This window comes from Micromonospora sp. DT43 (assembly GCF_049841645.1).
Lineage (GTDB): Bacteria > Actinomycetota > Actinomycetes > Mycobacteriales > Micromonosporaceae > Micromonospora.
In genome coordinates this window covers 112632-227974 of record NZ_JBNCKR010000012.1, presented here as the reverse complement: position 1 = coordinate 227974, position 115343 = coordinate 112632, and the positions used below count along the sequence as shown (strand labels likewise).

Sequence of the window (115343 nt, the reverse complement as noted above, 5' to 3'; positions counted from 1 at the left end):
ACGCCCTCCCCGGACGACATGACCGGCAGGGACTGCGACGCGCCGAGGTCCGGGTGGGTGAGTCGGCGTCGAGACGTCACCAGCACGACGGCGGTGGGCTCGATCGGCAGAAGCGGCAGGATCTGGTCGCTGCTGGCGGCGTTGTCCAGAATGATCACCGACCTCCGGCGGGCCAGTTCGCGTCGCCAGAGTTCCGTCCTGTCGTCGAGGTCAACCGGCACCCGCTCAGGCGGCACCCCAAGCTGGCGAAGCAGGACGACAAGAGCCGACGCCGGTCCAATCAGGTCCTTCTCGCCATGCCCCCGCAGGTCGACGTACAAACGGGCATCCGGGTACCGGTCGCTCAGCCGGCGGGCCAGGTGCACGGCAAGTGTTGTCTTGCCGCTGCCGGCCATTCCGTCGATGACGTGCACGGCCGGTACGCGATCCTCGACACGCCGCGTCTCCGCCAACAGCCTGGCCACGACGGCCTCCCGACCAACGAAGTCGGTGACCGAACGAGGCAGATGATCCACCGCTGCGACTGTGGGCATCTGCTTCGTCGTCGGGTCACCCGCCGGTCCTGGTGGGGACCCAGCAAGGCGCCCAGCCCTGCCTTTGCTCAGGCCGGTGACGACGGGTTTCCGGCTCGGCGCCTCGGTGAGGATCCTGCGCCGCAACTTCTCGAGGTTGGCCCCCGGGCGCACCCCCAGCTCCGTCATCAGATGCCTGCGAATCTCGTCGTACGCGACAAGCGCCTCCGCGTTGTCACCGCGCTCGTGCAGGGCCCGCATGAGAAGGAGGTATGTCGGCTCTCGGAGCGGATGAAGGGCAGTCACCGCGCGCAGTGACGGAATTGCGAGATCATCCCGCCCGGATCGCAGATGAACCTCGGCGAGGAGTTCCACGGCCAGAAGACGCTCCTCCTCCGCAGCGACGGTTCGAGCCGTCAGGACGGGCCCAAGCGGGATGCCGGCGAGCATGGGACCCTGCCACCGCACCAAAGCGCGGCCCAGCAGTTCCGACGCACGCGACAGGTCGCCAGCGCCCAGAGCATCCCGGCCAGCGTAAAGCTCGTCCTGGAAGCGGAAGACGTCGATCACATCCGGCCGCAAGGCGAGGCGATAGCCGTTCCCCTGCCGCACGAGAGTCGCGTCCGCGAGCGCTAACGTCTCGAACTCCCGGCGAAGATTGGCCGCATAGGTCCGCACATTCGCCACAGCGGAACGCGGAGGACGGTCGGCCCACAGCTCGTCTATGAGGCCGGACAACGTCACCAACTGGCCTGGCTGGACCGCGAGCATCGCGAAGATTACCCGTTGTTTGGGCGTACCCAGGTGCAACTTGTGGTCGGCAAGCAGCACCTCCAGGCCACCCAGCAGGTTGATCTCCACCGGCCCTCCGAATTCGCGTCTATCGGTGTCTAGCTGATCACACTGGGGAAGGTTAACGGTGGTCAGAATGCAGGCCAACCCCCCAACGAGACACCCCAAATCCACACGGACCAGGCGACGGAGAGCAGATTCTGTCCGACCGGATTGACCCTGAGCCCAAACTGACGGATGAGGCCAGGCGCACATCCTGGCCACACTAGGGAGGAGGCGACAACGCCGATAGCCTCTCCGCAGCGCGCAAGCTGCGGATCGCCAGTGCAGCACGACCGCGCTCCGCTCAGGTGGCATGGACAGACCGTCACAAAGGCCGCTGGCTTGGCTAATGTTGCGTATACCGACATTTATCGCTACTAAAACTGCCTAACTCCTCTTAGGCTCCCATCACGAGAACGGATCCGGAATACGGAAACGGCCGGACGAGTGGAGGGAGCATGCAATGCGCGGCAGCGACTGGTTCTGACATCGAAGTAGCACTGAGCGGTAAGCTCCTGTCGTCAACAGGTAACTGTGGGCGACGACAGGAGCTTCATGAGCCAGGTGTCACCGCAGAGTCCCCGGGCAGATCGGTCGCTTCTGCTGCTCGTCGGTCTCATCGTCGTCATGGCAATTGTTCCCACAGTCATCGCTGGGGCCAACGTGTTGACCCGTCGCCCCGTCTCGGTAGGCGACGGTGCGACATTCGTAGCGCTGACCTTCATGACTGCGCTTGGCACGATCGTCATGGCACCTATCCGAATTCGCTCGACCACACACGGCATCACCTGGGTCGAGACGGCGATCGTGATAGGGCTTGCCGTGGCACCACCCGCCTGGGTGGTACTGGCGACCGGGGCTGGCGTCGGTATCGCATCAGCCATCATGAAGCTGCCGATGATCAAGGCGGCCTTCGGAGTCAGCAAGAACATTCTGGTGGCCGGCGGGGCGGGCCTCACCACGTTGGCCATCCCCTGGCAGTGGCCGTTTACCGGCGTGCTCGAGCTGGCCACTCTGCTCGGGGCGATCTACCTGGTCGCGGCACTGCTCGACGATCTGCTGGCCATCCCGGTGATCGCTCTCGCCACCGGCACGCGGGTGTCCCGTCAATTCCTGAACAACCTTGACCTGCGGATCGCCGGCTTCGGCGTGCGATTCGTCGTTGCTGTCTGCACGCTGCTCATCCTCCGCGAAGATCCCCGACTGCTGCTTGCCGTCCCGCCACTGATGTTGAGCCTGCACCTGGCCTACTCCGCACGGATCCGGGGCCGCACCGAGCAGCAGGCGTGGCAGCGGCTCGCCCGCACCACCGACGCGCTCAACGTGGTCGACCTGGACAACGTGCTGACCACCGCCGTCACCCAGGCCGCCGAGCTGTTCTCCGCCGACGAGGTCGAGATCGAGCTGCGCGACGGCGGGCGCACCGTTCGCGGCGGGACCGCCGGCATCACCTTCGATGGACCGAGCGGCACGTCCACCGAGGTAGACGGCACCGTCGTGCCCACCCCGCTGGAAGGCCACGACCGCTCCGTCGACATCGGCATCCTGCGATTGCGCTTCCGCGGGCCGGTGCAGCTCTCCGAGCGGGAGCAGTACACGCTGCGCACCTTCGCCTCGGCGCTCTGCACGGCCGTTCGCAACGCCCAGGCGTACGCCGAACTTGCCCGCGTGGCCGACGAGCACGCGTACGCCGCCACGCACGACGCGCTCACCGACCTCGCGAACCGACGGCAGCTGCTCGACCAGGGCACCGAGCAGCTGAGTGCCCGGCACGCGGACGGGGTGACCGCACTGGTGTTGATCGACCTCAACCACTTCAAGGAGGTCAACGACACCCTCGGCCACGCCGCTGGCGACCAGGTGCTGGTCCAGGTCGCCGATCGGCTGCGAGACGCCGCCCAGCCCAGCGATCTGGTGGCGCGCCTCGGCGGTGACGAGTTCGCCGTACTCCTGCGCGGTCTACCGGCCCCCGCGGTGGCCGCGCACCGGGCCGAGACGCTGCTCGCCGCCCTGCACGAGCCGTTCGAGCTGGACGGCATGCGTATCAGCGTCGAGGCCAGCGGCGGGATCTCCGTCGCGCCGGCGAGCGGCGGCATGGCCGAGCTGCTGCGTCGCGCGGACGTGGCCATGTACCAGGCGAAGCGGGCCGGGCAGCGGATCTCCACGTACGCCCCGACCCGGGACACTGCAGACCTGGGTCGTCTCACCCTCGGCGGTGACCTGCCGCGTGCCGTGGCCGACCACGAGTTCATCGTCAACTTCCAACCGATCGTCGACCTGGGCACCGGCGAGGTGACAAGCGCGGAGGCACTGGCCCGTTGGCACCACCCCACGCACGGGCTGATCGATCCGCTGCGCTTCCTGGAGGCGGTGGAGCGTTCGGGAATGCTGCCGGCCTTCGCCGAGGCGATCCTCGACCAGGCGCTGATCGCCGCGGTCAACTGGCGCGAGGCCGGCTTCGACGTACCGGTCGCGGTAAACGTGTCGCCACGCAGTCTGCTCGACGCACGCTTCCCGGGCTCGGTGCTGGCCCGGCTGCGCGCCCACGACCTACCGCCGGACCGGCTGGTGCTGGAGCTGACCGAGACGTTGACGCTCAGCCAACTCGACGTGGTCGACCGGGTACTCAGCCGGCTGCGCGACGAGGGTGTCCGGTTGGCGCTGGACGACTTCGGCACCGGCTACTCATCCCTCTCCCTGCTCTCCCGGATCCCCGTGCACGAACTGAAGATCGACCGCAGTTTCGTGACGACCATGGGAAGCTCCGCCGAGGCCGCGGCAGTCATCCGCTCCACCCTCGACCTGGGCCGCAGCCTCAACCTGACGGTGGTCGCCGAGGGCGTGGAGAGCGAGCCGCAGCGACGCGCCCTCTGGGAGCTGGGCTGCGTTGCCGGCCAGGGCCACCTGTTCGCCCGGCCGATGCCCGCCGGCACCCTGCTCGCCACGTTGCAGCGCGGGTCGGGCGGCCACCCCGGCACCCTGGCACCGCCGCTGCACGACACCGGCGCGGTGATCCGATTGAGCCAGACCCGCCGCCAGGCCGGCCGCTCCCGCCCCGACCGCCTTCCCCACCTCCCCGCCTGACCGCGCACGCCGCCCGGGCCGGCACCGCCGCCGCTCACACGAACACCGACACGGCAAGCAGTCACCGCCGGTGTGACCGAGGCCGACCGGAGTCCCGCGGACAACCGGGTGAGCAGCGACGTCTGCCAGACTGACGCCCGTGATCGCCGACGCCCCGACCGCCCGCCGCCGCTGGCGGACGCTCGACACCGCCGCCGGCGGCCTCGCCCTCGACCTGGGCCTCTACGCCGTCTCGACCCTCTTCGCGGCGATCACCGCGATCACGTCGACCCTGCTGCCACACCGCGCCTGGGGTACGGTCGCAGCCGCCGGCTACCTGGCCGCCACGCTGGCGGTGATCGTCCAACTCCTCCTGCGTCGGCGCAGCCCGGCGTCCCGACTGGCCGGCCTACCGGCACGCTGGGCGGTGACCGGTTTCGCGTGGGCGAGCACCGCGCTGCTCCCCGTGCTCTGGCAGAGCGTCGAGCGGGCCACCGGACGCACCGACCGCGCACAGGAGGAGGTACTGGTCGTCGAGCAGGCCGGCATCCGCCTGCTGGAGCACGGCACGCCGTACCTCGGCCGAGACGCGATCGCCGCCCTTCCCGCCGGGGAACAACTTCTCGGATACACGCCGTACCAACCGGGCATGGCGCTGTTCGGCCTGCCCAGGGCACTCGCCGACACCTGGTGGACCGACGCACGGGTGTGGTTCGCGGTAGGCACCGCGCTGGCGCTCGCCCTGGCCGTGTCCGCCCTGCGCACGCTCGGCACCATCGGCGGGCGTCCGCTGGGGGAACACCGGTTCGACCCAGCGCTACTGCGGGGCGTGCAGGCCGCCACCGTCCTGCCGATCTGCGCCCTCACCCTCGCCACCGGCGGCGACGACATGCCCGTACTCGCGCTCTGCCTGCTGGCTCTCGCACTCGCCGCCGCCGGCCGGCCCGGCCGGGCCGGCCTCGCGGTCGGGCTGGCCGGCGCGCTGAAGCTGTTCGCCTGGCCGGTCGCCCTGGTCCTGATCGTGTGGGGTCTGACCCGGCGAGCCGGCACCCGGGTCGCGGCCGGCGCTATCGGGTTGCCCATCGCCGCCCTACTTCCGGCCCTGCTCGTCGACCGCGACGCGCTGACCGAGAACGTGCTGCGCTTCCCGCTCGGCCACGGCCTGGTCACCAGCCCCGCGCAGTCCCCGTTCCCCGGTCACCTGATCGCCACCATGCTGCCCGGTGGCCGGCTGATCGCCGCCACCCTCCTGGTCGCGGCCGGAGCGGCAATCGCCGTCCGACTCGCCCTCCGCCCGCCGGGCACCGCCGCCGCCATCGCGCTGATCAGCGGGTACGGGCTACTCGCCGCGATCGCCCTGATGCCGTCCACCCGATTCGGGTACCTGCTGTACCCGCTGGCCCTGCTCGTCTGGGCACCCGCCCTGCACCGCCCGGACACCGCACCGACCACCCCGACGCCCGACCATCTGCCCGGTCGGGCCACATCGGTCTAACCGACGGGCGGAACGCCGCCGCACGGCGTACACCTGAGGGCATGACCACGTACCGCGATCGTGCCGAGGCGGGCCGGGTGCTCGCCGAGCGGCTCACCGCCCTCGTCGGCGAACCGGACGCCGTCGTCCTCGGCCTCGTCCGCGGCGGCGTACCGGTGGCCCGGGTCGTCGCCGAACGGCTCGGCGCCCCACTCGACGTGCTTGTCGTCCGCAAGCTCGGCATGCCCTGGGCCCGGGAGGTCGCCTTCGGCGCACTCGGCCCGGGCGGTGTGCAGGTGCTCAACGACGCGATCGCCAGCCGTCTCAGCAGCGACGACATCGCAGCGGTCAGCCATCGCGAACAGGTCGAGTTGGAGCGGCGCGAGCGGCTCTACCGGGGCGGTCGCCCACCGCTGGACCTCACCGGGCGCGTCGCCGTGATCGTCGACGACGGTCTGGCCACCGGCGCCACCGCCCGCGCCGCCGTCGAAGTCGTCCGCAGGCTCGGCGCCCGCCGGGTGGTGGTGGCCGTGCCGGTCGGCGCCCAGGAGGCGTACGAGCTGCTGGCGGCCGAGGCCGACCAGGTCATCTGCGCCCAGCGCCCACCCGATTTCGGCGCGGTCAGCGTCTACTACGACGACTTCCACGAGGTCTCCGACGACGAGGTCGTCGACGCGCTCACAGCAACCGCTTAGCTCGACCAGGTACCGTCAGGTGATGACTAGCCTCACCTGTCCCAAGTGTCACGGCGAAATGCGACAGTACGAGCGCAGCAACGTCCTCATCGACCAGTGCGGGGAGTGCCGGGGCATCTTCCTCGACCGCGGCGAGCTGGAGAAGCTGTTCGAGGCAGAGGCCAACTGGAGCCGCCAGCAGCCCGGCGGCCCGCCGCAGCAGCCGGGTGGCTACCCCCCGCAGCCCGTCCAGCAGCCGGGTGGCTACCCGCCGCCGCACGCCCCGGCGCAGCACCAGCCCGGCTACGGCGCGGTCCCCCCACCGCCGCCCCCGCCGCCCGTCCACGGTTACCCGCCGGCGCCTGCTTACGGCCACCAGCAGCAGCACCAGGGCTACCACGGCCACTACCGGCAGAAGAAGCGCAAGGGCTTCCTCGACGAGATGTTCGGCTGAGCCCTCGCAGCGGAGTCATCCCCAGGCGGCATGCCTCTGAGTCAGGGCTCTGACTCAGAGGCGTGTTCCAGCGGCGGTCCAGCGTCCCGATCCGCGGCACGCACCCACCCGGGTCGATGGTTGGCGGCCGGGGCGCGTCATGCGAGGCTGCATCGCATGACCGGGATCCAGCAGGACCAGGCTCTCGCCGAGGCGTACGACGGCATCACCGCCGTGGTCGACGACCTGGACGACGCGCACCTGCAACGAGCCACCCGCTGCCAGGGCTGGCTCGTCGCGGACCTGCTGCTGCATGTGCTCGGCGACGCCCAACGGGCACTCGTGGCCCTGGCCAGCCCCATTGGCGGCCCCGCCGATTCCGACGACGTGTCCTACTGGCGCGGCTTCCCGGGCGGCGATGACGGGGCCGCAAGGCACGCCTGGTGGGTTCGCCGATCGGCGTCCGCCTTCGACCGGCCGACAGGCATCGTCCGAGTCTGGAAGGAGACCGCCCCGGCGGCGGTCCGTGCCGCCGCGGCGGCAGACCCCGAGGGGTACGTCACCACGCAGGGGCACGTGCTCCGCGTACCGGATCTCCTGGCCACCCTGACCACCGAGGCCGTGGTGCACCACCTGGACCTGACGCCCGAGCTGCCGGACGCGCCGCCACCCGGCCCACTGGCGGTACGGGTCGCGGTTTCCACCATGGACGGCCTGCTGAGCGACGACACGGTCCGCCCCGCCGGATGGGACGACACCGAATTCCTCCTGAAGGCCACCGGCAGGATCCCGCTTACCGACCGGGACCGACTGGAGTTGGGCGAGGCGGCAGGCTGGTTCCCTCTGCTGGGGTGACCCGATCGGCTACGCCTCAGCCGATGGCCATGTCGACGAAGCGGGACAGGTGCAGTTGGGCGGCAACCGTCACCGTGTCCGTCGGCCCATTCCGATGCTTGGCAACAATGAAATCCGCCTCGCCCGCCCGCGGCGACTCCTTGTCGTAGTAGTCGTCGCGGTGCAACAGGATGACCACGTCGGCATCTTGCTCGATCGAGTTGTGGGTGGCGATGCCGTTGGCAATGAAGTTGTGCTTCTCAAGCACGGTCGCATCGAACACCTCCTGCTCACCGATCGGCTCGATGGACACGATCGAGTCCCAGAAGATGTCGTTGGTCGCGTGCAGGTCCAGGTCGGCAGCGTCGAGAACGCGGGCGATCGCCGCCAGTCGGGAGCGGCTGGGCGCACGCTTCCAGAGGGTGCTGCCGCAGAACTGGGTACCGATTGCCTTCGCAAACTCGCGATGGGTCATCCCTTGCTCGACCAGGATCTCCTTGACCCTGGCCCACACCTCGCGCGGCACTGTGTCGACGTTCGTGTTGCTCTCCGTCGACTCCAACGAGGCAAGGAGAGCAGCACAACCCTCCGACCGCTGCCCGTGGACGCCGATCTCACGCAAGAACCTCAACTGGTCGTCGCGGCCGGAGACGTCGAGTGTGTACTGCGGACGATGACCCACCACCGGTACGACCTTCAGCCGGGCCGTGATGCCATACCTCAGGAGCAGTCGAGAGATGTCCTCAAGCAATCGTCGGCTCGTGGACGCGAAGTAGACGCGTCCGCCGCGACCTGACTTGTTGACAGTCACCGACCCGTCCGTCGACCACAGGTGGCGCAGGAATGTGGTGACCTGCTCCTTCGGCAGGCTGAAGAGAGGCTGGGGGAGGAATTTCTCGTGTGATCTGAGGCCGAAGAGCCCCAAGCTGTCCAGCCACTCCGCGATCGGGTTACGCCGACCACGCGCCAGTTGGTACGGAGCGGGCAGGCGGAGCGTGGTCACTCTCGCCGCCGGATGGTCGTCACGCACGGCACTGATCCCGAATTGCTTCGCCGCGTCCGTCACCGCCTGGAGGTTCAGCTCATCGCAACTGGCGTATCGGATCGGCTGACGCCGCACGAAGGAACCATCGCCGAGGAGATGCGCCAACATGACGACCTCGGCGTCAGCCCACGGCCGGACGGCCATTGGGGGCGGCAGGTGTCGCGGCGTGGCGATGCGATCTCCTGGTGAGAGTTCACCCAGGGGCACCCATCCGGTGAACGCGAGGAACGGGTGGTTGGCTGTGGCGTCGATTTGCTTGCCCGAAGCGAGGGTCAGACGAAAGACCTCGCGGGTGCCACTAGGAAAGACGTGAGTCATGGTGCGTGGGGTGTAGCGAAGGCCCTCATCCAGTGCCCAGACCGGGATGCCCTTCGCGCTGTTGGCTAGCAGTTCACCGAGCGTGATCTCACTATTGTCATCTGCTCGTATCAGTCGGGTGTCAGCCGTAAGGCACCCAGATTCCCGCAGGTCGGACAGCTGGGGGCGCTTGTCGGTGCGCTGCTCGGGACCACGGTTCAGCTGACTGACCGCGATGACCGGGCACTCGACCTCCTTGGCGAGCAGCTTCAGACCACGCGAGAGGTCCGCGACCTCCTGCTGCCGGCTCTCGGTGCGCTTGGGCGAGGTCATCAGCTGGAGATAGTCGACCACGATCATCTTGAGGTCGTGCCGCTGCTTGAGCCGGCGGGCCTTCGCCCGGATCTCCATCAGGTTCATGCTCGGGGTGTCGTCGACGAAGAGCGGCGCCTCGCTGATCTCACCCATGCACCGGGCCAGCTTGGTCCAGTCGTCGTCGGAGAGCTGCCCGCTGCGCAGCACGTGCAGCGGCACCCGCGCCTCGGCCGAGAGCAGTCGCATGACGATCTCGACCTTGCTCATTTCCAGCGAGAAGATGGCGGCAGCCTGATTGGCACGGATCGCGGCGTTCCGGGCGAAGTCCATACTCGCCGTGCTGTTGTGGGTTGGGATCATCGCCCGACTGGCCAGATAGAGATGCTCGGAGTTGTCCACCGTGACGCAGCGGACCGGCACGCTCGGCACCGGGCGCACGTCGACGATGAAGCGCGAGGTCGTCCGGACGTCGGAGGCGGTGCGGCGGCGTTCCGCGTGCGCGACCCGCTTTCGTTCGAGTCGGAAGATGACGTCCGGCGTGGAGAAGTTCACGGTGTACGCGATGGACGACTCGGGGGTGCGTCCGGGTACCGACTTCGCGTTCACCGTGCAGCGATAGCCGAGGCTGACGACGAGTTCGCGAACGTCGTCCGCCAGTCGCTTCGAGGTCGACGTGTATTGCAGGTTTCCCATGGGGGCGACGGTGCCATCGGTGTCCATCAGCCCCGCCAGCAACGCCCGGCGCTGGACCTCCGAGGCGCGCAGGTAGGTGTCAGGGATGTGCTTGGCCGCCGCCACTCCGACCTGACGGAGCAACCCGACGAAGGAACCGTTCCGGTTGTGGCAGTCGGCACACCTCCTGGTTGCCCGGTTCTCGCGCAACGCCCTGGTACGGACGCCGCAGTCCACGCAGACGCCGTTCCCCGCTGCGACAGGCGTGGGCGGGAGCAAGATGGTGTAGACCATTGGCCCGCTGGGTCGAACGACGAAGCCGTCCGCCTCGACGTGGTTGATCATCTCTGGGTCTGCGGTGGTGAATCGGCTGGCACCCGTGTGGCCGTCGCCGAGCCACGCCCCCAACGTGTAGGGCGGGACCACCAGTTCCCGATCAGGAAGGCGCAGGGGAGCGCTGTTCCGTACGGCGTGGTTGAGCCGGCGGTCAGCGGTGTCCGTACGCAGGGTTGCTGCGATCTCAGCAGTGGTGACGACACCGTCGTGGTCGACCCGGCTAGCGGCGTTGACCTCCCGCTCCGCGCGTTCGAGCAGCGCGCTCAGAAGGGGGCCGGCCGGATACCCGGGGGCGCTCCAGTTCCGCGCCCTGCCGTTACGGACGATGGGACGGCTGATCCGGCCGACCGACCCGACCTGACGGGCGACGGTGTGCAGGACATGTCGGAACTCCGGCCCGACCTGCTCGATGGTGTCGAAGAGCGTGATCGGCTGGTTCCGCGAGGCGCCGAATCTCTCGTGTGCCGCACGTACGTTCGCCAGCGACGACTCGGACCAGTGCCGCCTCTGCCGTGCCGGAGGCTGCCGTCGACTCGCGCGGCTTGTCGTCTGCCACAGGTGCTCCGCATCCGCCACGATGACCGTGCCGTCGGAGAATTCAACCTCGTAACAGGGTCGGTCGTACATCACGTCGAAGGCGTGGGTGACCCTGGTGGGAGTGCCGTCCGCCGCCAGTAGTTGGTCGCCCACCCGGACCTCGCCCATGGTGGTCCAGCCATCCGGCGTCGGCAGCGGAGTGTCCAGGGCCAGCGCCTTGCCCAAACCAGGCCTGCCGGCCACGATGATCAGCTGTCCGGCGTGCAGGCCGTTGAGCAGCCGATCCAGGTCGGTGAAGCCGGTCGGCACACCGGTCATCATCCCGCCCTGCGCACCCACCGCCTCGATCTCGTCGAGTGTCGGCTGGAGCATGTCGGCCAGGATCGCGAAGTCCTCGCTGACCCGCCGTTCGGTGACGTCGTAGACGGCCTGCTGCGCGAGGTCCACGATGTCGTCGACATCGCGGCTGCCGCCGTTGGCGGTGCCGTAGCCCAGTTGCACGATCTTGGTGCCGGCCTCGACCAGCCGCCGCAGCACCGCCCGCTCGCTGACGATCCGTGCGTAGTACGCGGCGTTCGCGGCGGTGGGCACGCTGGCGATGAGGGTGTGCAGGTAGGGGGCGCCACCGATGCGGGCCAGATCGCCCGAGTCGGTGAGGGCGGCGGCCACGGTGATCGGGTCGGCCGGCTCACCCCGGCCGTAGATGTCCAGGATGACGTCGAAGATGGTGGCGTGCACCGGGCGGTAGAAGTCGTTGGTCTTGAGGATCTCGACGACGTCGGCGATGGCGTCCTTGGAGAGCAGCATGCCGCCGAGGACGCACTGCTCGGCCGCGACATCCTGCGGTGGGGTCTTGTCGAACTGGCCGTCGCGTTGCACGGGCGGCTGGCCGCCGCCGGGCCGTGACTCCGCGCGCCTGTCGTCGGTGACCGACACGGGTCCCCCCTCCACTGCGTCGGATCCGGTCTCAGCTCTACCGCCGAGGTACGACAGTTCTCCTCGACCAGGCCGGTCGATCGGGGGCCATCGCGCCGGCGGTCGAGGGCCAACCATACGGACCCCGAGGTCAGCGACTCAACAAGCCCGGTGGACGAGCCTCGGGACAACCTGTGGACACCGGTGGACGAGCATGTGCGCAGGGTGTGCACAGGCTGTGGACAACGGTTGGGGAATTCTCGGCCACAAGCCTCTGAGCTGCTAAAACGTGGTCCCCAGCCTGTGGAGGAGAATATTTCGGTCGGTTCTGTGACACGATCTTCCCGTACTATCTCCAGCGAACGGCTACACCTGGACAGCGGATTACGCTTTCGGTTCAGAAGGGTCACACTCCGGCCGTGAGTTACCGGGACTGGGGACGCGGGGAGGGCAGCCCGCGCGAGCGCCCGCCGACCGCATCGTGGGGTGAGCCCATGCTGCCCTCGCCGGTCGACCCGTACGACGAGGACGCGCGCTATCGCACCTCCAGCCGGCGGCGCGCACTGGACCGTGGGCAGGACGAACCGGTCGACGCCTACCTGCCGCGATGGGCGCTGGAGTCGGGAGTTCGGCACGCCGACGGCGGTGGCCGGCACGCCGCGCCCGACGAGGACGAGCCCGAGGTCGAGGTCGAACCGGAGCGCCCGAGTTCCGGGGGCGGCTGGCGAAGCGCCGAGACGAGGGGTCCCCGACGGCGTGCCATCGAGACGGGTAGGCGCGAGCAGCCGGCGATCGGTGCGGGCCCCGAGTCGGACCACACCCGGGAGTGGACACTCGATCGACCGCAGGAGCGGGGGTACGCGGGCCGTCGGCGTGCCGACGCGTCGGAGGAGGAGCCGGTCTCTGGCGCGGCCCCGGATCGTCGTCCCCGCCGTGCGCCGGCCGGCCGTCCGCAGGTGATCTGGTCCGGTGGGGACCTGGAGGCCGACCCGGCCGACGTGACGGCTCGTCCGGAGCCGAGCCGGCCGACGCGGCGCAGCCGGCGGGCGGCGGAGGAGTCCTGGACGCGTCCGGCGGTGGATCCGTGGGAACGTGGGTCGGAGCGGGCCGCGGAGCCGGAGCCGTCGTACGTGCCCGCGGTGGATCCGTGGGACGCCTCGGGTGTGCACGCGTGGCCGCCGGCTGGCCCGGACGGCACCGACCTGAGCGAGCAGTGGTCGCAGGCGGAGAGCGTCGGTGGCTGGGAGCGATCCGACCGCACCGGCCAGTGGGAACGCTCGGCTGTCGAGGACGACCAGTGGGACCGCACGCTCCCACCCCGCTCCGATCGGTTCACGGCGGCCGAGGGGTGGCCGAGTCGGGACAACGGTTTCTGGCCCGGGACGCGGTTGTCGGGTGACGATCCGCGCTGGATGGATACCACGACGTCAGCGCCCCGGTCGCCGGTGGCGGGTTACACGGCCCCACGACCGCGCAGCGCTCCCGTACCCCCGGATGGCGCGCGGCGTCGGGCGGACCGTTCGCCTGTCGGCACGGCGTCGGTGCGGCGTCGGGTCGAGTCGGTGGCGACGGGCGCGTGGGCGCGCCGTCTGGAGGACGACCTGCTCGACCCGGATCCCGGTGGGTCGATCCGGCCGCTGCTCTACACCGCCGCCTGCTACCTGGTGCCGTCGGTGTTGATCTTCCTGTGGTTGCTGACGTTGGACGGGCAGGCGCCCGCCGGTTGTGTCACCGATATCAGCGGGGGTGGCTGCGACTCCGCACGGTCGCGCGCGTTGGAGTCGCTGTTGGCTGGCTCGCCGCGTTTCGGGTTGGCGTTGGTGAGCAGTCTGGTGGTGGCGGCGCTGCTACGGCGGGTCGGTACGACGTGGCGGTCGGCGACCATCGCGCTGGCCGCCGCGGTGGTCGGTGGCGGCCTCTCCACGGTGCTGATCAGCGCGGTGACCGGTCAACCGATCGGCTGACGGCGACCCGGTCGGCGCGGGGCGTACGCGCGAGGGCCCGCACCGATCGCTCGGTGCGGGCCCTCGTCGTGGTGCGGCTGGTCGTCAGCCCTGAACGACGTTCAGGTTGAACGACGCAGTGACCTCGGGGTGCAGCTTGATCTTCACCGGGTAGGTGCCCGTCGACTTGATGTGACCGGGCACCTCCAGCCGGCGACGGTCGAGGACCGGACCGCCGGCGCCCTTGACGGCGTCCACGATCTCGGCCGAGGTGACCGAGCCGAAGAGCCGACCGCCGTCGCCGGCGCGGGCCTTCAGGTTGACCTTGAGACCCTCGAGCTGACCCTTGACCTCGTTCGCGTGGTCGAGGTCGCGGATCTCGCGGGCCGAACGGGCCCGCTTGATGACCGTGACCTGCTTTTCCGCGCCCTTGGTCCAGGCGATCGCGAAGCCCTGCGGCAGCAGGTAGTTACGGCCGAAGCCGTCCTTGACCTCGACGATGTCGCCCGGGGCACCGAGGCCGGACACTTCCTGAGTCAGGATGATCTTCATATCGGTGCCTCCTCTCAGCGGGCCGTGGCGGTGTACGGCAGGAGCGCCATCTCGCGGGCGTTCTTGACCGCGCGGGCAATCTGCCGCTGCTGCTGCGAGGTCACGCCGGTGACCCGCCGAGCGCGGATCTTGCCGCGGTCGGAGATGAACTTGCGCAGCAGCGCCGTGTCCTTGTAATCGATATAGGTGATCCCGTCCTTGTCGAGCGGGTTCACCTTCTTCTTAGGCTTGCGAAGTGCCGCAGCCTTGGCCATTGACCTTGCTCCTGGTTTGCGATCGCGGGCGCTCGGCGCCATTAGAACGGAGGCTCCTCGTCGAAGTTGCCGCCCGAACCGGCACGCGCGGGAGAGGGTGCAGCCGAAGCCCAGGGGTCGTCGAAGTTGCCTCCGCCGCCACCCTGGCCACCACCACCGCCGCCACCACCGAAGCCGCCGCCACCGCCACCGGAGCGGGACATCTTCTGCACCTTCGCCGTGGCGTAGCGCAGCGACGGGCCGATCTCGTCGACCTCAAGCTCGATGACGGTGCGCTTCTCACCCTCGCGGGTCTCGTACGACCGCTGACGCAGCCGACCCGAGACGATCACGCGGGCGCCCCGCTGCAGCGACTCGGCGACGTGCTCCGCCGCCTGACGCCACACGGTGCAAGCCAGGAAGAGCGGCTCGCCGTCCTTCCACTCATTGGTGGTCTTGTCCATGAAACGGGGCGTCGAAGCGACCCGGAACTTGGCGACCGCCGCACCGGACGGGGTGAACCGCAACTCGGGATCATCGGTCAGATTGCCGATGACCGTGATGGTGGTGTCTCCTGCCATGACCATCTCCTCGCGCACTCAGCGTCTCGCCGTACAGGCTCGCAGAGCCGTACGACAGAGTCGCGGAGGCTGATCCGGGCGAACCGGGTTGAATGCCGGACTGAATGCTTAGCGCATCTCCGGCCGGATGACCTTGGTGCGCAGCACGGACTCGTTCAGCCGGAGCTGACGGTCCAGCTCGGCCACGGCAGCAGGCGTGGCCTGCAGGTCGACGACGGCGTAGATGCCCTCGGCCTTTTTGTTGATCTCGAACGCGAGGCGCCTGCGGCCCCACACGTCCGTCTTCTCAACCGAGCCACCCGCGGTCCGAATCACGTTCAGGTACGTGTCGAGCGACGGGGCGACGGTGCGTTCCTCGAGGCTGGGGTCGAGGATCACCATGATCTCGTAATGACGCAAGACGTGCTCACCTCCTGTGGGCTAAGCGGCCACGGTCCTTCCGTGGCAGGAGGTCGTGCGTCGCTGCCCGCACGTGCCGGGGGAACCCGGCCGGACGCGGACAACCTGACCAGGATACCCGGTCCGGACGATCATGCCCGGGGCGGTCGGGCCGGCGCGCCGCGCACGGCGACGGGGGCCCGCCACCCGACCGTTTACTGGTCGGTGGCGAGCCCCCGTCAACGAGGCCGCGGAGCGTCCCGTCCGCATTCCTTGGGTGGGACCTGGGGAGGAACGACCACACCGATGAGGTTGGACCGGAGACGCCCCGCGGAGCTTTATCGTGTTGTTATCTGACGATACAACGGCTCTCGTGCCTTCTTGGGGCAAAAGGCAGAATTTTCCGAGATTCTGCAACGGCGAAGATCTGCCACGTCGAGGGGTCGCCCCCGCGGCGCCGGGCCGCGCCGCGGGGGTGACCTCGTCGGTGGGCCGACGAGCGCCGACTGCCATGCGCGGCATGCCCGCCACACGCAGCCCCGGGCTCCGCTCGCCGGGTTCCATCCCATCAACGATCGTCGAGCAGCCGTGGTGACGCGACGGTGACGACACCGCGCCGGCCGTCACCGCAGCCGTCGGGGCCGCGACGTAGGCTCGCTGCCATGCGTATCGGAGCCCACGTCGATTCGACCGACCCGCTGGCGGAGGCGGCCGCCCGGTCCGCCGACACCGTGCAGTTCTTCCTCTCCGACCCGCAGGGGTGGAAGGCTCCCAAGCCGCGGGAGGACGCCGAACAGCTGCGGGCGGCCGAGGTCGACCTCTACGTGCACGCGCCGTACGTCATCAACGTGGCGACCCTGAACAACCGCATCCGGATCCCCAGCCGCAAGCTGCTGCTGGGCCACGCGACCGCGGCGGCGGCGATCGGCGCCCGGGGCCTGATCGTCCACGGCGGACACGTCAACGCCGGCGACGACCTGGCGGTCGGCTTCGACAACTGGCGCAAGACCTTCGCGTACGCGGCCGACTCCGGCGGCTTCGGCGTCCCGGTCCTCATCGAGAACACCGCCGGCGGCGACAATGCCTGCGCCCGCCGGCTGGACGCGCTGGCCCGTCTCTGGGACGCCATCGGCGACCACGAGGTCGGATTCTGCCTCGACACGTGTCACGCGTACGCCGGTGGCGAGGAGTTGCTCGGCCTGGTCGACCGGGTGAAGGCGATCACCGGTCGGATCGATCTGGTGCACGCCAACAACTCCAAGGGCGCGTTCAACTCCGGCCAGGACCGGCACGACAACCTGGACGGCGGGACGATCGACCCGGAGCTGGTGGTGGCCGTGATCCGGGCCGCCGGGGCACCGGTGGTCGTCGAGACCCCGGGCGGTGTCCCCGGCCAGGCGGCCGACATCGACTTCCTCCGCCAGCAGCTCGGGACGGAGCGCACGGCCGCATGACCACCGGACAGCCCGGGAACGCCCGGCCCACGCCGACCGACGACGCCCCGAGCCGACCGGCGCCGACGCGCGCCGGGGACGACATCGCCAAGGCCAGCGGCCCGAAGCGCGCCGCGAAGGCCGGCGACACGAAGGACGCCGCGAAGACCGACGGCACGAAACCCGACACCGCGAAGACCGACGCCACGACGACCGACGCCACGACGACCGACGCCACGAAAGCCGACGCCACGACGACCGACGCCACGACGACTGACGCCACGAAAGCCGACGCCACGAAGGACGTTGCCAAGGGTGGCGCGGTCAGGGACGCCGACGAGGTCGAGGGTACGAAGGCGAAGGACGCCGACGGTCCGCAGAAGGCCGACGGGGACCCGAAGCCGGTCGAGGCCGAACGCTGGGAGGCGTTCGCGTCGGCGCCGGAGCCGCGACCCAGCCGACTCAGCCGAGCTGTCCGCGCCGTCGGCCGGTTCCTCGCCCACGAGTGGACCCTGGCCGCCCTCGCCTCGCTGGCGCTGGCCGTGCTGATGACCTGGCCGACGTTGCGCTACCCGCGGTACACGCTTCCACAGGACTCCTGGGACCCGAGCCTGCAGTCCTGGCAGATGGCGTGGTCCGGGCACATCCTGCTGGCCGACCCGGCGCGACTGTGGCAGTCCAACACGTTCTTCCCGGAGCTGTGGAGCTTCGCGTTCTCCGACACGCTGCTCGGCTACGCCCCAGCCGGGATGCTCGGCAGCGGCCCCCAGGACGCGGTGCTGCGCTACAACATCATGTTCGTGCTGGCGCACGCGCTCGCCACACTCGGGGCGTACGCGCTGGCCCGCCAGCTCGGCGCCGGTCGGATCGGCGCCGCCGTGGCCGGTGTCGGCTACACCTACGCGCCGTGGCTGCTGGCCCAGGCCGGGCACCTGCACGTGCTCTCCAACGGTGGCATCCCGCTGGCTCTCGCGATGCTCGCGCGGGGGCACGGCTGGTCGCTGCGGTACGGCTACCGGCCGGAGCGGCGGCACGACGGCTGGGTGTACGCCGGCTGGCTGGTGGCGGCCTGGCAGGTCAGCCTCGGATTCGGCATCGGCCTGCCGTTCGCGTACTTCCTGGCCGGCGTGGTGCTCGTCGTAGCGGTGCTGTTCGGAGTCCGCCGGCTGAGGTCGGGCCGGGCGCTGCCCTTCGGGCGCCGGCTCCTCGTGGCCGACGTGCTCGGCGGGGTGCTCTTCGCCGGGGTGGGCCTGCTTATGGCGTTCCCGTACTTCAAGGTGACCGAGCTGCACCCGTACGCCGAGCGGACGATCCGCGACGTCGGCATGTTCTCGCCGCCGGCGTCCGGCTTCGTGACCGCGCCCGCCGAATCCCGCATCTGGGGCGGGTTGCACGAGGGCGCCCGCGCGGCGCTGCCGTGGCATGCGGAGATGACGTTGCTGCCGGGCTTCGTGCTCTACGCGCTGGCCGCCGGTGGCTTGTTCTTCTCGGTCTGGCGGCTGCGGCACCGGTTGCTGCTGCTCGTCGGGGTGCTGGTGACGATGGCCTTCGCGATGGGCACCCGCTTCTTCGACGGCACGTTCACCTACGTGCCGCTCTTCGAACACGCGCCGGGCTGGAACGCGCTGCGTACCCCGGGCCGGTTGATGCTCTGGACGACGTTGCTGCTCGCGTTGCTAGCGGCGGGCGCGATCACCACCCTCACCGACCGGGTCCGTGAGCTGGCCGCCCAGCGGATCCCGTCCTGGCCGGGGCCGTGGCTGCGGATGGCCACCCTGCTGCCGCTTCTGCTGGTCACCCTTGAGGGCCTGAACGCCACCCCGCATCCGGTGGTGCCGGCCCAGCCGGCGGCGATGCGCTCGGCGGAGGGACCGCTGCTGGTGCTGCCCAGCGACCAGAACATCGACCAGCACGTGATGCTCTGGTCGACGAGTGGATTCCCGGACGTGGTGAACGGCGGCAGTGGCTTCACGCCTCGGCAGCTCGACGACGTCCGCCGGGTCAGCCAGTCGTTCCCCGACCAGACGAGCGTCGACTACCTGCGGACGCTCGGCGTCCGCACGGTGGTGCTGCTGCGCGGCCAGGTGCCCGGTACGCCGTGGGAGATCACCATCGACGCACCTGTCGAGTCGCTCGGCATCACACGCCAGGACGTCGGCGACGCCGTCGTCTATCGACTCTGACGCTTCGCCTCACGTGGTGGTGATCGCGGGCTCGGGTTCGGGCTCGCTTGTCGATGCTCGACGGCGCCAGCGATCCAGCCAGGGCGCGTCGGGTGCGCCGTCGAGCACGCCGCCGTCCGGGTCGTCGGCGTAGGTGGCCCGTACGGCGTCCTGCTCGGGGTGCAGGATCTCCTTGACGACGAACACGCAGAGCACCACCACGGTGGCCAGCCGCAACGTCGAGGCCAGCACGAACACCCCCTCCGGGAAGACTGGCTTGCTGGTCGCCGCGCCGAGCAGTTCACCGTAGAAGGCGACGAAGTAGCAGACCTCGGCGAGCTGCCAGGCCAGGAAGGCGCCCCACTTGGGGCGGGCCAGCACCACAAGCGGCAGCATCCAGAGCACGAACTGCTGAGACCAGACCTTGCTGAAGATGAGGAACGCGGCGACGACCAGGAAGGCGAGCTGGGCGAGCCGAGGCCGGCGCGGCGCCCGCAGCGCCAGCACGGCCACGCCGAGGCAGGCCAGCCCGAACAGGGCGTACGAGAGGGTGTTGAGGGCCGGGATGTTGGCGTTCAACCAGTCGAACGGGCCCTGCTGGCCGGGGTCGTTGCCGACCTTGCCGTCGAGGTAGCGCCCGATGTACCAGAGCGTGCCCCAGTCGATCGGCCGAGTGGTGTTCAGCTCGAAGAACCGGCCCCAGTTGTCCGGGTTGGCGCGGTAAGCCGGCAGGTTCACCAGAACCACTGCCACCGCGGCCGCGCCGAGGGCGGTGAGCGCGGCGCGGAGCCGGTTGGCCCGCAGCGCCAGGACGAGGATCGGCCCCAGCACGAACAGCGGCCAGAGTTTCGCCGCGCCGGCCAAGCCGAGCAGCACACCTGCCACCGCTGGTCGTCGTCGCGCCCAGGCCAGCAGACCGAATGCCGCCAACCCGATGGCGAGCAGGTCCCAGTTGACGGTGGCGGTGAGCACCAACGCCGGGGCGAGCGCGAACAACGCGGCGTCCCAGGGTCGTCGGCGGCGCAACGCCAGGATCACCGCCACGGTCGCCACGGCGAGGGCACCCAGCACGAGCGCGTTGAGGTTGTAGAACCACTGGCCCTGGTTGATGCTCGGGTCGCCGTCGCCGATGGCGTGCACCGGCAGACCCAGCGCCCCCATGAAGTAGCCGGTCAGCACCGGGTATTCCACCGGGTGGTCCCGGTAGGGCACCTTGCCCTCGTTGAGGCCCTCGGCGTAGTAGAGGGCCAGCACATCGGTGTAGCAGAACCGGGTGTACTGGACGTTCTTCTGCCAGGCGCCGTCCTGGCACGGGGATTTCTGCACCCAGTGCAGCGCGAGCGTGAGGCAGACGAGCGCCAGCACGATCCGGACGACGGTCCAGAATCGGCGCTCGTGGCCGGCCGGCCGGTCCAGTGCGGTCGCGTGGTCGCCCAGCGGCCCGCCGATGGCACCGGACAGGCCGCGGACGAACCCATCGGAGCGGGACGGGTGGTCGGTGGTGCCGGCGTCGTCGATGCCGGGCGTCGACTGGGTGCTCATGAAAAGGCATCCTGCCGTACGACGGGGGTTCTCGTCCTGTCCCGACGCCGAGATCGGGGGTACGGAAACGCCGCCGCCGGCCGGACCTGTCGTCCAGCCGGCGGCGGCGTACTGCGCGGTGCGGGTCAGTCCCGAGTGGCCGGTGGCAGGCCGGGCAGCAGCCCACCACCGTTTCCGCCGTTTCCTGGGCCGCCGGGGCCACCCGGACCGCCGGGGTTGTTGCCGCCGGGGTTGCCGTCGGTGCGCGGGCAGAACGGATTGGTGAGCGGGTCACAGGGCTGGCCACCCGGCCCACCCGGTCCACCCGGCCCGCCCGGCTGACCGGCCGGCGGCGTGGGCGGAGGCGCGGCGTCACCGTTACCGGCGGTCGGGTCGCCCATGTTCGCCGCGGGCGGGAAGTCGAGCTTCTCCTTACCCTTCAGCGCCTCGTTCATGAACCGCTCCCAGATGTCACCGGGGAGGTTGCCACCGCTGACCTTGCGGCCGTCCTTGAGGATGAGTGGCTTCCGGTCCTTCACGTTGCCCACCCAGACCGCGGTGGCCAACTGTGGCGTGTAGCCGATCATCCAGGCGTCACCGTTGTCGGAGCTGTCGCCCTTGAGCTCCCAGGTGCCGGTCTTGGAGGCCGCCTTGCGACCGTCGTCGAGCCGGTGGTTGACCGCGGCCGGGTAGTCCTTCAGCACCGACGTCACGTCGGCGACCACGTTCTTGTCGATCCGCTGCTTCGAGTCGAGCTTCTCGCTGGAGACCTTGTCCCACTTGCCGGTGTTCAGGTTCTGCTTCTCCACTGAGTAGAGGAAGTGCGCCTTGTTGTAGACACCCCCGTTGGCGAAGGTAGCCACACCGTTGGCGTGGTCCAGCACAGTGATCGGGTACTGGCCGTAGCCGACCACGTTGAAGAACGGCTCCGGCGTGATGTCCTTCGGGTCCGTCTTGGTCAGGTCGTACGCCTGCGCCGGAATCTTGTCGGTGCGCCACATGGTGGTGACACCTGCCTGCTTGGCCATGTCGATGACCTTGTCCGCGCCGATGTCCTGGGTGACGTAGTAGAACGGCACGTTCAGCGACTTGAGCGTGGACACCCGCAGCGTGCAGGAGTTGTGGCAGTCCGGGTCGTCATCACCGGCGTTGCTGACCTTGAACCCGGTGCCCTCCGGCTTGAAGGCCTTGCCCTTCCACCGGGACTCGAGCGCCTTCTGGGCCTTGAGCGCGGCGGCCAGGGTGTAGATCTTGAAGCTCGAGCCGGGTGAGTGGCCACCGCTGATCGCCCCGCTGGAGTCGGTGTTCTTGCCGGCGTAGTCGGTGCCGGTGCCGTTGTCGCCACCGTAGTAGGCGACCACCCGGCCGTTCGCGGGATTGATGGCGACCACCGCGGCCATGAGGTTCGACTTTTGGCCGGCCAGCTCGGAGCCCTTGGACTTGCGCTGGGCCGTCTCGACGGCGGCCGCCTGCATCTTGGTGTCGATAGTGGTGCGGATGCGGTAACCGCCGGCCATCAGCGCCTGGGAACACAGGGGCTTGGCATCCGTGACCTGCTCGTCCTTGTCGACGCAGATGCCCTTGTCCCGCATCTCCTCGCGGACGTAGTTGATGACGTTGCCGTACGGCGTGTCGACGCCGTAGTCGAGCCCGACGCCGCCCTTCTTCGGGCTCTTGAGGGTCTTCGTCGGATATTCGGTGGGCCGCTCAGCCGCAGGCAGCCAGCCCTCCTTGACCATGCCCTCGATCACGTAGTTCCAGCGGTCCTGTGCGGCCGTCGGGTTGATCGCCGGGTCGAACCCCTGGTGGGTCGCGCTGGGCTCGGGCTGCTTGATCAGGGCAGCGAGCACCGCGCCCTCGGCCGGGGTCAGCTTCGACACCGACTTGCCGAAGTAGGTCTGCGCCGCCGCCTCGATGCCGTAGGCACCTCGCCCGAAGTAGATCACGTTGAGGTAGTGCTGCATGATCTCCGGCTTGGTGTACTCGTCGTTCAGCTTGGAGGCGAAGATCGCCTCCTTCACCTTGCGCCCGTAGGTGTCGTCCTTGAGGTTCTCGATGGCGTTGCGGGCGTACTGCTGGGTGATCGTCGAGGCGCCCTGCTTGTCACCGCCGGAGACGTTGTTCCACGCGGCCCGGACGATGCCCTTGTAGTCCACACCGGAGTGCCGGTAGAAGTTGCGGTCCTCGGCAGCGGCCACCGCGTGCTGCACGTACTCGGGAATCTGCTCGATGCTGACGAGCGTGCGGTTCTGCGAGCCGACCTTGGCGATGATCGTCTTGTTGTCGAACGCGTACAGGGTGGTCGCCTGCGGCGGGGTGATCTCGTCCGGCATGACGACGTTCGTCGAGTAGTAGGTGAACCCGACCACGCCAAGACCGGCGAGCATGATGAAGATGGCGAACCCGGCGATCACCAGGTTCATCCGTTTGCGCTTCTTGGCCCGGGCCGCCCCGGCTGGGTCACCCGCGCCGCGGCCACCTCGGCCACCGCGACCCGGCCCGTTCGGCCCAGCTGGCCCTCCGGGACCACCCGGCCCGCCGGAGACCGGGGAGACGCTCGCCCGCGCGACCGCGGCACGGCCTCCCACGGACGCGGAGCCGACGCTGGCCCGGCCGGCCGAGGCCGCGCCGACGGCAGCGGCGCCGACACGTGCCCGGCCCGCGGGCGCGCCAGGCGCCGGCGACACCGGGACGGAGGCCCGGCCCGCACCGGCGCGTCCCGCGGCCACACCGGGCGCCGGCGACACGGGCACCGAGGCCCGCCCGCTCCGGCCCGGGGTGGCCGAACCCACCGACGCGGAACCGGCGGCGGCACCGCCGCGAGGCGGCACGGACGCCGAACCACCCACCGACGCACGACCGCCGGCGGCCGGCGGTGTCACCGAAGCTCGGCCGGGGGGCGCCGCGGGCTGCTCCGCGGCGGACCAGCCGCCGGCACGAGAGTCACCACCTGGTCGGCGGTACGCGTCGTCCGCACCCGGTCCGGGGTCGCCGTTCGGGCCCGGATACTGAGCCCGCCCACGCGCAGAACTGGGATCGCCGTACGAGTTCATTCCTCACACCCTGCCGGTCGCGGTGGGGCGCGACTGCGCCGCCACCGGGTTGCCGTGAGTTGCTTCACCCGGGACGCCGGCACGAGGGTGCCGGATCGCCAAGGTCATTGCTGTATCAATCGGGCCAATCGGACCAACGAGTGGCAGGCCGTCCCGGGTCATGTGCACGGCCCCGGAGCCGGTCGAACCACTTGAGATCACCGTTGCGCCTCTCGCCTCCGCCGACCCGCGCCCGCCGCGTCCTGCTCACTGCCGGCGACACCGTCGCCGTCGCCCGTGAGACCGTCCCGGCCGAGCAGGTACTGCTCGACGAGATGGTTCCAGTCACAGCCGAGGCACACCTCCACCACGAAGACCTGGAACTCACGTAGCGTCATCGCCAGCACGGGCAGCTCGGCCAGCGTCCGGGCCTGTCCGGCGGACTGCTTGAGTTCGTCCCCGTAAATGTAGTGGACGAGAGTCAGATTCTCGCTGCGACAGATGGGGCAGCGGCGGTCGGTCGGTTCGCCGTGGAACCGGGCAGCGTTCTTCAGGTACGGCGATGCGTCGCACACGTCGTACGTGCCGACCCGGCCGGCCAGGAGCTCACGCAGCACTGCTCGCTTCTGAAGCGAGTAGTCGACGACCTGGCGCTGCGTACGCATGCGGAGAAGGGTACGCGGTCCGGCTCGACGAGGCGACCACGGTCACGATCCGTGACGGCAGCACCCCGGAACGGGGGTTTGCCCTGGCCCACGCGACCCGCTAACGTGCGATGTATCGGTCCGATACATCGCGGCGGTTACCGCTCCGCGCCGGAGGGTAAGAGAGGGTGGCTCGTGCTTGAGTTCGCCATCCTCGGCCTCCTGCAGGAGTCTCCGATGCACGGCTATGAGCTGCGCAAGGAGTTGACCGCCAAACTCGGCGCGATCCGGGCGGCGATCAGCTACGGCTCGCTCTATCCCACGCTACGCAGGCTGCAGGCGGCGGGATGGATCACCGAAGCTGCTGAGACACCCGCCACCGCCGAGGAGGTTCCCGCGCTGACCAGCCGACGAGGTCGGGTGGTCTACAAAATCACCGCGGACGGCAAGGAACGCTTCGCCCAGCTGATCGCGCAGGCCGGGCCCGAGACCTACGACGACACGGGTTTCGGTGTGCACTTCGCGTTCTTCGCCCGGACCGACCAGGCGACCCGCCTGCGCATTCTGGAGGGTCGCCGCCGCAAGATCGAGGAACGTCGCGAAGGGCTTCGTGACGTGCTGGGCCGGGCGGCCGAGCGCCTCGACGCTTACACCCTGGAACTGCAGCGCCACGGCCTGGACGCCTGTGAGCGTGAGGTCCGCTGGCTGGAGGAGCTCATCGCCAACGAGCGCTCCGGCCGAGCCCCGACGGTCCCGCACATGGGGACGGCCGGTGGCCGACGAGAAGACAACAGCCCGCCTCCACCTGGAGAGACCAGGAAAGAGCGGCCGTGACAGAAAAGAAGGAGGCAGACGCTATGGGCTCCGTCCGCGTCGCCATCGTCGGTGTGGGTAACTGCGCCTCGTCCCTGGTTCAGGGCGTCGAGTACTACCGCAACGCCGACCCGAACGACCGCGTCCCGGGTCTCATGCACGTCACCTTCGGCGACTACCACGTCTCTGACGTTCAGTTCGTCGCGGCGTTCGACGTCGACGCCAAGAAGGTGGGCATGGACCTCGCGGAGGCGATCGTCGCCAGCGAGAACAACACCATCAAGCTCTGCGACGTGCCGCCGACCGGCGTGTCCGTGCAGCGCGGCCCGACCTTCGATGGTCTGGGCCAGTACTACCGCGAGATCATCGAGGAGTCCGACGCCGCTGCCGTCGACGTGACGCAGGCGCTGCGCGACGCGCAGGTCGACGTCGTCGTCTGCTACCTGCCGGTCGGCTCCGAGCAGGCGGCCAAGTTCTACGCCCAGGCCGCGATCGACGCCGGCTGCGCGTTCGTCAACGCCCTGCCGGTCTTCATCGCCTCCGACCCGGAGTGGGCCCAGAAGTTCACCGACGCTGGCCTGCCGATCGTCGGTGACGACATCAAGAGCCAGGTCGGCGCCACGATCGTGCACCGCGCCCTCGCGAAGCTCTTCGAGGACCGCGGCGTCGAGCTGCTGCGCACGTACCAGCTCAACTTCGGCGGCAACATGGACTTCATGAACATGCTGGAGCGCACCCGCCTGGTCTCGAAGAAGATCTCGAAGACCCAGTCGGTGACCTCGCAGATCCCGCACGAGATGAGCAAGAGCGACGTGCACATCGGCCCGTCGGACCACGTGCCGTGGCTGGACGACCGCAAGTGGGCGTACATCCGCCTGGAGGGCCGCTCGTTCGGCGACACCCCGCTCAACGCCGAGCTCAAGCTCGAGGTGTGGGACTCGCCGAACTCGGCCGGCGTCATCATCGACGCGGTCCGCGCCGCGAAGATCGCGCTGGACCGGAAGATCGGCGGCCCGATCCTGTCGGCCTCGTCGTACTTCATGAAGTCCCCGCCGGTGCAGTACGCCGACCACGACGCCCACCAGGCCGTGGAGGAGTTCATCGCCGGCGAGGTCGAGCGCTGACCCGCTGAACACCAGCAGCACCGCCGAGGGCCGGGTCCGAAAGGACCCGGCCCTCGCCGCGTTCAGCCCGCCATCTCCAGGTACGGCGACAGCCGCAGCGCCAACTCGTCGACCGAGTCGACCTCACCGCTGACCAGCGCATCGGTCAACGCCATCCGCTCCTTGGCCGGCATGGTCAGCGTCACGCCGGAGCGGACGAGGAAGATCCGCATCGCCGCCCAGGCGAGCCCTGCGTTCCACATGTCGAGCGGGCGCCACACCATCAACCCGTGCAGCAGTGCCGCCGACCTGTCCAGCACGGTGGGGTAGACGGCACGCCCCAGGACCCGGGCGTGCGGACGAGTCGCCGCAGCGACGAGGATGCCGCCGTCCCGCACGCGACTCTGCGGGCCGGTGTGCTCGGACAGGAGGATCAACAGGTCTTCCGGCTCGGGCCAGGGCTGGATCATCGGTCCCCCAACATCTCGAAGAACTCCGCGTCCTCCTCGAAGATCCGCCGGGCGGCCTGGCGGGTCCACTCGTTGCGCTCCTGACGCTCGAGGTACTCCTGGATCGCCACCTCGACGGTCTTGTGCATCGAGCGGTGCTCGGCCTCGGCAAGCTCCTTGAGGCGCTGTTCGACTTCGGGCTTGAGCGTCAGGGTGAAGGCCATACCACTTTTGTATAGCTCCTCCGGTGGCACGTCAACCAAGCTTGGCACTGCCTCTACCTCCTCATTCGTTGATCTCGGCTGCCACTGGCAAGCCGCGCACCGATCAACGGCAGGATGTGAAAGTGAGATGTGGAGGACGGCGTATCGAAATGTGTAACAGCCGTCACATGCCCGGGCTCAGGACCAGGCGTGTCGCAGCGCGACCCCGGCCTCCAGCTCCAGCAGCTTGACCTTGCGGGGCAGCCCTCCACCGAACCCGATCAGCTTGCCGCCCGCGCCGACGATCCGGTGACACGGCACGAGCACCGGAATCGGGTTGCGGTTGCAGGCCACGCCCACCGCCCGTGCCGCACCGGGATCACCGACCAGGCGCGCGACCTCGCCGTACGTGAGCGTCTCGCCGTACGGGATGCCTGTCATCTCCCGCCACACCGCCCGTTCGAATTCGGAGCCACCCGGAGCCGACACCGGCACGGTGAACGCGGTCAGCTCACCGGCGAAGTACGCCCGCAGCTCGGCTACGGCCTGCCGGGCGGCGGCGTCGCGGGGCTCGTCGGTCGCCGACTCCACCCGGCCGAAGTGCGCCGCCCGGACGCCCTCCGCCTCGGTGCCGACGGAGAACTCTCCGATCGGCGAGTCGAGAACAGTCCACCTCATCCCGACATTGTCCCGCGCGACGAGGCAAACTTTGCCCTCCGCCGGGCGTCTGAGCTACGGAGGTGGACGGTGGCGGAGGTCGACGGGGAGTTCACCGCGTTCGTGCAGGAACGGGGGGCGGCTCTGCTGCGCGTCGCGTACGCGCTGGCCGGAAATCAGCACGCGGCGGAGGACCTGCTGCAGAACGCGCTGGCCAAGGCGTACGCCCGCTGGCCACGGATCAGGGGAGACGCCGAGCCGTACGTGAAACGCATCCTCTACCACGATCAGGTCTCCGGCTGGCGTCGACGGGCGCGGCGCGCGGAGGTGCCCGTGGCCGAGTTGCCGGAGCGACCGGCAGACCGCGACGGCGGTCATGAGGCCGACCTGCGGTTGCTGCTGATGGAGGCGCTGCGGGCGCTGCCGCCCCGGCAGCGCGCCGTGCTGACGCTGCGCTACCTGGAGGACCTGAGCGTCGAGCAGACCGCCAGGCTGCTCGGCTGCCGCGCCGGCACGGTGGCCAGCCAGAGCGCCCGGGCACTGGCACGGCTCCGGCACCTGGTGCCGGGTCTGGACGAGCTGACCAACCGCCCGGAGGTGACGCGATGACCACACACCTGGACGAGACGCTGCGCCGGGCGGTACGCGACCTCGCCGACGGTGCCGCGCCCGCTCCGGACCTCGCCGTCTCCGCGATCGGCCGGGGTCGCCGGCTGCGCCGCCGGCGGCGGATGACCGTCGGCGCGGCCACTCTGGTCGCGGTCGTCGCGACGGCCGTGCCGTTCGTGCTGCTCCGGCCCCGGTCGGCCCCGATCCCCGCGACGCCACAGGTGACCGTCAGCCCATCGCCGTCGCTCCGGCCCGCCCCCGCTGCGAACTGGACCGCCGCGCCGCTGGTGCTGCCCGGCGACTGGGTGGTGACCCGTGCACAGGTCAGTGGCGGGTCGGGCAACGGCTTTCTGCTGGACCGGAGCCGTGGCCGCTACGTTCCCACCGACCGCTACGACGGGATCTACCCCGCGCCGACCGGCTCGCTGGTCGCCGTCGTCGACGAGAACCGTCCACGCGAGGTCGGCCTGGTCGACATGTTCACCGGCAAGACCCGCTGGCACCAGGTCGGCCGTGCCCTGACCCGCCCGGCCTGGTCACCGGACGGTCGGCGCCTGCTGTTCACCACCGACCAGGTGGATCACTTCGGCTTCATCGTGCTCAAGCCGGACGGCACGAAGCGCACGTACCCGGTGTCCCGGCAGCGCTTCTTCTGCACCGACTACTGCTTCTTCGTCTGGACGCGGGACGGCCGGGATGTGGCACTGCAGCAGACGGCCGACGGCAAACCACGGTCCGAGTCGGTCCGCCACCCCCGCAGGGGCGTGCAGATGTTCTCCGCCGACGACGGACGACCGACCCGGTTCGAGCCGATCCCCGGTGACCCGGCCGGGCCGTGGGCCTGGTCACCGGACGGCAACCTGGTGGTCGTCCAGGGCCAGCAGGAGCCGCTGCTGGTGGAGACGGCTACCGGACGGGTCGTCAACCCGCTGCCAAGCGCCGACGTCAGCTGGGTCGGCGACGACCGGCTGCTGTACCGGCGGCCGTACGGGTCCGGCGACTTCGTGCTCACCGACACGGCGGGTCGCGAGCTGGTCCGCCAGCCACTGCCCGAACAGTTGGTCGAGTTGGAGGTGAGCGTGGCACCACGCTGAGCCGTTCGGCCGGTCGTCGCCTTTGCGCGACGTCGATACCGTGCGGGTCGTGGCCACGGGGACGCTCATCTTTCTGATCATCGGCGGGGCGGGTGTCGTGGTGCTGGCACTCGCCCTGCTCGGCAGCGAGCTGCTGCACTTCGGGCACGCCGATGTGGACGGGCCGATCTCCACCGAGACGGTCGCGGGGTTCGCCGGTGCGTTCGGCTTCGGCGGGGCGATCGTCAACGAGCTGCTCGGTGCGCGTACACCGGGCATGATCGCGGGCGCGGCGGCTGGTGGGCTGCTCGCGGCCGTACCCACGGCGTGGTTGGCGTCGCGGCTCAGTCGGGCGGCGCGCAACATGCGGACGGACCCCACCCCCACGCGGGACGACCTGGTCGGCGCGCTCGGCCTGGTGGTGACCCCGGTGCCGGTGAACGGGTACGGCGAGGTGCGCGTACGCGTGGCCGGCCAGCCGGTCAAGCTCAATGCCCGCGCCGACCAGCCGATCCCTGTCGGCGCCCAGATATTCGTCGTACAGGCGCTCAGCGAGACCAGCGTGCACGTCGAAACCTACTGATTACCTCCTCGCAGACGGGACTCCCCTCAATGCCCCTGTTGATAGCTGTCGGCGGCGCGGTTCTCCTCGCGCTCGTCCTGGTGCTCTTCATCCTCTCCCGGATCAAGGTGGCCGGGCCGAACGAGGCGTTCATCGTCACCGGCCGAAAGGGCCGCACCACGCACACCGCCGACGGTGGCAGGTCGACCGACAACTCCGGCCAGAAGGTGGTGCTGGGCGCCTCGGTCTTCGTGCTCCCGGTGGTGCAGAAACTCCAGTCGCTCGACCTGTCCAGCCGGCGGATCGACGTCGGCATCCGGGGAGCGGTCAGCAAGCAGGGCATCCGCGCCGACCTGCACGGCGTGGCGATCGTCAAGGTCGGCGGGACCGAGGACGCGATCCGGGCGGCGGCCCAGCGGTTCCTGCACCAGCAGGACGAGATCGACAACTTCACCCGGGAGGTGCTGGCCGGTGCCCTGCGCTCGATCGTGGGCCGGCTCACCGTCGAGGAGGTCATCCGGGACCGGGCGGCGTTCGCCAACGCGGTCGCCGAGGAGGCCGAGCACTCGATGACCAACCAGGGTCTGGTGCTTGACACCTTCCAGCTCCAGGACATCCTCGCCGAGGGCTCGTACCTGCAGGACCTGGGTCGCCCCGAGGCGGCCCGGGTGCTCAAGGACGCGGCCATCGCCGAGGCGCGGGCGCGGCAGCAGGCCGAGCAGGAGCGCCTGCTCGCCGAGGAGGCCATCGCGGAGGCGAACCGGAATCTGGCCCTCAAGCAGGCAGGCATCCAGGCGGAGATCGACGCGGCCAAGGCCAAGTCAGCCGCGGCCGGGCCGCTCGCCCAGGCGGAGCGGGACCAGGCGATCCTCTCCGAGCAGCAGAAGGTGGCCGAGCGCAACGCCGAGCTCAAGCAGCGTCAGCTCGACACAGAGGTGCGCAAGCCGGCCGACGCCGCCCGGTACAAGGTGGAGCAGGAGGCCGAGGCGGCCCGCAACGCGGCGGTGCTGAACGCCGACGCGCGGCGGCAGGCCACCATCGCCGCCGCCCAGGCCGAAGCCGAGCAGGCACGGCTCACCGGTGAGGGCGAGCGGGCCCGACGCGCGGCGCTCGCCGAGGCGAACGCGATCGAGGGCGCCAAGGAGGGTGAGGCCGAGCAGCGGCGGCGCTCCGCGATCGCCGAGGCGGTCGAGCGCGAGGGTGCGGCCGAGGCGGCAGCGATCCTGGCCAAGGGCGAGGCCGAGGCCGACGCGATGGCCCGCAAGGCCGAGGCGTTCGCGGCGTACGGAGAGGCGGCGGTGCTGGACCTGCTGGTCAAGGTGCTGCCGCAGGTGGTCGAGGCGGCGAGCGCTCCGATCGGGGCGATCGACAAGATGACAGTCATCTCCACCGACGGCGCGTCGTCGCTGACGAAGTCGGTGGCCGGCAACGTGGCCCAGGGGCTTCAGCTCGGCAGCGACCTGACCGGGATCGACCTGGCCGGTCTGCTGGGCCGGCTCGGCGCCGGTGCCGACGACAGCGCCGCTCGCGCCGCCGATTCGGCGACGCGGGGCGGAACGCCGACGGCGGGTAACGCGGTCGTCCCGAGCACCCGCTGATCGGACTCCGTCGTCCGGTAAGCAGTGACGCCGCCGAGCCGAACGGTTCGGCGGCGTCAGGCAGGCCACAGCTGGGCCAGCCAAACGCCGGTCGGTCCGCTGGATTCAGCGGGCCGACCGGCGTCGGTAGAGAGGGATGTTGGTCAGGCGAGCCCGATGGTGAACTTCTCCCAGGGCCCGAGCCCATAGGTGGGGCTGGACCAGTCGACGTACCGGTTCGCGATGAGCGGCTTGCCACCGGCGCTTTCGGCCGTCACGGCCAGGTCATTGACGTACGCACCGAAATGGACCGTGCCATCGGCGTTGTGGTCGATGACGTAGAAGACGGTCGAGTCGGTGATCGCCGTGCCACTCGCGAGCAACGGGTTGGCCCCGGCGGCCACATACTTGTTGTTGACCAGCGCCCGCAGCGCGTAGTACTGGTATCCGAGGTCGACCAGCTCGTACTTCTCCCAGGCACCCGGCGCGGTGGCGCGGGCGATGAGGGGCTTGGTCCCGCCGTTATCCGCGGTGACGAACATGCCGTTCGCTGACGCCTTGAGGCTGATCACCGGGTTCGGCGACTCCAGGTCGAACTTCTCCCAGGCACCGACCGTCGTGCCACGGGCGATCAGCGGCTTGGCGCCAGCGGAATCCGCGGTAACGAACTTGCCGTTTACCTGCGCCTTGAGGCTGACGCTGCCGTCGGTGTTGTCGAGTAGCTGGAACTTCTCCCAGGCACCGATGGTCGTGCCACGGGCGATCAGCGGCTTGGCGCCAGCGGAATCCGCGGTAACGAACTTGCCGTTGATCTTCGCCTTCAGGGCGACCAGCCCACTGCCGGCAGCGACGATGTCGAACTTCTCCCACGCCCCGAGGACGGCGCCGCGTGCGACAAGCGGATTGGTGCCAGCGGACTCCGCCGACACCAGGCTGTCGTTGATCCGGGCCCGCAGGCCGACGTCGCTGCGGGTCGTCACCGCCGGTCCGACGTAGAGCAGCCGGTCCACCGAACCCGTCGTGCCGAGCACGGCCCCCGAGATACCGCTGGTGACGATGTAGTCCCGTACCTGGGCCGGGGTCGAGGTGGGGCTGACGGCCAGCCGCAGTGCCGCGGCGCCGGCCACATGTGGCGACGCCATGGAGGTGCCGTCGCCGACCAGGGATGCGGTAGGGCTGGCGATACCCGCCGAGGTGATGCCCACGCCAGGGGCGAACGTGTCAAGGCACGGACCCCAGTTCGAGAAGGTCGCGCGCATGTCGACCCGGTCCGTCGCGCCTACAGTGATCGCCGCAGGCAACGCGCTCGGTGAGTAGCCGCAGGCATCGTCGTAGCTGTTGCCGGCGGCGACCGCGTAGGTGATCCCCGAGGCGATGGAGGTGGCCACCGCCTGCTCGATGGCCGGGTCACGGCCGTTGACGGTCCCGAGGCTCATGTTGGCGACTGCCGGCTTGACGGCGTTGGCCGTCACCCAGTCGATCCCGGCCAGGATCGTCTCGGTGTCACCCCCACCCGAGCAGTTGAGCACCCGTACCGCCACCAGCTTGACATCCTTGGCGACGCCGTAGGTGCTGCCGCCGAGGGTGCCGGCGACGTGTGTGCCGTGACCCTCGCAGTCCTCGGCGACCGTGTCGTTGTCGACGGCGTCGTAGCCGTACGAGGCCCGGGTCCCGAAATCCTGGTGGTCGATCTTGATGCCCGTGTCGATCACGTACGCGGTGACGCCGCTCGCCGACGCGGAAGGGTAGGTGTACGTCTTGTCCAGTGCCGGCGTGACCTGGTCGATCCGGTCCAGACCCCACGACGGCGGGTTGGTCTGCGTACCACTCGCCCGGTAACGCCGCACCGGCTGGACCGACGCCACGTCCTCGTGTGCCGCCAACCGCTTCGCCTGCGTCGCGCTCAGCTGGGCGGAGTAACCCCGCAGAGTGCGGGTGAAGACCTGCCGGACCGTCCCGCCGTTGTTTCGCGACAGTGCGGTCGCCGCCGCGCGGGTCTCCGCAGGGGTCGCCTTGGTGTCCTTCAACGCGACTATGTAGCGACCGGGCACGACCGCGTCCGCCTGGTCCTTCGGCGAATCGGCCGGGGTACGCGGAGCGGAGGGAAGCTGCGCCCCACCCGGCTCGGCCATCGCCGGGACGGTGGTGAGGACGGACGTCAAAGTTGTCACTGAGGCGAGCACCAGGCCCGCCGCCGCCGTTCGGTATGTCACGCCACGGCTGAATCTCACATGTACTCCCCGTAAGCAGATCAGCGCCCATCCACGATGGATCACCGATGAGGCCCGCAGTCCTGCGGCGCCTGGCGGGCGCTGGCGATGTCGCACCATCGTCTATGAGCGCCAATGTTCGCGCTTCATCCGTTCGGTGAGCAACTGTGGATATTCACCCGGCCCGCCGTCTCCGGAGTCCTTAGCGGACTACCGAAGACCCTGTTCGTCGGCCCATCGGAGCAGCTCCGCCTCGGCGGCGTCGCGGTCCAGCGGGCCGTGCTCCAGGCGCTGTTCCTTGAGGTGCTTCCAGGCCCGCCCCACCACCGGTCCCGGCGGTACGCCGAGCAGCTCCATGATCGCGTTGCCGTCCAGGTCGGGGCGGACCCGGGCCAGGTCCTCCTCGGCCTCGATCCGGGCGATCCGGTCCTCCAGCGCGTCGTAGTCCGCGGCGAGCTGGGCGGCCTTGCGACGGTTGCGTGTGGTGCAGTCCGAGCGGGTCAGCTTGTGCAGCCGAGGCAGCAGGTCACCGGCGTCGGCGACGTAGCGGCGCACCGCCGAGTCGGTCCACTCGCCCCGCCCGTACCCGTAGAAGCGCAGGTGCAGGGCGACCAGGGCGGTCACCTTCGCGGTGATCTCCTTGGGGTAGCGCATCGCCTTCATCCGGGCCTTGGTCAGCCGGGCACCGACCACCTCGTGGTGGTGGAAGCTGACCCGGCCGTCGGACCCGACCGCCTTCGTCCCGGGCTTGCCCACGTCGTGCATGAGGGCGGCCATCCGCAGGATGAAGTCGCAGCCGTCCTCCTCGAACGAGACCGCGTTCTCGACGACCGTCAGCGTGTGCTCGTAGACGTCCTTGTGCTGGGCGTGCTCGTCGATCTCCAGCTTCAGACCGGTCAGCTCCGGCAGGAACCGCTCGGCCAGCCCGGTGTCGACAAGCAGCCGCAGACCCGTGATCGGGTCGGCGCCGCAGAGCAGCTTGGTGAACTCGTCCCGGACCCGCTCGGCGGTGATCCGGTCCAGGTCGGCAGCCATGTCGGTCATCGCCCTGTGCACGTCCGGGTGCACGGCGAAGCGGAGCTGGGCCGCGAACCGGGCGGCCCGCAGCATCCGCAGCGGATCGTCGCCGAACGACTCGCGCGGGGTGCTCGGCGTACGGATGACCTTGGCGGAGAGGTCGTCCAGCCCACCGTGCGGATCGGTGAACCGGTGCTCCGGCAGGCTGACGGCCATCGCGTTGATGGTGAAGTCCCGCCGCTTCAGGTCCTCGTCGAGGCTGGTGCCGTACACCACCACCGGGTTGCGGCTGACCTGGTCGTACGACTCGGCGCGGAAAGTGGTGATCTCCAGCCGGAGGCCGTCGCGCTGGAGGCCGATGGTGCCGAACTCCCGGCCGGTCTCCCAGATCGACTCGGCCCAGCCCTTGACGATCCGCAGGGTCTCGTCGGGGTGGGCGTCGGTGCAGAAGTCCAGGTCGTCGCCGAGTCGGCCGAGCAGCGCGTCGCGCACCGAACCGCCCACCAGGTGCAGCTCGTGACCGGCGCGGACGAAGCGGCGGCCCAACTCGTCGGCGACCGGGGAGACCCGGAGCAGTTCGGCGACGGCGTTGCGCTGCGCGGCGGTGAGTTCGCGGCGGTCGGCGGCGTGAGGAGCGGAGGCTTCGGACATGGGATCGCCAGCTTATCGGTCCGGGGTGTGATCCGATCCGCCGGGCGTGGGTAACGGGCAGGGGTTGACTATGGTCTGTGACGTGCGGGTCGGCGCCGGCTCGACGTACCCCTGGGAGGCTGGAGATGAGCGGCGGGCTCTACCGCAGCGCGAACGCCGCGCGGGACGGCGGTGCGGGAGCCAACGTCCGCCCCTCCGACGGCGCCACCTTCATCTCCGCCGAGCCGCTGAACCAGCCGGCCATGGAGTCGACCGCCCCGCCGCAGGAGCAGGTGGGCGAGGCGAGCGCCGCCGCCAACAGCGCGGTGATGGCGATCGGCAGTCTGGTCAGCCGGGGTACGGGCTTCCTGCGCACGTTGGCGTTGACCGCCGCGCTCGGTGGCGCGCTGGTCGGTGACGCGTACACCACGGCGCAGATCCTGCCCGGGATGGTCTACGAATTCCTCCTCGGCGGCATCCTCACCAGCGTGCTCATCCCGGTGCTGGTCCGCCGGCGGCGCGCCGACGCCGACGGTGGCCAGGCGTACGCCCAGCGGCTGTTGACCCTCGCGGTGCTGGCCCTCGCGGTGGCGGCGCTGGTGGCGGTGGCCTTCGCCTCCGTGTTGACCTCGCTCTACGCCAGCAAGAAGACGGGGGCCGACTTCCGGGACCTCGTCACGGCGCTGTCGTACCTGATGCTGCCGATGATCTTCTTCACCGGCCTCAGCGCGTTGATCTCCGCGGTGCTCAACACCCGGGGGCACTTCGCGGCCCCGATGTGGGCGCCGATCCTGAACAACATCGTGGTGATCGCCACGGCGGGTCTGTACATCGCGATCTTCGGCGCGACGATCGTCAAGCCGGAGGAGATGACCTCCGGCCGGATCCTGCTGATCGGCGGTGGCACGCTGCTCGGTGTCGCCATCCAGGCCGCAGGGCTGCTGCCTGCACTGCGCAAGGTCGGCTTCCGCTGGAAGCTACGGTTCGACTTCCGCACCCTCGGGCTGCGCGAGCTGGGTCGTCTGGGCGGCTGGATGTTCTGCTACGTCGCCGTGAGCCAGGTCGGGCTGATCGTGCTGTTCAACCTGCTGAACCGGGCCGGCAAGGAGAACGCCGCCGGCCCACTGATCTACAACAACGTGTTCCTGCTGCTGATGATGGCGCACGGCATCATCGCCGTCTCGATCATCACGGCGCTGATGCCCCGGATGAGCGCCGCCGCGGCCGACGGTCGGTTCGGCGACGTCGCCGCGGACCTGTCCCGGGGCACCCGCACCGTCTCGGCGGTGCTCGCCCCGATCGCGGTCTGCTACGCGGTGCTGGCCACCCCGCTGGCCGTGGCGCTGTTCCGTTACGGCGCGTTCAGCGACGAGAACGCCGCGGACACCTCACTGGTGCTGCTGCTGGCGGCGCTGGCGCTCGTGCCGTTCGCCATCAGCCAGCTCTTCACCTTCGCCTTCTACGCGCTTCCGGACACCCGCACCCCGGCACTGATCAACATTCCGGTGGTGGCGCTGCGGATCGGCGTGCAGGTGGTGCTCTACGTCGCGTTCGCCGCACATTTCGCCGCGGCCGGGATGATGATCGGCAACGCGGTGTCGTACCTGGCCGCGGCGTTCGCCTCCGCCTGGCTGCTGCGGCCCCGGGTCGGCCGGATCGGGATGGGTGCCATCCTGCGCACCCTCGGCCGGGTGGCGGTCGCCGCGCTGGGCGCCGCCCTGGTCGGCGTGCTCGTGGTGAGCGTGCTGCCCGGCGGCGACACGCCGAGTTGGATGCAGGCCGTGGTGCAGCTCGTGATCGGTGGCGCGGTGATCGGCGGAACGTACCTGGGTCTCGCCACGCTGCTGCGGATCGGGGAGATCACCGAGGTGGTCGGCATGGTCCGTCGCCGTCTCGGTCGCTGAGGGCGAGCACCCGGGCACCAGAAGTTATCGCCACACGGAACGTGATCGCGGATCACCAGGCTGGGGATGCACCTGTGGATAACTCCGCGATTCGCCGGTCAGCTACCGGATCAGCCTGTGGATAACCAACCGTACGGATGAGCGTGCCTGTCCGATCGGGGGGAACGCGGCCGGTGGCGGGGGCGCCACTCGGGCTCGGCCCCAACGTCGGTCACTTGCAGTGAAGCCGTAGATTGAGCTAGTACATGTGCCAGCAACGTGGCTGACAACGGTCGTAACCGGACGACTTCCCCGACTCCCGGCACCCCGCCGGGTACGGCAAGAAGATGACATGTCGGGGAGACGGGCAAGCCGGGTAAGGTCGCTCTCGACGGGTACGGCAGGCGCCGACGCTGCGCGTCGACACCGGTTGGCCGGTTCCTTCGACGGCAGAGCGGGAAGCCACATGCCCAGCAGTGCGGGTCCATCGATCGACACGATCACCGAGGGAGGACGGGTGACCCAGGTCGGCGAGGGTCAGGAGGCGGACGAGAGCGCTCCGCCTGTCATGACCTTCGGTGCTCCCACGGCCGGTGAAGTCCTCGCCGAGCGTTACGAGCTGGTCGAGCACATCAACAACGACAGCGCGGGTCGGCTGGTCTGGCGCGGGGTCGACGTCATCCTGCGCCGCCCCGTCGCGGTGGTGCTGCGCTACCCGGGTGGCGATCCCGCCACCGAGATGCTTCAGGCCGCCGTCGCGGCCAGCCGGGTCATCCATCCCAACCTGGTCGGCGTCTACGACGCTATCGACGAGGCCGAGCGGGCGTACGTGGTCCGGGAGTGGGTGGACGGGCAGTCGTTGCGTGACCTGGCCGCCGAGGGCCCACTGGATCCCGCGCGGGCCACCGCGATCGGCAACGCCGTCGCCAGCGCGCTCGCCGCGGTGCACGCGACCGGAATGGTGCACGGCAACGTCCACCCCGGCACCGTGATGATCAGCGACGAGGGTCGCGTGGTCCTGGCCGACGCGCGCACCGACGGCGACGACAGCCAGGAGAGCGACATCCGGGCGGTCGGCGGCGTTCTCTACTTCGCGCTGACCGGTCACTGGCCGCACACCGAGGCACCCCTGCGCGGCGCCACCGCCGGCCATGGTCGGGCGGCCATCCCGGACGCGGTCCGCGACGCCGCAGGCACCCTCGCGGCGCCCCGCCAGGTTCGAGCCGGGGTTCCGGCGTACCTGGACGACCTCACCATGGACCTGCTCGACGCCGAGATCGCGCCGCCGTCGTCCGATGTGCTGGCAGCCGAGTTGGCCCGGCTGGACGTGCCCGCCGAGGAGGAGCACTACCTCGACAACGGTGGGCCGCTGCGGTTCGCCGCCGACACCGAGGAAGAGCCGTCGCCGCTGGCCGCGGCCGGTGGTCGCAAGGTCGCCATCGGCATCGCCGGCCTGCTGGCGGTCGCACTGGTCGGTCTGCTCATCGGTATCAGCGCGCTCGGCGGCGACGACAAGGACCCGCAGGACACCGCCGGGGCCACGCCCTCCGCCAGCGCTCCGGCCGGCGAGGCCACCCAGGCCGCCGCCCAGGTGCGCAAGTTGACGGTGAAGGACGTCCGGATCATCGACCCGGACAGCACGGAGCGCAACGAGCTCAAGGACGCCGACAAGATCATCGACGGCGACGACGACAAGGGTTGGGAAACCGACACCTACGAGAAGCGCCCCAACTTCGGCAACATCAAGAAGGGCATGGGCGTCTGGCTCGACCTCGGCGGCCCGCACTCCGTCAAGTCGGTACAGGTGGTGCTCTCCGCCACCGGGGCGACCGCCCAACTCCTCGGCGGCACCACCAACCCGGCGTCGACGTCCGATGGCGACAACCAGTTGGTGACGGACTACAAGAAGGACCCCATCGGGCGGCCCTTCGAGGATCACGACGGCACCACAATGGTCTTCAACGGATTCGACGCCGACAAGAAATACCAGTACCTGCTGTTCTGGATCACCGAACTGCCCCCGTCCGAGGGTGGCTACAAGCTGGGGGTACAGGAGATTACGGTCCAGGGGTCGTGAGCCGGGCACCGCGAAGTAGGCGCCGCATCCGCTGGACGTGGTGATGGACGGGCGCGACGCGGGAACGGACCTCGAGTTTCTGCGCGCCCACGTCGCCGGCGATCGGGACGCCTTCGCGGTCCTGTTCCACCGACACCGCGACCGGCTCTGGGCGGTGGCCCTGCGAACGCTCGGCGACCGCGAGGAGGCCGCCGACGCCCTGCAGGACGCCCTGCTGTCGGCGCATCGGGCGGCCGGCCGGTTTCGTGGTGACTCCGCTGTCACCACCTGGCTGCACCGCATCGTGGTGAACGCGTGCCTGGACCGGATCCGACGTCGGCAGGCGCACCCCACCGTGCCACTGCCCGACGGCAACCGGTCCGCCGACGGGTCGGGCACCGGCGGTGTCGAGCCGGCCGCGCCCATCCAGGACCACGACACCGCGCTTGTCGTCCGCGCGGCCCTCGCCGCGCTGCCGCTCGAACAGCGGGCCGCCCTGGTGCTGGTGGATGTGCAGGGCTACCCGGTGGCCGAGGTGGCCCGCATCCTCGGTGTCGCCGAGGGGACTGTGAAGAGCCGGTGCGCCCGGGGTCGGGCCCGGATGGCGGTGCTGCTCGGGCACCTGCGGCCTGTGCCGTCGTCGCATCCGGCACCGGCCGGCCGGCACGCGGACGTGCCCGACGTCACGCCGGGGAACCCACGCCCGGCCGAGGGCGTCGGATCGGGGTCGGTTCGGTACCGGCAGGACGCCAACCAGGAGGACACGTGACGACCGAGGGGTTCAGGGAGGTCGACACCGACCTGCTCGCTGACTACCTCGGCGGCGCGTTGGACGGCACGTCACAGCACGCGGAGATCGCCCGGCTGGTCGACACGGACCCGGGCTGGGCCGAGGCGTACGCGCTGCTTGCCCCTGCGGTGACGCAGGTCCGCGCCGACCTGGCCCGCTGGGCCGAGCCCTTCCCGGAGCTTCCCTCGGCCGTCGCCGAACGGATCGCCGCCGCGCTGGCCACGGCCGACGCCCCGCCGAACGACGCGGCCACCGGTTCACCCGGGCCGGCAGCTCCCGCGAGACCGGTCGGCGTCCCGGCACAGGGTGGCCGTCACCCGGGCAGCCCGTCACCTACCGAGTCGGGGCGCGGCAGAGTCACCGGCCCGGGTCGCCGGCAGCACCGCTGGGCCCGTAACGCCGCTCCGGTGGCCGCCGCGGCGGTCGCCGTCGTCGCGGTCGGTCTGGGCCTGCGCCAACTGTCGACGAACACCGCGGACACCGGCACCATGGAGCGTCCGGCCAGCGCACCCGGAGAGGTGGCAGCGGCCGGGGCGGCCCGCACCTCCGGGCCGGCACTACACAGCGGAACGGACTACACCCCGCAGACCCTCGGTCAGCCGGAGGGCAGCGCCACGTCCAGCCGGCCGTCTCCGCTGCGGGGAGCCACCAGCGACGCCCCCCGCCAACAGCCCGGCGTGGACGCCGAAGGGGGCCGTCGGCCCTCCCCGGACGGGTCGGACCAGTTGGCGAGGCTGAGCAGCGAGGCGGCATTGACCGGCTGCCTGGCGGCCGTGGCGGCGGAGCACGGCGCGGCCCCGCTGATCGTCGAAGTGATCGACTACGCGCAGTTCCAGGGCGAACAGGCGCTGGTCATCCGGTTCACCGACCCGACCGGGGCCCGCTGGGCCTGGGTGAGCGGCCCCGAGTGTGGTGTACCCGGGTCCGGCTCGGACAGCCGGTATTCGGCGCGGGTAGGGTGAATCCGCGGTCATCGGTGCGATGAGCGTCCACGTGACCTGACCCACCGGATGCCCGGCTCGGGAATCCCCGCTTCGTACGATGACGTTCTGGAAGTCAGCTGCCGGCACCCCCCCAGGCGTCGGCACTCGGATCAGCATCGGTGCGCGCGCCGACGCCGAACACACACAACTCGGGAGACGGCAGTGGACGAGGTCCGCAACCTGATCATCATCGGCTCCGGCCCGGCCGGTTACACGGCGGCGGTCTATGCCGCGCGCGCCAACCTGAAGCCGCTGATCATTGAGGGCGTGCAGTCCGGCGGCGCGCTGATGACCACGACCGAGGTGGAGAACTTCCCCGGCTTCGCCGACGGCATCCTCGGCCCGGAGCTGATGGACAACATGCGCAAGCAGGCCGAGCGGTTCGGCGCCGAGTTCCTCACCGACGACGTGACCCGGGTCGAGCTTGTCGACACCGGCGACTCCGGCGCCGGCGCGGTGAGCACCGTGTGGGTCGGCGAGACCGCCTACCGGGCCCGCTCCGTCATCCTCTCCACCGGTTCGGCCTGGCGTCCGCTGGGTGTGCCGGGCGAGCAGGAATACCTGGGCCACGGCGTTTCCTCGTGTGCCACCTGTGACGGCTTCTTCTTCCGCAACCAGCACATCGTGGTCGTCGGCGGCGGTGACTCGGCGATGGAGGAGGCCAGCTTCCTCACCCGCTTCGCCGACTCGGTGACGATCATCCACAGGCGTGACTCGTTCCGGGCCAGCAAGATCATGGCCGACCGGGCGCTGAGCAACGAGAAGATCAAGGTCGAGTGGAACAGCACCGTCGAGGAGGTCCTGGGCGCCGACGGCAAGGTCACCGGCGTACGGGTCCGCAACGTGCACACCGGCGACACCAAGGTGCTGGACGTGACAGGTGTGTTCGTGGCCATCGGTCACGATCCCCGCAGTGAGCTCTTCCAGGGCCAGGTCGAGCTGGACGACGAGGGGTACGTGAAGGTCCAGGCCCCCAGCACCCGGACGAGCGTGCCCGGTGTCTTCGCCGCCGGTGACGTGGTCGACCACACCTACCGTCAGGCGATCACCGCGGCCGGCACCGGCTGTGCCGCCGCGCTCGACGCCGAGCGGTTCATCGCGACGCTCAGCTGAAACAGGAAACACATCCCGGAGGAGGGGCAATAGTGGGAAATACCAAGGCGGTCACGGACGCGAGTTTCGTCGCTGACGTGCTGCAGGCCGACAAGCCGGTGCTGGTGGACTTCTGGGCCGAGTGGTGCGGGCCGTGCCGCAAGGTGTCGCCGCTGCTCGAGGAGATCGCGGGCGAGATGGGCGACCAGGTCACCATCGTCAAGCTCAACATCGACGAGAACCCGGAGACCGCCCGGGCCTACCGGGTGATGTCGGTGCCGACCCTCACCGTCTTCAAGAACGGCCAGCCCGTGCAGTCGATCGCCGGCGCCAAGCCGAAGGGCGAGCTGGTCCGGCTCATCGAGTCGGCCCTCTGATCCGCAGGAACACCACCGAACCCCGTACCCGCTCGTCGGGTGCGGGGTTCGCTGTCTCCCCGGCTGACACGAGCGGAGTTTTTCCAGGCCGAGCCACCTGGCCGCCCCCGAGCGCATAGCCTCAAGCCGAGGCCGCCCGGCCAGCCAGACTCGTGCAGAGGGGGTCGTGCGTGCGTCCGATCCGAGCCGGAGACCGGGGACCCGCGGTCACGGAGATCCGTACCATCCTCACCGGCCTCGACCTGCTCGCCGCCGGTTCGCACGCCGACGAATTCGACAGGGACACCGAACGCGCGGTCCGGGCGTTCCAGCAGTCCCGTGGGCTCAGCGTGGACGGCAGGGTCGGCTCCGAGACCTGGGGCGCGTTGGACGCCGCCCGCTGGCGGCTCGGCGCCCGCACCCTCTATCACGCGATTCCCGAGCCGCTCACCGGCGAGGACGTCCGGTCGCTGCAGGAACGACTGCTGGAGATGGGGTACGACGTCGGCCGCGCCGACGCCATCTACGGCATCCGGACCTCCCGTGCGGTGGCCCAGTTCCAGCGCGAGGTCGGGCTCACCCCCGACGGCTCCTGTGGGCCGCACACGATGGACGCGCTGCGCCGGATCGGTCGCAAGGTCGTCGGCGGTCGCCCCCAGTGGCTTCGCGAGTCCGACGCGATCCGCCAGTCCGGGCCGGCGCTGGTCGGCAAGACGGTGGTCATCGACCCCGGGCACGGTGGCACCGACCCGGGCATGGTGGTGCCGGACGGACCGCTGCGCTGGACGGAGGCGGACCTCGTACACGACCTGGCGAGCCGGCTGGAGGGGCGGCTCGCCGCGTCCGGGGTGCGGGTTCAGCTCACCCGCGGCCCAGCGCCCGACAGGTGTCTGCCGGACACCGACCGTGCGCTGCTGGCGAACTCACTCGGCGCCGACGTGTTCATCTCGCTGCACCTGGACGGGCACGCCAACCCGGACGCGGAAGGGGTGGCGACCTACCACTACGGCACCGACAACGGGGTCACCTCGGCGACCGGTGAGCGACTGGCCGGGCTCGTGCAGCGGGAGATCGTGGCGCGCACCGGACTGCGGGACTGTCGTACGCACGCCAAGGCGTGGGACCTGCTGCGGCTGACGCGGATGCCGGCGGTCCGCGTCGAGGTCGGCTACCTCACCTCGCCCGTGGACCGCGCCCGACTCGTCGACCCCCGGTTCCGGGACCGGGTGGTGGAGGCGATCGTGGCCGCGGTGCAGCGGATGTACTACCCGATCGAGCGGGACGTGCCGACCGGCTCGCTCGACGTCAGCGCACTGCGGGCGGTGGTCACCGCCGGCACGGTGGTCGACTGACGACTCAGCTGCCGGTGGAGCGGGTGGCCGGGGCGGGACGGACCGGCCGCAGCAGGGTCTCCGGGCTCATCGACCCGAGCAGCTTCTCCAGCGCGTACTCGACGTCGGACTTCCAGCTCAGCGCGGTGCGCAGCTCAAGGCGCAGCCGGGGGAACCGGGGGTGCGGACGTACCGTTTTGAAACCGACGGAGAGGAAGAAGTCGACCGGCGCCACACACCCACCGGCGGGGTCGTCCGCGTCACCGAACTTGGCGTCGCCGAACGCCTCGATCGCCTTGATCCCCCGCTTCGTCAGGTCCCGGGCAACACCCTGCACCAACATCCGGCCCAACCCGCCGCCCGAGAACGCCGCGACCACGTTTGCCGTCATCAACAGGGCGGCATCCGCGGAGACCGGGGACGTCGGAAAGGCCATCGAGCGGGGGACGTAGGCGGGTGGCGCGTACATCACGAAGCCCGCCGGCATGCCGTCGACGTACGCGAGCTTGCCGCAGGAGCCCCACTCCAGCAGGGTCTGGGAAACCCACGCCTCCTTCTCCAGGCCGGGGTCACCGGCGGCGCAGGCCCGGTCGGCGGAGACCGGATCCAGCTCCCAGTAGACGCACTGGCGGCAGGGGCGCGGAAGGTCTTCGAGCGTGTCGAGGGTCAGGCTGACCAGACGTCGCGACATATGGCGCATCCCCACAATAGGCTCGGTCGTGAGGCCGGCATGGAACGACAGTGCCGCCGTCCTGCCCCCGACGAGCGATCGTACGCCGCCGATCGGCCGTACGGGAGGGGACGCGCGAATGACCACCACACCGGGGACGGTCCGGCATGTGGTCGATCCGTTCCGGTACGGCGGCAGCCTGGTCCGGGGCGACTAGGATCGGCAATCGGTGTCTCGTCGCCATGGTCACGAGCGTGCGGGGTACCCGGGGCGGGAGCCACCCGAGCAGCGATCGAGGTGAGGTCATGACCGGCACGACACTCGACGACTACACCGACCGGTACGCCCGGCGGGTACGCGGGATGACCGCCTCCGAGATCCGGGCACTCTTCGCGGTGGCCAGTCGACCCGAGGTCGTCTCCCTCGCCGGTGGCGCTCCGTACATCGCCGCGCTGCCGCTCGACGCGGTCGGCGAGATGCTGGGTCGGCTCGGCTCCGAGCACGGCGTGACCACCCTGCAGTACGGCATCGGGCAGGGCACCCTGGAGCTGCGCGAGCGGATCTGCGAGGTGATGTCGCTCTCCGGGATCGACGCCGCGTGCGGTGCCTCACCCGAGGACGTGGTGGTCACGGTGGGCGGGCAGCAGGCGCTCGACCTGGTGGCCCGGCTCTTCCTCGACCCCGGCGACGTGGTGCTCGCCGAGGGCCCGACCTACGTCGGCGCGCTCGGGGTGTTCCAGGCCGCCCAGGCGCAGGTGGTGCACGTCCCGATGGACGCCGACGGGCTGATCCCCGAGGCGTTGGAGACGGCCATCGCCGACCTCGCCCGGGCCGGCCGACGGGTCAAGTTCCTCTACACCATCCCCACCTACCAGAACCCCGCCGGCGTGACGCTCAGCGAGGAGCGCCGGGAACGCGTCCTCGACATCTGCGAACGCGCCGGCCTGCTCGTGATCGAGGACGACCCGTACGGCCAGCTGGGTTTCGAGGGTGAGGCCCCGGCCCCGCTGCGGGCCCGGCGGCGCGAAGGCGTCTTCTACCTCAGCACCTTCTCCAAGACGTTCGCCCCTGGCCTGCGGGTCGGCTGGATCCTGGCGCCCCACGCGGTGCGCGACAAGCTGGTCATCGCCAGCGAGGCGCAGATCCTCTGCCCCAGCGGTTACGCACAGGCCGCCGTGGCCACCTACCTCGGCACCATGCCGTGGCGGCAACAGCTCAAGGTCTACCGCGAGGTCTACCGCGAACGTCGCGACGCGCTGCTCGACGCGCTTGCCGATCTGATGCCCGAGGGCACCACCTGGACCAAGCCGGCCGGCGGTCTCTTCGTCTGGGCCACCCTGCCGGACGGGCTCGACTCGAAGGCGATGATGCCGCGGGCCATCGCCGCCCGGGTCGCCTACGTGCCCGGCACCGGCTTCTACGCCGACGGAACGGGCACCGGCGCCATGCGGCTGAACTTCAGCTTCCCGCCACCGGAGCGGATCCGCGAAGGCGTCCGCCGGCTGGCCGGCGTCATGGAGCAGGAGATCGCGACGCGCCGCGTCTTCGGCGCCGTGGGTGGTGCCGCCGGGCGACGGGGCCGGCCCGGCTCCGACGTGCCGGGTCCCGACTTGGCATGATGCCGGCATGGGTACGACCGCCGCCGAGCGCTTCTCCGTGACCGATTCCGCAGTCGCGGCCGACCTGCGTGTGCTGGTGCTCGCCGGCGGGCTCTCCTACGAACGGGACGTGTCGCTGCGCTCCGGTCGCCGGGTGCTCGACGCTCTGCGTGCCGTCGGCGTCGAGGCCGAACTGCGGGATGCCGACGTGGCACTCCTGCCCGCCCTCGCGGCCGACCCGCCGGACGCGGTAGTCATCGCCCTGCACGGTGCCACAGGCGAGGACGGCTCACTGCGGGGCGTGCTGGACCTGTGCGGCATCCCGTACGTCGGCTGTGACGCCCGAGCCTCCCGGCTCGCCTGGGACAAGCCCTCCGCGAAGGCGGTGCTCCGCGAGGCGGGCATCCCCACTCCGGACTGGGTGGCCCTACCGCACGACCGCTTCTCCGAACTGGGCGCGGTCGCTGTGCTGGACCGAATCGCCGACCGGCTCGGCCTGCCGCTCATGGTCAAGCCGGCGCAGGGCGGCTCGGGTCTGGGTGCCGCGGTGGTCCGGGACGCCGCGTCACTTCCGGCCGCGATGGTCGGCTGCTTCGCGTACGACTCGACGGCCCTGGTGGAGCGATACGTGCCCGGTATCGACGTGGCGGTCTCCGTGATCGACCTCGGAGACGGCCCGCAGGCACTGCCACCGGTGGAGATCGTGCCGCGCAACGGCGTGTACGACTACGCCGCCCGCTACACCGCCGGTCGGACCACGTGGCACGCTCCGGCCCGGCTGGAGCCGGCGGTGGCAACCTCGGTGGCCGACGTGGCACTCGCGGCGCACACCGCGCTCGGCCTGCGGGACCTGTCGCGGGTCGACGTGATCGTGGACGCCGCCGGACAGCCGCACGTGCTGGAGGTCAACGTCTCGCCCGGCATGACGGAGACGTCGCTGCTGCCGCTGGCCGTCCAGGCCGCCGGTCTGGACTTCGGCCGTCTCCTCGGCTCGCTGGTCACCCGGGCCGCCGTCCGCCGCACGGCCTGACCCTCACTTACCCCGTCGCAGGGCCTTCGGCCGTTGGTCGGCCTGGACCGGCCGCAGCTGGCCACCTCGACGCCGCGTCGACCCTCCAACGGCCCGCCCGCCGCACGTACGGCGGTTGCCGTACGTGCGGACCTCTCGCCAACCGGCAGCCGGTCAGCGCGGCGCGCGTACGTCGGGTGGAGTGCGCCCCTCGTCGGTGACGATGGTGGGGGCGCTGCGGGGAGACGGGATGACCGGGCCGGGTTTGTCGTCTGCCGGATCGGAGGTAACCACGGGTTCTGCTGCCGGAGCGTCGGAGGGCGTTGACGCGGCAGCGGACGCGGACGTGGCGTTGGTTGTCGACTCACCGAGGCCACCGGAGGGCGTGGCTCCTGGATCGGTGTCCCCTGCCGGGGTCCGGGGGCTGCCGTCAGCGTCCTCGTCCGGGGCATCGAGGTCGTCAGCGTCCGGGTCGGCGGTCTCGGGGCCAGCCGCGTCCGAGTCGGCCGCGTCCAAGCCGACGGGGTCGGCAGCGGGGTCGGTGCCGACGACGCCCTCCACTCCTGGCTCCGGGATCTCCTCGGCCGCCGCGATGACCGACACGGCCTCCTCCTGGGCAGCTGCCGCAGCGTGCGCCGCCGCTGCGGCGGACTGGGCAAGCAGGCTCGACGGTGCCTGCCACTGGATGCGGGGCGGCTCGGCCAGCGGCCGGCCACCGAACTCGGCGAGCCAGGCGGCAACGAGTGCGAGATTTTCCCGCCACTGCTCCTCGGAGATCGGCGGCAGGATCGAGTCCCACAGGGACAGGAACGTCCCTCGCAACTGAAGCCTTCCGTACGGCCGCGCGAGGAACCACATGTGCAGGTGAGCGGAGCCGTCGCCCCAGCGGTTGACGTGCACCCGCGCCACACCGTCCAGCGACCTGATGGCCCGCTCCAGACGTACCGTCATCACGCCCAGCTCGGCGGCGAGCAGGTTCGGCAGGTCACCCAGGTCGAGGTGGGTCCGCGACTCCAGGATGAGCACCATCGGCAGGCCGGTCGGCCGGTCCATGGCGCGGACCCGCCACCGCTCTCCCACCCAGATGTAGGCGTCGTCGGGAGCGTTGCAGGCGGTGCATTCCCGGAGGCCCTCGCCCTTGCGTGGCGGTTCGACCGGGACCGGGTCGTCGAGCTGCTTCACGCGGAGGTCGCCCTCGAAGGGAAACGAGGGCCATTGGGTGAAGTCCGGGACTGAGGGAGGGGTGTCGTGCACGACGCTGACCCTAACCGAGTCTGGCACCGCTGTCCCTACCTGTTCGACCGGTCCCGACCCTTCCGATCAGCGTTCGTCGTCGATCGCTGTGCCGGTCATCACTGGCCGTCGGAGCGATATCCACAGGCTGCCGAGAACGCGAACACAGGCCGTCATCCACAGGCTGACACCCGCTTTCACGCGGGGTTTCACGTGAAACGGGGGGTACCTGTGGACAACGGGTGTGGATAACTTTTCGGCCCCTCAGTCGTTGCGCCGAACCGCTCGGTCGAGGGGTCCAGCGGGGGTCCCGAGGGCCTCGGGAACGGCCGCTACCCCAGGAGCACCGTTTCACGTGAAACGGTGCTGAATCAGGTTCCGCGACGGATCGCCATTCCGGACCGAGGAGCAGGAGTCCCCGTGCGGCCCCTCAGCGAGTCGCTGCCGGCTCGGAGACGAAGAGGGGTGCCTCGGGGTCGACCTGACGCTCTGCGAGCGCCCTCGGTGCTCAGGTGGGTCATCCGCCCTGCCGTCCGTCTCGCCGACGCCGCGCTCCGAAGGGCTCGTCGAGTCTCTGCGGCGGGCGCGCTCCCGGTTTCCGCGCGGTCGGCCCTCGTTGGCTGCGTCCAGCGCCGACCCTGTGCGGTCGAACCTCGCCGGCTTCGCACAACCGGCCCTCGCCGGCTCTGCACGGGTCGGCCCTCGCCGGCTCTGCATGGCCGGGCACTCACTGGCTTGTGCGCACTCACCCTCGCTTGCGCGACCACTCCCGCTGCCTTGCATGCTCGCGTCCTCGACGGCTTTCGCGATCAAGCCCGCTGGGTGGCCGGCGCACGGGAGTCCCCGGCCGGTCGAGGCCCGAAGTATCGGCACCGGACCGTCAAGGCGCCGAGCGCCCCGGGCTGGATCTCGGCACCCGCCACGGAGGCATCGCCATTCTGGCCCAGGCGTGGGCATCGGACCGCCGAGGCGTGGACCATCCCGGCCGGTCTCGCCACTGAACGCCGAGGCGTCGACCGTCTGGTCAGATCCCGGCATCATTTTGAGGCATCGGCTATCCCGCCGCCCCTCCGGACGCTCCTCGGCCGCGGCGAAACGGTGCCCGCTCATCTGCCCGCCGTCAGGTGGCATGTGCGGCCCGGCCCCCGAGCCCGGGATCGGCCAGCCGAGCGCAGGCGGTCCCCGACCACTGAGCATGCGGTGCCGTTTCACGTGAAACGCGGGGCGGATGCGGAACGGTCGCGCCTCCCGAGGGGAGGCACGACCGCGAATGGGGACGGGGGGGTCAGTCCTCCGTCTGCTCCTCCTGCTGCACGCCGATGATGCCGACGATGCGCTCCAGGTCGTCCACCGTGGCGAACTCGATCGTGATCTTGCCCTTACTCCGGCCGATGTCCACCTTCACCCGGGTGTCGAAGCGGTCCGACAGCCGATCGGCGAGATCCGACAGGGCGGGCGCGTGGGGCTTCGGGCGCCGCTTGGCGGCTTGGCCCTTCGCCGGGCCGTCGTTCAGGGTGAGAGCAACGATCTCCTCGGTCGCTCGTACCGACAGCCCTTCGGCCACGATCCGCAGCGCCAACTGTTCCTGGGCCTCCGAGTCGTCGAGGCTCAGCAGCGCGCGGGCGTGACCCGCCGACAGGATGCCCGCGGCGACCCGGCGCTGCACCTGGGCCGGCAGGTTCAGGAGCCGGATCGTGTTGGAGATCTGCGGCCGACTGCGGCCGATCCGGCGGGCCAACTCCTCGTGGGTGGCACCGAACTCCTCCAGCAACTGCTGGTACGCGGCGGCCTCTTCCAACGGGTTCAGGTTGGCCCGATGGATGTTCTCCAGCAGCGCGTCGCGGAGCATGGCGTCGTCGCGGGTGTCTCTGACGATCGCCGGAATGTTCTCCCGGCCCACCGCCTGGGCGGCCCGCCACCGGCGCTCGCCCATCACCAGTTCGTACTTCTCGTCGTCGAGCTGGCGCACGACGATCGGCTGAAGGAAACCGACCTCCTGGATGGAGGTCTTCAACTCCTCCAGAGCCTCCTCGTCGAACACCTGACGGGGCTGCTTCGGGTTCGGCACGATCGCGTCGACCGGGATCTCCGCGAACCGGGCACCCGGCACGGGACTGAGCGTGGGCTCGGACTGATGGACGGGCGGTACGACGGGAGCCGTCGACACGGCCCCGGTCGTCACGCCGTCATCGTCGACGTCGGCGTGCCCGTTCTCCGGTTCGGCCGTCATGGTGCCGGCGGCACCCGGCACCGGCCCGGTCGGGATGAGCGCCCCCAGGCCCCGTCCCAGACCGCCCCGAGGACGGTTCTTCATGCCACGCCTCCCAGCGACTTGTGCCCACTACGCATTCCGGCCCACCGGCTCCATGACGCCTCGCTCGGCGATCTCCTGGGCAGCCTCGAAGTAACTCGTTGCGCCCCGCGATCCGGGATCGTAGGTCATCACCGACTGGCCGTAGCTGGGCGCCTCGGACACCCGCACGTTGCGGGGGATGACCGCCTGGAGGACCTTGTCGCCGAAGTGGTTCCGGACGTCCTGCTCGACGGCATCCGCGAGGCGGGTACGCCTGTCGTACATGGTGAGCAGGATGGTGGACACGTCGAGCTTCGGGTTGAGGTGTTGGCGCACCAGGTTGATGTTGTTGATCAGCTGGTTGAGCCCCTCCAGGGCGTAGTACTCGCACTGGATCGGGATCAGCACCTCCTGCGCGGCGACCAGAGCGTTGACCGTGAGCAGGCCGAGCGAGGGCGGGCAGTCGATGAAGACGTAGTCGAACTGGCCCGGGTAGGCAGCGATCGCGCGGTCGAGGCGCGACTCCCGCGCCACCACCGACACCAGCTCGATCTCCGCGCCGGCGAGGTCGATGGTGGCCGGCACGCACCACAGGTTGGGGATGCCCTCGACCGCCTGCGCCACCTCGGACAGTGGCACGCTGTTGATCAGGCAGTCGTAGACGTCCGGGATGCCTGTGTGGTGCGGCACGTTGAGGCCGGTCGAGGCGTTGCCCTGCGGGTCGAGATCGACCACGAGCACCCGGTTGCCATGCAGGGCGAGAGCCACCGCGAGGTTGACGGTGGTCGTGGTCTTACCCACGCCGCCCTTCTGGTTGGCGACGCACATGACCCGGGTCCGGTCCGGTCGAGGCATGGTCACCTCGCCACTGGGATTCAGGATCTGCACGGCGCGCATCGCCTCCATAGCCAACGGTGGGTCATCCTCTTCGCGCGTCGGGGTTTCACGTGAAACATACGTGGGGTCGGCCGCGACCGCAGCCAGCGACTCGGTCGACGCAACGGGTGCGTCCGGAACCACAGGCACGGCGTCGCGTGCCGCAGCGGCGGTCGGCTGGTGCGGTACAGCCGGCTCGAAGCGAACCGCCGCGGCCGTGTTCCGCCGACCCAGCGTCTGCCGCACCTCGGCGGCGTTGACGGGTCGACTCGGTACGTCCGATGCTCGACGACCAGCCGTCGACTCGGGTGCCTCCGACCCGGCGGGGTGGACCGCTGGCTCGTCCCGCGCTGCCCCCGGATCGGTGTCCGCCGGGTGGATGGACGCACCGGTGGCACCGGGCGACCAGTTCGGGTAGTCGGTTTCACGTGAAACCGGGTCGCTGGATGACCCGGTCACGCGTGGATCGTCGTACCTGCCGTCGTCATGCACCTGTCATCCCTGCCCGCTTCGGATGGTCGGTCCGCGCCCCGGTCAACTTGGCCACACCCGCGCTCGCACCCCGGAGCGTACGGCCCCTTGGGAGCGGTCGGAGTCCGCGACGTCCGTCGGCCGCTCCACATTATCGACGCGCGGTCAGCCTACGGCGGACGGGCGCGGCCGGTCCACGGCGGGTTCTCATTCGCTCGTCCATCCGTACCGGTACAACGAGGCAACCCTCCGACCGGACGCCCGATGGCGTAATGGTCAGCGGCGGCGGGGCCGCCCGCCCCGGGAGCGCTTACCGGCGGCCGGTCGGGCCGGGCCGACCATCCGCTCACGGACGATCTCCACAACGGTCGCGGGCGGGTCGATCACCCCGACACCACAGAGGTGTACGGCCGCCTCCCCGCCACCGAGCCGCGCCACCACATCGGCGTGCTCCTCGATCTCCGCGGCAGCGGACGATCCCTTGAGCGCCAGCAGCCGCCCACCCCGCACGGCGAGCGGGAGACACCAGGTCGCCAGCCGGTCCAGCGGTGCGACCGCGCGGGCCGTCACCACGTCGCCGCTGATCGGTTCCCGGCCACTCGATCCGCTGGCGGCCTCGTCGGCGCGGCCGCGGAACACGCGTACCGACCTGGTCAGGCCGAGCCGTTCCACGACCTCGATCAGGAACGACGTACGCCGCGCCAACGGCTCGATGAGGGTGACCGTCAGGTCGGGGCGCGCGATGGCCAGCACCAGACCGGGCAGGCCGGCGCCGGAGCCCACGTCGAGCACACTCGCGCCGGTCGGGATGCGCTCGATCACCGCGGCGCAGTTGAGGAGGTGACGGTCCCAGATCCGGGGCGCCTCGCGCGGACCGATCAGACCGCGGACCACGCCGTCGGTGGCCAGGATCTCGGCGTACGCGGCGGCCAGGTCGAGCCGGTCACCGAACAGAGTCAGTGCGGCCGGGGCCAGCTCGGGCGGCAGCGCGACGTCCGACGGCGACGGTGTGCCATCGACCGGGGCTGCCGATGACGGCGAACCGTCGGCGGGGGAAGCCGCCGAGGACGAACCATCGGCGTCGGCGGGGAGAGCCGAGGACGGGCTGCCGTCGTACCCCGTCGGGTCGGTGTCGGTGGTGGTGTGCCGGACAGCGGACGGCCCGGACGGCGTGCCGCCCGGGCCGGTCACGGCATCAGCCGCGGTGTCGTCGTGGGTCACCCGGTCAGTCCGCCGGCCGCACGACGATGCGCCGGTTCGGCTCGACGCCCTCCGACTCGCTCTCCACGCCGGACATGGCGTTGACGACGTCGTGGACGCACTTGCGCTCGAAAGCGGACATCGCCTCCAGGCGCACCGGCTCGCCGTACTCCTTGACCTTCTCGACGGCGTTCTTGGCGACGGCGGCGAGTTCCTTGCGACGGTTCGCCCGGTAGCCGCCGACGTCGAGCAGCAGGCGACTCGGCGTACCGGTCTGCCGGAAGACGGCGAGCCGGGTCAGCTCCTGCAGCGCCTCCAGGGTGGCGCCGCGCTGGCCGACCAGGTTCTGCAGTCGGGCGCCGACCACCTCGACCACCGGACGGCCGCTGGCGACCAGCTCGTCGATGTCGCCGTCGTAGTCGAGGATGTCGAGCAGCCCTTCGACGTAGTCGGCCGCGATCTCGCTCTGCCGGAACAGGTCGCCCTCGCCCACGGCCTTCTTCTCACGACCACCGGTGGCGGCCTCGGTGTCGTCGCCGTCGACCTCGGTCTCGTCGGCCTCGGTGTCGTCGCCGTCCACCGCGAGCGTCGCGGTCTCCTCCTCGTCCAGGGACTGCTCGGCGCGGGGGATGCTGGTCTCGGTCACGGTCTCATCTCCGTACTCGCTCGGCCGGACCGTCGGGTCCGCTGGTTTCCCGGGGGCCGGCGGGAGGTCGCCGGTGCCCACGGGCACGTCTGTACGGGCAGTGTCGCCCGTGACCGCGTCGTGCGCGGTCGGTTCCGCCCGGCGCCGGCCGTACGGCGGCTGCACGGTGCGGGTCGGGCCGCCGCCGGTACTCCCGACGACGGCCCTACGGGGATCAGCCCTGCCGCTTGGCCGGAGGGCTCTTCTTCGGGTTGGTCGGCTTGGCACCCGGCTTCGGGCCCGCCACCTTCGGCGCGGTCGCCTTGACCGGGGCCGCGGGGACGGCCTTGCCACGCCCGAACAGGCCGCCCGACTTGGCGGGCTGCACGGGGCTACGGGTGGCCGCGGGGGCGGTGGCCTTCTTGGCGGTGACCGGCGGCGGGAACTTCCGCAGCACCCACTGCTGCTGGGCGAGCGTGAAGAGGTTGTTCGTGACCCAGTAGATGATCACGCCGATCGGGAAGATCGAGCCGGAGATCAACAGCGACGCGGGGATGCCGTAGAGCATCAGCCGCTGGATCATCCGCTGCTGCGGGTCCTCAGCCCAGCCGGTCTTGAGGATCATCTGACGGCTGGTCAGGTAGGTGGTCGCGATCATCACCAGGACCAGGACACCGGCGATGATCTTGACCGTGGTGCCGTTGGCGCCGAGGCGGGCCAGATCCTCCGCGGTGGATCCGAACTTGCCGGAGAGCGGGGCGGTGAAGAGCTTGGCGTTCGAGGCGCTGTTGAACTGGTCGACGGTCCAGCCGTAGATCGTCTTCTTGTCTTCCGGCTTGAACGGGTCGAGGCGGCGCAGCACGTGGAAGAGGCCGAGGAACACGGGGATCTGGAGGAACATCGGAAGGCAGCCCATGAGCGGGTTGGCCTTTTCCTTCCGATAGAGCTCCATCATCTCCTTCTGGAGCGTCTCCCGGTCACCCTTGTGCTTCTCCTGCAGCTCCTTGACCTTGGGCTGCAGCGCCTGCATCGCCCGCTGAGACTTGATCTGCTTGACGAAGACCGGGAACAGGATCACCCGGACGGAGACCACCAGGAAGACGATGGCCAGGATCCAGGCGAAGTTGGTGCCAATCACCGCGTCGACGGGCACCCCGATGGCGTCCCAGGCGGAGTGCCAGGTCAGCAGGATCCACGAAATCGCGTAGTAGATCCAGTCGAGACTCAATTCGGTGCTCCAGTCACATCGGCACGGCGGCGACCGCCCGGCTCCGGCACCGGGTCATGTCCACCAGGGTGGAAGGGGTGGCAGCGCAACAGCCGCCGGATCGCCAGCGCGGCTCCCCGGAGCGCGCCGTGCCGGGCCACCGCCTCCTGGGCGTACGCACTGCACGACGGGTAGAACCGACAGCGAGCCGGCAGTGCCGGACTTATCCACCGACGGTACGCGATGATGGGCGCGATCAGCACCCTGGCACCTGTCGACGTCGGGCGCGTGGCGGTCGGGTCGGTGCTCACCGGGACCGCCTCTCCCGCGGTGACCGGGCAACCGCGATGGCGGAGTCCAGGTCCGTAGAGAGCCGGGGGTACGACGCCTCGGCCGCGGCGGGCAGCGCCCGGACGACAAGGGTGCTGCCTGCGGGCAGCGCGTCCAGCCGCTCCCGGACCAGTGCCCGCAGGCGACGCCGGACCCGGTTGCGGACCACCGCGTTGCCGACGGCCTTGGATACGACGAAGCCGGCGCGGGCCGGAACGGAGGGCTGCTCCGCAACGGTGTGCCGCGCCGGCTCCGGCGAGGTCGTTGTGCTGGCTCCGGTGGACGACGGCATGGTCAGGTGGACCACGATCGCGCCTCGGCCGACGCGTCGGCCACCGCGAACCGCTGCGGCGAAGTCAGCGCTACGCCGCAGTCGCTGTGCGGCGGCCAGCACGACTGCCCACGTCCCCCGGACCGGCCCGGTCGGCTCAGGCCGACAGGGTGGTGCGACCCTTGGCGCGGCGGCTCGAGAGGATGGCACGGCCGGCACGGGTGCGCATGCGCAGCCGGAAGCCGTGGGTCTTCGCGCGCCGGCGGTTGTTCGGCTGGTAGGTGCGCTTGCTCACGTCAGGCTCTCCGTTTTCGTACGCGCCCCGCGCGACGGGATCGCCGGGGTCGTGGGGTGGTCCAGGCCACCTCGACGGTGGCCACCGATCGGTGCTGCCCTGCGGAGCCGAACCTCGGCGGTGCGGGGATGCGACCGCGGACAGCAAGCACCCATCACCCTAGCAGAGGACGAGAGAGCAGCCGCTCCAGCCTACGCAGGGGTGCAATGACCGTCAAACACCCACAGCGGGGGACATCGGGACGCGCCCGGGACCGAAGCGGCGGTTTTCGCTGATGCCGACAAGGCCGTTGCCGCGTCGCCGGTTGATGGGGCAGGGACAACGCTGTTACCGTGCCCGATTGCGGTGAGCGTCGGAAGCTCCGGTCGTCGCGCGCAGGCAAGACCGGACACGCTGGTGAATCGTTCGGCACGGTGAACCCGCTTCAGCGCACGTCCAGGCAGGGGGCAGGTCCCACCCGCGCCCGGCGGGCGGCCACAATCGGTCGGTACACAGGCTGTGGATAACCTGTGGACGACCGTTGGTCAGCTGTCCGGGTGGGTGATGTTCCACCCGCGCACGCGGCGGGCCCGGGACGGCCGGCTGGCAGACAGCGGCGGCCGGGAGCAGAGGCGAGGGGGTGGCACGACGGTGGCCGGTACGACCGACCTTGCCGCGGTGTGGTTAGCGGCGACCGACGAGCTCGCCGACGAGATCATCTCCGCTCAGCAGCGCGCCTACCTCCGGCTGACCCGACTCCGGGCGATCGTCGAGGACACCGCGCTGCTCTCCGTCCCGGACGCGTTCACCCGGGACGTGATCGAGTCGCGGCTCCGCCCGGCGATCACCGAGGCGCTGACCCGCCGACTCGGCCGGCCGATCCAGGTGGCCGTGACCGTACGGGTGGCCGAGGACGCCACCGGCCGCCCGGCCGGCACCGTCTACCGCAGCACCCCGGAGCCGGAACTGCTCGACGTCGAGGGTCCACCGTCCGGCCCGCTCGGCGACGAGTACACCGGCCGACCCGTAGCCGACAACGCCTTCCCCGAACAGCAGCGCCCGCCCACGTCCGCCGTACCGCCGCCGCCGGCGGGCCCGCCTCCCGCGTCGACCGTCGACGGGCACCGGTCCGGCCTGATCCCCGCGAGCCGGGACGGGCAGGAGGCTCTGTTCAGCGCGGCCTTCGTCGAGCCGATGCGCTCGCCCCGGCCGGCGCCCGAGCGGCGTGGGTACGACGAACAGGCGGCCCGCCTCGATCCTCCTGGCCCCGACACCCGGCCCTACGAGCCCCGCTACCGCGAGGACGCCGCGTCGCCCCGGGACCAGCACGTGATCCGTTCGCTACCCCGCGACGGTGCGACGGACAGCGGTCCGGGGCGCAGTGCGGTGGACCCCCGGACGGGCGGCCGCGACGACCGCCGGCTGCCCGGCACCGACACCGGCGGCAACCGGCTGAACCCGAAGTACATGTTCGAGACGTTCGTCATCGGCTCGTCGAACAGGTTCGCCCACGCGGCGAGCGTGGCGGTGGCCGAGTCACCGGCGAAGGCGTACAACCCGCTGTTCATCTACGGGCACTCCGGGTTGGGCAAGACGCACCTGCTGCACGCGATCGGGCACTACGCCACGACGCTCGGCAACGCCCGATCGGTGCGGTACGTCTCGACCGAGGAGTTCACCAACGACTTCATCAACTCGCTCCGGGACGACAAGACCAGCGCGTTCCAGCGGCGCTACCGCGACGTCGACATTCTGCTGATCGACGACATCCAGTTCCTGGAGAACCGCGAGCGTACGCAGGAGGAGTTCTTCCACACCTTCAACACGTTGCACAACGCCAACAAGCAGATCGTGATCACCTCGGACCGGTCGCCGCGTCAGCTCGCCACCCTGGAGGACCGGATGCGAACCCGGTTCGAGTGGGGACTGCTGGCCGACATCCAGCCACCGGACCTGGAGACCCGGATCGCGATCCTGCAGAAGAAGGCTGCGCAGGAGCGGATGTACGCCCCGCCGGACGTGTTGGAGTTCATCGCCTCCCGGGTGTCGAACTCGATCAGGGAACTGGAAGGTGCGCTGATCCGGGTGACGGCGTTCGCCAGCCTGACCCGGTCGACAGTCGAGTTGTCGCTCGCCGAGGAGGTGCTGCGGGACTTCATGCCCGACGGCGCCGGGCCGGAGATCAACGCCGACCAGATCATGGCCTCCACTGCCGACTACTTCGGGGTGAGCCTGGAGGACCTGCGCGGCCAGTCCCGCTCCCGGGTGCTGGTCAACGCCCGCCAGGTGGCCATGTACCTCTGTCGGGAGCTGACCGAGTTGTCGCTGCCACGGATCGGCCAGGCGTTCGGCGGCCGGGACCACACCACTGTCATGCACGCGGACCGCAAGATTCGCCAGCAGATGGCCGAGCGGCGCTCGCTCTACAACCAGATCGCCGAGCTGACCAACCGGATCAAGCAGAACACCTGAGGGGTACGCCGCACGACGCGGCGGACACGCCCGGCCGGATCATCGGCCGGGCGTTCTTTTTTAGCTTCTCCGGCGGCCTCGGCACGCCTCCCGGGCTGCTCGGGCTTGACCCTCGACATGGTGCAGACCACAGGATCGACGCCGTGTCCACCTCGATGCCCACTCGTTGTCCACAGCTCGTTGTCCACCGTCGGTGGATAACTACGGTCCGTCCTCCGTCAGTTACCCACAGGCTGTGGAAAAACCCTGTGCACGACGCTGTGGACGGTTGGGGACAACGAGGAAGTTATCCACCGATGATCATCGACCTGTGCACGAGCTGTTGAAGGTTCTGGGGACAACGGCAATGGTGATCTTCTCGGTCATCCACAGGCATGGGGAGAAAGTCGGTGGATTACCGGTGGACAACCGGTGGACAACTGTGGACAACTGGCCGTCGTCGTCCGGCTGTGGATACACGAGGCGGTTGTCCCCCCGGTTCTCCACAGCTAACTCACCGGTGGATAACCTGTCTGAGCTGCGCAGACCCGAGTTCTCCACAGTTTGCACAGGTGCGATGAAGACGATGGGTTATCTCTTCTAAGAGAACAAAAACCAATCATCACCGTTGGGCTTTCTGTGGATCGGGCCGAACGCTGCCGGACAGGCCGGTCAGCATCGACACGATCCATGGGGTCGGGCGCACAGCCGATGTCCCCGCGCCCTAAGGTGCGATGGGTACCCGCACGGTCGGGCGGGACGGTAGGCAGCGGTCGGCATGAGAGAGTTGTCGCTGACGTCGACGCGGAGGCATTGATGAAGTTCCGAGTGGAGCGCGACGCGCTCGCCGAGGCCGTGGCGTGGACCGCTAAGAGCCTGCCGAGCCGGCCATCCGTACCGGTGCTCGCCGGGGTGATGCTCCGCGTCACCGACGGCAACCTGCGGGTCTCCGGTTTCGACTACGAGGTCTCCAGTCAGGTGACAGTCGAGGTGCAGGGCGACGCCGACGGCGCCGCGCTGGTCTCCGGTCGCCTGCTCGCCGAGATCACCAAGGCGCTGCCGGCCAAGCCGGTAGACATCGCCGCGGTCGGCGCACACCTCGAGCTGGTCTGCGGCAGCGCCCGGTTCACCCTGCCCACCATGCCGGTGGAGGACTACCCTGCCCTGCCCGAGATGCCGCAGAGTGCCGGCACCGTCGACGCCGCGGCCTTCGCCACGGCGGTCGCCCAGGTGGCCATCGCCGCCGGCCGCGACGAGACGCTCCCGATGATGACCGGCGTTCGCCTCGAGCTGTCCGGCGGCACGCTGTCGATGCTCGCCACCGACAGGTACCGGCTGGCGCTGCGCGAGATCCAGTGGCGGCCCGACGACCCCGAGGTCAGCATCAACGCCCTGGTCCCGGCCCGCACCCTGAACGACACCGCCAAGGCGCTCGGCCCGCTGGGCGGCGAGGTCACCCTCGCCCTCGCCCAGGGCGCGGCGGGCGAGGGAATGGTCGGCCTCGCCGGCGGCACCCGTCGCACCACCAGTCGGCTGCTCGACGGCGCCAACTACCCGCCGGTGCGCTCGCTCTTCCCGGCCACCCACAACGCCGAGGCCCGGGTGTCGGTCAGCACCCTCATCGAGGTCGTCAAGCGGGTCGCCCTGGTGGCCGAGCGCACCACCCCGGTGCTGCTCAGCTTCAGCGCCGACGGGCTGGTCGTCGAGGCCGGCGGGTCCGAGGAGGCACGGGCGAGCGAGGCGATGGAGGCCACCTTCACCGGTGACGCGCTGACCATCGGCTTCAACCCGCAGTACCTCATCGACGGCCTGGCAAACCTGGGCGCGCAGACCGCCGTCCTGTCGTTCGTCGACGCCTTCAAACCCGCGGTGATCTCACCCGCCGGCGAGGATGGCGAGGCCATTCCGGGGTATCGGTACCTCATCATGCCGATCCGCGTGTCTCGCTGATCGCGCCCAGCAACACCAGATCCACGGAGGTAGGAACAGATGCAGCTCGGCCTGGTAGGACTCGGCCGGATGGGCGGCAACATGCGCGAGCGGTTGCGGGCCGCCGGCCACGAGGTGGTCGGGTTCGATCACAATCCGCAGCTGAGCGACGCGGCGAGCCTCGCCGAGCTGGCGCAGAAGCTCGAATCGCCGCGCGCCGTCTGGGTGATGGTGCCCGCCGGCGTCACCGATGCCACGATCGACGACCTCGCCGAGGTGCTCGGTGACGGCGACATCATCATCGACGGGGGCAACTCCCGCTTCAGCGACGACGCTCCGCGGGCCGAACGGTTGAACGAGCGTGGCATCGGCTACGTGGACGTCGGGGTCTCCGGGGGCGTCTGGGGTCGGCAGAACGGCTACGGGCTGATGGTCGGCGGCGCCCAGCAGCACGTCGACCGGCTCATGCCGATCTTCCAGGCGCTCAAGCCGGAGGGCGAGTTCGGCTTCGTGCACGCCGGCCCCGTCGGTGCCGGGCACTACTCGAAGATGGTGCACAACGGCATCGAGTACGGCCTCATGCACGCCTACGCCGAGGGCTACGAGCTGTTGACCGCGTCCGAGTTGGTGACAAACGTCCCGGGCGTGTTCAAGTCCTGGCGTGAGGGCACCGTGGTCCGCTCCTGGCTGCTCGACCTGCTGGACCGGGCCCTCGACGAGGACCCGGAGCTGGCCGAACTCAGCGGCTACACCGAGGACACCGGCGAGGGGCGCTGGACGGTCGACGAGGCGGTCCGGCTCGGCGTGCCGCTGAACGTCATCACCGCCTCCCTGTTCGCCCGGTTCGCCTCCCGTCAGGACGACTCGCCCGCCATGAAGGCCGTCTCCGCGCTGCGCCAGCAGTTCGGCGGCCACGCCGTCCACAAGCGCTGAGCGGTATCCACAACCTGTGTACGTTCACCGGCTGGAACTGGTCGACTTCCGCTCGTACGAGCGGGTCGCCGTCGACCTCCAGCCGGGGGCGAACGTCCTGATCGGCGCCAACGGCGTCGGCAAGACCAACCTCGTCGAGGCGCTCGGCTACGTGGCGACCCTGGATTCGCACCGGGTCGCCACGGACGCGCCGCTGGTCCGGATGGGCGCCACCTCGGCGGTGATCCGCTGCGCGGTGGTCCACGACGGCCGGGAACTCCTCGTCGAGCTGGAGATCGTGCCGGGCCGGGCCAACCGGGCGCGGCTGGGCCGGTCCCCGGCACGGCGGGCCCGGGACGTGCTCGGCGCGCTGAGGCTGGTGCTGTTCGCCCCGGAGGACCTGGAGCTGGTCCGCGGTGATCCCGCCGAGCGCCGGCGTTACCTGGACGACCTCCTGGTCAACCGCCAACCCCGCTACGCGGGCGTACGGGCCGACTACGAACGGGTCGTCAAGCAACGCAACGCCCTGCTGCGCACCGCGTACCTCGCCCGCAAGACCGGCGGTTCCCGCGGCGGCGACCTCGGCACCCTCGCCGTCTGGGACACCCACCTGGCCCAGCACGGCGCGGAGCTGCTCGCCGGGCGGCTGGAGCTGGTCGCCGCGCTCACCCCGCACGTCGCCAAGGCGTACGACGCGGTGGCCGCCGGGCGCGGAGCGGCAGGTATCGCCTACCGGCCGTCGATCGAGCTGGCCGAGCCGACGACCGACCGGGCCACGTTGGCGGAGGCGCTGACCACGGCGCTCGCCGCCTCCCGTACCGCCGAGATCGAACGGGGCACCACCCTCGTCGGCCCGCACCGCGACGAGTTGGCGCTGTCCCTCGGCCCGCTCCCCGCCAAGGGGTACGCCAGCCACGGCGAGTCCTGGTCCTTCGCGCTCGCGCTGCGGCTGGCCGGGTACGACCTGCTGCGCGCCGACGGCATCGAGCCCGTCCTGGTGCTCGACGACGTCTTCGCCGAGCTGGACACCGGGCGGCGGGAACGACTCGCGGAGTTGGTAGGCGGGGCCAGTCAGCTGCTGGTCACCTGCGCCGTGGACGACGACGTGCCGGCCGCGCTGCGGGGCACCCGCTACCAGGTCGGCGAGGGGACGGTACGCCGTGTCGGATGAACCGGGCACCAGGCGGGCAGGCGCCAACCGCACCGGCAGCGGCCGGCAGGCCGGTGACGCCGCGAACGCGCGTACCGCACAGGCGGGCGCGACCGGCGGCGGGCCCGGCGCGGCGGGTGCCGACGGCGGCGGCGGGCCGGCGGAGGGTGCGACGGGGCCGGAGCTGGCCCGGGCGGTGCTCGACGCGGCGCTGTCCCGCCGGCAGGCGGCAGCGCGCACCCGGCGTACCCCCGCGGGCGGCGCGGGCACCGACGGCTCGGGACGGCGGCTGCGTGGCTACTCCGGCCCCGGCCCCGACCCGCGCGACCCGCAGCCCCTCAGCGCGGTGCTGAACCGGCTGGTCAAGGCGCGCGGCTGGCAGCAGCCGGCGGCCGAGGCCACCGTGTTCGGCGCCTGGGAGCGGGTGGTCGGCGCCGAGGTCGCCCAGCACAGCCGGCCGGTCAAGCTGGAGAACGGCGAGTTGACCGTGGAGGCGCGCTCGACGGCCTGGGCGACCCAGCTGCGGCTGCTCGCCGGCTCGCTGCTCAAGCAGATCGCCCAGGAGGTCGGCCACAACGTGGTGCGCAAGCTGCACATCCACGGCCCGGCCGCACCGTCCTGGCAGAAGGGACCGCGCCGGGTGCGCGGTCGAGGGCCGCGCGACACGTACGGCTGAGCCCGCCCGCTCAGCGCCGCCGCTCGGCGTCGCGGGCCGCCCGCTTGCGGTCGCGCTGCTCCTGGGTGTAGCGCTTGCGTTCGGCCAGGTCGCGTTTCCACGCCTCGCGGGCCGCCGTCGAGCCGCCCTGCACCGCGCCCTGGACGCCGTCGGCCGGCCCGGCAAGGTGTCGGAAGGCCCACCGCAGGAGTCGACCGCCCTCGCCCGGGGCCCTGGTGGTCGCGCCGTCCTCGCTCATCTGCCGCCCTCTCGCCCACGTCACACCGAAAGGTTGGTGTGGCAATGATTGGTACACCAACGATCGTTACGATAGTCAGCATGCATCCAGAGAGCAACCGATGAGTGGCCAACCGGAGAGCCTCGATCCGTTGGCACTGGAACAGCAGGTCTGCTTCGCTCTGTCGGTCGCGGCACGCAGCGTGGTGGCCGTCTACCGGCCGCTGCTGGAACCGATGGGGCTGACCCACCCGCAGTACCTGGTGATGCTGGCGCTCTGGCAGCACGCGCCGCTGTCCGGCCGCGACCTCAGCCGCCTGTTGCAGCTCGACCCGGGCACCCTGTCACCCCTGCTCAAGCGGCTCGAAGCGGCCGGCTACCTGCGCCGCGAGCGCGACGCCTCCGACGAGCGCAGCCTCGCCGTCACCCTCACCGCCACCGGTGCGGCGCTACGAGCCCAGGCCGAGCGGATCCCCGCCGCGATCGTGCAACGCCTCGGGCTGCCCGTGGAGGACCTGCAGCACCTGCACGCGGTGCTCACACAGGTGATCGCGGCGGCCAACCGCCCCGGCGGCGACCAGACCGCCACACCGAGCGGGACGGGCGCTCAGGCGTCGGCGTAGACGGCGAAACCACGCTCGGCGCAGCGGCGGTAGAACGCCGCCAGCACGCCCAGCTCCGCGCAGGTGAAGTTCCACTGCGGGGGATCACCACTCTCGTCGCGCAGCGCGTCGAGACGGGTCTCCAGCCAGCGCAGCTGCTGCTCGGCCAACCGGCCGTCGCCGAGCAGCGAGCGCAGCACGGTGCTCACCGACTCGAAGGTGACCGCCTCGCCGTTCGGGCGATGCGCGGCCACGAACCGCTCGATGCCACTCGCGATCCAGGAGCAGCCGTCCGGGTCGATCACCGGGTCCTCGTCCTCGGCGGCGGCGTCTGTGGCATACAACACACCTTCGAGGCCGAGCAGGAGATCCACCAACTCGGTGTACGCGGTCGCCCGGACGGTGCCGGTCTTCGCGATCAGCTCGGCCAGCGCCGCCGTCGGCGCGGAGATCCGCGGCAGGTCGACGATCTCGCCGAAGTCGACGAACTCGGCCGGCGCCACCGGATCGTAGAAGCGGCCGGTACGCGGCCAGTGCACCGCGACGTTGTCCAGCCCCATCTGTCACCTCTTAGAGAGCACGTGTCGGGTCGATCGGGTCGATCGTCCCGGTTCCGGCCGGTAAAGATCAAGGCCGCTTCCGGAGCGCCGCAAACGTACGGCACGGACGGTTCGGCCGCGACCCCCGACCCGCCCGAGCGCGGGTCAACCCGTTCGGCGGCGGCGCGTCCGATCGGAGCCTGGCGTGTGGGGGGAGTCGCGGGTATCGGGGTTCTGCCGGCTACGGACATCTCAGCTGCCCTGTTGAAGGTGCCGAGTGGTGGTTCTGTCCTCCGCGCACAGTAGGATTGACAGTGAGACGAAGACCCGGTGCGGGGCGAGGGACGGGGCCGGTGGCCCCAGGATCATTCTCCACTCCGGGTCGAGCCGATCGCGATCCGCGGGCAACCGCGGCGACCGGCGCGTTCGACCCGTTGTCCGGAGGTCTCCGGCACCGGTCCGCGCGCCGACGTCGCGTCCTGTCCGCCGAACCCGCGCCCGACGCGCCCTCCCGGCGCCGACGACGCGAGAAAGTGGCCGAGGGTGGCAGCGCAGGACAAGCAGGAGTACGGCGCAGAGTCGATCACCGTTCTCGAGGGGCTGGAGGCCGTCCGCAAGCGGCCCGGTATGTACATCGGGTCCACCGGCGAACGCGGTCTGCACCACCTCGTCTGGGAGGTCGTCGACAACGCGGTCGATGAGGCGATGGCCGGCTACTGCGACACCATCGACGTGGTACTGCTCGCCGACGGTGGCGTCCAGGTCACCGACAACGGCCGTGGCTTTCCGGTCGACCTCCACCCGAAGCTCAAGAAGCCGGGCGTCGAGGTCGCGCTGACCGTGCTGCACGCGGGTGGCAAGTTCGACGGCAAGGCGTACGCGGTCTCCGGTGGTCTGCACGGCGTCGGCGTCTCCGTGGTGAACGCGCTGTCGACGAAGATGGCAGTGGTGATCCACAAGTCCGGCTTCGTCTGGCGGCAGCAGTACACCAACTCCAAGCCCAGCCCGCTGGAGAAGGGCGAGACCACCGACCGCACCGGCTCGGCTGTCTCCTTCTGGCCCGACCCGGACGTCTTCGAGACGATCGACTTCGACTTCCAGACCATCTACCGACGCCTGCAGGAGATGGCCTTCCTCAACCGGGGCATCACCATCCACCTGCTCGACGAGCGGGTCCCGGAGGACGAGGACGGCAAGACCCGCGAGGTCACCTTCCGCTACGACGGCGGTATCGCCGACTTCGTCCGACACCTCAACGCCTCCAAGAACCCGATGCACAAGACTGTGGTCGAGTTCGAGGCCGAGGAGGAGGGCATGTCCCTCGAGATCGCCATGCAGTGGAACGAGTCGTACGGCGAGTCGGTCTACACCTTCGCCAACAACATCAACACCCACGAGGGCGGCACCCACGAGGAGGGCTTCCGGTCCGCGCTGACAAGCGTGGTCAACCGGTACGGCACCGACAAGAAGCTGCTCAAGGGCGACGAGAAGCTCTCCGGCGAGGACATCCGCGAGGGCTTGGCCGCGATCATCTCGGTCAAGCTGACCAACCCGCAGTTCGAGGGCCAGACCAAGACCAAGCTGGGCAACACCCCGGTGAAGAGCTTCGTGCAGCGGGTCTGCAACGACCGACTTGTCGACTGGTTCGATCGCAACCCGGCCGAGGCCAAGACGATCATCCAGAAGGCGTCCCAGGCAGCCCGCGCGCGAATCGCCGCGCAGCAGGCGCGCAAGCTGGCCCGACGCAAGTCGCTGCTGGAGTCCGGCTCGATGCCGGGCAAGCTGGCCGACTGCCAGTCCACCGACCCGCGCGAGTCCGAGGTGTTCATCGTCGAGGGCGACTCGGCCGGCGGCTCGGCCAAGCAGGGTCGCGACCCGCGGACGCAGGCGATCCTGCCGATCCGCGGCAAGATCCTCAACGTGGAGAAGGCCCGGATCGACCGGGTGCTGAAGAACAACGAGGTCCAGGCGCTGATCACCGCGCTCGGCACCGGCATCCACGACGACTTCGACATGGAGAAGCTGCGGTACCACAAGGTGGTGCTGATGGCCGACGCGGACGTCGACGGCCAGCACATCCAGACGCTGCTGCTCACCCTGCTGTTCCGCTTCATGCGTCCGCTTGTCGAGATGGGTCACGTCTACCTGGCAGCCCCGCCGCTCTACAAGATCAAGTGGAACAAGAGGGGCGACGACGCGCAGTACGCCTACTCCGACCGCGAGCGGGACGGGCTCATCGCGCTGCGCCAGCAGAAGAAGCCGAACGCCAAGCCGGACGACATCCAGCGCTTCAAGGGCCTCGGCGAGATGAACTATCCCGAGCTGTGGGAAACCACAATGAACCCGGCGACCCGTACCCTGCGTCAGGTCACGCTCGACGACGCTGCAACCGCGGACGAGTTGTTCAGCGTCCTGATGGGTGAGGACGTCGAGGCGCGCCGGTCGTTCATCCAGCGCAACGCCAAGGACGTTCGGTTCCTGGACATCTGACGGACCTCGGCGGGTCGGTCGGGGAGCACCTGGCCGGCCCGCCGGTCCACAGAGTTATCCACAGCTTGGCCGGTATCCACAGCCGTTATCCACAGCACGAAAACGACTCTGAGTCTGATAAGGGTATACAGTGACCGATTCCCCCGAGTCCACACCGAACGAGCCCGAGGTTCCCGCCGAGGCACTCGCCGCCGTGGTCGCGCACGACCGGATCGAGCCGGTCGGGCTCGAGGTGGAGATGCAGCGCTCCTACCTCGACTACGCGATGAGCGTGATCGTCGGGCGCGCGCTGCCGGACGTCCGGGACGGGCTCAAGCCGGTCCACCGCAAGATCCTCTACGCGATGTTCGACTCCGGCTACCGGCCGGACCGCGGCTACGTGAAGTGCTCCCGGGTCGTCGGCGACGTGATGGGTCAGTTCCACCCGCACGGCGACTCGGCGATCTACGACGCGCTGGTCCGGATGGCACAGCCCTGGTCGCTGCGCTACCCGCTCGTCGACGGCAACGGCAACTTCGGCTCGCCGGGTAACGATCCGGCTGCCGCCATGAGATACTGTATTTCGGGAAATGTCCGGATCCGTACCGCCGAGGGTAGCGTCCGGATCGCTGACGTGGTGGCCGACGCGGCGCCGTCCAGCGAGACCGACGTCGACCTCAAGGTCCGCGACCGCAACGGCGACCTGGTCCGCGCCTCCAAGTTCTTCCACTCCGGCGAGCACCCCACGCTGCGGCTGCGTACCCGCGAGGGGTACGAGCTGACCGGCACCCACAACCACCCGGTGCTCTGCCTGGTGGATGTGGCGGGCGTCCCGACCCTGCTGTGGAAGCTGCTCGCCGAGATCTCTCCGGGCGACCGGGTGGTTCTCCAGCGCTCGGTGCCGGACGAGATCGGCTACCCGATGCTGGAGCACGTCGAGGCGGCAGTCCTCGCCGGTGCCTTCGTCAGCGAGGGTTGGGTCTCCCCGGGGCGGGCCGGGTTCAACAACGTCGACCGGGAATTCTTCGTCCGCGTCCTCGCGGCCTACGACCTGGCCGTCGGTGGGCCCCGCTACGTCAGCGAGCGGGTCATCGCCTCCGGCAGCACCCTGCACGAAATCGACGTGCAGGACCTCTCCGCATTGCGGACGAGCCTGCTCGGCGACCTGGTGGGGGCCCGCAGTGCTGCGAAGTTCGTTCCCGAGTTCGTCTGGCAGGGGCCGGCCGCGGTCAAGCGGGCGTTCCTTCAGGCGCTCTTCGAGGGCGACGGCTCGTCCTCGCTGCTGCCGCGCAACACCATCCAGATCTCGTACTCCACACGCAGCGAGCGGTTGGCGCGCGAGGTCCAGCAGTTGCTGCTGGAGCTTGGTGTGATCAGCCGGCAGACGCGCTACGACAATGGCGAGATCAAGGTCGTGGTGACCAACCGCCGTGACGCCCGGATCTTCGCCGCGCACGTCGGCTTCCTGGGCCGCAAGCAGGCCAAGCTGGAGGCGGAGTTGGCCCAGGTGCCGGCGACCAGCACCGCGCTCTCCAGCGACCACGTGCCGCTGGTCGGCGCCTTCATCCGCGAGCACGGCGCGCAGCGCTGGACCGAGCGGGACTGGCTGCGCCGGCACAACGTGGACCGGGTCGAGCGCTGGGAGCGGGACCGAGACGAGATCGCCGCCCGGATCACCAACACCGAGGTGCTCGACGTGGTCGAGCCCCTCGTCGACGGGCGCTTCTACTACGCCGAAGTGGCGCAGATCACCGACGCCGGTGTGCAGGCGGTCTACAGCGTTCGGGTCGACACCGACGACCACTCGTTCGTCTCCGACGGGTTCGTCAGCCACAACACCGAGTGCAAGCTCGACCCGCTCGCCATGGAGATGCTGCGGGACATCGACGAGGACACCGTCGACCTGCAGGACAACTACGACGGCCGGGCCAAGGAGCCCACGATCCTGCCGTCGCGGATCCCCAACCTGCTGGTGAACGGCTCCGAGGGCATCGCGGTCGGCATGGCCACCAAGATCCCGCCGCACAACCTGCGCGAGATCGGCGCGGCGGTGCAGTGGTGCCTGGAGCACCCGGAGGAGGACGAGGAGACGACCCTCGAGGCGCTGCTCGGCATCGTCAAGGGTCCGGACTTCCCGACGCACGGTCTGATCGTCGGCACGACCGCCATCCAGGACGCGTACCGCACGGGCCGTGGCTCGATCCGGATGCGTGCCGTGGTGGAGGTCGAGGAGGACAAGCGGGGCCGCCCCTGCCTGGTCGTCAGCGAGCTGCCCTACCAGGTCAACCCGGACAACCTGGCCGAGCGGATCGCCGAGCTGATCAAGGAGGGCAAGCTCGCCGGGATCGCCGACATCCGCGACGAGTCCTCCGGGCGTACCGGCATGCGGATCGTGCTGGTGCTCAAGCGCGACGCGGTCGCCAAGGTGGTGCTGAACAACCTCTACAAGCACACCCAGCTCCAGGAGACGTTCGGCGCCAACATGCTGGCCCTGGTCGACGGGGTGCCGCGCACGCTCAACCTGGCCCAGTTCATCCGCTACTACGTCGAGCACCAGATCGACGTGATCCGCCGGCGGACCGCCTTCCGGCTGCGTAAGGCCGAGGAGCGGGCGCACATCCTGCGGGGCCTGGGTAAGGCGCTGGACGCCCTCGACGAGGTGATCGCCCTGATCCGGCGGTCGCCGACCGTTGACGACGCCCGGCAGGGCCTGATCCGACTGCTGGAGATCGACGAGATCCAGGCGACCGCGATCCTGGACATGCAGCTGCGCCGGCTCGCCGCGCTGGAGCGGCAGCGGATCGTTGACGACCTGGCCAAGCTCGAAATCGAGATCGCCGACCTCAAGGACATCCTCGCCAAGCCGGAGCGGCAGCGGAAGATCGTCTCGGAGGAGCTGGGCGAGATCGTCGCCAAGTGGGGTGACGACCGTCGGACGCAGATCATTCCGTTCGACGGTGAGGTCTCCATGGAGGACCTCATCGCCCGCGAGGACGTGGTCGTCACGATCACCCGGACGGGGTACGCCAAGCGGACCAAGGTCGATCTGTACCGCTCGCAGCGGCGCGGCGGCAAGGGCGTCAGTGGCGCCACGCTGCGGCAGGACGACATCGTGAGCCACTTCTTCGTATGCTCGACGCACGACTGGATCTTGTTCTTCACGAACAAGGGCCGGGTGTACCGGGCCAAGGCGTACGAGTTGCCGGAGGCCAGTAGGGTAGCCAAGGGCCAACACGTGGCCAATCTGCTCGCCTTCCTACCCGACGAGCAGATCGCGCAGATCATCGAAATCCCGAACTACCAGGTAGCCCCCTATCTGGTACTGGCCACGAAGAACGGCCTGGTGAAGAAGACGCGGCTCGAGGAGTTCGACTCCAACCGTTCCGGCGGAATCATCGCGATCAACCTGCGCGATGAGGACGAGCTGGTCGGTGCTGCGCTGGTGGCGCCGGAGAACGACCTGCTGCTGGTCTCGAAGAAGGCGCAGGCGATCCGGTTCAACGCCTCCGACGAGGCGCTGCGGCCGATGGGTCGGGCCACCTCGGGCGTGATCGGCATGCGCTTCACGGACGACGACGTCCTGCTTGCCATGGAGGTCGTTCGGGACGGTTTGGACGTCCTGGTGGCCACGAACGGGGGATACGCGAAACGTACCCCGATCGAGGAATACCCGGTGCAGGGCCGGGGAGGTAAGGGCGTGCTGACTGCGAAGATCACCGAACGGCGCGGTGGTCTGGTCGGTGCCGTGGTGATCGACCCAGACGACGAGTTGTTCGCGATCACCAGCAACGGTGGTGTCATCCGGACTCCGGTGAAGCCTGTACGCCGTACGCGTGACCGGAACACAATGGGGGTCAAGCTGATGGACCTCCCGGACGGCGTGACTATCGTGGCGATTGCTCGCAATGCCGACGAGCCTGACGAACAGGACTAGTTGAATGACGGAGACACAGGCGAAGTCGGGGAACACGGGGACCTCGGCCAACCCGGTCGACGAGGAGGCCGCCAAGGGCGGCACACCAGCGACCGGCCGCGCGGCCGTGGGCCGGGCCACGGTTCCCGCTGACGCGCCTGCCCCGAAATTCACCCGGGCTCCCGGCATGACACCTCCCCCGGAGCAGTCGGGCGAGGACGGGGCATCGGGCGACGCCAAGGCCGAGACGTCGGCCGTCGAGGCACCCACATCCGCCGGGGTGGCCCCCACGGCGGCCGCCCCGACCCCGGCTCGACCGACGACCACCCAGCCGATCAACACCCGGCCCGGTCAGGCGACATCGACCGGGTCCACCGGCACCCAACCCCGATTCATGCCGGGCATGGGCCAGCCGGACCAGGGGCGTACGGCCGCTGGCGGTCGCCCCGCGAGCGGTGGTGGCCTGCCGCCGGGGATCGGCAACACGTCGGCCGTCGGGGCCGCTCGCGTCGGGGAGGCGGTACGCGCCGCGCGTACCTCGGTCAGTTCGGCGGCGTCCCGCGGACCGCGCCGGGCCCGACTGAACCTCAAGCGGATCGACCCCTGGTCCGTGATGAAGTTCGCGTTCGCCGTCTCGGTGGTGCTGTTCATCGTCGTGGTGGTCGCCACGTCGGTGCTGTACCTGGCGCTGGACGCGATGGGTGTGTTCCAGAGCGTCAACGACAGCCTCAGCGACCTGGTCAACGCGGGCGGTGGGCAGAGCACCAGCGGCTTCCAGATTACCGCCAAGGGCGTCATCCTCAGCTCGGCGCTGATCGGCCTGGTAAACGTGGTGCTCTTCACCGCGCTGGCCACGCTGGGAGCGTTCGTCTACAACGTCTGCGCCGACCTCGTCGGCGGGATCGAGCTGACGCTCGCCGAGCGGGACTGAGTGTGATCGGGGCGCCGGGGCACCGCGGAATGCGGTCGCTCCGGCGCCCCGTACTCGGGTAGGTTTGCAGGTGGCGACGGCCCGGCTCGCAGGGTCGGACCCCGATTTGGGGCCGGCGGAGCGGATGGGTTAATCTTGCTCGTCGCAACGCGGGGCTATAGCTCAGTCGGTTAGAGCGCAGAGCTGATAACTCTGAGGTCGATGGTTCGATTCCATCTAGCCCCACCGCACATCGTCCGACGCTAGTCGAGCGCGAGGGGTCGCCCCATGTTCAAGAAGCTGCTGATCCTGGCCGGCGTCGTCGGCGTGGCTGCCGTCGTCTTCAACAAGGTCAAGGCCGCCAACGACGAGCGTGCCCTGTGGCACGAGGCGACCACCGCACCCGACCTGCGCTGACGTCCGGCGGCGATGACTCCGTCGCCGCCGCCGCTCACGGGGCCCTAGCTCAACTGGCAGAGCACTGCCTTTGCAAGGCAGGGGTTAGGGGTTCGAGTCCCCTGGGCTCCACAAGCACTTTCCCCGGTCGGTCTCGGTCCCGAGTCCAACCCTCTCGACCTGTTGGCGACCTCCGTTGGCTGCACCAAAGGCGAGAGGGATATCAGCCGACCAATGTGGCTTCAAGACAGTGCCACGGCCTGCTGAAGCCATGCCCTGTCGGCAGCATCCAAGGTGTCGTCATCGAGCAGAGCGCGCAGCAGCGACGCGTGTTCGGAGAACACCGGCCTGCATTGCTCGCGTTCCGGATGGTCGCTGTCGTTGCCGAGCAGCAGTACCGCGCGCTCGTTGTCCGCGTCGACTGGCTGCGACAGCTCGGCGGTGGCGACCACGAGGTCGAGCAGGTTGGACCGCACCGGAATTTCCGGATCTGCCATCAGTCGAAGCAGGAACGGCAACGCTGCTGGCATTGCCGCGCTCAGGTGGAGGACGCCGCCCATCAGAACGTTTGTCAGCACACGTGCGGCCTCAGGGGCGGCAATCGGATCCAGCAGCCCATAGAACAGAAAAGGAACGTCGGCGGGACAGCCGGGAATCTCGCACCACGCGATCTCGGCGCAGCCCCGCAGCGCGGGATGGTCGTTGTTGGCTCGACGCACCTGCGCATGATCCTCGAGGAACCGGGCAACAGCGGCGTTGTTGGCCGCGGAATCCAGCACACACATCCGCCTACGCCCCCTCTCCCACGCAAGCGCCCGGCCCGACGAGGCGTCGAGCCGGGCGCGTTGAGTGAGCTATGCCACGAAGCGTGCGCGACGTCGGCGTCCGATCAGGTAGCCCGCGCCGCCGAGGAGCAACAGCGCACCGCCGACGCCGGCCACGGTCGCCGTGTCGGCACCGGTCAGGGGAAGGCCGCCACCCTCACCGGCAGCGGCGCCCGGGCTGGTGGAGGAGGCAGCGGTCGGCACGACTGTCGTCGTGGCGCTCGGCGTCGCGCTCGGCGTCTGCGTGGGCTGAGCCGTCGGGGTCGCGGTGGGCTGGGACGCGCAGTCGAGCGCACGCGCCTCGTACAGGCCGTTGTTCAGGTACGCCAGATAGACGTCAACGGACGACTGGTCCAGCACCTTCTGCGCGGCCGCCTTTACGTTGGTGCCGGCGTCCGTCAACGTCCGGACCACCGTGATCCGCAGCGCAACTGACCAAGCATCCTGTACGCCCTTCTTCAGGAATGCGCGGAGATCAGCGGCGCTGCCGTCCAGCTGCTTCTGGATCGCGTCCGGCAGAACGGGCAGGGAATCGGCCTTTGCCGCGCTCATGATCTGGTTGGCCAACAGTCGCACCTGGGTGTCGGTGGCGGTGTCCAGGTCGATGGTGATGAGCTCGCGGATGTCCTTGTAGACCTTGCGCTCAATCGTCTGGCAGGCCGCGTCCAACCCGGGCGACTCGGCTTGCGCCATCGCCGGTGCCGCCGGAACCAGTAGGGCCAGCGCCAGCAGAACGCCAGCCGGAATCTTGCGTCGCATGTGGGTCTTCCTCCCCGTTGCAGATCAAAACATGGAGATCCTACTGTCGGCGGCCATTCGGCGGTGACCTGGTCGATATGGCCGAACTGGTGCGGCGGCAGCGACTGTCGAAAACCTCTTTCGGTGTGTGCGCCACCCCGACAGGATCTCCGGAATGGAGCAGAGTCCGACGCCTGTCGTCATGCAGATCTACTGCCGGGTGGAGGTGCTCGTCACCGATCCCGCGGCCGTCACCGCTCACGCCGTCGCCGACCTGCGCGCGGCCGACATCGACTGGTCCACCGAGGAGGACGACCTGGCAACGGCCGCCGAGGAGTTGCGGGCCGATCTCCCCACCTCGCTGGCGGGTGGGGTGGACCTCGGCCGGATCACCGACGGCATTCCGGGGGTGGAGTTTCGTGGCGGCCTCTGCTGGGCGGAACCGGGGCCGCCGCGGGATCCGTTCCGCGAGCGTCGGTGAGCTGGCTCAGGGCCGCCGGTACCTCCACCACCCTCGGCCGGCCGTTTCAGACTGGCGGCGTGAGGGGCGCGGTCTCGCCCCGGACGATGGTGCGTACCTGCCGAACCCAGCCGCGTCGGCGGGCCTCGTCGACGAAGTGCGCCAGCGGGGAGCGGAAGACCGGGTAGTCGTCGTAGTGGATCGGCACCGTCAGCTTCGGGCGGATGAGCTCCACCAGGTCGGCGCCCTGCCGAGCGTCCATGGTGACCAGAATTCCGGCGATCTTGGTGCCGCCGAGGTGGATCAGCATCGCGTCGATGTCCGGGTAGCGCTCGGGGATGTCGATGAGCAGCGGCCGGTTGAGCGTGTCGCCGGTGACGTACAGCCGGAACTCGCGCCGCCCGCCGCGTTCCACGTCGATCATCGTGCCCATCACGTCGGGCAGCAGCCGATCCAGCGCGCCGGGGCCGTGCTTACCGGGCATCGAGGTCAGGCGCACTGTCGTACCGTCGCGGTGCAGCTCTCGCGACGACCAGGTCGGCAGGCCCTCGGCGGCGCGGAAGCCCCTGCGGCGCAGTTTGCGTTCGGCGGCGGGTGTCGTGACGATGGGCAGTTCCCGGTCCAACTCCCGGCGGGCCACCCGGTCGAAGTGATCGCCGTGCAGGTGGGACAGGACCACGGCGTCCAGGTGGGGAAGCTGGGCGATCCGCAGCGCCGGGTCCGTGCGCCGACGCGACCACAGACCCTTTCCGAGGTACGCCCGCTGGCCGCGATGCAGGAAGTTGGGATCGGTCAGCAGGGTGAATCCGCCGATCCGCAACAGTGTCGTCGCGGTGCCGATGAACGTCACCTGTGGATGCTCGGCCGTCATGTGCACCTCCCCCCGGCTCCGGTACCCCAGCCGGTCCCGCTCAAGCCTCAGCCGCGGGAGGGGCGGTCTCCTCGGGACTGGGCTGCGCGAGGTCTGGTCGCGCCGACGGGAGGTGCTCCACCAGTCTGGTGAGCGCGCCGTTGGCGAAGGTGGCACCGAGCGCCGAACCGGCGCCGATGGTCCAGCCCACCGGGCCGAGCGGTGTGCAACCGAAGAACTGACTCACCCCCGGCGTCTGCACCACCACGACCAGCACTCCCAGCGACGCCGCCGTGGACGCCAGCACGGCCGGACTGGTGCCGCCTGCCAGGATGGTCTGGCCGAGCTGGGTGCCGACGAGCGAGACGAGGGCGACCGTTCCGGCCCGGCGCTGGCGTCCGGTGTACCGGGCCAACGTCCAGCCGACTGTCGCGCCCAGCGTGGTGGACGCCGCGCGGAGCCCGATCTCCCTGGTGAGGGTCTCGCCGAGCGATTGGTCGGGGCCCTCCAGGAGCAGCCCGTCGGTGCGGTCCGAGGCGGGTGGGCGGACGGCGATGGCCAACGCGGGCGCCAGGTCGGTGAGCAGGTTGACGAGCAGCAGTTGCCGGCCGGTGAGGGCGGAACGGCCGGTCACCGCGGCGGTGAGCACGCTGAACGCGATCTCGCCCAGGTTGCCGCCGACGAGGATGCTCAGCGCGTGGCGTACCGACGACCACATCGCGCGACCCTCGACCAGGGTGGCGATGATGGTCTCCAACCGGTCGTCGGTGACCACCAAGTCGGCTGCGGCCCGGGCCGCCGGGGTGCCGCGTTGGCCCAGGGCGATGCCGACGTCGGCCAGCCGGATCGCCGGGGCGTCGTTGGCGCCGTCGCCGGTCATCGCCACCGTGCGCCCGCACTTCTGCAACGCCTGGATGATCCGCACCTTGTGCGCCGGGGTGCAGCGGGCCACCACGTCGGTGTGGGCCAGCCGCTCGGCGAGCGCGTCGTCGTCCAACTTGTCGAGTTCGGTGGCGGTGACCACCCGCTGCTCGTCGTGCTCGCTGATGGTGGCGGCGATGGCCTCGGCGGTGGCCGGGTGGTCACCGGTGATCATGATGGTGTGGACGCCTGCCTGCCGGATCCGGCGTACCGCCGGAGCTGCGCTCTCCCGGACCCCGTCCGCGAGAGCCAGGAACCCCACGAAGGTCAGCCCCCGGACGTCCGCGTCGGTGACCTGCGCGGCGTCCACCTGGCACTCCGCGACGGCCAGGATCCGGTGCCCCGCCCCGGCCCGGTCGGCCAGCAGGCGTTGCAGCTCCGCGCGGCCGGCGTCGTCCAGCGGCTCCTGCCGACCGTCGGTACGCCGCGTCGCGCAACGCGGCAACACCGTCTCCGGAGCGCCCTTGACGCTCAGCAGCAGGCGACCCTCGGTCTCGCCGATGCTCGCGTGGTAGCCGCGGGACGGCTCGAACGGCAGCCCGCCGGCCGCCCGCCAGCCGGCGGCGCCGGTCTGCTCCACCACCTGAGCCGTGGCGGCGCCCCGCCGGACCGCCCGGTCGGTCTGCAACGCCAGATCCTCCGGCTTGGCCGCGGCGGGGGTGGCCCGCAGGGCCGTGGCGAGGGTCAACCGGAGCCGGTCGTCGAGCCGGTCCACCGGGGCGTACCGGTCGCCGACCCCGTCGCCGACCCCGGCGAGCAGCAACTGGCCCTCGGTGAGGGTGCCGGTCTTGTCGAAGCAGAGCACGTCGACCCGGCCCAACGCCTCGATGGTGCGCGGGTTGCGGACCAACGCGCCGTGCTCGGCCAGCCGCCGAGCGGCGGCCAGCTGCGCGGCGCTGACGAGAAACGGCAGTCCCTCGGGCACCGACGCCACGGCGAGGTTCGCGGCGGTCGCCGCCGTCTCGGCCAGCGGTACGCCCCGCAGCAGCCCCGCGCCGGCCACGGCTATCGCCGAACCGGCGGCCAACGGGATGGCGGCGCTTGTCAACGAGCCGAGCCGGGCCTCCACCCCGCTGGTCGGGGGCGCCTGCTTCACCAGCGCCAGGCTGCGCCCGGACTCGGTGTCGACGCCGGTCGCCACCACCACTGCGGTTCCGTGGCCGGCGGCGACTGTGGTGCCCTCGTACAGCATGGAGTGTCGGTCGGCGATGGCCGCGGCGACGACAGCCCGGTTGCTCTTGGCGACCGGCAGCGACTCGCCGGTCAGCGACGACTCGTCCGCCTCCAGACCGACCGCTTCGAGCACCCGGCAGTCCGCCGGTACCGAGTCTCCCGGTTCGAGGGTGATGACGTCTCCGAGGACGAGGTCCTCCGCCGCGACGACCCGCTCGGCGCCGTCGCGGCGGACCCGCGCGGTCACCGCCGAACGGGACAGCAGCTCCGCCAGCGACCGTTCGGTGTTGCGTTCGTGCACCGCTCCGATCAGGGCCGACCCGCCGACGACGCTGCCCACCAACGCGGCGTCGACAAGTGAGCCGAACGACGCGGAGAGCACCGCCCCGGCGGCCAGTACGGGGGTGAGCGGGTTGGACAGCTCGTCCAGGAACGCCCGCAGCAGGCCGCCACCGGCGGGTGTGTCGCCGCCGCCCGTCCCCTGGCCGTCGTGTCGGCGGTGCGCCTCCTCGCTGGCCAGCCCGTCCGGTGTGGTGCCCAGGCGGTCGAGCACGGTCCGGACCGGCATCAGGTGCCAGGCGGTCGCCACCGGTGCCGGAGTGTCCGACCGGTCGGGCAGCCGGCGGGCCTGCCAGACCCCGTTGGCGAAGGCCAACCCTGCCGCGCCGTTGACCGCGACGAGCGATCGGTGTGGCAGCTGGGTCGGTGGGGCGGTGAACGCGCCAAGCGCCCCGAGTCCGGTGCCCGCCATGGCGAGCTTGATGTTCTGCTGCGTCATCCGCCGGGCCGCCCCGGTCGCCTCGACGACCAGGGCCACCACCCGCAGGTCGGTGCCGACCAGCAGGTGCGCACCCCACGGGGGCAGCTCGTCCGGAGCGGACATCCCCAGCCCGCAGTCGGACGCGCCGAGCGCCGCCCGGTCCCCGGAGACCAGCATCACCACCGCTCCGTCGCGCTGCAACGCTCGCACGGAGTCGGCCAGGCGATCCCCGCCGGGCAGTTGCGCGTCGGCGAAGCCGTACCGCTGCTCGTCGCCGCCGGCCACGATCAGCTTCAGGCCGGCGTGCCGGGCGGCGGCCGGTAGTCCGTCGACACCAGGCGCGGGCTCGGGTTCGACCCGCAGCAGCGCCGCGAGTCGACCGGAGTGGGTGAGCCCGAGCAACTGCCCGCCCGCCGCGCGCAGCCGCTCGCCGTCGGGCACGTCACCGGGATCGCCCGCCGGGAGTTGGTCCAGGGATGCCAGCCGCCAGCCGTCCCGCTCCCGCGAACCGGTCGGGTCGGTCGGATCGAACAGCGCGAACGCCCGGTCCGCCACCTCGTCGATGTCCACCTCGGACGCCGGGGCCAGGTCGGCGAGGACGCCCCGCTCCGAGCCGAGCACCGCGGCGTCCAGCACCAGCGTGTCGATCCGGTCCAACTCCCGCAGCACGCCACGGTCCATCGCGATCACCCCGCGCCGGGCGAGGACCCGGCCGAGCTGTGCCGCGTACCCCTCCCGTCCGCTGCCCGGGGCCTTGGGCAGCGCGGACAGGCCCAGCGCGGCCGCTCGCTTGCGCCCGGCGAACGGCGTCGCGGCCGCCGCGGCCGCCGTGCCGGCGGCCAACATCCGGTTGATGTAGCGCTCGACCGGGCCGTCCGGCTTCGGGCGGGGACGGTCGACCGCCGGCCACCGGGCGGTGGCGCGCTCCGGGTCACCTGTCAGCCGTGGCTCGGCCTTCTCCCACGCGGTGAGTTGGGCCCGCGCCTCGCTCCACTGCACCATCCGTTGGGCACCGTCGAGAACGATCCCCGTCCAACGGCCGGTCAGACCCTGCACCACCGCCTCGGCCAGCGGAAAGATGACGTCGGCGCGGGGGTCGGAGCGCAGCCGCCGGCCCACGAACGCGTGCAGCTTCGGTTGCAGGTCCGCGGCGGCCAGCAGGCCGGCGACCTCGCCGGGCAGCGGCGCGAACGGCAGGAGTCGGGTGGCCGCCGAGATGGTCAGGCCCAACGCGTCCGAGGCGAGCGCGCCCAGGGTGCGCGGGGTGCGCGGCCCCTCCTCCGGCGGGTGTGGGGGCGGGATCTCCGGGTCCGGCTCGTGGTCGCAGGTCCGCTCGATCCGGTCGATAGTGGCGATGAGGTCCCGCAGTCTCGGCTCGGGGGCCTGCACGGCCACCACCACCCGCCCGGACGGGGCGTTCACCCGGGCCCAGGCCACCCCGGGCACCCGCTCCAACGCGGTCTCCACCTGCCGGGCCAACCGGTCGCCGCCGTCCTGACAGACGCCGTGCACCTCGATGTGGTGTCGGCCGGGGCGCGACCAGACGCGACGCCGGGTCAGCCCGGCCGTCCGGGCCAGTCGGGTCGCCGCGGACCCGACGGTCCTGGACGCCTCCCCGACCAGGTGCGGCACGCCGATGGACGGCAGGAGGCGGCCGGCGACGCGACCCGCCGCCGTCATCGAGGCGTACGGCCGGACGGACGCCGACCCGACGTCCCGTTGTCGCTGCTGGTGCCGTCGGTCATCTCGTCCTCCCACCGCTTCACGTCCGGCGGCCTGGCTTCCCGACCTGACGTCCGTTATGCCCCTTGGAGCGCCGGAACTTTGCGGGGTCGACCGCGCATGGACGGGGTGGGCGGTGGAAACCGACGACCATCACCGGACACGGGGAGGCCGGAATGAGCAGTTTGACGCGACATCTCAACGGCGCACACGAGAACGTGCGGATGTATCGCCGGCGGTTCGAGCTGCCGATGCTGGGCGAGGTGGCGGTGCCACCACCGGACAAGATCGCCTACTACGCCGGGCTCGGCGTGCTGGCCGCGTTGCAGGTGATCGAGTGGCCGCTCGCTTTGGTGATCACCGCCGGGCACGTCCTGGCGGACCAGCACCTGTCGGGACTGGTACGCGGCGTCGGCGAGGCGCTCCAGGAAGCGTGAGGAGAGCCGGGTCACCACCTGTTGACATGAATCCGGGTTGAGGTCGCAGGCTCGGTGCATGTCGAGCCGAACCGCGACCCCCGTTCCGGCCCCCGCGGGGCTGTTCGTACCCCGGCTGCGGGCGATGACTGTGGGCAGCGTCGCCCTGGTGTCGCTGCTGGCGTTCGAGGCGTTGGCGGTCGGCACCGCCATGCCGACGGTCGCCCGCAGCCTGGACGGGTTGGCGCTGTACGGGATCGCGTTCGGTGGCCCGTTCGCCGCCGGTGTGCTGGCCATGGTCGTTTCGGGGATCTGGTGCGACGCACGGGGGCCCCGAGGACCGATGTGGCACGGCGTCGGGTGGTTCGTGGCCGGGCTGCTGATCGCCGGGACCGCGCCGGTGATGACCGCGCTGGTGGTCGGACGGGTCGTGCAGGGGTTCGGCTCCGGGCTGCTGTCGGTGGCGCTCTACGTGATCGTCGGGCAGGCGTACCCGGAGGAGTTGCATCGCCGGATCTTCGCCGCGTTCGCGGCCGCGTGGGTCGTACCGTCGCTGGTCGGGCCGGCGCTCGCCGGTCTGATTGTCGAATACCTGGGCTGGCGGTGGGTCTTTCTCGTGGTGCCGGCGGTGGCCGTCCCGGCGGTGTTGCTGATCCATCCGGGCCTGCGGTCGCTCGACCGGACGGTGCCGACCCGGCCGCCGGCCGGCGCGGTGGCCCGCATCGGCTGGGCCTGTGGGGCGGGCGTGAGCGCCGCACTGCTGCACATCGGGGGACAGCAGCGCGGCGCGGCGGCCCCGGCGGTGATCGCGGCCGCCCTGGCCGGTCTGCTGGTCTGCGCGCCGCGACTGCTGCCACAGGGGTTTCTGCGGGCGGCCCGTGGGCTGCCCACAGTTGTCGGTCTGCGCGGTCTGGCGTCGGCGGCGTTCGTCGGCGCGGAGGTGGTCATCCCGTTGATGCTCTCCCGGGAGCGGGGACTGTCGCCGACCGCCGCCGGGCTCGTCCTCACGGTGGGCGCGTTGGCCTGGTCGGTGGGCTCCTGGATGCAGGGCCGTTTTTCCCAGCCGGCCTCCCGAGCCACTCTGCCCCGCGTCGGACTGTGCTGCATAACGGCCGGCACCGCGACGGTGGCGCTTGTCGTACGACCCGAGCTGCCGGTGGCCGTCGCCGTGTTGGGCTGGGCGGTGGCCGGGCTCGGCATGGGACTGCTGTACCCGTCGTTGTCGGTGCTCACCCTGGAACTGTCGGCGCCGGGCGAGCAGGGCCGCAACAGCTCGTCGCTGCAACTGGGCGACTCGCTCTTCGCGGCGACCGTGCTGGCGCTCACCGGTGCCGTCCTGGCCGCCGGAAGCGCGCCCGGCCCCGCCAGCTACGTGGCGACCCTGGTGGTGGCGGCCGGTCTGGCACTTGTCGGCGCGCTGCTGGCCGGTCGGGTGGTGGTGAACGGGACCCCACGGCCGGGCGGGTGATCCGCCGAGGATTCGACGTGCCCGTACCGGGTGGGCGCGAGGATGGCAGGCGATGAACTTCCTGACCGTCCTGCCGCTGGCCGTGGTGATGGTCGCCGGGACCCAACTGGTCGTGGCGGTCTTCCTCGCGTCGTCCGACCGACCCCGGGCCGCGTCGCTGGGTTTCCTCGCCGGCGCCGGCCTGGTCGTCGCCGCCGGGGTGACTGTGAGCTGGTTGCTGACCCGGCTGCTGGGCGGGCTGGCGACCGACGCCAGCGAGGCCGCCAGCAGGATCGATCGTGGCCCGGCCATCGACCTGGTGGTGCTCGCGCTGCTGGTGAGTCTGGCCCTGGTGGTCTGGCTGCGCCGCAACCGGTCCGGGCCGCCGCGCTGGCTGGGCAGCGTCAGCCACGCCGATCCGCGTTGGGCCGCGCGGACGGGGGCGCTCCTCTTCGTGGTGACACCCACCGACGACCTCACCATGGCGACGGTGGGCGCGACAGTGGCCCGACACGATCTCCCCTGGTGGCACCTGGTGCCGTTCGTGCTGCTCACCGTGCTCCTGCTCGCGGTGCCGTTGCTGGCGTTGGTGCTGCTCGGGCAGAAGGCGGCGCGGGTGCTGGCCCGGATGCGGGAGTGGGCCGAGGGGCACTCCTGGATCGTCAACGAGATCGTGATCGCGTTCTTCGCGCTGCTGACGGTGCTGGACCTGATCCGCTCGGGGTGAGCCGTCACGTGTGCCGTCGCGCGGCCGTCATCAGCACGACGGGTCCGCGGAGGAGGAGGGGACGATGAGGGTTCTGGTCACCGGGGCTGGTGGTCGTCTGGGGAGCGACGTGCTGGCGCGGCTGCGCGACGACGGGATGAGTGTGCGGGCCAGCAGCCGTCGGCCGCGTGCCGGCTCGGACGCGGAGTGGGTAGTGGTCGACCTGGCCACCGGGGACGGGCTGGCCGAGGCGGTGACCAGGGTGGACGCGGTGCTGCACCTGGCGTCCTCGCCCCGGGGGCGTACCCACCAGGTGGACGTGCTGGGCACCCGCCGGCTGGTGGTGGCCGCCGCCGCGGCCGGCGTCCCGCACCTGGTCTACGTCTCGATCGTCGGGGTGGACCGGGTGCCGATCCCGTACTACAGGCACAAGCTGGCGGCCGAGCAGGTGGTCGCGGCCGGTCCGGTGCCGTGGTCGGTGCTGCGCGCCACCCAGTTCCCCCAGTTCCTCGACGAGCTGTTGACGAGAAGCGCGCGGCTTGGGCCGGTGCTCGGTGACCGGGCGGTGCTCGCCCAGCCGGTCGACCCCGCCGAGGTGGCCGCCCGGCTCGCGGCCCGGCTGGCCGCCGGCCCGCTCGGTGGCATCGAGGAGTTCGGTGGGCCGCAGGTGCTCCGCTTCGACGAGGCGGTCCGTGCCTGGCGGGAGGCGCGGGGGTCACGCCGGCCGCTGCTGCCGGTACGGATTCCCGGCCGGCTCGGGCGCGAGCTGCGCGCCGGTGGGCTGGTCACCGAGGCGCTGCCGCGCGGGACGCGGACCTGGGCCGACCATCTCGCGGACACGTACGGGGGAACCACGCGGAGATGAGAGGGATGTCGGTTCACGTTCGTCTTACGGTGACGCCATGTTCGTTGTCGTCACCACGGTGATCCTCTACGTCTTCGGTTTCGTCTTCCTCTACGGCGTGATCCGGCTGGGCGTCCGGCACGCGCTTGAGGATCTGGAACTTCAGCGGGCCCGGGCCCGGCGCGAGGAGGAACTGGCTGCCGCCCGCGACCGTTCCTTCCTTTCCGACAACGCTTTCCTCGCCGGCAGTTGAGGCGCGACGTGGAGGTGGTGTCACGAGACGGCCCGGGAGTCGGCGGGCGATCCGGCGGCGCGGGTGCGAGGATCGCACCCGTGATGGGAACGTTGAAGACCGAACCGGCCCGAGCCCGCCTCGATCTGCTCGCCGCGCCGGTGGCGGAGGCGATCGCCCAGTGGCCTGCCGACGCGCCGGTGGACGTCGACGACGTGCTGGTCGCGCCGATCGACGCCGACCTCGCCGACACGGCGGCGTTCTGCGCGGCGTACGAGGTGGGGCTGGACGTGTCGGCCAACTGTGTCGTGGTGGCCGGGAAGCGCGAGGGTGTGGTCCGCTATGCGGCCTGCATCGTGTTGGCCACCACCCGGGCCGACGTGAACGGCGTGGCTCGGCGGGCGCTGGACGTGCGTAAGGCGAGCTTCGCCCCGATGGACGACGCGGTCGAGTTGACAGGCATGGAGTACGGCGGCATCACCCCGATCGGACTGCCGGCCCAGTGGCCGATCCTCGTGGATGCGCGGGTGATCGCCACCCCGCACGTGATCATCGGGTCGGGCGTACGGCACAGCAAGATCGCGCTGCCGGGGCCGGCGTTGGGCGCGCTGCCGGGCGCGCAGGTGGTGGAGGGCCTGGCCAGGCCGGCCTGACCAGGCACCGACATCGATACCGTTGCACGTGAAACATCGCTGTGGTCGATGCTCAGCGTGCTGCGGCCTCCCGCTGCTCGACCTCGGCCAGCGCGGCGACGAGGGTCTCCGTCTCCTGGGCGCCGCTGACCGCGTACTTTCCGGCCAGCACGAACGTCGGGACGCCAGTGATACCCAGGTCGCGGGCGGCGGCCAACTCGGCGGCGAGTTCGGCGGTCCGCTCATCGGAGTCGAGGAACCGACGGGCGTCGGCGGCGTCCAGACCGATCCCGCCGGCAACGGTGGCCAGCGCCTCCCGCGAGCCCAGGTCGACGCCCTCGGTGAAGTGCGCCTGATACAGCGCCTCCACCATCTCGGCCGCCCTACCGTGCTCGGTGGCGTAGGCGACCAGGCGGTGTGCGTCGAAGGTGTTCGCGGCCACCGCGCTGTCGTAGTCCAGCCGAAGCCCGTCGCCCGCCGCTGCCTGAACCACCCGCGCGACCATCTGCCGGGCGCGCTCCGGCCCGCCGAACTTCTCCGCCAGCGCGTCGATGACCGGGCGGGGCGCCGGCACCGGCGACGGGTCGAGCTGGAACGGCCGGTACCGGACGGTCACCTCGCCGTCGTAGCGGGCGATTGCCTCGTCCAGTCGTCGCTTGCCGAGGTAGCACCACGGGCAGACGACGTCGGCGTAGATCTCGATCTCCATGATCGGTGGCAACTGCCCGCTCAGTCGAGTTGTTCCCGGACCTGCCGCTTGAGCCGGCCCAGGATCGCCGTGCCGCCGCGTACCCGCAGCGGGCTGATCGCCTGGGCCAGGCCCATCCGCTGGTAGAGGTCGTCCGGCACGGCCAGCACCTCCTCGGCGCTCGCGCCGGCCAGACCCTCGGCGAGGATCCCGGCGAACGCCCGGGTGGTGGGCGCCTCCGGCGGGCAGTCGAAGAGAGTCTCGACGGTCCCGTCCGTTGCCACCTGGGCGCGCAGGAAGAACGCGGTCTGGCACTCGGGCACCTGCTCCATGCCCTCGTGCCCGGCAGCGTCGGCGGGCAGCGGCGGGATGACGTCGGCGTACTCCAGCAGCATCTCCAGCACCAGGTCGCGTGGCGCGGCAGCGAACTCGTCGACGATCTCGGCCAGTCGGGCCGGCATGTCAGCCATGAGTCGAGGCTACCGCCGGCCGTTCCTAGACCGTCGGCGACTGTTCGCTGATCTCGCTCAACGCGCTGGTCGGGTCGAGCTGCATGGCCAGGTCGCCGAGCGAGACGATCCCCACCAGCTTGCGGTCGCTGTCGCAGACCAGCACCCGGCGGATGCCCCGGTCCCGCATGAGCGCCGCGGCCTCACCCGCCGTGCAGTGCTGTTCGATCATGACCACCTCGCGGGTGACGATCGAGCCGATGGTGGTGGACGCCGGTGAGCTGTTCTCGGCCACCGCCCGCACCACGATGTCCCGGTCGGTGAGCATGCCGGCGAGGGTGGCGCCGTCGGTGACCACCACGTCGCCGATGTCCGCCTCCTTCATCACCCTGGCCGCCTCGTCCAGGGTGGTCTCGGCCGACAGGTACACCACCTGCTTGGTCATCACGTCGCTGACCCGGTAACCGGTCATGAGATCCTCCGAAGACGTATCACCCGATCCGACTGCACTACCCAGTGACGCGGCGGCTACACCAGGTTCCCACGCTCCCGGCGTGCCTCGTCGACAATCCGCTCCACCACGGCGTCCACCGGCAGCTCCGCGCGCTCGTCGCCGGCCCGCTCGCGCAACTCCACGTACCCGTCGGCCAGTCGGCGGCCGACCACGACGGTGCGCGGGATGCCGATCAGCTCCGCGTCGGTGAACTTCACCCCGGCCGAGACGTGCGTCCGGTCGTCGACGAGCACCCGCAGACCGGCGGCGGCCAGGCGTCCGCCGAGGTCCAGCGCCGCGTGGAGCTGCGGACCCTTGCCGGCGACCACCAGGTGTACGTCGCACGGCGCGACCGCCGCCGGCCAGACGAGTCCCCGGTCGTCGTGGTGCTGCTCGGCGATGGCCGCGACAGCCCGGGAGATCCCGATGCCGTAGCAACCCATGGTGGGCCGGACCGGCTTGCCGGCCGGCCCGAGCACGTCGACAGCGAACGCGTCGGTGTACCGGCGACCGAGCTGGAAGATGTGCCCGATCTCGATGCCCCGCCGGATGGTCAGCTCGCCGTCACCGCAGGCGGGGCACCTGTCGCCGGCGCGCACCTCGGCCGCCTCCACCGTGCCGTCGGGCGTGAAGTCCCGTCCGCAGACCACTCCCGTCGCGTGCCGACCCGGCTCGTTCGCCCCGGTCAGCCACGCCGAGCCGGTCACCACCCGGGGATCGACGAGGTAGCGGATGCCCAGCTTGCCGAGCACCTGCGGCCCGATGTACCCGCGCACCAGCTCCGGATGCTCGGCCCACTCGTCGAAGACGGCCACCTGGGCCGGCTCCAACGCGGCACCGAGGCGCTTCAGGTCGACCTCCCGGTCACCGGGCAGCCCGATCACAAGGAGTTCGGCCCGCTCGGCGCCCGGCTGACGAACGGTAAACACCACGTTCTTCAGGGTGTCGGCGGCGGTCCAGTCGTCCCGTTCACCGAGGCGGCGGGCGTTCGCCACCTCGACCAGACCGGCGATCGTCGCGGTCTCCGGCGTCTCGTGCACCTCGGCCGCAGGCGCGGTGGTGGGGTCGCCGGCGGCGGGTGCCCGGGTGACGACGGCCTCGGTGTTGGCCGCGTAGTCACAGGCGGTGCAACCGACGTACGTGTCCTCCCCGACCGGGGTCGCGGCCAGGAACTCCTCCGACGCCGAGCCGCCCATCGCACCGGACATCGCGTGCACCACCGTGTGGTCCAGGCCCAGCCGGTCGAAGATCCGTTGGTACGCCGCCCGGTGCCGGGCGTACGCGTCACGCAGCCCCGCCTCGTCCAGGTCGAACGAGTACGCGTCCTTCATCAGGAACTCGCGGCCGCGCAGCAGGCCGGCCCGGGGTCGCGCCTCGTCGCGGAACTTCGTCTGCACCTGGAACAGCGTCACCGGAAAATCCCGGTACGAGGTGAACAGGTCCTTGACCAGCAGCGCCGCCATCTCCTCGTGGGTGGGCGCCAGCAGGTGCTCCGCGCCGCGCCGGTCGGCGAGGGTGAAGAGGAGGTCGCCGTACTCCGTCCACCGGCCACTGGTCCGGTACGGCTCGGCGGGCAGCAGCGCCGGGAAGTGCACCTCCTGGTCGCCGATCGCGATCAGCTCGGCGCGTACCACCTCGGTGATCCGGTCCAGCACCAGCTTGCCCAGCGGCAGCCACGTGTAGCCGCCCGGTGCGGCGCGACGGATGTAACCGGCGCGCAGCAGCAGCCGATGGCTCGGCACCTCCGCGTCGGCCGGATCCTCGCGCAGGGTCCGCAGCAACAGGGTCGACATGCGTAGCAGCATTCGCGCAGATTAGTACCGCGAGTCCCGACCCGACGATCCAATTCTGCCGCCCGACGGCAGGTTGCCGCTGGAGTCACCTGACGCCGGGAAGGCGGCCTTCGCAGCGGACGTCCGGGTCGACCACCGGCCGCCGGGGCATCATCCAGTTCAGCGCGGTCTCCTCCACCGGCCAGCCACGCACCGACACCAGGCTGTACGGAACCGCCGCCGGCTGCGGGCAGAGGACCTGCGACTCGACCCACCCGTTGGGCAGGAACCGTACGGTGGCGGTCCGGTCCAGCACGATCGTCGACGTGTCGGTCACCGCGATGAGCGCGCCGAGCACCACCTGCCGGCCGTCGGCGGCCGACGGGGGGCCGTCGGGGTTTGCCGCGCCGCCGTTCCTCGGACCGGCCGGGGCCGTGTCTTCCGACGGGCGCGCGGCCGTGCCGCCCGGGGATGGCGAGGTGGAGGCCTCCGGGGCCGTCGCGGTCGATTCCTTCGGGACCACCTCAACGGCGGCGGTGGGCAGCAGCGGCACCCGGAGGAAGACCGCGCCCATCACCACCGGAAGCACGGCGGCGACAGTGAACGCCAGGCCGTGGGTAAGCGTCGGGGCGATCCAGCCGGGGATCGGGCCGGTGAGCAGCAGGGTGGCGGCGGGCGGCACCGCCAGCAACGCGGCGGTGGCGAGCTCGTCATTCTGGTACGCCGCCCAGATGGCAGGGCCCAGCACGGTGTACGCAAGGACCGCCGCGGCCAACGGCAGGGCCACGCTGACCACCAGGATCCGGGTCGGTTGGTCGGGGTGCAGGTAGCGGGTGCGAAGCGCCAGCAGCCAGAGGCCGAGCATCAGCAGCGACGGCAGGAAGCGGAGCTGCCAGGTGAGCGCCCCCAACGCGACGGCCGCGGTGATCACCCAGCCCGGGGTGCGTGCTGTCCCCGAGGCCAGGAGGGACCGTTCCGGGTCGAACCGGTCCGGAGCACTGAGCCTGAGCAGCCGACCGAGGACGCCGAAGGTGAGCACGACCACGGGGAACGCCCACACCAGGGCGATCAGCAGGGCGCTGAGCAGGCCGAGTGGGCTGACGTACTGGACCAGCAGCAGCATCGTGGACATGTCCTGTTGACTGAGCTGCCACAGTCGCAGCACCAGGAGCAGGACGGGGAAGGTGGGTAGGAGGGTCAGCAGCCACTGCTGCGCCTGCCGCGCCCCCGCCATCCGGCGCGGGCGGACGGCCTTGTCGGAGATGGTGGTGATCCGGGGTACGCCGGAGGTGGCAGCGCGATCCTCTCCCACGGCCACTGTCGCACCTCCACCTTCCTCGGATCGGGTTGCTGCTGCTCCGCGACCGGCTGCGGGAGGTTGTACTCCTGCTGCCAACGGAGGTTGGCGTTGTACGCGTTCTCCCAGGTCGAGTTGTTCTCGTCCATGGCCGACTCGTAGAGCGCGAGGTCGACCAGGTCGCGCAGCGCCTTGTTGGGGCCGGTGTTGACACCCCACCGCTCCCGCGGGGACGAGCCGATGTCCCAGTGCTTGAGTGGCTTCACGTTCTTCAGCGTGACCGGGAAGCGTTGACCGTCGGCACCCGCCCGGTCCCCGGTGACGAAGCCGGCGAGGATCGCCGCGTCGGTGGTGACCGCCTCCACCTTGCCGTCGTACATCTCCTGGAAGCACTCGCTGATCCGGTTGCGGCCCACCGGCTTCGCGCCGGCCTCAGCGAGCCGCTGGATCGACGTCGAGGTGGTGAGCGAGCAGACCGTCCGTCCGGCCAGATCCTCCAGGCTGCTCACCTGGTCCTTGAAGCTCTCCAAGGTCACCACCGACTGCTCGGTGTGCAGGTACGACGCGGAGAAGACCGCGCCTTCCTCCTCACGCTTCGCGTTGATGCTGTACGAGGCGATGACCAGGTCGACGGTGACGAAGCCGTCATTGTCCCGGGCCTGCCGGCGGGCTCGGTCCTCGCTCTCGATCGGCAGGAACCGCACCTGGGAGTGGTCGAACCCGAGGTACCCCGCGATCATGTACGCGATGTCGACGTCGAAGCCCTTCCAGGTGTTGTTCGGCAGCTTCAGCGAGATGCCCGGCTGGTCGTCCTTGACGCCGATGACGAGCTGCTGCTTTCCCTTGAGATGGGCGTCTTCCAGCAACTCGTCTCTGGTCGGCGGACCCATCGCGAGGACGATCGGGACCAGGGCGGCGGCCAGGACGGCCAGCGCGACGACGAGACCCACGAGCCGGATCTGACGGGTCCGTGGGTTGCGCGGCGACGTGGATGCCGCCGGGGCCGGCCCGGCGGGGCTCGGCTCGCTTGCCTGACTCAACTGGGCCCTCCCCACGGCACGGTCCGGTGACCGGACCCCATTGTGGGGCCTGAATGCGAGCCACGACACTCCGCCACCAGCCGGATAGACGACTGATGCCGCGGTGATCCACACGAGTTCACCGATGTCGCGGTATCAACTCGTCTCGGATACCGCAATTTCGGCGAACTCGTGTCGATCATGGAAGCTCGATCGAGGGAGGGCGGGCCGAGTCGGTCCCGTGCCGCATGACCTCCGCCACGTCGGTCGGTCGGGGCACCGTCGGCCGTGCCTGCGGTGGAAGACTGGTCGCCGCAGGCAACGGGTGAGGGGGACGCGGGGTGCGCTGGCGCAGTTTTGTCGCGGTCGGGGACAGCTTCACCGAGGGTATGGACGACGCGTACCCGGACGGCACCTACCGGGGCTGGGCGGATCTGGTGGCGACCCGCCTGGCAGCCGAGGCGGGCCTCGACTTCCGGTACGCGAACCTGGCCATCCGGGGGCGGCTCTTCCCCAGCGTGGTGGCCGAGCAGGTGCCCTCCGCGGTGGCCATGCGGCCCGATCTGATCAGCTTCGCGGCCGGCGGCAACGACGTGCTGCGGCGCAGTTTCGACCCGGACACGTTGGTATCCCGCTTCGACGAGGTCGTCCGGCAGCTGCGCTCGGGCGGCGCGGACGTGCTGCTGTTCCGATTCGCGGACGTGATGGCACGACTGCCCGGTCAACGTCTCGTGGCTCCCCGGGTGGAGCTGCTCAACCAGGCGGTCGGTGAGACCGCCGAGCGGCACGGCGCGATCCTGGTCGACCTGTACGCCGACGACACCTTCCTCAACCCGATGCTCTGGAGCACCGACCGGCTGCACCTCTCCCCGGCCGGGCACCGGCGGGTCGCCGGGCAGGTGCTGAACGCGCTCGGCGTGGGCTGCGACGAGGAGTGGCTGATGGTCCCGCCGCATCCGGCGCCGTCACCGTGGCTCGCCGCGCGCGCGTCCGACCTGCGCTGGGCCGGCCAGCACCTGGCCCCCTGGATCAGGCGGCGGCTCACCGGTCGGTCGTCCGGTGACACGGTGACCGCGAAGCGCCCGCTGCTCGGGCCGATCACCGACTGAGCGTGCTCACCCTGCACAGCGCGCCGCTGCTCCGGCGTACCCCCGACGGCGAACAGGTGCCGGGCCAGGCTGTGCTGGTCGGCGGCGGCCGGGTCGAGGCGGTGGGCCCGCTGGCCGAGCTGAGCGAGACGTACGCGGGGGTGCGGATACGCCGATGGCAGGGCGTGCTGGGTCCGGGCCTGCTGCACGACGGCCCGCTGCCGACGGCGCCCACCCCGCGCGAGCGGGTGCACGCGTTGCTGCGGCACGGGGTGACGGCGGTGCTGGCCGAGCACCTGGCCGACCCGTCGCTGCGGGCCGCCGTCGACCGGAGCGACCTGCTGGTGCTGCCCACCGCCGTGGCAATGACGCTGCGTCCGGACGGGCGGGCCGACCTCACGGTGCACGACGTCGAAGGCGCCTGCCTGGTGACAGTGGTCGCCGGTCGGATCGTCCACCGTCGCACCTGAGCGTGGCCCGGGCGGCACCACCCGGGCCACGCTCACCCCCCACCCCCGCCGTTCGACCCCGATCCCGGCGGACCCCCGTTCCGACCCGCCGCCGTCGAACGCCAGCCCTCGCCCGTGGCGGCACAGGCCCGAACGCGGCTAGAAGCCGGCGGACTCGCACGCCCTGTCGTAGACGGGGTAGGAGCCCCCGTTGGCGTAGTAGGTGCCGGAGACCACCGTGCACCACACCTGGTTGCCGGTCCAGTTCTGGCCGACCGCCGTGTCGGTGATGTGCGGGGCCGCGTAGCCCGTCGACGTCGAACCCTTGCTCGCGCCGTTGGCGGTGATCGTTACCTTGATCTCGGCGTCGGCCCAGGGGCTGCAGTAGATGTGACCTGTGGCGTAGACGCTCGGGCTCCGGTACCAGGGCACGTCCGCGACCGCGTAGCAGGAGGTCGCCGCGGCCGCCTGACTCGTGGCCTGCGCCTGGGCGATGCCGGGCGTACCGATGACCGCTGCCGTGGCCGCGACGGCCAGGACGCCCGATGCAACTCTCTTGATCACTTTGCTGTCTCCTTGGGTGATGAGGCCGTTCCGTGTGGGCACCTCGGTCTGCCGCCAAGCCTGGACGGCGAGCGGTGACGCGGGAACGGCCTGAGCTGTGCGGAGCAGTTCGGAACAGTCCCGCTCGTCGCACCGAACCCGGTGAACGCCACGTCACGCCCGATGGCCGGTCACCGGGCGTTCTGGCGGCGTACCTTGGGGATCATGTCTGTGCCGAACGATCCTGATCCCCGCCTCCAGGCGTACGCCGACCCGCAGCGGCTGGTCACCACCGAGTGGTTGGCCCAGCACCTGGGCGACGAGGGCCTCGTCGTGGTCGAGTCCGACGAGGACGTCCTGCTCTACGAATCCGGTCACATTCCCGGCGCCGTCAAGGTCGACTGGCACCTCGATCTGAACGACCAGGTGACCCGGGACTACCTCGATGCGACGAGCTTCGCCGAGATGTGCGCCGCGAAGGGCATCGGTCGGGGCGACACGGTGGTCTTCTACGGCGACAACTTCAACTGGTGGGCCGCGTACGCCCTCTGGGTGTTCTCGCTCTTCGGCCACGCGGACGTGCGGCTGCTCGACGGCGGCCGGCAGAAGTGGATCGCCGAGGGGCGCGAGGTGACCCGCGACAAGCCCGCCCGGCCCCGCGCGGACTACCCGGTGCCGCTGCGCGACGACGCGCCGCTGCGGGCGTTCCGCGAGCAGGTGATGGCGCACATCGCAGTGGGACGGCCGCTTGTCGACGTCCGATCCCCGGGCGAGTACACGGGCGAGATGCTGCACATGCCCGACTACCCGCAGGAGGGCGCGCTGCGCGGCGGGCACATCCCGGGCGCGGTCAGCAAGCCGTGGAAGTCCGCGGCGAACGAGGACGGCACGTTCAAGTCCGCCGACGAGCTGAAGGCCATCTACGCCGACCAGCTCGGGCTGAGCCCGGACGACGACGTGATCGCGTACTGCCGGATCGGTGAGCGGTCCAGCCACACCTGGTTCGTGCTGCGGCACCTGCTGGGCTACCCGCAGGTGCGCAACTACGACGGCTCGTGGACGGAGTGGGGCAACCTGGTCCGGGCACCCGTGGTCAAGGGTGACCAGCCCGGCGGCATCGCCGCCTGACCGGTCTCCGGTAGCTGACCGGCTGAGGGTTCGACACCCTCAGCCGGCCAGCACCAGCACGCCGCGCAGATCACGGATGACTCCGGTGATCTCGCCGGTCTCCGGGTCCCAGCGGGCCAGGGCTGCCGGCTCCAGGACGAGCAGCACGTTGCCCTTGTTGTCCCAGCCCAACACCGGGCAGCAGCCCTTGGCGCGGTCCCGGCCCAGGTCGAGCAGGTGGGTCACCGCGCCGGTACGGGAGTCCAGCACGGCCGCCCCCTCGGCGCCGTCGATCTCCTTGTTGGTGATCCTGGCGGCCGTCGCCAGTCGGCCGCCGTGCAGCCAGCCCTGGCCGTAGAACTCGTTGACCGCGTAGGGCGGGGGCAGCACGTCGGCGGTGATCCGTTGCTCGGAGCGGACCGCTGCGTCGTTGGCGTCCCGGCTGCGCAGCATCAGGCTGCCCCGTTGGCCGATCATCTCGATCAGCGCCGCCTCGCGGCCGGCCTCCGGATCGGGGGTGACCACGTTGCCGGCCGACACGTCGATGGTGCCCGCCGCCGCGGTGTCGCGCTCCACCGCGTACGTCCGGTTGCTGCCGCCGACCAGCACCCGGTCGTGCGCCCACACCACCAACTCCAGGTAGCCGGCGAGCGGAACCCGGCGCACGCCCGCCGTGGTGAGGTCGATCATGATCAGCTCGTTGGTCTGCGCGAAGGCCGCCCAGCGGCCATCCGGCGACAACACCCCCGGCTGTACGGCGGTCGCCTCGTTGCCGTCGGCGTCCCGAGTGGGCGCCAGCGTCACCACGTCGAGACTGCGGACGACGCCGTCGTCGCCGAGGATCCGAACCGGCCCGTCCGCGTGGTACTCCTCGTCCACCGGCTGGAACAGCGCCAGCGCCCGCTGGACCGGTTGCTTGGACAGTCGCACGGTCGCCGGGCCGGTCAGCCGATTCAGCGGATCGGGGGGAAAGGTCAGCTCGGCGGGCGGGCGCTGCACCGGGCCGGCGTGGGTGGGGACGACTGTCGGCGCCACGGTGTGGTTCAGGGGCGGACTGGGCGAAGGCCGGCGGACGGCCACCGTGGCGCCGCCGACCAGCACCACGGCCAGGACGGCCGCGCCTACCGCGCGACGGGTGCGACGGGTGCGTCGCGCCCGGTCCCAACCGGCCGTCGCGGGCCTGCTGGGCAGCACGTCCTCCACACTGACGGCGAAGAGGTGGCGTAGGTCCTGCTCGTTCACCTGTTCACCTCCAGGCCGGTGGTCGGGTCGCCGGAGCGGGTCGGGCCGTCGCCGGTGAGATCGGGGGCCACCTCGCGGAGTCGGCGCAGCGCCATGTGGCACTGGCTCTTCACGGTGCCGACGGTCACCCCGAGCGCCTCCGCCGTGGCTACCTCGGTCAGGTCCTCGTAGTAGCGCAGCACCAGGACGGCCCGCTGTCGGGGCGGCAGCAGCCCCAACGCGTCGTGCAGCGTCAGCCGCAGCGCGCCGTCACGGTCGGGGGCCACCTGCTCCGGCGGCGTGGCGCTGAGCCACTCCCGTCGTCGCCGACGCCACCACGACACCGCGTCCCGGTAGAGGATGGTCCGAACGTAGGCGGCGGGATCGCCGTCACGGACGGAGGTCCAGCGCAGCGCCAACTTCAGCAGGGCGTCCTGGAGGAGGTCCTCGGCCTGGTGCCGGTTGCCGCAGATCAGGTAGGCCGCGCGCAGGAGCCGGTGCTGGTTGCTCTCCACGAAGGCGAGGTAGCCGTCGCGGCCTTCGTTCGCCGTCGATCCCATCCGCACCCCTTCCGGCCGTCGCGGTGCGCGTCACCCGACAGACGCACGGGCAGGGGTAAAAGGTTGGGTCAGGTCTGTGACAGGCCGGTCAGGTAGCGCTGGAGGGTCGGTGCGATCCAGGAGACCAGCTCCTCCGGGGCCATGTCCACCATCGGTGGGAGCCGGACGATGTAGCGGGTGATGGCGAGGCCCAGGATCTGGCTGGCCACCAGGCCGGCACGTCTGGCGGTCAGCGCAGGGTCGGTGCCGAACGTGGCCACGGCCGCGGTGAGCTGGTCGGCGAAGATGCCGCGCATGCGCTCGGCGGCGCCCGGGTTGGTGCTGGCGGCCCGCAGCAGCGCCGCGAGCGTCTCGTCGCCCTCCCACCTGGCGAGGAAGTGCCGGACCAGCACCTCGCCGAGCTGCCCGGACGGCACGGCGGTCAGGTCGGGCAGGCGGAGGTCGAACTCGGCCGCCGCCGCGAACAGCCCCTCCTTGCTGCCGTAGTACCGCATGACCATCGACGGGTCGATCCGGGCGTCGGCGGCGATGGCCCGGATCGTGGCGCGCTCGTAGCCGTCGGCGGCGAACCGCTCGCGGGCGGCGCGCAGGATCGCCGCGCGGGTGGCGTCCGAGCGGCGGGGGTGGGCCGGGTGGGTGGACGCTGTCATGTCAACGACCGTATGCCAACGACTGTTGACACACAACGACAGCGGTCCTAGCGTTGCCAACGAGCGTTTGCCAACACTCGTTGGCAACAGTCGTTCCGGAGGTGGCCATGCTGCCCACGAATACCGACGTCCTGGTGGTGGGCGCCGGCCCGACCGGCCTCGCCACCGCACTGACGCTGGCCCGTCGCGGGGTCGACGTGACAGTGCTGGACCAGCAGGCCGAACCACCGCAGACGTCCCGCGCGGCAGTCGTGCACGCGTACACCCTGGAGGTGCTGGACCGGATCGGCGTCGCGGCGCCGCTGGTGGCCCAGGGGGTGCGTGCGCCGCGTTTCACTGTCCGCGACCGGGACCGGACGCTGCTGTCGGTCCCGTTCCACCGACTGCCGTCCCGGTTCCCCTACGCGCTGCTCGTCTCCCAGGCGGTCACCGAGGCCGTGCTCGTCGCCCGGTTGGCCGACCTCGGCGTCCGGGTGCGGCGGCCGTGCCGGCTGACCGACCTGACCCCGACCGGCGACGGGGTGCTCGCGCGGGTCGACGATGCCGATCTGCGCGCCCGGTACGTGGTAGGCGCGGACGGCCTGCACAGCACGGTCCGGAGGGCGGCCGGCATCGGCTTCGCCGGCCCCGGTGACGAGGAATCCTTCGTGCTCGCCGACGTGCGGGTGGAAAGCGTGCTGCCCCGCGACGAGGCGGCGCTGTTCCTCGCCCGCCCCGGGCCGCTGGTCTGGGCGCCAATGCCGGACGGGGTGGTCCGGCTGGTCGCCGCCGTTCCGACGGCGCCGCGTGAGCCGGACGCGGCGTACCTCCAGGCGCTCCTCGACGAGCGCGGCCCGGCGCGGCGGCCCGACCGGGTGACCGACGTGCTCTGGGGTTCCCGATTCCTGGTGCGGCACCGGATCGCCGACACCTTCCGGTCCGGACCGGTGCTGCTGGCCGGCGACGCCGGGCACGTGCACAGCCCCGCCGGTGGGCAGGGCATGAACCTCGGCATCTGCGATGCAGTGGCCGTCGGTACCGCCCTTGCCGACGTGCTCGGCGGTGGCCCGGAGACGCTTCTGGACGACTACAGCGCCAGGCAACGCCCGATGGCCGAGGACGTGCTGAGCTTCGCCGCCGGGCTGACCCGGATGGCCACCGCCTCCCCGGCCCGCCGCCCGGTCCGCGACGGGCTGCTGCGGCTGGTCGGCGCCGTCCCACCGGCCCGTCGGCGGGTCGCGCTACGCCTGTCCGGGTTGTCGCACCGGGAACAGGGCTGAGTCGTTCACCGCGACGGGTGGCGGGCCACTGCCCCGTCGCCGGTGGGCGCTACGGCCGTCGGCACCGACGCGACCGGCCGAAGCGTCCACCACGCCGCCAGCGTGACAAGCGTGAACGTGCCGGCCGCCGCGACCGCCACCGGTACCGTCCCGTACGCGGCGGCGGCCAGCCCGGCGAGCGTCGCGCCGATCGGGGCGGTGAGCAACCCGACCATCCGCTGTGCGGCACCCACCCGACCGAGCAGCCCGCCCGGCACGTGCCGCTGCCCGTACGACGCCGACAGGCTGTTCCACACGACGGTGCCGGCGGCGAAGACGGCCAGCGCGATCCCGCCCGGCACCGGTTGCCGGGCCAGCGCGAAGCCGACAAGCGCGACGGTCTGCGCCGCGAGCACCACCCGCAGCGCGGGAACAGTGCCGAGCCGGGCGGCGAGGCGGCCCGCCCCGAGCGCCCCCACCACGCCGCCGAGAATCGCGCCCGCAGCGAACAGCCCGTAGCCGGCCGGCGGCACCCGCAGCACGTCCAGGGCGTAGAGCACGAGCACCGCCATGAGTCCGCTGATCGCCAGGTTGCACGCGGCGGCCAGCAGGGTGACCCGCCACAGTGTCCGGTGCCCGCGCAGCCAGCGCGTCCCCTCGACGATCTCGCTCCACACCGAGCCGCGTCGGATCGCCGGCCCGGTGCCCACGGCGGCAGGCGGAGTGAGGGCCAGCACGAGCAGGGCCGCCACCGCGAACGTGACGGCGTCCAGCGCGAACGGCAGGGCGGGAGCGGTGGCGAAGAGGACGCCTGCGGCCGGCGCGCCGAGGAAACCGCCGGCCACCGCGCTTCCCGCCTGGAGCCGCCCGTTCGCCCTTGGCAGCGCGGCCGGCGGCACGACCGTGGGCAGCAGCGCGAACGAGGCCGAGTCGAAGAGGGTGCCCAGCGCGGCGAGGAGGAACGCGGCAGCCAGGAGCGTCACCACGGCCGCCCGGTCGAGGACGACCGTCACCGCCAGCGCCGCCACCACCGCCGCGCGTACCCCGTCGACCACTGCCATCGTCCGCCGCCGGTCCCAGCGGTCCGCGTACACGCCGCCGAGCAGGCCGAAGAGCAGCGGGGGCAACTGCCCGGCCACGGTGACCGCCGCGATGATCCGGGGATCGCGGGTCAGTGCCGCGGCCAGCAGGGCCAGAGCCGGCGTACGCAGCGAATCCCCGAACCGGGACGAGACGGCGGCGGACCAGAGCAGCCGGAAGTCCCGGCCCAGAGCGGAGGAGGTCATGGCGCCGACCGTGCCGGTTCGACCGGGTCGAGGGTCAAGCCGCCGGGCGAAAGGGGGACGCGGGCAGTCGGTGATCATCGGTACGGTGGGCGCCGGCATCGGGACCGGGGAGAACTCAGGCGTGGACCACACCTTCCAGGTCGACCTGCGTGGCGTGGTCGACCTGCTCAGTCATCACCTCTACGGCAGCCCACGGGTGTACGTCCGTGAGCTGCTCCAGAACGCCGTGGACGCGATCACCGCCCGGCGTACGACCGAGCCGGACGCGCCGGCGCTGGTCCGCATCGAGCCACCGGAGCTCACCGGCGACGGCACCCTGCGCGTGCACGACACAGGCGTCGGCCTGACCGAGGCGCAGGTGCACGAGCTGTTGGCCACCATCGGACGCAGCTCCAAGCGCGACCAGCTGGGCTTCTCCCGGCACGAGTTCCTCGGCCAGTTCGGCATCGGCCTGCTCTCCTGCTTCCTGGTGGCCGACGAGATCCAGGTGCTCACCCGCAACGGCGACAACCCCACGGTTCGGTGGACGGGGTACGCCGACGGTCGCTACGCGGTGACAGTGGCACCGCCGGAGGCCGCCCGCTCCGAGCCGGGCACCACTGTCACGCTCGTGCCCCGCCGCGACGCCGACAAGTGGCTCGCCACCCCGACCGTCACCGACCTGGCGCGTCTCTTCGGCTCGCTGCTGCCGGTCACCGTCCGGGTCGGCGACACGGTCACCACCACCGGCGAACCGCCGTGGTCGACCGCGCCGGGGGCGCCGCTCGACCGGGCGGCGTTGATCCGGTACGCCCGGGAGACGCTCGGCGTGGAACCGTTCGACGTGCTGCCCCTGGCCGTGCCGGAGGCTGGGCTGACCGGCGTCGCCGTCATCCTGCCCACGCCTGTGAACCCGGCGGCCCGGGCCGGGCACCGCGTCTACCTCAAGCGGATGCTGCTCACCGAGAACGCCGACGGTCTGCTGCCGGACTGGGCGTTCTTCGCGCACTGCGTGGTCGACGCGACCGAGCTGCGCCCGACGGCCAGCCGTGAGGCGCTCTACGAGGACACCCTGCTGACCGCGACCCGGGAGGCGCTCGGCGACCAGGTACGCGGCTGGCTGGTCCGGCTGGCGCGGCACGACCCGCACCGGCTGGCCGAGTTCCTCCAGGTGCACCACCTCGGCGTGAAGGCGTTGGCGCTGCACGACGACGAGATGCTCCGGCTGGTCGACAGGTGGTGGCCGATGGACACCAACGTCGGCACGCTCACTCTCGCCGAGTTCCGGGAACGCCACGGGGTGCTCCGCTACGCGGCAAGCCTCGACGAGTTCCGCCAACTCGCCGCGGTGGCCGCCGCGCAGGACCTGGCTGTGGTGAACGCCGGCTACACGTACGACACCGAGCTGATCGAGCGGCTGCCGGCCGTGGACCGGTCGGTGCTCATCGAGCGGCTGGAGCCGAGCGACCTCACCACCCGGTTCGAGGCCCTCGATCCGCAGGTGGAGCTCGCGCTTCGGCCGTTCCTCACCGCCGCGCAGCGGGCCGTCGAACGCTCCGGCTGCGAGGTGGTCATCCGGGCGTACGACCCGGTCTCGCTGCCCGCGCTCTATCTGGTGAGCCGGTCGGCGGCGTTCAACGACCAGCTCGCCGCCAGCCGTGACCGGGCCGACGAGCTGTGGGGCGGGGTGCTGGACGCGCTCGCCGCCACCGCCCCACCGGACCGCCCGCAACTGGTGCTCAACCACCGTAATCCGCTGGTCCGGCGGGTCACGTCGCTCGGCGACCCGGAGCTGGTCGGGCTCGCCATCGAGGCGCTGTACGGGCAGGCGCTGCTGCTCGGCCACCATCCGATCCGCGCGGCCGACGCCGCACTGCTGAACGATTCCTTCCTCGGCCTGCTCGGCCGGGCCGTGCCGGGACGGGAGTGACAATGAGCGACGAGGACCTGTGGCGGGTGCTGCGTGGCATCGCCGACATGCCGTACGGGGCGGGGCAGATCGCGGCGCTGGAGCAACTGCTGCGCCGGGTGGACGCCGCCGACGACAGGCACCTCGCCTTCGTCAGCCGGATGCAGGCCACCACCGGGTATGTCTACGGCGGTGAGCCGGCGAAGTCGTTCGTGACCTTCTCCTGGTGCCTGTCCGAGTTCGACCGCGACCCGCAGCCCTACCACCAGCGCCACCTGCACCAGTTGCTGTGGCACTTCAAGTACATGGTGTCGGGCCTGCTGAAGTTCCCCGAGGTGCCGCTGGACCGCACGTACGCGGTGCTCGACGACATGGAGCGGCGTTACCGGGCCGGCGGGCACAGCCTGCAGACCGTCCACAAGCACCGCTTCCGGGTCGCCGACCACGTGGGCGACGCCGACGCCGCCGCGCACTGGTACCGGCTGTGGCAGACCACGCCCCGCGACGAGTTGTCCGACTGCGCCGGCTGTGACCCGACGAGCCAGGTGGGCTACCTCGCCGACACCGGGCGGGACGCCGAGGCGGTGGCGCTCGCCGAGCCGGTGCTCGCCGGCAGGCTTACCTGCACCGAGCAGCCGCAGGCGATCCTCACGGCGCTCCTGCTGCCCTATCTGCGTACCGGCCGGGGTTCCTCGGCGCGCGACGCGCACCGGGAGGCGTACCGCAAGCTGCGCGGCAACCTCGCCGACCTGTGGGACATCGGCGACCACATCGAGTTCTGCACGCTCACCGGCAACGAGGCGCGGGCGGTCGAGCTGGTCGAGCGGCACCTGGACTGGCTGGACCGGCCGCCGTCGCCGGCAGCGGCGATGCACTTCGCGGCGACGGCCGCCGCCGCGCTGCGTCAGGCGGGTACGGCGACTGTGTACCGCCGGGCCGCCGAGGGTCGGCCGGCTGCCGAGGTGCCCGCGCCGACCCTGGCCGACGAGTTGGCAGCCAGCGCGACCGGGCTGGCCGCCCGCTTCGACGCCCGCAACGGCACCACCCACCAGTCGGAGTGGATCGCCCGCCGGCTCGCCGTACGTCCCGGCGGCGAGCACCTGCCGCTCTCCGCGAGCGTCCGCCGCCGTCCGGCCCGTCCGACCGGGGACGAACCGACACTTCCGCTGCCCGCGGGCGCGCAGGTGCCCGCCGACCGGCGGGGTCGGGAGCGGGCCGAGCCGTCCACCGTGACCGTGCCCGCGGACGCGGACGCGGACGAGTTGCTGACCCTCGCCGAGGAGAGCTGGGGCCGACACGACCGGGCCACGTTCCAGGCGGCGCTGGCCGCGTGCGACGAACGGTTCGGCACCGCCGACCTGCCGACGCGGACGGTCGCGCACCGGCTGGCGCTGCGGGCCGCCGAGCGCGGCGACGAGGACGACATCGAGGGCGCGGTCGAGCTGAACCGGGCGGCGCTGGACCTGTACCGCTCGACGGGCGAAGAGGTGCCCACCCAGGTGATCGCCGGGCGGCTCGGTGTGCTGCTGACCCGGGCCGACGAGCACGCCGAGGAGGGGCTCACCCTGGTCCGGGAGGCCGCCGAGGTGCTCGACCGGCTCGGGGACGCCCGCCAGCGGGCCGCGGCGCACGACCGGCTGGCGTTGGCGCTGCTACACCGGCAACGGTGGTCGGACGCCCTCGCGGCGCTGGACCGGGCACCTGCCGACGCGGGCGGCGACAGGCACCTGGCGGCTCGGATCGCCCTGCACCGAGCACACCTCTTCGAGCAGTCCGACCGCGTCGACGAGGCCCGCGCCGCCGCCGAGCAGGCTCGCCGGCTCGGCCGCGAGCTGGGCATCGACGAGTTGGTCACCGCGGCCTGCCTGGCCCGTGCGCGGACGGTCGACGACCCGGCGGAGGCGGTGGCAGCCTGTGACGAGGCGCTGCGGGTGGCACCGGCGGACGCGGAGCTGCCGGTCCGGGTCGCGCGCGCCCGAGCGCTGCTCTCCGCCGGCCGGGCCGCCGACGCGGTCGACGACTTCGTCGAGGCGGTGACGCTGTGCGTGGAGCGCGGTGCCGAGGGGGACGCGTTCCTGCGCTGGGAGTTGGCGAACGCGTACCGGGTGGTGGGTCGCCTCGCCGAGGCGGCCGAGGTTGCCGAGGAGGCCGTGCTCGGCCTGCACCGGCTGGGCGCCCAGGCGGAGGCCGACCGCTGCCGGCACCTGCTGGCCGGTGTGTACGCCGGACTCGGCGAGATCGATCCGGCGCTGGCCCTGCTGGAGCAGTTGGCCACCAACCTGGACGGCCCGGACAACCTCCCGCACCGGGCCCAGGTGCTTGAGGAGGCCGGCGGGATCCTGTACGACGCCGACCGGGACGCCGTCGCCGCCGAGCGGTTCGCTGCCGCGGCCACGGCGTACCGGCTCGCCGACCTGCCGTTGGACGAACTGCGTGCCCGCCGGCGGGAGGTGTACGCCTGGTTCTGGGCGGACGACCGGCCGGCGGCGGTACGTGCCGTCGAGCAGGTGGACGGGCTGGCGACGACGTTCGCCGGGCAGCCGGATCAGGAGCCGCCTGTGACGTACGAGCTGGCGATGGCGGCCGAGGCCGGTGCGCGGGTGTTGGTCGGGGAGGAGCGGCCGGACGAGGCGCTGGCCCGGCTCGCCGGGGTGCCGGACCGGCTGCGGTCGATCGAGGCGTTCGGTGAGGCGGCCCAGGTGGAGGTCCTCGTCGGCGAGCTGCTGCTGCGCCTGGATCGGCCGGCCGAGGCGGAACCGCTGCTGCGTCGCGTACTCGGAGGGCTCCCGGTGGGTTCGCGGCCGGTCCGCCAGACGGCCTGGCTGCTGGCCCGCGCTCTGGACCTGCTGGATCGAGAGACGGAGGCCGCCGCGCTGCGGGCGGAGCACGACCTCGACCCGGACGAGTGACCTCTGCGCCGACCGGCCGGTTCCACCCGAGTGGTGTCGGCCGGCGGCGCGGCGTGCGCGAGAAGAGCGGTAACCGCCGCCCCACCGCGTTCTGCTCGCGGTCTACGCTTGTCCGGTGACGGTGGAGCAGCAGGCACGGGGTGCGGCGGGTGCGGGCCGGCGCCGGTCCCGCAAGGACGAGATCCTGGAGATCGCGGTCGGTCTGTTCGCCGCCCGTGGCTACCACGGCGTGTCGATGGACGACATCGGTGCGGCGGCCGGGGTGACCGGCCCGGCGCTCTACCACCACTTCGCCGGCAAGGAGGCGATGCTTGCCGCCGCGCTGATCCCGGTCAGCGAGGGGCTGTTGGCCGGCGGCCGGGAACGCGCCGCCGGGCATCCGGACGACCCGCGCGGCGTGCTGGAGTCGCTCATCGACTTCCACGTCGAGTTCGCGCTGGCCAACCCGGCGGTGATCGCGCTGCACCTGCATGAGCTGGACCGCCTGCCGGAGGAGCCACGACGACGGATCCGCCGCCTCCAGCGGATGTACGTCGAGGAGTGGGTGACGGTGCTCACCGCGCTGCACCCGGGCATGCCCGACGGCGAGGCGCGGGTGCTGGCGCACGCCGCGTTCGGCCTGATGAACTCGACACCGTTCCTCGGCGGCGAGGTGGACCGCCGCCGTCGCGCCGAGCTGCTGCGCGGCGCGACCCTGGCCGCGCTGCTCGCCTGAGCCGGGCCGCGCTGCTCGCCTGAGCCCCGGCTCGTCAGGGGTGGGCCGGTCATGGTTCCCTGGCATCGTCCCAACATCCGGACGCCGGGAGGAAACATGATCGAGTCACTGCTGGTCGCCAATCGCGGCGAGATCGCCCGCCGGGTCATCCGGACCGCCAAGCGGCTCGGCATCCGCGCGATCGCGGTGTACTCGGAGGCCGACGCCGACCTGCCCTTCGTCGCCGAGGCGGACGAGGCAGTCCTCATCGGCCCCCCGAACCCGGCGCAGAGCTACCGCAACGTCGAGGCGATCCTCGCCGCCGCGAAGTCGACAGGCGCCCAGGCCATCCACCCCGGCTACGGCTTCCTGTCGGAGAACGCCGAGTTCGCCCGTACCGTCGAGGCGAGCGGGCTGATCTGGGTCGGGCCCGGCGCGGACGCGATCACCGCGATGGGCGACAAGATCAATGCTCGGAACCTGATGGCCGCGGCCGGGGTCCCGGTCGCGCCCGGCACGACCGACCCGGCCGCCGATCTGGACGCGGCGGTCGCCGCCGCCGCGGAGATCGGCTACCCGGTGATGGTCAAGGCCGCCGCCGGTGGCGGCGGTATGGGCATGGGCGTGGCAGTCGACGAGGCCGCGCTGCGCATCGAGTACGACAAGGTGCGCGCGTTCGCCGAACGGATGTTCGGCGACGGTTCGGTGTTGATCGAGCGGTACTTCCCCCGGGTACGCCACGTCGAGGTGCAGATCCTCGGCCTGGCCGACGGCCGGGTGGTGGCGCTCGGCGAGCGGGAGTGCTCGGTGCAGCGGCGCAACCAGAAGCTGGTCGAGGAGTCGCCGTCCCCGGCGGTCTCGCCGGAGCTGCGCGCTCGCCTCCTGGCGGCGGCCGTGCGGGCCGGCGAGGCGGTCGGCTATCGCAATGCGGGCACCGTGGAGTGCCTGCTCGACCCGACTACGAACGAGTTCTTCTTCCTGGAGATGAATACCCGGCTGCAGGTGGAGCACCCGGTGACCGAGTACGTCTACGGCATCGACCTGGTTGAGGAGCAGTTGCGGGTGGCCGCCGGCCTGGCCCCGACGTTCGACCCGGACGCGCTCGCGCCGAGCGGGCACGCCATCGAGCTGCGGATCAACGCCGAGGACCCGAAGCGCTTCCTGCCCGGCCCCGGCGTGGTCAGGACCTGGGTGGAGCCGACCGGCGCGGGCGTCCGGGTGGATTCCGGCTACACCGAGGGCAACACCGTCACCCCGTTCTACGACAGCCTGCTGGCCAAGCTGATCCTCAGCGGTGACACCCGTGAGCAGGCGATCGAACGCGCGAAGGCTGCGGTCGCCGAGTTCCAGATCGAGGGCCCGAAGAACAACCTGCCCTTCTTCGCCGAGCTGCTGGAGAACGACGAGTTCCTCGACGGCACCTACGACACAGGCATCGTCTCCCGCATGCGCTGACCCCCACCCGCCCCGCGCCCCTGCCCTCGGTGATCAAGAGATTTGCGTCAGGATTCCGGTCCCGGATGGCGCAAACCTCTTGATCACCGAGAGCAGGCCGGAGAGCGAGCCTGGGGGTTTACGGCTGTTGGCGCAGATTGTGGGGAGTGTCGAGGTGTTGCTGCCGGGGGTGCCAGGGCTGGCCGAGTAGGCGTGGCAGCTCTCCCCTGTTCTGCCCGGGTAGGCCGGGGGAAGCCGTGTCCAGTCGCGGTGCCCGGTAGTGGCTCTGGGTCGGACCACCGGCCCTGGCCTGGCTGGGCGGGAAGTGCCTGGTGTTGGGCGTCGGGGTCGACGAGCCGCTCAGTGGCTCGCGCTGTCGAGGCAGATCGTCCGACGCGGGGCCGAGGGGCTGGGCCGTGTGGGCGGCCCGCAACTCGCTGACCTCCACCCGGAGGTCGAGATTCTCCCGTTCCAGGTCGGCGATCTTCTGGCGCAGGCACCGTTCGAGATCGCGGCCGTCCCGCACCTCGGTCCGGTCCTCGGTGCGTTCGTCGCGAACGCCATTCGGCGGCCTCTCTCCGCGGGCCCGCTCGTACAACTCGGCGAGGTCGGCCAGCCACTGCCGTCGGAGCTCCGGCGGCAGCGCGTGCTTCACCACGAGCATCACCGTCTGCCAGGGTGGCCCCTTGCTCTCGGCGGTGAAGTGTCGCGACAGCTTCTTGCGCAGACGGGACTGTTTCCTGGTCCGACTGGCTCGGTCGGGATCGGACTGGGGCGTGTAGATCCGGTCCGCCAGCCTCTGCCAGGTGTCGATCGGCCCGATCTCGGGGCAGGTCTCCACGATGTCGCGGACCGTCAGCGCGTACGCCGAAACGGCGGGGTTGTGATAGCGCTGACGGTATTGCGCTTCGAGCGTCGATCGCGGGACCAGTCGGTGTCTTTGGGTGCGTTCTGCTGAGAGTGGCACAGGGGCCTCGGCGTTCACATCGTTCCTTTCAATCCAGTGGTCATGGCGTCCCCGCAAACCGCGCCACGCGGTCCTTCCAAGCTCACATGGCGCCGGATCAACATTTGTACCGCCTCAGATCAAGTAACCGCGTATCCGAGGCTGTGTCGCCAGTCAGATTCTGGCCGGGTGGCTGGCCGGGTCGCCACGTTGAACCTGCGTTCAGCCCTTACACCAGACCAATGTGGCCGGGTCGTGGTCGCAGCGCCGCGATCTCTCGTGTTGGCCGGGTAGTCCTGCGGCAACCCGGTCACAAGATCGTCGTGTTCATCGGGTCGGGTCGTTGTCAGGGAGATGGAAACGTCCAACGCCCGATCCGGATTGGTTGTCGATCGTGGAAGCGGTCGTGGAACTTCCATCGACGTTAACCGCGCCGCAATTGCGGACCGATTGCCGGAGGAAGAGGGATGAACGGTAATGGTGTGTGGCCGCCGAACACAGGACGACGAGGGGCACGCATTCTGCGGAAGGCGTCACTCGGCACCGATGGCGCCGTGGTGATGGCTCTGGTCGTGGGTCGGGAGGACGCCGCCGCATGCGCCGGCGCCCTCTCGACCGCACTCCGATGCGCTGCGGAGCTCTTGGAAGGACCGTCGCAGCGCTGACCACCGGAGGCGTCCTGACGGCGGGGTCGAGCCGTTGGCCGGCCCCGCCCGTCACGCCGGCACCAACGTAGCCACCCTGCCGCCGGCAGTTCCATGGCACTGCCGGTGATGACATCCGTCTGGCCTGATTCATCCCCCGAAGGGTGGTCAGGTGCTGCCCGGAAGGGCCATCTGAACGGGCGGCCATCGCACCGCCTGTCCGTGCCGACAGTGGCGCCGACAGCTACGCGGACCGATGTCGCTACCGTTGCCCCAGCAGAGCAGACAGTGAGGTGACCCCATGACGGACCTGCCGAACTCCGTGTCGATCCGCGAGGTCGGTCCGCGGGACGGGCTGCAGAACGAGGAGCCGATTCCGGTCGACGCCAAGGTGCGGCTGCTGGACGCGCTCTCCGGCACCGGCGTACGCCGGATCGAAGCGGTGTCCTTCGTTCACCCCAGGGCGATCCCGCAGATGGCCGACGCCGACGAGGTGTGGCAGCGGGCCAGGAAGGCCGACGGGGTGCGCTACTCGGCGCTTGTGCCGAACACCCGGGGCGCGCAGCGGGCCCTGGCCGCCGGGTTCACCGAGATCGAGGTGGTGGTGTCGGCAAGCGACACGCACAACCGGCGCAACGTCAACCGCTCCACCGAGGAGTCGCTTGACGACATCGCGGAGCTGATCGACCTCCTGCACGGTGCCTCGGCGCGGGTCGAGGTGATCGTCGCGACGAGCTTCGGCTGCCCGTACGAGGGGGACATCGACCCGAAGCGGGTCGCCGGCATCGTCGACCGCGTGGTCCGCGACGGCGCGGACCGGGTCGCGTTCGGCGACACGACAGGCATGGCGACTCCGCGTCGGGTCCGTGAGCTGCTGACCGCCGTACGCGACCGCAACGCGCACGTGCCGGTGCTGCTGCACTTCCACAACACCCGGGGTACGGCGCTGGCCAACCTGCTGACCGCGCTGGAGCTCGGGGTGACCGAGTTCGACGCCAGTGTCGGCGGCCTGGGCGGCTGCCCGTACGCCCCGGGGGCCAGCGGCAACCTCGCCACCGAGGAGGCCGTGCACATGCTGCACGACATGGGCATCGACACCGGCATCGATCTGGATGCCCTGATCGAGGTGGCCGAGCTGGCCGAGGAGCTGCTCGGCAAGAAGCTGCCGTCCGGGGTGCTGCGGGCGGGTCCGCGTACCCGCCTGACGCCGCTGCCGAGCTGAGGACGCGACGAAGGGGCCGGCGAATACGCCGGCCCCTTCCACCTGCCAGGTCGGTCAGCTCACCGGGGTGAGCATGCTCGGCCAGCTGTCGCGGAAGATGTCCGCCCCGGCGCTGTCGGCGCTGCGCTCGGTGGCGATGCGCGTGCCGGCGAAGAGGTTGCTCACCCGGTTCGCCTCGGCGCTGCTCGGGTACGGGTTGGTGCAGCTGGTGCCGGCGCTGCCGCCGGACATCAGCAGCGAGCAGTTCCCGTTGTAGTTGTCCGGCAGGCCGAGGATGTGCCCGATCTCGTGGGTCACGATCCGCAGCGGGCTGTACTGCGCCGCCTGCTGGGTGTCGATGTAGACCCGGCCGTTGCCGAGGCTGGTCCGCACGGCGTAGGAGCCGCCGCCGGTGATCTGGTAGATCCGCAGGTTGGAGCCGCAGTTCGCGGAGAGCGTCAGGTTGACTGTGGCGTTGTTCCAGATCGAGGCGGCCTGGTTGGCGGTGCCGGCGTAGGCGCCTGCCTGGCTGGTGTTGTAGCAGATGGTCATCGCGGCGGACGCGGGCGCGGGGTTGGCGACCGTGACGGCGAGCGTGGCACCTGCCGTCGCGACGAACGCGACGGCGAGTCGACCGAGTCGTGAGGTCATCGCTGACTCCTATCCGGGAGGGGGTGCCAGGAGCCTATCCACAGAGATTAATAGATTTCAATGTTTACTTTGCGGAAGCCTCGGTTGGTCGCGGGTCGCCGGGAGGAGCGCGAATGCGATAGCCTAACGATCGTTCAGGTCAGTACGGGCGAGGGAGTCGGCGTGACGCTCGACGGTGAGGCGCTGGAGCAACTGCGCAAGCGGGCCCGCTCCGGCGGCGTGGACAAGTACCACGCGGCCAACGAGGCCAAGGGCAAACTCTTTGCACGCGTTCGCGTCGCGCTGCTTGTCGACGAGGGTTCGTTCGTCGAGGACGGCCTCTACGCCAACGCGCTCGCCGACGGGTTGCCCGCCGACGGCGTGGTCACCGGCACCGCCACGATCGACGGCCGGCAGATCTGCCTGATGGCCAACGACTCCACAGTCAAGGCCGGCAGCTGGGGCGCCCGCACCGTCGAGAAGATCATCCGGATCATCGAGCGGGCGTACGGCGCCGGCGTGCCGATGGTCTACCTGGTCGACTCCGCAGGTGCCCGGATCACCGACCAGGTCGACCTCTTCCCCGGCCGGCGGGGCGCCGGCAAGATCTTCTGGAACCAGGTTCGCGCCTCCGGCTCGATCCCGCAGGTCTGCGCGCTGTTCGGCCCGAGCGCCGCCGGTGGGGCGTACATTCCGGCGTTCTGCGACGTGGTGGCGATGGTCGACGGCAACGCCAGCATGTACCTCGGCTCCGACCGCATGGTCGAGATGGTCACCGGTGAGAAGACCACCCTGGAGGCGATGGGCGGGGCCAAGGTGCACACCGCCGAGTCCGGTGTCGGGCACTTCCTCTGCAAGACCGAGGCCGACGCGCTCGACGTGGTGAAGACCTACCTGTCGTACCTGCCGGCGAACTGGACCCAGGCGCCGCCGGCCGCGCCGGCGGTCGCCGCGCCCGCGAAGGCCGACCTGGCTGCGCTCGTGCCGGCCAGCGAGCGGCAGGCGTTCGACATGCGGCGGTACGTCAAGGGCCTGCTCGACGAGGGTTCCTTCTTCGAGATCCAGGCGCTGTGGGCCAAGGAGCTGACCATCGGGTTCGGTCGCCTCGACGGCCAGGTCGTCGGCGTGCTCGGCAACAACTCGATGTTCAAGGGCGGGGTGCTCTTCGTCGACTCGGCCGACAAGGCGACCCGGTTCGTGCAGCTCTGCGACGCGTTCAACGTGCCGCTGCTCTTCCTCAGCGACGTACCCGGCTTCATGGTGGGCAGCGCGGTGGAGAAGCAGGGCATCATCCGGCACGGTGCAAAGATGATCACTGCGATCTCCGAGGCGACAGTCCCGAAGATCTGCGTGGTGGTCCGCAAGGCGTACGGCGCCGGCCTCTACGCGATGGCCGGTCCCGGGTTCGAGCCGGACGCCACCATCGCGCTGCCGACCGCGAAGATCGCCGTGATGGGCGCCGAGGCCGCCGTGAACGCCGTCTACGCCAACAAGATCGCCGCCATCGCCGACGCGGACGAGCGGGCCGCCTTCGTCGCCGCCAAGCGCGCCGAGTACGAGCAGGACATCGACGTCGTCCGGCTGGCCAGCGAACTGGTGGTGGACGCCATCGTCGAGCCGCACGACCTGCGCACCGAGCTGGTCCGTCGCTTCGCCGCCGCCCGTACGAAGGATCGGCACTTCTCCCGACGCCGGCACGGCGTCACCCCCGTCTGACCCTCGCCCCCACCCCCCACAGCGATCCGCCCGCGGCGTCACGAGCGCTCGGGCGGCCGTCCACACAGGAGGATGAGATGGACTTCCGGCTCACCGAGGACCAAACGGCGCTGCGGGAGAGCGTGCGGGACTTCGCCCGCGAGGTGGTCGCCCCGGTCATCGCCGAGCACTACGAGCGGCACACCTTCCCGTACGAGGTGATCCGGCAGATGGGCAAGATGGGCCTCTTCGGCCTGCCCTTCGGCGAGGAGCACGGCGGGATGGGCGGCGACTACTTCGCGCTGTGCCTGGCCCTGGAGGAGCTGGCCCGGGTCGACTCCAGCGTCGCGATCACGCTGGAGGCGGCAGTCTCACTCGGCGCGATGCCGATCTACCGTTTCGGCACCGAGGAGCAGAAGGCCACCTGGCTGCCGAAGCTGCTCAGCGGGGAGGCCCTGGCCGGCTTCGGGCTCACCGAGCCGGGCACCGGCTCCGACGCCGCAGGCACCCAGACGCGCGCCGTGCTCGACGGCGACGAATGGGTCATCAACGGGTCGAAGGCGTTCATCACCAACTCGGGAACCGACATCACCGCCCTGGTCACCGTCACCGCCGTGACCGGTACGAACGCGGACGGCTCCAAGGAACTGTCGACGATCATCGTGCCCACCGGCACACCCGGATTCACAGTCGCCCCCGGCTACTCCAAGGTCGGGTGGACCGCCTCGGACACCCACGAGTTGACCTTCGACGACTGTCGGGTGCCCGCCGCCAACCTCCTTGGCGCGCGCGGCCGAGGGTTCGCCCAGTTCCTGCGGATCCTCGACGAGGGCCGGATCGCGATCGCCGCACTGTCCGTCGGCCTCGCCCAGGGCTGCGTCGACGAGTCGATCAAGTACGCGCGGGAGCGGCAGGCGTTCGGTCGCCCGATCGGTGCCAACCAGGCGATCCAGTTCAAGATCGCCGACATGGAACTGAAGGCGCACACCGCCCGGCTGGCCTACTACGACGCCGCCGCCCGGATGCTGGCCGGTGAGCCGTTCAAGCGGCAGGCCGCCATCGCGAAGCTGCACGCCAGCACGATCGCTGTGGACAACGCCCGGGAGGCGACCCAGATCCACGGCGGCTACGGCTTCATGAACGAGTACCCGGTCGCCCGCTTCTGGCGGGACTCCAAGATCCTGGAGATCGGCGAGGGCACCAGCGAAGTGCAGCGCATGATCATCGCGCGCGACCTGGGCCTCTGACCCGGAGGTAAGCCCTCGCAATCTTGGACAGTTTCCGTCAGCCCAGATAACGGAAACTGTCCAAGATCTCGTTGAGCGGTGGTGCCTGAGGGCCGCGCCGGGCATCCGCCGGCTTGTAGTGGCGGGGCCAGCGGTTCGGCTGTCGGATATCGGCGAGCGGGCGTCGGCAGGACGACGTTCGACTGCCGATGGTCGGAGTCGATCCGTACTCTTCGTGCCCATGACTCCGGATCATGATCGGTCGCGGAGCCCGGCCGGTCGTACCGGGCTGCCGGAGCTGCTCCGCGCCCACCGGCGCGCGGCCGGCCTGACCCAGGCGGAGCTGGCGTCCCGTGCCGGGGTCGGCGTGCGGACGGTGCGGGACCTGGAGCGCGGCCGCTCGGTTCGACCGCAGCGCACGACCGTCGAGTTGCTCGCCACGGCGTTGGAGTTGGACGGCGCCGACCGGGCGGCGTTCCTGGCCGCGGCCCGCGGCGCCGCCGGCGGTGAGCCGCCCCGAACGGACGTCATCTCGGGCACGCTCGGGGTTGGTGCCGGCGTCACGTCGACGGCCGAAGCTGCCCGGGCCGCCGCTCCGGTAGCCCTCCCACCACCGGTCGCCCTGATCGGCCGCGACCGTGACGTCAGCGAGCTGGCCGGAATGCTGACCGCGGAGCGCAGCCCCCGACTGGTGAGTCTGGTCGGGCTGGCCGGGGTCGGCAAGACCGCGCTCGCGCTCGCCGTCGCCCACGCGGTGGCCCGCGCACATCCGGGCGGTGTGGCCGGCGTGCTGGTGGGCGAGGGCTCGGACGGGCCGGACGTGCTCGCCGCCACGATGACCGTCCTCGGCGCGGCCCGGCTGCCGGAACTCGTCGCCCGGCTCGCCGGCCGGCCGGCCCTGCTGGTCATGGACGCGGTCGAGCGCGCCCCCGGCCCGGTGGCCGAGACACTGCACCGGCTGGGCACCGTGTTGCCGTCGCTGCGGGTGCTGGTCACCGGACGGCACCCGGTAGGGCTGCCCGGCGAACGCGTCTGGCCGGTCGCCCCGCTCGAGGTGCCGCCGCCGGACGCCGAGCACTACGGGCCGGCGACGCTCGGCTCGTGGCCGGCGGTCGCGCTGTTCACCGCACGGCTCGCCCAGGTCCGTCGGGATCCGCCGACCCCCGACGAGTTGCCGGCGCTGGCCGCCCTGGTCCGTCGGCTGGGCGGCCTGCCGCTGGCCATCGAGCTGATGGCCGCCCGGGGCCGGCTGCTCGACCTCACCGAACTGCTCGACCGGTACGGCGACCGCGTGCTCGACCTGACCACCTCGGCCGACCCGGCGGCCCGTACCCGCTGGGACGGGTCGGGGGCGGCCACCCGCCGCCCGCCTGCCACCGATGCCACCCGGGCGGCGGTGGCGGTGACCCTGCGGGACGCGGTGGCGACCAGCTATCGCCTGCTCGCGCCGGCCGAACGCGACGCACTGCGGCGGCTCGCCGTGTTCGGCAACCGGTGGTCGGTGGAGCTGGCCGAGGAGATGCTCGCCGACGAGGCCGACCGGGACGGTACGGTCGCGATCGATCCGGTCCCTCTGCTGGACCGCCTCGTCGAGCTCGGCCTGTTGAGCGTTCGCGGCACCGGGCCGTTCCGGTTCCGCCTGCTCGACGCGGTCCGTGACTTCGCCATCGAGCAGGCCGTTGGTGGTGGCGAGCTGACCTGCGTACGGCGTCGGCACGCGGAGGTGGTCGCCCGCCTCGTGGCGCGGACCGCCTCGGACCTGGCCGGCCCCCGGATGCTCGACGCGGTGCACCGGCTCGACGAGGTGAGCAGCGACATCAGTACGGCCCTGGCCCACGCTGCTACCGACGACCCGCTGACCGCGCTCCGCCTGGCGGCCTGCCTGCCTCGCTGGTGGCGCTTCCGGGGGCGCGACGTGGCCGGGCGGCAGTGGCTGCGGCGGTTGTTGGCCGACCCCCGAACCGCCGACGCGGACCCGATCCTGCGCGGCTGGGCCAGCCTCGGAGTGGCCCGGCTCGCCGCCGAGCACGGCGCGGAGGCCGACGAGTTGCCGACGGCGCGGGCCGCGTTGGAGACGTTCCGCCAGGCGGGCGACGTGACAGGCGAGCTGGAGGCTCGGAGTGTGCTCGGTGCGCTGCTGACAACCGTCGGCGGGCACGACGAGGCCCGGGAGCAGGCCGAGGCGGTGCTCCGGCTCGCCGCCCGCAACGGACGGACCCGCGATCTGGCGGTGGCGCAGAACAGCCTCGCCTGGCACGAGATCCGGGTCGGTGATCTGGGCGCGGCGCGCCGTCGGCTGGCCGCCGTGGACCGGCTCGCCGCCGAGGGTGGTGAGCAGCGGTTGCGGGTGCTGGCCTGGGCCAACCGGGCCGAGGTGTCCCGCCTGGAGGGCCGGTACGCCGACGCGGTCGACCAGGGCCGGCGCGCGGCGGCGGCGCTGTTCGAGTTGGGTGACCCGGGGCATCGGCGGCGGGTGCTCGGGACGGTCGGCCTGGCGCTCGCGCAGGACGGGCGTGCCGCGGAGGCGACCGAGGTGCTCAGCGAACTACGCGCGGGGTCCGCCGAGGCGACAGTTGTCGTACCCGGGCAGCAGTGGGTGGAGCGGGTCGGGCTCCCGCGACCGCGCTCGGACGACACGGTGTTGTCCTGGGGCGGGCCGGAGGCGGGAATCTGTGCGCTGATCGAGGGGAACCTGGCGCTGCACCGGGGTGACCGGGAGTTGGCGGCGGAGTGGTTCGCCGCTGCCGCCGAGGCCGGTCACGATCGGCGGGACGTGGTGGAGGCGCTTGTGGGCCTCGCCGCGAGCACATCGGACCCGACGGTCCTCGATCGTCTCGACCGGGCCTGCGAGGAGAGCGGCATTCTGTTGCTGCCGCAGGAGTCTGGTTTGCTCTATGCGCTGATGGCCGCGCGGGGTGGGCCTGCCGAGCGGTAGTCGAGCACCCGCGGGTGGCCCGTCGGACGGGGAGTGGCGCGAGCGAAGAGCCCCCTTGGTGCTACCCCTCGCTGTTCGCCCGCGCCGTCACCCCCCGGTGATTCCCCGGTGGACGAAAGCCTGCCACCGCCGCTCGGGCAGAAGGTGCTCTTCAAGAGGTTTGTCCGGTCTGCAAAGTCAGTTCTGCCGGTCTTTCTGCCGGTGCTCCGGCACCTGCGGTCAGGCCGGGTCGCAGTCGTCGGCGTCGGCCGTCTCCTGATCGGTGCTGCCCGCGGTGGCACCGGGATGGACCGCGTCCCGCACCCGGCGCAGGCCGTCGAGCAGTGCCGCCAGAGCCGTGGGGTCGAGCTGGCCGGTGAACCACTGCTCGATGATCCGCAGATGGCCGGGCAGCGTCTCGTCGAGCCGCTGCATGCCGGCCGCTGTGACCACCGCGTACGAGCTGCGGCGATCGTTCGGGCAGGCCCGGCGGGTGAGCAGCCCGTCGCGTTCCATCCGGTCCACCACGCGCGTCACCCCGCTTGTGGACAGGGAGGTCTGCGCGGCGAGGTCGGTCATCCGCAGCTGGTTGCCCGGCGAGCGGGCCAGCCGGGTGATCACTTCGAACTCGACCGAGGAGAGGCCGTGCTCCTCGAGTTGGGCGGCGAACCGGGCCGAGAGCCCGGCGTGGACCTCGTAGAGGAGGCCAACCGCGGTGATCCGGGGGTCGTCGAACACGTTGGTCACTCGTTAACCCTACCAGTCCTTGACACGGGGAATGTTGTTGCGGTTATATTTGCTCAAGCAGTCGTTGGGCTACTAAACAATCTTCTGGAGGACACCAGCATGACCAGCAGCATCGATGCGGTTACCCGCGACTGGGACGGTCTCACCATCCCGGCGGCCGGCACCTACATGCTGGACGTGGCGCACAAGCGGGTCGGCTTCGTCGCCCGGCACATGATGGTGAGCAAGGTCCGTGGTGAGTTCAAGGAGGCGACCGCCACCGTCACCGTCGCCGAGGACCCGCTGCAGTCCTCGGTCGTCGCGACCATCCAGGCCGCCAGCATCGACACCACCCAGGGCGACCGGGACGCGCACCTGCGCAGCCCCGAGTTCCTGGACGCCGAGAAGTACCCGACCCTGGAGTTCCGCAGCACCGGCGTCAAGTCCCGGAGCGGCAACGAGTTCGTGCTCACCGGTGAGCTGACCATCAAGGACGTCACCCGTCCGGTGGAGCTGGAGGTCGAGTTCGAGGGCGTGGGTCGCAGCCCGTTCGGCCAGGACATCTTCGGCTTCTCCGCGAGCACCGAGATCGACCGCGAGGAGTTCGGCCTGACCTGGAACGTCACCCTGGAGACCGGTGGCGTGCTGGTCGGCAAGAAGATCAAGATCGAGATCGAGGGCGAGGCTGTCCGCCAGGCCTGATCCCACGGATCACCGGTACGCCGGGCCCGCGCCGCACGTCGGCGCGGGCCCGGCGTCGTCAGTGCCGTACACGTGGGATTTGTCACGACTTGTTCCCATCCGGACGGGGTCCGGC

Annotated in this window: 97 protein-coding genes and 2 tRNA genes (1 of these 99 only partly in view); 55 read left to right on the top strand and 44 right to left on the bottom strand. The window is 70.9% G+C overall.

Annotated elements, in window-relative coordinates; all coding sequences use genetic code 11:
* Positions 1–1373: the 5' portion of an AfsR/SARP family transcriptional regulator gene (locus ACLQ26_RS25680; protein ID WP_425746854.1), read on the bottom strand. It extends 1726 nt beyond the left edge of the window; the window shows 1373 of its 3099 coding nt (coding positions 1–1373); its start codon is at positions 1371–1373; the stop codon falls past the left edge of the window.
* Between the two features lie 528 nt (positions 1374–1901).
* Between ACLQ26_RS25680 and ACLQ26_RS25675 the strand changes: the two genes are divergently transcribed.
* The 5 genes from ACLQ26_RS25675 to ACLQ26_RS25655 all read left to right on the top strand — a co-directional run bounded on the left by ACLQ26_RS25675 (position 1902) and on the right by ACLQ26_RS25655 (position 7845).
* Positions 1902–4430, top strand: a complete 2529-nt coding sequence (locus tag ACLQ26_RS25675) for a putative bifunctional diguanylate cyclase/phosphodiesterase (RefSeq protein ID WP_425746853.1) — start codon at positions 1902–1904, stop codon at positions 4428–4430.
* Between the two features lie 139 nt (positions 4431–4569).
* Positions 4570–5904 (top strand): glycosyltransferase family 87 protein, encoded by a 1335-nt coding sequence (locus ACLQ26_RS25670; RefSeq protein WP_425746852.1) that lies wholly within the window; start codon positions 4570–4572, stop codon positions 5902–5904.
* A 41-nt stretch (positions 5905–5945) separates the two neighbouring features.
* Positions 5946–6578, top strand: coding sequence for a phosphoribosyltransferase (locus ACLQ26_RS25665; protein ID WP_425746851.1), 633 nt, complete (start codon positions 5946–5948; stop codon positions 6576–6578).
* 22 nt (positions 6579–6600) lie between these two features.
* The gene (locus tag ACLQ26_RS25660) at positions 6601–7011 is read left to right on the top strand and encodes a zf-TFIIB domain-containing protein (RefSeq protein WP_425746850.1); all 411 of its coding nucleotides are present in this window, start codon (positions 6601–6603) and stop codon (positions 7009–7011) included.
* A gap of 156 nt (positions 7012–7167) precedes the next feature.
* Entirely contained in the window at positions 7168–7845 is a 678-nt protein-coding gene (locus tag ACLQ26_RS25655) for a maleylpyruvate isomerase N-terminal domain-containing protein (protein WP_425746849.1), read from the top strand.
* A gap of 16 nt (positions 7846–7861) precedes the next feature.
* Here ACLQ26_RS25655 and ACLQ26_RS25650 read toward each other — a convergent pair whose 3' ends face one another.
* Positions 7862–12079 carry a replicative DNA helicase gene (locus ACLQ26_RS25650; protein ID WP_425746848.1) on the bottom strand — a complete coding sequence of 1406 codons (4218 nt, stop codon included), beginning with the start codon at positions 12077–12079 and terminating at the stop codon, positions 7862–7864.
* Positions 12080–12360: 281 nt separating this feature from the next.
* On the opposite strand from ACLQ26_RS25650, the gene ACLQ26_RS25645 reads away from it, so the two are divergent.
* Entirely contained in the window at positions 12361–13905 is a 1545-nt protein-coding gene (locus tag ACLQ26_RS25645) for a hypothetical protein (RefSeq protein WP_425746847.1), read from the top strand.
* A gap of 84 nt (positions 13906–13989) precedes the next feature.
* Here ACLQ26_RS25645 and rplI read toward each other — a convergent pair whose 3' ends face one another.
* The 4 genes from rplI to rpsF all read right to left on the bottom strand — a co-directional run bounded on the left by rplI (position 13990) and on the right by rpsF (position 15649).
* On the bottom strand, positions 13990–14436 hold the full coding sequence (rplI, locus tag ACLQ26_RS25640; protein WP_007453817.1) for a 50S ribosomal protein L9: 447 nt from the start codon (positions 14434–14436) through the stop codon (positions 13990–13992).
* Positions 14437–14450: 14 nt separating this feature from the next.
* Complete coding sequence (rpsR, locus tag ACLQ26_RS25635; RefSeq protein ID WP_007073789.1) at positions 14451–14690, bottom strand: 30S ribosomal protein S18; 240 nt, start codon at positions 14688–14690, stop codon at positions 14451–14453.
* A 41-nt stretch (positions 14691–14731) separates the two neighbouring features.
* Positions 14732–15268, bottom strand: a complete 537-nt coding sequence (locus ACLQ26_RS25630; RefSeq protein WP_266247452.1) for a single-stranded DNA-binding protein — start codon at positions 15266–15268, stop codon at positions 14732–14734.
* A gap of 90 nt (positions 15269–15358) precedes the next feature.
* Positions 15359–15649, bottom strand: a complete 291-nt coding sequence (gene rpsF, locus ACLQ26_RS25625; RefSeq protein ID WP_007453836.1) for a 30S ribosomal protein S6 — start codon at positions 15647–15649, stop codon at positions 15359–15361.
* A 641-nt stretch (positions 15650–16290) separates the two neighbouring features.
* On the opposite strand from rpsF, the gene ACLQ26_RS25620 reads away from it, so the two are divergent.
* Together ACLQ26_RS25620 and ACLQ26_RS25615 are read left to right on the top strand one after the other, a co-directional pair.
* Positions 16291–17082 (top strand): deoxyribonuclease IV, encoded by a 792-nt coding sequence (locus ACLQ26_RS25620; protein ID WP_425746846.1) that lies wholly within the window; start codon positions 16291–16293, stop codon positions 17080–17082.
* On the top strand, positions 17079–19244 hold the full coding sequence (locus tag ACLQ26_RS25615; RefSeq protein WP_425746845.1) for a hypothetical protein: 2166 nt from the start codon (positions 17079–17081) through the stop codon (positions 19242–19244). Before ACLQ26_RS25620 ends, ACLQ26_RS25615 begins: the two co-directional genes overlap by 4 nt.
* A gap of 9 nt (positions 19245–19253) precedes the next feature.
* Here ACLQ26_RS25615 and ACLQ26_RS25610 read toward each other — a convergent pair whose 3' ends face one another.
* The 3 genes from ACLQ26_RS25610 to ACLQ26_RS25600 all read right to left on the bottom strand — a co-directional run bounded on the left by ACLQ26_RS25610 (position 19254) and on the right by ACLQ26_RS25600 (position 24441).
* The gene (locus ACLQ26_RS25610) at positions 19254–20765 is read right to left on the bottom strand and encodes a glycosyltransferase family 87 protein (RefSeq protein ID WP_425746844.1); all 1512 of its coding nucleotides are present in this window, start codon (positions 20763–20765) and stop codon (positions 19254–19256) included.
* Positions 20766–20890: 125 nt separating this feature from the next.
* Positions 20891–23797 (bottom strand): transglycosylase domain-containing protein, encoded by a 2907-nt coding sequence (locus tag ACLQ26_RS25605; RefSeq protein ID WP_425746843.1) that lies wholly within the window; start codon positions 23795–23797, stop codon positions 20891–20893.
* Between the two features lie 197 nt (positions 23798–23994).
* The gene (locus ACLQ26_RS25600; protein WP_425746842.1) at positions 23995–24441 is read right to left on the bottom strand and encodes a DUF5318 domain-containing protein; all 447 of its coding nucleotides are present in this window, start codon (positions 24439–24441) and stop codon (positions 23995–23997) included.
* A 174-nt stretch (positions 24442–24615) separates the two neighbouring features.
* Between ACLQ26_RS25600 and ACLQ26_RS25595 the strand changes: the two genes are divergently transcribed.
* Both ACLQ26_RS25595 and ACLQ26_RS25590 read left to right on the top strand, forming a co-directional pair.
* Positions 24616–25254 (top strand): PadR family transcriptional regulator, encoded by a 639-nt coding sequence (locus ACLQ26_RS25595; protein ID WP_425746841.1) that lies wholly within the window; start codon positions 24616–24618, stop codon positions 25252–25254.
* 23 nt (positions 25255–25277) lie between these two features.
* On the top strand, positions 25278–26357 hold the full coding sequence (locus ACLQ26_RS25590) for an inositol-3-phosphate synthase (protein WP_425746840.1): 1080 nt from the start codon (positions 25278–25280) through the stop codon (positions 26355–26357).
* A 62-nt stretch (positions 26358–26419) separates the two neighbouring features.
* On the opposite strand, the gene ACLQ26_RS25585 is transcribed toward ACLQ26_RS25590, so the two are convergent.
* From ACLQ26_RS25585 to ACLQ26_RS25575, 3 genes are all read right to left on the bottom strand, one after another.
* Positions 26420–26806 (bottom strand): hypothetical protein, encoded by a 387-nt coding sequence (locus ACLQ26_RS25585; RefSeq protein WP_425746839.1) that lies wholly within the window; start codon positions 26804–26806, stop codon positions 26420–26422.
* On the bottom strand, positions 26803–27009 hold the full coding sequence (locus tag ACLQ26_RS25580; RefSeq protein ID WP_393290923.1) for a ribbon-helix-helix protein, CopG family: 207 nt from the start codon (positions 27007–27009) through the stop codon (positions 26803–26805). The genes ACLQ26_RS25585 and ACLQ26_RS25580 overlap by 4 nt, the downstream gene beginning before the upstream one ends.
* Positions 27010–27186: 177 nt before the next feature.
* Positions 27187–27666, bottom strand: a complete 480-nt coding sequence (locus tag ACLQ26_RS25575; protein ID WP_425746838.1) for a methylated-DNA--[protein]-cysteine S-methyltransferase — start codon at positions 27664–27666, stop codon at positions 27187–27189.
* A gap of 69 nt (positions 27667–27735) precedes the next feature.
* Between ACLQ26_RS25575 and ACLQ26_RS25570 the strand changes: the two genes are divergently transcribed.
* Genes ACLQ26_RS25570 through ACLQ26_RS25555 form a run of 4 tightly spaced genes read left to right on the top strand, consistent with a single transcriptional unit; the run spans position 27736 to position 31487 of the window.
* A complete protein-coding gene (locus tag ACLQ26_RS25570; protein ID WP_425746837.1) occupies positions 27736–28254 on the top strand; it encodes a SigE family RNA polymerase sigma factor in 519 nt (172 codons plus the stop codon).
* Positions 28251–29348 (top strand): hypothetical protein, encoded by a 1098-nt coding sequence (locus ACLQ26_RS25565; protein WP_425746836.1) that lies wholly within the window; start codon positions 28251–28253, stop codon positions 29346–29348. The genes ACLQ26_RS25570 and ACLQ26_RS25565 overlap by 4 nt, the downstream gene beginning before the upstream one ends.
* A gap of 40 nt (positions 29349–29388) precedes the next feature.
* Positions 29389–29910 carry a hypothetical protein gene (locus ACLQ26_RS25560; protein ID WP_363680791.1) on the top strand — a complete coding sequence of 174 codons (522 nt, stop codon included), beginning with the start codon at positions 29389–29391 and terminating at the stop codon, positions 29908–29910.
* 29 nt (positions 29911–29939) lie between these two features.
* A complete protein-coding gene (locus ACLQ26_RS25555) occupies positions 29940–31487 on the top strand; it encodes a flotillin family protein (RefSeq protein WP_425746835.1) in 1548 nt (515 codons plus the stop codon).
* Positions 31488–31630: 143 nt separating this feature from the next.
* Here ACLQ26_RS25555 and ACLQ26_RS25550 read toward each other — a convergent pair whose 3' ends face one another.
* Positions 31631–33679 (bottom strand): S8 family serine peptidase, encoded by a 2049-nt coding sequence (locus ACLQ26_RS25550; protein WP_425746834.1) that lies wholly within the window; start codon positions 33677–33679, stop codon positions 31631–31633.
* Between the two features lie 207 nt (positions 33680–33886).
* Positions 33887–35344 carry a CCA tRNA nucleotidyltransferase gene (locus ACLQ26_RS25545; RefSeq protein WP_425746833.1) on the bottom strand — a complete coding sequence of 486 codons (1458 nt, stop codon included), beginning with the start codon at positions 35342–35344 and terminating at the stop codon, positions 33887–33889.
* A gap of 125 nt (positions 35345–35469) precedes the next feature.
* On the opposite strand from ACLQ26_RS25545, the gene murJ reads away from it, so the two are divergent.
* The 7 genes from murJ to ACLQ26_RS25510 all read left to right on the top strand — a co-directional run bounded on the left by murJ (position 35470) and on the right by ACLQ26_RS25510 (position 43835).
* Positions 35470–37227, top strand: a complete 1758-nt coding sequence (gene murJ, locus ACLQ26_RS25540; RefSeq protein ID WP_425746832.1) for a murein biosynthesis integral membrane protein MurJ — start codon at positions 35470–35472, stop codon at positions 37225–37227.
* 445 nt (positions 37228–37672) lie between these two features.
* Positions 37673–39283, top strand: a complete 1611-nt coding sequence (locus ACLQ26_RS25535) for a protein kinase family protein (RefSeq protein ID WP_425746831.1) — start codon at positions 37673–37675, stop codon at positions 39281–39283.
* A gap of 43 nt (positions 39284–39326) precedes the next feature.
* Positions 39327–40031 carry an RNA polymerase sigma factor SigM gene (gene sigM, locus ACLQ26_RS25530; protein WP_425746830.1) on the top strand — a complete coding sequence of 235 codons (705 nt, stop codon included), beginning with the start codon at positions 39327–39329 and terminating at the stop codon, positions 40029–40031.
* Positions 40028–41014: a hypothetical protein gene (locus tag ACLQ26_RS25525; protein WP_425746829.1), complete on the top strand. Its 987-nt coding sequence runs from the start codon at positions 40028–40030 to the stop codon at positions 41012–41014. Before sigM ends, ACLQ26_RS25525 begins: the two co-directional genes overlap by 4 nt.
* A gap of 183 nt (positions 41015–41197) precedes the next feature.
* Entirely contained in the window at positions 41198–42148 is a 951-nt protein-coding gene (gene trxB, locus ACLQ26_RS25520) for a thioredoxin-disulfide reductase (protein ID WP_393290902.1), read from the top strand.
* Between the two features lie 32 nt (positions 42149–42180).
* On the top strand, positions 42181–42504 hold the full coding sequence (gene trxA / locus ACLQ26_RS25515) for a thioredoxin (protein ID WP_007453873.1): 324 nt from the start codon (positions 42181–42183) through the stop codon (positions 42502–42504).
* A gap of 170 nt (positions 42505–42674) precedes the next feature.
* The gene (locus ACLQ26_RS25510; protein ID WP_425746828.1) at positions 42675–43835 is read left to right on the top strand and encodes an N-acetylmuramoyl-L-alanine amidase; all 1161 of its coding nucleotides are present in this window, start codon (positions 42675–42677) and stop codon (positions 43833–43835) included.
* Between the two features lie 4 nt (positions 43836–43839).
* Here ACLQ26_RS25510 and ACLQ26_RS25505 read toward each other — a convergent pair whose 3' ends face one another.
* Entirely contained in the window at positions 43840–44505 is a 666-nt protein-coding gene (locus ACLQ26_RS25505) for a GNAT family N-acetyltransferase (RefSeq protein WP_425746827.1), read from the bottom strand.
* 284 nt (positions 44506–44789) lie between these two features.
* On the opposite strand from ACLQ26_RS25505, the gene ACLQ26_RS25500 reads away from it, so the two are divergent.
* Together ACLQ26_RS25500 and ACLQ26_RS25495 are read left to right on the top strand one after the other, a co-directional pair.
* Positions 44790–46103, top strand: coding sequence for a PLP-dependent aminotransferase family protein (locus tag ACLQ26_RS25500; RefSeq protein WP_425746826.1), 1314 nt, complete (start codon positions 44790–44792; stop codon positions 46101–46103).
* A gap of 7 nt (positions 46104–46110) precedes the next feature.
* Positions 46111–47112 (top strand): D-alanine--D-alanine ligase family protein, encoded by a 1002-nt coding sequence (locus ACLQ26_RS25495; protein ID WP_425746825.1) that lies wholly within the window; start codon positions 46111–46113, stop codon positions 47110–47112.
* A 153-nt stretch (positions 47113–47265) separates the two neighbouring features.
* Here the strand turns inward: ACLQ26_RS25495 and ACLQ26_RS25490 are convergent, their stop codons facing one another.
* From ACLQ26_RS25490 to rpmH, 9 genes are all read right to left on the bottom strand, one after another.
* Positions 47266–48120 carry a hypothetical protein gene (locus ACLQ26_RS25490; RefSeq protein ID WP_425746871.1) on the bottom strand — a complete coding sequence of 285 codons (855 nt, stop codon included), beginning with the start codon at positions 48118–48120 and terminating at the stop codon, positions 47266–47268.
* Between the two features lie 1489 nt (positions 48121–49609).
* On the bottom strand, positions 49610–50638 hold the full coding sequence (locus ACLQ26_RS25485) for a ParB/RepB/Spo0J family partition protein (protein ID WP_425746824.1): 1029 nt from the start codon (positions 50636–50638) through the stop codon (positions 49610–49612).
* 27 nt (positions 50639–50665) lie between these two features.
* Positions 50666–51739: a ParA family protein gene (locus ACLQ26_RS25480; protein WP_425746870.1), complete on the bottom strand. Its 1074-nt coding sequence runs from the start codon at positions 51737–51739 to the stop codon at positions 50666–50668.
* A 501-nt stretch (positions 51740–52240) separates the two neighbouring features.
* Entirely contained in the window at positions 52241–52951 is a 711-nt protein-coding gene (gene rsmG, locus ACLQ26_RS25475) for a 16S rRNA (guanine(527)-N(7))-methyltransferase RsmG (protein ID WP_425746869.1), read from the bottom strand.
* Positions 52952–53189: 238 nt separating this feature from the next.
* Positions 53190–53744 (bottom strand): protein jag, encoded by a 555-nt coding sequence (locus tag ACLQ26_RS25470; RefSeq protein ID WP_425746868.1) that lies wholly within the window; start codon positions 53742–53744, stop codon positions 53190–53192.
* 280 nt (positions 53745–54024) lie between these two features.
* Positions 54025–55017 carry a membrane protein insertase YidC gene (gene yidC, locus ACLQ26_RS25465; RefSeq protein WP_425746823.1) on the bottom strand — a complete coding sequence of 331 codons (993 nt, stop codon included), beginning with the start codon at positions 55015–55017 and terminating at the stop codon, positions 54025–54027.
* On the bottom strand, positions 55014–55307 hold the full coding sequence (gene yidD / locus ACLQ26_RS25460; RefSeq protein WP_425746822.1) for a membrane protein insertion efficiency factor YidD: 294 nt from the start codon (positions 55305–55307) through the stop codon (positions 55014–55016). The genes yidC and yidD overlap by 4 nt, the downstream gene beginning before the upstream one ends.
* Positions 55304–55720 (bottom strand): ribonuclease P protein component, encoded by a 417-nt coding sequence (gene rnpA, locus ACLQ26_RS25455; protein WP_425746821.1) that lies wholly within the window; start codon positions 55718–55720, stop codon positions 55304–55306. Before rnpA ends, yidD begins: the two co-directional genes overlap by 4 nt.
* A gap of 34 nt (positions 55721–55754) precedes the next feature.
* A complete protein-coding gene (gene rpmH / locus ACLQ26_RS25450) occupies positions 55755–55892 on the bottom strand; it encodes a 50S ribosomal protein L34 (protein WP_007453904.1) in 138 nt (45 codons plus the stop codon).
* Positions 55893–56522: 630 nt separating this feature from the next.
* Here rpmH and dnaA point away from each other — a divergent pair.
* The 5 genes from dnaA to ACLQ26_RS25425 all read left to right on the top strand — a co-directional run bounded on the left by dnaA (position 56523) and on the right by ACLQ26_RS25425 (position 62989).
* Positions 56523–58343, top strand: coding sequence for a chromosomal replication initiator protein DnaA (gene dnaA / locus ACLQ26_RS25445; protein ID WP_425746820.1), 1821 nt, complete (start codon positions 56523–56525; stop codon positions 58341–58343).
* Between the two features lie 795 nt (positions 58344–59138).
* Complete coding sequence (gene dnaN, locus ACLQ26_RS25440; RefSeq protein WP_425746819.1) at positions 59139–60272, top strand: DNA polymerase III subunit beta; 1134 nt, start codon at positions 59139–59141, stop codon at positions 60270–60272.
* Positions 60273–60311: 39 nt separating this feature from the next.
* On the top strand, positions 60312–61184 hold the full coding sequence (gene gnd / locus ACLQ26_RS25435; RefSeq protein WP_425746818.1) for a phosphogluconate dehydrogenase (NAD(+)-dependent, decarboxylating): 873 nt from the start codon (positions 60312–60314) through the stop codon (positions 61182–61184).
* A 16-nt stretch (positions 61185–61200) separates the two neighbouring features.
* Entirely contained in the window at positions 61201–62334 is a 1134-nt protein-coding gene (recF, locus tag ACLQ26_RS25430) for a DNA replication/repair protein RecF (protein ID WP_425746817.1), read from the top strand.
* 163 nt (positions 62335–62497) lie between these two features.
* Positions 62498–62989, top strand: a complete 492-nt coding sequence (locus tag ACLQ26_RS25425; RefSeq protein ID WP_425746867.1) for a DUF721 domain-containing protein — start codon at positions 62498–62500, stop codon at positions 62987–62989.
* A 10-nt stretch (positions 62990–62999) separates the two neighbouring features.
* Here ACLQ26_RS25425 and ACLQ26_RS25420 read toward each other — a convergent pair whose 3' ends face one another.
* On the bottom strand, positions 63000–63251 hold the full coding sequence (locus tag ACLQ26_RS25420; RefSeq protein ID WP_425746816.1) for a hypothetical protein: 252 nt from the start codon (positions 63249–63251) through the stop codon (positions 63000–63002).
* A 76-nt stretch (positions 63252–63327) separates the two neighbouring features.
* Here ACLQ26_RS25420 and ACLQ26_RS25415 point away from each other — a divergent pair, with 76 nt between their 5' ends.
* The gene (locus ACLQ26_RS25415) at positions 63328–63828 is read left to right on the top strand and encodes a MarR family winged helix-turn-helix transcriptional regulator (RefSeq protein WP_425746815.1); all 501 of its coding nucleotides are present in this window, start codon (positions 63328–63330) and stop codon (positions 63826–63828) included.
* Here ACLQ26_RS25415 and ACLQ26_RS25410 read toward each other — a convergent pair.
* Positions 63813–64367: a hypothetical protein gene (locus tag ACLQ26_RS25410; RefSeq protein WP_425746814.1), complete on the bottom strand. Its 555-nt coding sequence runs from the start codon at positions 64365–64367 to the stop codon at positions 63813–63815. The genes ACLQ26_RS25415 and ACLQ26_RS25410 overlap by 16 nt on opposite strands.
* 522 nt (positions 64368–64889) lie before the next feature.
* Here ACLQ26_RS25410 and gyrB point away from each other — a divergent pair.
* From gyrB to ACLQ26_RS25380, 6 genes are all read left to right on the top strand, one after another.
* Entirely contained in the window at positions 64890–66836 is a 1947-nt protein-coding gene (gene gyrB / locus ACLQ26_RS25405; protein ID WP_425746813.1) for a DNA topoisomerase (ATP-hydrolyzing) subunit B, read from the top strand.
* A 130-nt stretch (positions 66837–66966) separates the two neighbouring features.
* On the top strand, positions 66967–70749 hold the full coding sequence (gene gyrA, locus ACLQ26_RS25400; RefSeq protein WP_425746812.1) for an intein-containing DNA gyrase subunit A: 3783 nt from the start codon (positions 66967–66969) through the stop codon (positions 70747–70749).
* A 4-nt stretch (positions 70750–70753) separates the two neighbouring features.
* Positions 70754–71659, top strand: coding sequence for a DUF3566 domain-containing protein (locus ACLQ26_RS25395; protein WP_425746811.1), 906 nt, complete (start codon positions 70754–70756; stop codon positions 71657–71659).
* 151 nt (positions 71660–71810) lie between these two features.
* Positions 71811–71884: transfer RNA gene (locus ACLQ26_RS25390), tRNA-Ile, on the top strand.
* Positions 71885–71926: 42 nt separating this feature from the next.
* Positions 71927–72055 carry a DLW-39 family protein gene (locus tag ACLQ26_RS25385; RefSeq protein ID WP_007453934.1) on the top strand — a complete coding sequence of 43 codons (129 nt, stop codon included), beginning with the start codon at positions 71927–71929 and terminating at the stop codon, positions 72053–72055.
* 38 nt (positions 72056–72093) lie between these two features.
* Positions 72094–72166 (top strand) — tRNA-Ala (locus ACLQ26_RS25380).
* A 110-nt stretch (positions 72167–72276) separates the two neighbouring features.
* Here the strand turns inward: ACLQ26_RS25380 and ACLQ26_RS25375 are convergent.
* Together ACLQ26_RS25375 and ACLQ26_RS25370 are read right to left on the bottom strand one after the other, a co-directional pair.
* Positions 72277–72813, bottom strand: coding sequence for a hypothetical protein (locus tag ACLQ26_RS25375; RefSeq protein WP_425746810.1), 537 nt, complete (start codon positions 72811–72813; stop codon positions 72277–72279).
* A 75-nt stretch (positions 72814–72888) separates the two neighbouring features.
* Positions 72889–73617 carry a PT domain-containing protein gene (locus ACLQ26_RS25370; protein WP_425746809.1) on the bottom strand — a complete coding sequence of 243 codons (729 nt, stop codon included), beginning with the start codon at positions 73615–73617 and terminating at the stop codon, positions 72889–72891.
* A 154-nt stretch (positions 73618–73771) separates the two neighbouring features.
* On the opposite strand from ACLQ26_RS25370, the gene ACLQ26_RS25365 reads away from it, so the two are divergent.
* Positions 73772–74077, top strand: a complete 306-nt coding sequence (locus ACLQ26_RS25365) for a hypothetical protein (RefSeq protein WP_425746808.1) — start codon at positions 73772–73774, stop codon at positions 74075–74077.
* Between the two features lie 46 nt (positions 74078–74123).
* On the opposite strand, the gene ACLQ26_RS25360 is transcribed toward ACLQ26_RS25365, so the two are convergent.
* Both ACLQ26_RS25360 and ACLQ26_RS25355 read right to left on the bottom strand, forming a co-directional pair.
* Entirely contained in the window at positions 74124–74927 is an 804-nt protein-coding gene (locus ACLQ26_RS25360) for an MBL fold metallo-hydrolase (protein WP_425746807.1), read from the bottom strand.
* 40 nt (positions 74928–74967) lie between these two features.
* On the bottom strand, positions 74968–79440 hold the full coding sequence (locus ACLQ26_RS25355) for an HAD-IC family P-type ATPase (RefSeq protein ID WP_425746866.1): 4473 nt from the start codon (positions 79438–79440) through the stop codon (positions 74968–74970).
* Between the two features lie 218 nt (positions 79441–79658).
* On the opposite strand from ACLQ26_RS25355, the gene ACLQ26_RS25350 reads away from it, so the two are divergent.
* The 6 genes from ACLQ26_RS25350 to ACLQ26_RS25325 all read left to right on the top strand — a co-directional run bounded on the left by ACLQ26_RS25350 (position 79659) and on the right by ACLQ26_RS25325 (position 83780).
* Positions 79659–79919 carry a hypothetical protein gene (locus tag ACLQ26_RS25350; protein WP_425746806.1) on the top strand — a complete coding sequence of 87 codons (261 nt, stop codon included), beginning with the start codon at positions 79659–79661 and terminating at the stop codon, positions 79917–79919.
* Between the two features lie 58 nt (positions 79920–79977).
* Positions 79978–81366 carry an MFS transporter gene (locus ACLQ26_RS25345; protein WP_425746805.1) on the top strand — a complete coding sequence of 463 codons (1389 nt, stop codon included), beginning with the start codon at positions 79978–79980 and terminating at the stop codon, positions 81364–81366.
* A gap of 52 nt (positions 81367–81418) precedes the next feature.
* Positions 81419–82072: a GAP family protein gene (locus ACLQ26_RS25340; RefSeq protein WP_425746804.1), complete on the top strand. Its 654-nt coding sequence runs from the start codon at positions 81419–81421 to the stop codon at positions 82070–82072.
* A gap of 64 nt (positions 82073–82136) precedes the next feature.
* Positions 82137–82916 carry an SDR family oxidoreductase gene (locus ACLQ26_RS25335; protein ID WP_425746803.1) on the top strand — a complete coding sequence of 260 codons (780 nt, stop codon included), beginning with the start codon at positions 82137–82139 and terminating at the stop codon, positions 82914–82916.
* Between the two features lie 37 nt (positions 82917–82953).
* The gene (locus ACLQ26_RS25330) at positions 82954–83148 is read left to right on the top strand and encodes a hypothetical protein (RefSeq protein WP_007454044.1); all 195 of its coding nucleotides are present in this window, start codon (positions 82954–82956) and stop codon (positions 83146–83148) included.
* An 83-nt stretch (positions 83149–83231) separates the two neighbouring features.
* Positions 83232–83780 carry a YbaK/EbsC family protein gene (locus ACLQ26_RS25325; protein WP_393291287.1) on the top strand — a complete coding sequence of 183 codons (549 nt, stop codon included), beginning with the start codon at positions 83232–83234 and terminating at the stop codon, positions 83778–83780.
* A 52-nt stretch (positions 83781–83832) separates the two neighbouring features.
* On the opposite strand, the gene ACLQ26_RS25320 is transcribed toward ACLQ26_RS25325, so the two are convergent.
* The 6 genes from ACLQ26_RS25320 to ACLQ26_RS25295 form a co-directional block, all read right to left on the bottom strand.
* Complete coding sequence (locus ACLQ26_RS25320) at positions 83833–84468, bottom strand: DsbA family oxidoreductase (protein WP_425746802.1); 636 nt, start codon at positions 84466–84468, stop codon at positions 83833–83835.
* Positions 84469–84488: 20 nt separating this feature from the next.
* Positions 84489–84917 carry a SufE family protein gene (locus ACLQ26_RS25315; RefSeq protein ID WP_425746801.1) on the bottom strand — a complete coding sequence of 143 codons (429 nt, stop codon included), beginning with the start codon at positions 84915–84917 and terminating at the stop codon, positions 84489–84491.
* 25 nt (positions 84918–84942) lie between these two features.
* Positions 84943–85368, bottom strand: coding sequence for a CBS domain-containing protein (locus ACLQ26_RS25310; protein ID WP_363680879.1), 426 nt, complete (start codon positions 85366–85368; stop codon positions 84943–84945).
* 56 nt (positions 85369–85424) lie between these two features.
* Positions 85425–87194, bottom strand: a complete 1770-nt coding sequence (locus ACLQ26_RS25305; protein ID WP_425746800.1) for a proline--tRNA ligase — start codon at positions 87192–87194, stop codon at positions 85425–85427.
* A 73-nt stretch (positions 87195–87267) separates the two neighbouring features.
* Entirely contained in the window at positions 87268–88473 is a 1206-nt protein-coding gene (locus tag ACLQ26_RS25300) for a hypothetical protein (RefSeq protein ID WP_425746799.1), read from the bottom strand.
* Positions 88359–89408, bottom strand: a complete 1050-nt coding sequence (locus ACLQ26_RS25295; protein ID WP_425746798.1) for a transporter substrate-binding domain-containing protein — start codon at positions 89406–89408, stop codon at positions 88359–88361. The genes ACLQ26_RS25300 and ACLQ26_RS25295 overlap by 115 nt, the downstream gene beginning before the upstream one ends.
* Positions 89409–89818: 410 nt before the next feature.
* Between ACLQ26_RS25295 and ACLQ26_RS25290 the strand changes: the two genes are divergently transcribed.
* Both ACLQ26_RS25290 and ACLQ26_RS25285 read left to right on the top strand, forming a co-directional pair.
* A complete protein-coding gene (locus ACLQ26_RS25290; RefSeq protein ID WP_425746797.1) occupies positions 89819–90586 on the top strand; it encodes an SGNH/GDSL hydrolase family protein in 768 nt (255 codons plus the stop codon).
* Between the two features lie 2 nt (positions 90587–90588).
* Positions 90589–91035, top strand: a complete 447-nt coding sequence (locus tag ACLQ26_RS25285) for a hypothetical protein (protein ID WP_425746796.1) — start codon at positions 90589–90591, stop codon at positions 91033–91035.
* Between the two features lie 138 nt (positions 91036–91173).
* Here the strand turns inward: ACLQ26_RS25285 and ACLQ26_RS25280 are convergent, their stop codons facing one another.
* On the bottom strand, positions 91174–91578 hold the full coding sequence (locus ACLQ26_RS25280; RefSeq protein WP_425746795.1) for a hypothetical protein: 405 nt from the start codon (positions 91576–91578) through the stop codon (positions 91174–91176).
* 204 nt (positions 91579–91782) lie between these two features.
* On the opposite strand from ACLQ26_RS25280, the gene ACLQ26_RS25275 reads away from it, so the two are divergent.
* Entirely contained in the window at positions 91783–92685 is a 903-nt protein-coding gene (locus ACLQ26_RS25275; protein ID WP_266247570.1) for a sulfurtransferase, read from the top strand.
* A gap of 39 nt (positions 92686–92724) precedes the next feature.
* Here the strand turns inward: ACLQ26_RS25275 and ACLQ26_RS25270 are convergent, their stop codons facing one another.
* The 3 genes from ACLQ26_RS25270 to ACLQ26_RS25260 form a co-directional block, all read right to left on the bottom strand.
* Entirely contained in the window at positions 92725–93906 is a 1182-nt protein-coding gene (locus ACLQ26_RS25270; RefSeq protein ID WP_425746794.1) for a hypothetical protein, read from the bottom strand.
* On the bottom strand, positions 93903–94445 hold the full coding sequence (locus ACLQ26_RS25265; RefSeq protein WP_425746793.1) for a SigE family RNA polymerase sigma factor: 543 nt from the start codon (positions 94443–94445) through the stop codon (positions 93903–93905). Before ACLQ26_RS25265 ends, ACLQ26_RS25270 begins: the two co-directional genes overlap by 4 nt.
* Positions 94446–94513: 68 nt before the next feature.
* Entirely contained in the window at positions 94514–95095 is a 582-nt protein-coding gene (locus ACLQ26_RS25260; RefSeq protein ID WP_425746792.1) for a TetR family transcriptional regulator, read from the bottom strand.
* Positions 95096–95202: 107 nt separating this feature from the next.
* Here ACLQ26_RS25260 and ACLQ26_RS25255 point away from each other — a divergent pair, with 107 nt between their 5' ends.
* Complete coding sequence (locus tag ACLQ26_RS25255) at positions 95203–96354, top strand: FAD-dependent oxidoreductase (RefSeq protein WP_425746791.1); 1152 nt, start codon at positions 95203–95205, stop codon at positions 96352–96354.
* A 5-nt stretch (positions 96355–96359) separates the two neighbouring features.
* Here ACLQ26_RS25255 and ACLQ26_RS25250 read toward each other — a convergent pair whose 3' ends face one another.
* Positions 96360–97619: an MFS transporter gene (locus tag ACLQ26_RS25250; RefSeq protein ID WP_425746790.1), complete on the bottom strand. Its 1260-nt coding sequence runs from the start codon at positions 97617–97619 to the stop codon at positions 96360–96362.
* A gap of 121 nt (positions 97620–97740) precedes the next feature.
* Between ACLQ26_RS25250 and ACLQ26_RS25245 the strand changes: the two genes are divergently transcribed.
* The 4 genes from ACLQ26_RS25245 (at position 97741) to ACLQ26_RS25230 (ending at position 104565) form a co-directional block, all read left to right on the top strand.
* Positions 97741–99528: an HSP90 family protein gene (locus ACLQ26_RS25245; protein ID WP_425746865.1), complete on the top strand. Its 1788-nt coding sequence runs from the start codon at positions 97741–97743 to the stop codon at positions 99526–99528.
* Between the two features lie 2 nt (positions 99529–99530).
* Positions 99531–102416 carry a hypothetical protein gene (locus ACLQ26_RS25240; RefSeq protein WP_425746789.1) on the top strand — a complete coding sequence of 962 codons (2886 nt, stop codon included), beginning with the start codon at positions 99531–99533 and terminating at the stop codon, positions 102414–102416.
* Positions 102417–102531: 115 nt separating this feature from the next.
* The gene (locus tag ACLQ26_RS25235; RefSeq protein WP_007454080.1) at positions 102532–103131 is read left to right on the top strand and encodes a TetR/AcrR family transcriptional regulator; all 600 of its coding nucleotides are present in this window, start codon (positions 102532–102534) and stop codon (positions 103129–103131) included.
* Positions 103132–103227: 96 nt separating this feature from the next.
* A complete protein-coding gene (locus tag ACLQ26_RS25230) occupies positions 103228–104565 on the top strand; it encodes an acetyl-CoA carboxylase biotin carboxylase subunit (RefSeq protein ID WP_425746788.1) in 1338 nt (445 codons plus the stop codon).
* 118 nt (positions 104566–104683) lie between these two features.
* Here ACLQ26_RS25230 and ACLQ26_RS25225 read toward each other — a convergent pair whose 3' ends face one another.
* Positions 104684–105385, bottom strand: a complete 702-nt coding sequence (locus ACLQ26_RS25225; protein ID WP_425746787.1) for a hypothetical protein — start codon at positions 105383–105385, stop codon at positions 104684–104686.
* 1050 nt (positions 105386–106435) lie between these two features.
* Between ACLQ26_RS25225 and ACLQ26_RS25220 the strand changes: the two genes are divergently transcribed.
* Positions 106436–107356, top strand: coding sequence for a hydroxymethylglutaryl-CoA lyase (locus tag ACLQ26_RS25220; protein ID WP_425746786.1), 921 nt, complete (start codon positions 106436–106438; stop codon positions 107354–107356).
* A 54-nt stretch (positions 107357–107410) separates the two neighbouring features.
* Here the strand turns inward: ACLQ26_RS25220 and ACLQ26_RS25215 are convergent, their stop codons facing one another.
* A complete protein-coding gene (locus tag ACLQ26_RS25215; RefSeq protein WP_425746785.1) occupies positions 107411–107986 on the bottom strand; it encodes a snapalysin family zinc-dependent metalloprotease in 576 nt (191 codons plus the stop codon).
* A gap of 162 nt (positions 107987–108148) precedes the next feature.
* Here ACLQ26_RS25215 and ACLQ26_RS25210 point away from each other — a divergent pair, with 162 nt between their 5' ends.
* The 3 genes from ACLQ26_RS25210 (at position 108149) to ACLQ26_RS25200 (ending at position 113821) form a co-directional block, all read left to right on the top strand.
* Complete coding sequence (locus tag ACLQ26_RS25210; protein WP_425746784.1) at positions 108149–109681, top strand: acyl-CoA carboxylase subunit beta; 1533 nt, start codon at positions 108149–108151, stop codon at positions 109679–109681.
* 77 nt (positions 109682–109758) lie between these two features.
* Positions 109759–110907: an acyl-CoA dehydrogenase family protein gene (locus tag ACLQ26_RS25205; RefSeq protein WP_425746783.1), complete on the top strand. Its 1149-nt coding sequence runs from the start codon at positions 109759–109761 to the stop codon at positions 110905–110907.
* A 220-nt stretch (positions 110908–111127) separates the two neighbouring features.
* A complete protein-coding gene (locus ACLQ26_RS25200) occupies positions 111128–113821 on the top strand; it encodes an ATP-binding protein (protein ID WP_425746782.1) in 2694 nt (897 codons plus the stop codon).
* Between the two features lie 219 nt (positions 113822–114040).
* Here the strand turns inward: ACLQ26_RS25200 and ACLQ26_RS25195 are convergent, their stop codons facing one another.
* The gene (locus tag ACLQ26_RS25195; protein ID WP_425746781.1) at positions 114041–114547 is read right to left on the bottom strand and encodes a MarR family winged helix-turn-helix transcriptional regulator; all 507 of its coding nucleotides are present in this window, start codon (positions 114545–114547) and stop codon (positions 114041–114043) included.
* Between the two features lie 99 nt (positions 114548–114646).
* Here ACLQ26_RS25195 and ACLQ26_RS25190 point away from each other — a divergent pair, with 99 nt between their 5' ends.
* A complete protein-coding gene (locus ACLQ26_RS25190; RefSeq protein ID WP_393290806.1) occupies positions 114647–115228 on the top strand; it encodes a YceI family protein in 582 nt (193 codons plus the stop codon).
* Positions 115229–115343 lie beyond the last annotated feature (115 nt).

What these genes read in the sequence shown, in the direction of transcription:
- ACLQ26_RS25675 (WP_425746853.1), top strand. Translation starts at nt 1,902, where the DNA reads ATGAGCCAGGTGTCACCGCAGAGTCCCCGGGCAGATCGGTCGCTTCTG.
- ACLQ26_RS25665 (WP_425746851.1), top strand. Translation starts at nt 5,946, where the DNA reads ATGACCACGTACCGCGATCGTGCCGAGGCGGGCCGGGTGCTCGCCGAG.
- ACLQ26_RS25660 (WP_425746850.1), top strand. Translation starts at nt 6,601, where the DNA reads ATGACTAGCCTCACCTGTCCCAAGTGTCACGGCGAAATGCGACAGTAC.
- ACLQ26_RS25655 (WP_425746849.1), top strand. Translation starts at nt 7,168, where the DNA reads ATGACCGGGATCCAGCAGGACCAGGCTCTCGCCGAGGCGTACGACGGC.
- ACLQ26_RS25650 (WP_425746848.1), bottom strand. Translation starts at nt 12,079, where the DNA reads ATGGTTGGCCCTCGACCGCCGGCGCGATGGCCCCCGATCGACCGGCCT.
- rplI (WP_007453817.1), bottom strand. Translation starts at nt 14,436, where the DNA reads ATGAAGATCATCCTGACTCAGGAAGTGTCCGGCCTCGGTGCCCCGGGC.
- rpsR (WP_007073789.1), bottom strand. Translation starts at nt 14,690, where the DNA reads ATGGCCAAGGCTGCGGCACTTCGCAAGCCTAAGAAGAAGGTGAACCCG.
- ACLQ26_RS25620 (WP_425746846.1), top strand. Translation starts at nt 16,291, where the DNA reads ATGCGTATCGGAGCCCACGTCGATTCGACCGACCCGCTGGCGGAGGCG.
- ACLQ26_RS25615 (WP_425746845.1), top strand. Translation starts at nt 17,079, where the DNA reads ATGACCACCGGACAGCCCGGGAACGCCCGGCCCACGCCGACCGACGAC.
- ACLQ26_RS25610 (WP_425746844.1), bottom strand. Translation starts at nt 20,765, where the DNA reads ATGAGCACCCAGTCGACGCCCGGCATCGACGACGCCGGCACCACCGAC.
- ACLQ26_RS25605 (WP_425746843.1), bottom strand. Translation starts at nt 23,797, where the DNA reads ATGAACTCGTACGGCGATCCCAGTTCTGCGCGTGGGCGGGCTCAGTAT.
- ACLQ26_RS25600 (WP_425746842.1), bottom strand. Translation starts at nt 24,441, where the DNA reads ATGCGTACGCAGCGCCAGGTCGTCGACTACTCGCTTCAGAAGCGAGCA.
- ACLQ26_RS25590 (WP_425746840.1), top strand. Translation starts at nt 25,278, where the DNA reads ATGGGCTCCGTCCGCGTCGCCATCGTCGGTGTGGGTAACTGCGCCTCG.
- ACLQ26_RS25585 (WP_425746839.1), bottom strand. Translation starts at nt 26,806, where the DNA reads ATGATCCAGCCCTGGCCCGAGCCGGAAGACCTGTTGATCCTCCTGTCC.
- ACLQ26_RS25580 (WP_393290923.1), bottom strand. Translation starts at nt 27,009, where the DNA reads ATGGCCTTCACCCTGACGCTCAAGCCCGAAGTCGAACAGCGCCTCAAG.
- ACLQ26_RS25575 (WP_425746838.1), bottom strand. Translation starts at nt 27,666, where the DNA reads ATGAGGTGGACTGTTCTCGACTCGCCGATCGGAGAGTTCTCCGTCGGC.
- ACLQ26_RS25565 (WP_425746836.1), top strand. Translation starts at nt 28,251, where the DNA reads ATGACCACACACCTGGACGAGACGCTGCGCCGGGCGGTACGCGACCTC.
- ACLQ26_RS25555 (WP_425746835.1), top strand. Translation starts at nt 29,940, where the DNA reads ATGCCCCTGTTGATAGCTGTCGGCGGCGCGGTTCTCCTCGCGCTCGTC.
- ACLQ26_RS25545 (WP_425746833.1), bottom strand. Translation starts at nt 35,344, where the DNA reads ATGTCCGAAGCCTCCGCTCCTCACGCCGCCGACCGCCGCGAACTCACC.
- murJ (WP_425746832.1), top strand. Translation starts at nt 35,470, where the DNA reads ATGAGCGGCGGGCTCTACCGCAGCGCGAACGCCGCGCGGGACGGCGGT.
- ACLQ26_RS25535 (WP_425746831.1), top strand. Translation starts at nt 37,673, where the DNA reads ATGCCCAGCAGTGCGGGTCCATCGATCGACACGATCACCGAGGGAGGA.
- sigM (WP_425746830.1), top strand. Translation starts at nt 39,327, where the DNA reads ATGGACGGGCGCGACGCGGGAACGGACCTCGAGTTTCTGCGCGCCCAC.
- ACLQ26_RS25505 (WP_425746827.1), bottom strand. Translation starts at nt 44,505, where the DNA reads ATGTCGCGACGTCTGGTCAGCCTGACCCTCGACACGCTCGAAGACCTT.
- ACLQ26_RS25500 (WP_425746826.1), top strand. Translation starts at nt 44,790, where the DNA reads ATGACCGGCACGACACTCGACGACTACACCGACCGGTACGCCCGGCGG.
- ACLQ26_RS25495 (WP_425746825.1), top strand. Translation starts at nt 46,111, where the DNA reads ATGGGTACGACCGCCGCCGAGCGCTTCTCCGTGACCGATTCCGCAGTC.
- ACLQ26_RS25490 (WP_425746871.1), bottom strand. Translation starts at nt 48,120, where the DNA reads ATGGTGCTCATCCTGGAGTCGCGGACCCACCTCGACCTGGGTGACCTG.
- ACLQ26_RS25485 (WP_425746824.1), bottom strand. Translation starts at nt 50,638, where the DNA reads ATGAAGAACCGTCCTCGGGGCGGTCTGGGACGGGGCCTGGGGGCGCTC.
- dnaN (WP_425746819.1), top strand. Translation starts at nt 59,139, where the DNA reads ATGAAGTTCCGAGTGGAGCGCGACGCGCTCGCCGAGGCCGTGGCGTGG.
- gnd (WP_425746818.1), top strand. Translation starts at nt 60,312, where the DNA reads ATGCAGCTCGGCCTGGTAGGACTCGGCCGGATGGGCGGCAACATGCGC.
- ACLQ26_RS25415 (WP_425746815.1), top strand. Translation starts at nt 63,328, where the DNA reads ATGAGTGGCCAACCGGAGAGCCTCGATCCGTTGGCACTGGAACAGCAG.
- ACLQ26_RS25410 (WP_425746814.1), bottom strand. Translation starts at nt 64,367, where the DNA reads ATGGGGCTGGACAACGTCGCGGTGCACTGGCCGCGTACCGGCCGCTTC.
- ACLQ26_RS25395 (WP_425746811.1), top strand. Translation starts at nt 70,754, where the DNA reads ATGACGGAGACACAGGCGAAGTCGGGGAACACGGGGACCTCGGCCAAC.
- ACLQ26_RS25385 (WP_007453934.1), top strand. Translation starts at nt 71,927, where the DNA reads ATGTTCAAGAAGCTGCTGATCCTGGCCGGCGTCGTCGGCGTGGCTGCC.
- ACLQ26_RS25370 (WP_425746809.1), bottom strand. Translation starts at nt 73,617, where the DNA reads ATGCGACGCAAGATTCCGGCTGGCGTTCTGCTGGCGCTGGCCCTACTG.
- ACLQ26_RS25365 (WP_425746808.1), top strand. Translation starts at nt 73,772, where the DNA reads ATGGAGCAGAGTCCGACGCCTGTCGTCATGCAGATCTACTGCCGGGTG.
- ACLQ26_RS25360 (WP_425746807.1), bottom strand. Translation starts at nt 74,927, where the DNA reads ATGACGGCCGAGCATCCACAGGTGACGTTCATCGGCACCGCGACGACA.
- ACLQ26_RS25355 (WP_425746866.1), bottom strand. Translation starts at nt 79,440, where the DNA reads ATGACGGCGGCGGGTCGCGTCGCCGGCCGCCTCCTGCCGTCCATCGGC.
- ACLQ26_RS25350 (WP_425746806.1), top strand. Translation starts at nt 79,659, where the DNA reads ATGAGCAGTTTGACGCGACATCTCAACGGCGCACACGAGAACGTGCGG.
- ACLQ26_RS25345 (WP_425746805.1), top strand. Translation starts at nt 79,978, where the DNA reads ATGTCGAGCCGAACCGCGACCCCCGTTCCGGCCCCCGCGGGGCTGTTC.
- ACLQ26_RS25340 (WP_425746804.1), top strand. Translation starts at nt 81,419, where the DNA reads ATGAACTTCCTGACCGTCCTGCCGCTGGCCGTGGTGATGGTCGCCGGG.
- ACLQ26_RS25335 (WP_425746803.1), top strand. Translation starts at nt 82,137, where the DNA reads ATGAGGGTTCTGGTCACCGGGGCTGGTGGTCGTCTGGGGAGCGACGTG.
- ACLQ26_RS25330 (WP_007454044.1), top strand. Translation starts at nt 82,954, where the DNA reads ATGTTCGTTGTCGTCACCACGGTGATCCTCTACGTCTTCGGTTTCGTC.
- ACLQ26_RS25325 (WP_393291287.1), top strand. Translation starts at nt 83,232, where the DNA reads ATGGGAACGTTGAAGACCGAACCGGCCCGAGCCCGCCTCGATCTGCTC.
- ACLQ26_RS25320 (WP_425746802.1), bottom strand. Translation starts at nt 84,468, where the DNA reads ATGGAGATCGAGATCTACGCCGACGTCGTCTGCCCGTGGTGCTACCTC.
- ACLQ26_RS25315 (WP_425746801.1), bottom strand. Translation starts at nt 84,917, where the DNA reads ATGGCTGACATGCCGGCCCGACTGGCCGAGATCGTCGACGAGTTCGCT.
- ACLQ26_RS25310 (WP_363680879.1), bottom strand. Translation starts at nt 85,368, where the DNA reads ATGACCGGTTACCGGGTCAGCGACGTGATGACCAAGCAGGTGGTGTAC.
- ACLQ26_RS25305 (WP_425746800.1), bottom strand. Translation starts at nt 87,194, where the DNA reads ATGCTGCTACGCATGTCGACCCTGTTGCTGCGGACCCTGCGCGAGGAT.
- ACLQ26_RS25275 (WP_266247570.1), top strand. Translation starts at nt 91,783, where the DNA reads ATGTCTGTGCCGAACGATCCTGATCCCCGCCTCCAGGCGTACGCCGAC.
- ACLQ26_RS25265 (WP_425746793.1), bottom strand. Translation starts at nt 94,445, where the DNA reads ATGGGATCGACGGCGAACGAAGGCCGCGACGGCTACCTCGCCTTCGTG.
- ACLQ26_RS25260 (WP_425746792.1), bottom strand. Translation starts at nt 95,095, where the DNA reads ATGACAGCGTCCACCCACCCGGCCCACCCCCGCCGCTCGGACGCCACC.
- ACLQ26_RS25255 (WP_425746791.1), top strand. Translation starts at nt 95,203, where the DNA reads ATGCTGCCCACGAATACCGACGTCCTGGTGGTGGGCGCCGGCCCGACC.
- ACLQ26_RS25250 (WP_425746790.1), bottom strand. Translation starts at nt 97,619, where the DNA reads ATGACCTCCTCCGCTCTGGGCCGGGACTTCCGGCTGCTCTGGTCCGCC.
- ACLQ26_RS25240 (WP_425746789.1), top strand. Translation starts at nt 99,531, where the DNA reads ATGAGCGACGAGGACCTGTGGCGGGTGCTGCGTGGCATCGCCGACATG.
- ACLQ26_RS25230 (WP_425746788.1), top strand. Translation starts at nt 103,228, where the DNA reads ATGATCGAGTCACTGCTGGTCGCCAATCGCGGCGAGATCGCCCGCCGG.
- ACLQ26_RS25220 (WP_425746786.1), top strand. Translation starts at nt 106,436, where the DNA reads ATGACGGACCTGCCGAACTCCGTGTCGATCCGCGAGGTCGGTCCGCGG.
- ACLQ26_RS25215 (WP_425746785.1), bottom strand. Translation starts at nt 107,986, where the DNA reads ATGACCTCACGACTCGGTCGACTCGCCGTCGCGTTCGTCGCGACGGCA.
- ACLQ26_RS25205 (WP_425746783.1), top strand. Translation starts at nt 109,759, where the DNA reads ATGGACTTCCGGCTCACCGAGGACCAAACGGCGCTGCGGGAGAGCGTG.
- ACLQ26_RS25200 (WP_425746782.1), top strand. Translation starts at nt 111,128, where the DNA reads ATGACTCCGGATCATGATCGGTCGCGGAGCCCGGCCGGTCGTACCGGG.
- ACLQ26_RS25190 (WP_393290806.1), top strand. Translation starts at nt 114,647, where the DNA reads ATGACCAGCAGCATCGATGCGGTTACCCGCGACTGGGACGGTCTCACC.